The 115,343-nt window shown below is 40.1% G+C and carries 115 protein-coding genes, 3 pseudogenes and 1 riboswitch (1 of these 119 running past the window's edge); of the genes and pseudogenes, 19 read left to right on the top strand and 99 right to left on the bottom strand.

Annotated features, from left to right (window positions below; translation table 11 throughout):
* The 41 genes and pseudogenes from pheT to HT725_RS03685 form a co-directional block, all read right to left on the bottom strand.
* A protein-coding gene (gene pheT, locus HT725_RS03885; RefSeq protein WP_173219843.1) for a phenylalanine--tRNA ligase subunit beta crosses the window boundary here: on the bottom strand, nucleotides 1-1,657 show its 5' portion. It extends 749 nt beyond the left edge of the window; only the first 1,657 of its 2,406 coding nucleotides appear in the window; its start codon is at nucleotides 1,655-1,657; its stop codon lies off the left edge, out of view.
* Between the two features lie 76 nt (nucleotides 1,658-1,733).
* Nucleotides 1,734-2,243, bottom strand: a complete 510-nt coding sequence (locus tag HT725_RS03880; protein WP_173219840.1) for an N-acetyltransferase — start codon at nucleotides 2,241-2,243, stop codon at nucleotides 1,734-1,736.
* Nucleotides 2,243-3,289, bottom strand: a complete 1,047-nt coding sequence (gene pheS / locus HT725_RS03875; RefSeq protein WP_049524320.1) for a phenylalanine--tRNA ligase subunit alpha — start codon at nucleotides 3,287-3,289, stop codon at nucleotides 2,243-2,245. The genes HT725_RS03880 and pheS overlap by 1 nt, the downstream gene beginning before the upstream one ends.
* 590 nt (nucleotides 3,290-3,879) lie before the next feature.
* Nucleotides 3,880-5,295: a glycoside hydrolase family 1 protein gene (locus HT725_RS03870; RefSeq protein WP_173219837.1), complete on the bottom strand. Its 1,416-nt coding sequence runs from the start codon at nucleotides 5,293-5,295 to the stop codon at nucleotides 3,880-3,882.
* Nucleotides 5,296-5,307: 12 nt separating this feature from the next.
* The gene (locus HT725_RS03865; RefSeq protein ID WP_061631243.1) at nucleotides 5,308-7,146 is read right to left on the bottom strand and encodes a beta-glucoside-specific PTS transporter subunit IIABC; all 1,839 of its coding nucleotides are present in this window, start codon (nucleotides 7,144-7,146) and stop codon (nucleotides 5,308-5,310) included.
* Between the two features lie 17 nt (nucleotides 7,147-7,163).
* The gene (locus HT725_RS03860; protein WP_061631244.1) at nucleotides 7,164-8,003 is read right to left on the bottom strand and encodes a PRD domain-containing protein; all 840 of its coding nucleotides are present in this window, start codon (nucleotides 8,001-8,003) and stop codon (nucleotides 7,164-7,166) included.
* Between the two features lie 307 nt (nucleotides 8,004-8,310).
* A complete protein-coding gene (locus tag HT725_RS03855; RefSeq protein WP_173219834.1) occupies nucleotides 8,311-10,989 on the bottom strand; it encodes a DEAD/DEAH box helicase family protein in 2,679 nt (892 codons plus the stop codon).
* Nucleotides 10,990-11,091: 102 nt separating this feature from the next.
* Nucleotides 11,092-11,253: pseudogene (locus HT725_RS03850) on the bottom strand (hypothetical protein); the annotation flags it as partial.
* 20 nt (nucleotides 11,254-11,273) lie between these two features.
* Nucleotides 11,274-12,029: a DUF3883 domain-containing protein gene (locus tag HT725_RS03845; RefSeq protein ID WP_173253114.1), complete on the bottom strand. Its 756-nt coding sequence runs from the start codon at nucleotides 12,027-12,029 to the stop codon at nucleotides 11,274-11,276.
* A gap of 79 nt (nucleotides 12,030-12,108) precedes the next feature.
* On the bottom strand, nucleotides 12,109-14,760 hold the full coding sequence (locus tag HT725_RS03840) for a valine--tRNA ligase (RefSeq protein ID WP_173253102.1): 2,652 nt from the start codon (nucleotides 14,758-14,760) through the stop codon (nucleotides 12,109-12,111).
* 122 nt (nucleotides 14,761-14,882) lie between these two features.
* Nucleotides 14,883-15,884, bottom strand: a complete 1,002-nt coding sequence (locus HT725_RS03835; protein WP_173253101.1) for a virulence RhuM family protein — start codon at nucleotides 15,882-15,884, stop codon at nucleotides 14,883-14,885.
* A gap of 31 nt (nucleotides 15,885-15,915) precedes the next feature.
* Nucleotides 15,916-17,157 carry a hypothetical protein gene (locus HT725_RS03830; protein ID WP_173219820.1) on the bottom strand — a complete coding sequence of 414 codons (1,242 nt, stop codon included), beginning with the start codon at nucleotides 17,155-17,157 and terminating at the stop codon, nucleotides 15,916-15,918.
* 302 nt (nucleotides 17,158-17,459) lie between these two features.
* Nucleotides 17,460-18,692 (bottom strand): beta-carotene 15,15'-monooxygenase, encoded by a 1,233-nt coding sequence (locus HT725_RS03825; protein WP_112445099.1) that lies wholly within the window; start codon nucleotides 18,690-18,692, stop codon nucleotides 17,460-17,462.
* A 5-nt stretch (nucleotides 18,693-18,697) separates the two neighbouring features.
* Nucleotides 18,698-18,853: a hypothetical protein gene (locus tag HT725_RS03820; protein WP_004237269.1), complete on the bottom strand. Its 156-nt coding sequence runs from the start codon at nucleotides 18,851-18,853 to the stop codon at nucleotides 18,698-18,700.
* A 30-nt stretch (nucleotides 18,854-18,883) separates the two neighbouring features.
* Complete coding sequence (locus HT725_RS03815; RefSeq protein WP_007284866.1) at nucleotides 18,884-19,081, bottom strand: hypothetical protein; 198 nt, start codon at nucleotides 19,079-19,081, stop codon at nucleotides 18,884-18,886.
* Nucleotides 19,082-19,377: 296 nt separating this feature from the next.
* The gene (locus HT725_RS03810; protein ID WP_173219817.1) at nucleotides 19,378-19,956 is read right to left on the bottom strand and encodes an AAA family ATPase; all 579 of its coding nucleotides are present in this window, start codon (nucleotides 19,954-19,956) and stop codon (nucleotides 19,378-19,380) included.
* Complete coding sequence (locus tag HT725_RS03805) at nucleotides 19,956-20,516, bottom strand: GNAT family protein (protein WP_173219814.1); 561 nt, start codon at nucleotides 20,514-20,516, stop codon at nucleotides 19,956-19,958. The genes HT725_RS03810 and HT725_RS03805 overlap by 1 nt, the downstream gene beginning before the upstream one ends.
* A 280-nt stretch (nucleotides 20,517-20,796) precedes the next feature.
* The gene (locus HT725_RS03800; RefSeq protein ID WP_000038635.1) at nucleotides 20,797-21,192 is read right to left on the bottom strand and encodes a helix-hairpin-helix domain-containing protein; all 396 of its coding nucleotides are present in this window, start codon (nucleotides 21,190-21,192) and stop codon (nucleotides 20,797-20,799) included.
* Nucleotides 21,193-21,287: 95 nt separating this feature from the next.
* Nucleotides 21,288-21,542, bottom strand: coding sequence for a DUF1912 family protein (locus HT725_RS03795; RefSeq protein WP_000119707.1), 255 nt, complete (start codon nucleotides 21,540-21,542; stop codon nucleotides 21,288-21,290).
* Between the two features lie 9 nt (nucleotides 21,543-21,551).
* A complete protein-coding gene (locus HT725_RS03790) occupies nucleotides 21,552-22,886 on the bottom strand; it encodes a DUF438 domain-containing protein (RefSeq protein WP_173219811.1) in 1,335 nt (444 codons plus the stop codon).
* Nucleotides 22,886-23,119, bottom strand: coding sequence for a DUF1858 domain-containing protein (locus HT725_RS03785; protein WP_000368734.1), 234 nt, complete (start codon nucleotides 23,117-23,119; stop codon nucleotides 22,886-22,888). The genes HT725_RS03790 and HT725_RS03785 overlap by 1 nt, the downstream gene beginning before the upstream one ends.
* 265 nt (nucleotides 23,120-23,384) lie before the next feature.
* Nucleotides 23,385-23,567, bottom strand: a complete 183-nt coding sequence (locus HT725_RS03780; protein ID WP_049524272.1) for a hypothetical protein — start codon at nucleotides 23,565-23,567, stop codon at nucleotides 23,385-23,387.
* A gap of 1 nt (nucleotide 23,568) precedes the next feature.
* On the bottom strand, nucleotides 23,569-24,348 hold the full coding sequence (locus tag HT725_RS03775; protein WP_164226407.1) for a hypothetical protein: 780 nt from the start codon (nucleotides 24,346-24,348) through the stop codon (nucleotides 23,569-23,571).
* Nucleotides 24,349-24,518: 170 nt separating this feature from the next.
* Nucleotides 24,519-24,869 carry a 30S ribosome-binding factor RbfA gene (gene rbfA / locus HT725_RS03770; RefSeq protein ID WP_173219809.1) on the bottom strand — a complete coding sequence of 117 codons (351 nt, stop codon included), beginning with the start codon at nucleotides 24,867-24,869 and terminating at the stop codon, nucleotides 24,519-24,521.
* Between the two features lie 165 nt (nucleotides 24,870-25,034).
* Nucleotides 25,035-27,920 (bottom strand): translation initiation factor IF-2, encoded by a 2,886-nt coding sequence (gene infB, locus HT725_RS03765; protein ID WP_173219806.1) that lies wholly within the window; start codon nucleotides 27,918-27,920, stop codon nucleotides 25,035-25,037.
* Nucleotides 27,921-27,936: 16 nt separating this feature from the next.
* A complete protein-coding gene (locus HT725_RS03760) occupies nucleotides 27,937-28,236 on the bottom strand; it encodes a YlxQ-related RNA-binding protein (protein ID WP_001041392.1) in 300 nt (99 codons plus the stop codon).
* Nucleotides 28,229-28,522: a YlxR family protein gene (locus HT725_RS03755; protein ID WP_000857560.1), complete on the bottom strand. Its 294-nt coding sequence runs from the start codon at nucleotides 28,520-28,522 to the stop codon at nucleotides 28,229-28,231. The genes HT725_RS03760 and HT725_RS03755 overlap by 8 nt, the downstream gene beginning before the upstream one ends.
* A gap of 21 nt (nucleotides 28,523-28,543) precedes the next feature.
* Complete coding sequence (nusA, locus tag HT725_RS03750; protein WP_173219802.1) at nucleotides 28,544-29,680, bottom strand: transcription termination factor NusA; 1,137 nt, start codon at nucleotides 29,678-29,680, stop codon at nucleotides 28,544-28,546.
* Between the two features lie 43 nt (nucleotides 29,681-29,723).
* A complete protein-coding gene (rimP, locus tag HT725_RS03745) occupies nucleotides 29,724-30,203 on the bottom strand; it encodes a ribosome maturation factor RimP (protein ID WP_173219799.1) in 480 nt (159 codons plus the stop codon).
* Nucleotides 30,204-30,329: 126 nt separating this feature from the next.
* Nucleotides 30,330-30,965, bottom strand: coding sequence for a tRNA (guanosine(46)-N7)-methyltransferase TrmB (gene trmB / locus HT725_RS03740; protein WP_112445000.1), 636 nt, complete (start codon nucleotides 30,963-30,965; stop codon nucleotides 30,330-30,332).
* Nucleotides 30,962-31,756: a phosphotransferase family protein gene (locus HT725_RS03735; RefSeq protein WP_112444998.1), complete on the bottom strand. Its 795-nt coding sequence runs from the start codon at nucleotides 31,754-31,756 to the stop codon at nucleotides 30,962-30,964. The genes trmB and HT725_RS03735 overlap by 4 nt, the downstream gene beginning before the upstream one ends.
* A gap of 159 nt (nucleotides 31,757-31,915) precedes the next feature.
* Entirely contained in the window at nucleotides 31,916-32,527 is a 612-nt protein-coding gene (locus HT725_RS03730; protein WP_112444996.1) for a type II CAAX endopeptidase family protein, read from the bottom strand.
* Nucleotides 32,528-32,556: 29 nt separating this feature from the next.
* Nucleotides 32,557-32,805: an immunity protein BlpZ gene (gene blpZ, locus HT725_RS03725; RefSeq protein ID WP_112444995.1), complete on the bottom strand. Its 249-nt coding sequence runs from the start codon at nucleotides 32,803-32,805 to the stop codon at nucleotides 32,557-32,559.
* Between the two features lie 41 nt (nucleotides 32,806-32,846).
* Nucleotides 32,847-33,536, bottom strand: a complete 690-nt coding sequence (locus tag HT725_RS03720; protein WP_173219796.1) for a CPBP family intramembrane glutamic endopeptidase — start codon at nucleotides 33,534-33,536, stop codon at nucleotides 32,847-32,849.
* A 63-nt stretch (nucleotides 33,537-33,599) separates the two neighbouring features.
* On the bottom strand, nucleotides 33,600-33,983 hold the full coding sequence (locus HT725_RS03715) for an immunity protein (protein WP_173219793.1): 384 nt from the start codon (nucleotides 33,981-33,983) through the stop codon (nucleotides 33,600-33,602).
* A 482-nt stretch (nucleotides 33,984-34,465) separates the two neighbouring features.
* Nucleotides 34,466-34,870: an immunity protein gene (locus tag HT725_RS03710; protein ID WP_138704684.1), complete on the bottom strand. Its 405-nt coding sequence runs from the start codon at nucleotides 34,868-34,870 to the stop codon at nucleotides 34,466-34,468.
* Nucleotides 34,867-35,031 (bottom strand): hypothetical protein, encoded by a 165-nt coding sequence (locus HT725_RS03705; RefSeq protein WP_049511538.1) that lies wholly within the window; start codon nucleotides 35,029-35,031, stop codon nucleotides 34,867-34,869. The genes HT725_RS03710 and HT725_RS03705 overlap by 4 nt, the downstream gene beginning before the upstream one ends.
* 286 nt (nucleotides 35,032-35,317) lie before the next feature.
* On the bottom strand, nucleotides 35,318-35,437 hold the full coding sequence (locus tag HT725_RS03700) for a PncF family bacteriocin immunity protein (protein ID WP_173219790.1): 120 nt from the start codon (nucleotides 35,435-35,437) through the stop codon (nucleotides 35,318-35,320).
* Nucleotides 35,438-35,711: 274 nt separating this feature from the next.
* Nucleotides 35,712-36,068: a hypothetical protein gene (locus tag HT725_RS03695; RefSeq protein WP_173219785.1), complete on the bottom strand. Its 357-nt coding sequence runs from the start codon at nucleotides 36,066-36,068 to the stop codon at nucleotides 35,712-35,714.
* A 68-nt stretch (nucleotides 36,069-36,136) separates the two neighbouring features.
* On the bottom strand, nucleotides 36,137-37,486 hold the full coding sequence (locus HT725_RS03690; RefSeq protein WP_173253100.1) for a sensor histidine kinase: 1,350 nt from the start codon (nucleotides 37,484-37,486) through the stop codon (nucleotides 36,137-36,139).
* A 13-nt stretch (nucleotides 37,487-37,499) separates the two neighbouring features.
* The gene (locus HT725_RS03685) at nucleotides 37,500-38,237 is read right to left on the bottom strand and encodes a response regulator transcription factor (protein WP_173253099.1); all 738 of its coding nucleotides are present in this window, start codon (nucleotides 38,235-38,237) and stop codon (nucleotides 37,500-37,502) included.
* Nucleotides 38,238-38,532: 295 nt separating this feature from the next.
* On the opposite strand from HT725_RS03685, the gene HT725_RS03680 reads away from it, so the two are divergent.
* Nucleotides 38,533-38,862 (top strand): helicase BlpT, encoded by a 330-nt coding sequence (locus HT725_RS03680; RefSeq protein ID WP_173219777.1) that lies wholly within the window; start codon nucleotides 38,533-38,535, stop codon nucleotides 38,860-38,862.
* Between the two features lie 61 nt (nucleotides 38,863-38,923).
* Here the strand turns inward: HT725_RS03680 and HT725_RS03675 are convergent, their stop codons facing one another.
* On the bottom strand, nucleotides 38,924-39,973 hold the full coding sequence (locus HT725_RS03675; protein ID WP_173253098.1) for an ABC transporter permease: 1,050 nt from the start codon (nucleotides 39,971-39,973) through the stop codon (nucleotides 38,924-38,926).
* The gene (locus HT725_RS03670; protein ID WP_049521290.1) at nucleotides 39,970-40,701 is read right to left on the bottom strand and encodes an ABC transporter ATP-binding protein; all 732 of its coding nucleotides are present in this window, start codon (nucleotides 40,699-40,701) and stop codon (nucleotides 39,970-39,972) included. The genes HT725_RS03675 and HT725_RS03670 overlap by 4 nt, the downstream gene beginning before the upstream one ends.
* A 67-nt stretch (nucleotides 40,702-40,768) precedes the next feature.
* On the opposite strand from HT725_RS03670, the gene HT725_RS03665 reads away from it, so the two are divergent.
* Together HT725_RS03665 and HT725_RS03660 are read left to right on the top strand one after the other, a co-directional pair.
* Complete coding sequence (locus HT725_RS03665) at nucleotides 40,769-41,179, top strand: HIT family protein (protein ID WP_050275810.1); 411 nt, start codon at nucleotides 40,769-40,771, stop codon at nucleotides 41,177-41,179.
* 9 nt (nucleotides 41,180-41,188) lie between these two features.
* Entirely contained in the window at nucleotides 41,189-41,476 is a 288-nt protein-coding gene (locus HT725_RS03660; protein WP_173219770.1) for a hypothetical protein, read from the top strand.
* A gap of 557 nt (nucleotides 41,477-42,033) precedes the next feature.
* Here HT725_RS03660 and dnaJ read toward each other — a convergent pair.
* From dnaJ to HT725_RS03600, 12 genes are all read right to left on the bottom strand, one after another.
* Nucleotides 42,034-43,179 carry a molecular chaperone DnaJ gene (gene dnaJ / locus HT725_RS03655; RefSeq protein WP_173253097.1) on the bottom strand — a complete coding sequence of 382 codons (1,146 nt, stop codon included), beginning with the start codon at nucleotides 43,177-43,179 and terminating at the stop codon, nucleotides 42,034-42,036.
* Nucleotides 43,180-43,817: 638 nt separating this feature from the next.
* Nucleotides 43,818-45,641 carry a molecular chaperone DnaK gene (gene dnaK, locus HT725_RS03650; protein WP_173219764.1) on the bottom strand — a complete coding sequence of 608 codons (1,824 nt, stop codon included), beginning with the start codon at nucleotides 45,639-45,641 and terminating at the stop codon, nucleotides 43,818-43,820.
* 484 nt (nucleotides 45,642-46,125) lie between these two features.
* Nucleotides 46,126-46,650, bottom strand: coding sequence for a nucleotide exchange factor GrpE (grpE, locus tag HT725_RS03645; protein ID WP_000046038.1), 525 nt, complete (start codon nucleotides 46,648-46,650; stop codon nucleotides 46,126-46,128).
* A gap of 26 nt (nucleotides 46,651-46,676) precedes the next feature.
* Nucleotides 46,677-47,711, bottom strand: coding sequence for a heat-inducible transcriptional repressor HrcA (hrcA, locus tag HT725_RS03640; protein ID WP_173219761.1), 1,035 nt, complete (start codon nucleotides 47,709-47,711; stop codon nucleotides 46,677-46,679).
* A 160-nt stretch (nucleotides 47,712-47,871) separates the two neighbouring features.
* On the bottom strand, nucleotides 47,872-48,375 hold the full coding sequence (locus HT725_RS03635; protein ID WP_112444458.1) for a DUF2812 domain-containing protein: 504 nt from the start codon (nucleotides 48,373-48,375) through the stop codon (nucleotides 47,872-47,874).
* Nucleotides 48,376-48,409: 34 nt separating this feature from the next.
* A complete protein-coding gene (locus HT725_RS10445) occupies nucleotides 48,410-48,985 on the bottom strand; it encodes a DUF2812 domain-containing protein (protein WP_173219846.1) in 576 nt (191 codons plus the stop codon).
* Complete coding sequence (locus HT725_RS03625; protein WP_173253096.1) at nucleotides 48,985-49,305, bottom strand: PadR family transcriptional regulator; 321 nt, start codon at nucleotides 49,303-49,305, stop codon at nucleotides 48,985-48,987. Before HT725_RS03625 ends, HT725_RS10445 begins: the two co-directional genes overlap by 1 nt.
* 120 nt (nucleotides 49,306-49,425) lie before the next feature.
* Nucleotides 49,426-50,772 carry a type I glutamate--ammonia ligase gene (glnA, locus tag HT725_RS03620; RefSeq protein WP_173253095.1) on the bottom strand — a complete coding sequence of 449 codons (1,347 nt, stop codon included), beginning with the start codon at nucleotides 50,770-50,772 and terminating at the stop codon, nucleotides 49,426-49,428.
* A gap of 36 nt (nucleotides 50,773-50,808) precedes the next feature.
* Nucleotides 50,809-51,165: a transcriptional repressor GlnR gene (gene glnR / locus HT725_RS03615; RefSeq protein WP_000659547.1), complete on the bottom strand. Its 357-nt coding sequence runs from the start codon at nucleotides 51,163-51,165 to the stop codon at nucleotides 50,809-50,811.
* A gap of 76 nt (nucleotides 51,166-51,241) precedes the next feature.
* Complete coding sequence (locus HT725_RS03610; protein WP_000119914.1) at nucleotides 51,242-51,769, bottom strand: aromatic acid exporter family protein; 528 nt, start codon at nucleotides 51,767-51,769, stop codon at nucleotides 51,242-51,244.
* Nucleotides 51,770-51,904: 135 nt separating this feature from the next.
* Nucleotides 51,905-52,066, bottom strand: coding sequence for a hypothetical protein (locus tag HT725_RS03605; protein ID WP_173229513.1), 162 nt, complete (start codon nucleotides 52,064-52,066; stop codon nucleotides 51,905-51,907).
* A gap of 131 nt (nucleotides 52,067-52,197) precedes the next feature.
* Nucleotides 52,198-53,394, bottom strand: a complete 1,197-nt coding sequence (locus HT725_RS03600; protein ID WP_173253094.1) for a phosphoglycerate kinase — start codon at nucleotides 53,392-53,394, stop codon at nucleotides 52,198-52,200.
* Nucleotides 53,395-53,633: 239 nt separating this feature from the next.
* Here HT725_RS03600 and HT725_RS03595 point away from each other — a divergent pair, with 239 nt between their 5' ends.
* On the top strand, nucleotides 53,634-55,265 hold the full coding sequence (locus HT725_RS03595; protein ID WP_138703645.1) for a Na/Pi cotransporter family protein: 1,632 nt from the start codon (nucleotides 53,634-53,636) through the stop codon (nucleotides 55,263-55,265).
* 369 nt (nucleotides 55,266-55,634) lie between these two features.
* On the opposite strand, the gene HT725_RS03590 is transcribed toward HT725_RS03595, so the two are convergent.
* The 11 genes from HT725_RS03590 to HT725_RS03540 form a co-directional block, all read right to left on the bottom strand.
* Complete coding sequence (locus HT725_RS03590; protein ID WP_173253093.1) at nucleotides 55,635-57,242, bottom strand: CTP synthase; 1,608 nt, start codon at nucleotides 57,240-57,242, stop codon at nucleotides 55,635-55,637.
* Nucleotides 57,243-57,570: 328 nt separating this feature from the next.
* Nucleotides 57,571-58,158, bottom strand: coding sequence for a DNA-directed RNA polymerase subunit delta (gene rpoE, locus HT725_RS03585; protein ID WP_173253092.1), 588 nt, complete (start codon nucleotides 58,156-58,158; stop codon nucleotides 57,571-57,573).
* 127 nt (nucleotides 58,159-58,285) lie between these two features.
* Entirely contained in the window at nucleotides 58,286-58,765 is a 480-nt protein-coding gene (locus HT725_RS03580) for a GNAT family N-acetyltransferase (RefSeq protein WP_173253091.1), read from the bottom strand.
* Complete coding sequence (locus HT725_RS03575; protein ID WP_173253090.1) at nucleotides 58,740-59,159, bottom strand: chromosome partitioning protein ParB; 420 nt, start codon at nucleotides 59,157-59,159, stop codon at nucleotides 58,740-58,742. The genes HT725_RS03580 and HT725_RS03575 overlap by 26 nt, the downstream gene beginning before the upstream one ends.
* Nucleotides 59,160-59,186: 27 nt before the next feature.
* A complete protein-coding gene (locus tag HT725_RS03570) occupies nucleotides 59,187-59,837 on the bottom strand; it encodes a phosphatase PAP2 family protein (RefSeq protein WP_173253089.1) in 651 nt (216 codons plus the stop codon).
* Complete coding sequence (locus tag HT725_RS03565) at nucleotides 59,827-60,390, bottom strand: ECF transporter S component (protein ID WP_084861966.1); 564 nt, start codon at nucleotides 60,388-60,390, stop codon at nucleotides 59,827-59,829. The genes HT725_RS03570 and HT725_RS03565 overlap by 11 nt, the downstream gene beginning before the upstream one ends.
* Before the next feature lie 163 nt (nucleotides 60,391-60,553).
* A riboswitch (FMN riboswitch) is annotated at nucleotides 60,554-60,772 on the bottom strand.
* A 59-nt stretch (nucleotides 60,773-60,831) separates the two neighbouring features.
* On the bottom strand, nucleotides 60,832-61,335 hold the full coding sequence (locus HT725_RS03560; RefSeq protein WP_000181382.1) for a tRNA (cytidine(34)-2'-O)-methyltransferase: 504 nt from the start codon (nucleotides 61,333-61,335) through the stop codon (nucleotides 60,832-60,834).
* Between the two features lie 192 nt (nucleotides 61,336-61,527).
* Complete coding sequence (locus tag HT725_RS03555) at nucleotides 61,528-62,358, bottom strand: energy-coupling factor transporter transmembrane component T (RefSeq protein WP_173253088.1); 831 nt, start codon at nucleotides 62,356-62,358, stop codon at nucleotides 61,528-61,530.
* A complete protein-coding gene (locus HT725_RS03550; protein WP_173253087.1) occupies nucleotides 62,343-64,025 on the bottom strand; it encodes an ABC transporter ATP-binding protein in 1,683 nt (560 codons plus the stop codon). The genes HT725_RS03555 and HT725_RS03550 overlap by 16 nt, the downstream gene beginning before the upstream one ends.
* A gap of 168 nt (nucleotides 64,026-64,193) precedes the next feature.
* Nucleotides 64,194-64,742: an ECF-type riboflavin transporter substrate-binding protein gene (locus HT725_RS03545; RefSeq protein WP_000403162.1), complete on the bottom strand. Its 549-nt coding sequence runs from the start codon at nucleotides 64,740-64,742 to the stop codon at nucleotides 64,194-64,196.
* An 18-nt stretch (nucleotides 64,743-64,760) separates the two neighbouring features.
* The gene (locus HT725_RS03540) at nucleotides 64,761-65,609 is read right to left on the bottom strand and encodes an S-adenosyl-l-methionine hydroxide adenosyltransferase family protein (RefSeq protein WP_173217902.1); all 849 of its coding nucleotides are present in this window, start codon (nucleotides 65,607-65,609) and stop codon (nucleotides 64,761-64,763) included.
* A gap of 188 nt (nucleotides 65,610-65,797) precedes the next feature.
* Between HT725_RS03540 and trkA the strand changes: the two genes are divergently transcribed.
* Both trkA and HT725_RS03530 read left to right on the top strand, forming a co-directional pair.
* Nucleotides 65,798-67,147 (top strand): Trk system potassium transporter TrkA, encoded by a 1,350-nt coding sequence (gene trkA, locus HT725_RS03535; RefSeq protein ID WP_173217904.1) that lies wholly within the window; start codon nucleotides 65,798-65,800, stop codon nucleotides 67,145-67,147.
* Nucleotides 67,148-67,150: 3 nt separating this feature from the next.
* Nucleotides 67,151-68,590, top strand: a complete 1,440-nt coding sequence (locus HT725_RS03530) for a TrkH family potassium uptake protein (RefSeq protein ID WP_173217906.1) — start codon at nucleotides 67,151-67,153, stop codon at nucleotides 68,588-68,590.
* A gap of 124 nt (nucleotides 68,591-68,714) precedes the next feature.
* Here the strand turns inward: HT725_RS03530 and HT725_RS03525 are convergent, their stop codons facing one another.
* The 5 genes from HT725_RS03525 to HT725_RS03505 form a co-directional block, all read right to left on the bottom strand.
* On the bottom strand, nucleotides 68,715-70,394 hold the full coding sequence (locus HT725_RS03525) for a PTS transporter subunit EIIC (protein WP_173217907.1): 1,680 nt from the start codon (nucleotides 70,392-70,394) through the stop codon (nucleotides 68,715-68,717).
* Between the two features lie 68 nt (nucleotides 70,395-70,462).
* Nucleotides 70,463-71,875, bottom strand: a complete 1,413-nt coding sequence (lacG, locus tag HT725_RS03520) for a 6-phospho-beta-galactosidase (protein ID WP_173253086.1) — start codon at nucleotides 71,873-71,875, stop codon at nucleotides 70,463-70,465.
* 9 nt (nucleotides 71,876-71,884) lie between these two features.
* Nucleotides 71,885-72,229: a PTS lactose/cellobiose transporter subunit IIA gene (locus HT725_RS03515; RefSeq protein WP_050269811.1), complete on the bottom strand. Its 345-nt coding sequence runs from the start codon at nucleotides 72,227-72,229 to the stop codon at nucleotides 71,885-71,887.
* A 167-nt stretch (nucleotides 72,230-72,396) separates the two neighbouring features.
* Nucleotides 72,397-74,283, bottom strand: coding sequence for a DUF4838 domain-containing protein (locus tag HT725_RS03510; protein ID WP_173253085.1), 1,887 nt, complete (start codon nucleotides 74,281-74,283; stop codon nucleotides 72,397-72,399).
* A 1-nt stretch (nucleotide 74,284) separates the two neighbouring features.
* Nucleotides 74,285-75,607 carry a PTS sugar transporter subunit IIC gene (locus HT725_RS03505; RefSeq protein ID WP_050090535.1) on the bottom strand — a complete coding sequence of 441 codons (1,323 nt, stop codon included), beginning with the start codon at nucleotides 75,605-75,607 and terminating at the stop codon, nucleotides 74,285-74,287.
* 167 nt (nucleotides 75,608-75,774) lie between these two features.
* Here HT725_RS03505 and HT725_RS03500 point away from each other — a divergent pair, with 167 nt between their 5' ends.
* The 3 genes from HT725_RS03500 (at nucleotide 75,775) to HT725_RS03485 (ending at nucleotide 78,911) form a co-directional block, all read left to right on the top strand.
* On the top strand, nucleotides 75,775-76,998 hold the full coding sequence (locus HT725_RS03500; protein ID WP_173253084.1) for an ROK family transcriptional regulator: 1,224 nt from the start codon (nucleotides 75,775-75,777) through the stop codon (nucleotides 76,996-76,998).
* A gap of 1,078 nt (nucleotides 76,999-78,076) precedes the next feature.
* On the top strand, nucleotides 78,077-78,361 hold the full coding sequence (locus HT725_RS03490; protein ID WP_050259685.1) for a hypothetical protein: 285 nt from the start codon (nucleotides 78,077-78,079) through the stop codon (nucleotides 78,359-78,361).
* Nucleotides 78,354-78,911: a DUF6036 family nucleotidyltransferase gene (locus tag HT725_RS03485; RefSeq protein ID WP_173253082.1), complete on the top strand. Its 558-nt coding sequence runs from the start codon at nucleotides 78,354-78,356 to the stop codon at nucleotides 78,909-78,911. The genes HT725_RS03490 and HT725_RS03485 overlap by 8 nt, the downstream gene beginning before the upstream one ends.
* Before the next feature lie 263 nt (nucleotides 78,912-79,174).
* Here HT725_RS03485 and pflB read toward each other — a convergent pair whose 3' ends face one another.
* Nucleotides 79,175-81,499, bottom strand: coding sequence for a formate C-acetyltransferase (gene pflB, locus HT725_RS03480; RefSeq protein WP_000260631.1), 2,325 nt, complete (start codon nucleotides 81,497-81,499; stop codon nucleotides 79,175-79,177).
* 237 nt (nucleotides 81,500-81,736) lie between these two features.
* On the opposite strand from pflB, the gene dinB reads away from it, so the two are divergent.
* Nucleotides 81,737-82,798: a DNA polymerase IV gene (dinB, locus tag HT725_RS03475; protein WP_173253081.1), complete on the top strand. Its 1,062-nt coding sequence runs from the start codon at nucleotides 81,737-81,739 to the stop codon at nucleotides 82,796-82,798.
* Nucleotides 82,799-82,830: 32 nt separating this feature from the next.
* On the opposite strand, the gene HT725_RS03470 is transcribed toward dinB, so the two are convergent.
* Entirely contained in the window at nucleotides 82,831-83,676 is an 846-nt protein-coding gene (locus HT725_RS03470; protein WP_173217919.1) for an undecaprenyl-diphosphate phosphatase, read from the bottom strand.
* A 60-nt stretch (nucleotides 83,677-83,736) separates the two neighbouring features.
* On the bottom strand, nucleotides 83,737-85,626 hold the full coding sequence (locus tag HT725_RS03465; RefSeq protein ID WP_173253080.1) for a DUF2207 domain-containing protein: 1,890 nt from the start codon (nucleotides 85,624-85,626) through the stop codon (nucleotides 83,737-83,739).
* Between the two features lie 138 nt (nucleotides 85,627-85,764).
* Between HT725_RS03465 and HT725_RS03460 the strand changes: the two genes are divergently transcribed.
* Together HT725_RS03460 and HT725_RS03455 are read left to right on the top strand one after the other, a co-directional pair.
* A complete protein-coding gene (locus HT725_RS03460) occupies nucleotides 85,765-87,330 on the top strand; it encodes an ABC transporter substrate-binding protein/permease (protein WP_173253079.1) in 1,566 nt (521 codons plus the stop codon).
* The gene (locus tag HT725_RS03455; RefSeq protein WP_000189476.1) at nucleotides 87,330-88,094 is read left to right on the top strand and encodes an amino acid ABC transporter ATP-binding protein; all 765 of its coding nucleotides are present in this window, start codon (nucleotides 87,330-87,332) and stop codon (nucleotides 88,092-88,094) included. The genes HT725_RS03460 and HT725_RS03455 overlap by 1 nt, the downstream gene beginning before the upstream one ends.
* A 188-nt stretch (nucleotides 88,095-88,282) precedes the next feature.
* Here the strand turns inward: HT725_RS03455 and HT725_RS03450 are convergent, their stop codons facing one another.
* The 10 genes and pseudogenes from HT725_RS03450 to rpmB all read right to left on the bottom strand — a co-directional run bounded on the left by HT725_RS03450 (nucleotide 88,283) and on the right by rpmB (nucleotide 96,834).
* Nucleotides 88,283-88,498 carry a hypothetical protein gene (locus HT725_RS03450; protein WP_001130036.1) on the bottom strand — a complete coding sequence of 72 codons (216 nt, stop codon included), beginning with the start codon at nucleotides 88,496-88,498 and terminating at the stop codon, nucleotides 88,283-88,285.
* Between the two features lie 106 nt (nucleotides 88,499-88,604).
* Nucleotides 88,605-88,718, bottom strand: a pseudogene (locus HT725_RS10200) (SPFH domain-containing protein); the annotation flags it as partial.
* Between the two features lie 538 nt (nucleotides 88,719-89,256).
* A complete protein-coding gene (gene ilvA, locus HT725_RS03445; RefSeq protein ID WP_000952975.1) occupies nucleotides 89,257-90,507 on the bottom strand; it encodes a threonine ammonia-lyase IlvA in 1,251 nt (416 codons plus the stop codon).
* 50 nt (nucleotides 90,508-90,557) lie between these two features.
* Nucleotides 90,558-90,914 (bottom strand): ketol-acid reductoisomerase, encoded by a 357-nt coding sequence (locus tag HT725_RS03440; RefSeq protein WP_173217925.1) that lies wholly within the window; start codon nucleotides 90,912-90,914, stop codon nucleotides 90,558-90,560.
* Between the two features lie 83 nt (nucleotides 90,915-90,997).
* Nucleotides 90,998-92,020 carry a ketol-acid reductoisomerase gene (ilvC, locus tag HT725_RS03435; protein ID WP_000290683.1) on the bottom strand — a complete coding sequence of 341 codons (1,023 nt, stop codon included), beginning with the start codon at nucleotides 92,018-92,020 and terminating at the stop codon, nucleotides 90,998-91,000.
* Nucleotides 92,021-92,085: 65 nt separating this feature from the next.
* The gene (gene ilvN, locus HT725_RS03430) at nucleotides 92,086-92,562 is read right to left on the bottom strand and encodes an acetolactate synthase small subunit (RefSeq protein ID WP_001253803.1); all 477 of its coding nucleotides are present in this window, start codon (nucleotides 92,560-92,562) and stop codon (nucleotides 92,086-92,088) included.
* Nucleotides 92,555-94,255, bottom strand: coding sequence for an acetolactate synthase large subunit (locus tag HT725_RS03425; protein WP_060805182.1), 1,701 nt, complete (start codon nucleotides 94,253-94,255; stop codon nucleotides 92,555-92,557). Before HT725_RS03425 ends, ilvN begins: the two co-directional genes overlap by 8 nt.
* A gap of 200 nt (nucleotides 94,256-94,455) precedes the next feature.
* Nucleotides 94,456-96,123 carry a DAK2 domain-containing protein gene (locus HT725_RS03420; RefSeq protein ID WP_173217927.1) on the bottom strand — a complete coding sequence of 556 codons (1,668 nt, stop codon included), beginning with the start codon at nucleotides 96,121-96,123 and terminating at the stop codon, nucleotides 94,456-94,458.
* A 2-nt stretch (nucleotides 96,124-96,125) separates the two neighbouring features.
* The gene (locus HT725_RS03415) at nucleotides 96,126-96,491 is read right to left on the bottom strand and encodes an Asp23/Gls24 family envelope stress response protein (RefSeq protein WP_050089938.1); all 366 of its coding nucleotides are present in this window, start codon (nucleotides 96,489-96,491) and stop codon (nucleotides 96,126-96,128) included.
* Nucleotides 96,492-96,645: 154 nt separating this feature from the next.
* A complete protein-coding gene (gene rpmB, locus HT725_RS03410) occupies nucleotides 96,646-96,834 on the bottom strand; it encodes a 50S ribosomal protein L28 (protein WP_001140948.1) in 189 nt (62 codons plus the stop codon).
* A gap of 203 nt (nucleotides 96,835-97,037) precedes the next feature.
* Here rpmB and HT725_RS03405 point away from each other — a divergent pair.
* Nucleotides 97,038-97,199 (top strand): annotated as a pseudogene (locus HT725_RS03405) (helix-turn-helix domain-containing protein); the annotation flags it as partial.
* A gap of 130 nt (nucleotides 97,200-97,329) precedes the next feature.
* Here HT725_RS03405 and HT725_RS03400 read toward each other — a convergent pair.
* Nucleotides 97,330-97,596 carry a glycosyltransferase gene (locus HT725_RS03400; RefSeq protein WP_240147164.1) on the bottom strand — a complete coding sequence of 89 codons (267 nt, stop codon included), beginning with the start codon at nucleotides 97,594-97,596 and terminating at the stop codon, nucleotides 97,330-97,332.
* A 502-nt stretch (nucleotides 97,597-98,098) separates the two neighbouring features.
* Nucleotides 98,099-99,643: a peptide chain release factor 3 gene (locus tag HT725_RS03395; RefSeq protein WP_173218060.1), complete on the bottom strand. Its 1,545-nt coding sequence runs from the start codon at nucleotides 99,641-99,643 to the stop codon at nucleotides 98,099-98,101.
* Between the two features lie 213 nt (nucleotides 99,644-99,856).
* Between HT725_RS03395 and gatC the strand changes: the two genes are divergently transcribed.
* The 6 genes from gatC (at nucleotide 99,857) to nusB (ending at nucleotide 104,584) form a co-directional block, all read left to right on the top strand.
* Entirely contained in the window at nucleotides 99,857-100,159 is a 303-nt protein-coding gene (gene gatC / locus HT725_RS03390) for an Asp-tRNA(Asn)/Glu-tRNA(Gln) amidotransferase subunit GatC (RefSeq protein ID WP_000705419.1), read from the top strand.
* Entirely contained in the window at nucleotides 100,159-101,625 is a 1,467-nt protein-coding gene (gene gatA / locus HT725_RS03385; RefSeq protein ID WP_173253078.1) for an Asp-tRNA(Asn)/Glu-tRNA(Gln) amidotransferase subunit GatA, read from the top strand. Before gatC ends, gatA begins: the two co-directional genes overlap by 1 nt.
* On the top strand, nucleotides 101,625-103,067 hold the full coding sequence (gene gatB / locus HT725_RS03380) for an Asp-tRNA(Asn)/Glu-tRNA(Gln) amidotransferase subunit GatB (RefSeq protein ID WP_173253077.1): 1,443 nt from the start codon (nucleotides 101,625-101,627) through the stop codon (nucleotides 103,065-103,067). The genes gatA and gatB overlap by 1 nt, the downstream gene beginning before the upstream one ends.
* A gap of 127 nt (nucleotides 103,068-103,194) precedes the next feature.
* Nucleotides 103,195-103,755 (top strand): elongation factor P, encoded by a 561-nt coding sequence (efp, locus tag HT725_RS03375; RefSeq protein ID WP_173253076.1) that lies wholly within the window; start codon nucleotides 103,195-103,197, stop codon nucleotides 103,753-103,755.
* Between the two features lie 21 nt (nucleotides 103,756-103,776).
* The gene (locus HT725_RS03370; RefSeq protein WP_000510575.1) at nucleotides 103,777-104,166 is read left to right on the top strand and encodes an Asp23/Gls24 family envelope stress response protein; all 390 of its coding nucleotides are present in this window, start codon (nucleotides 103,777-103,779) and stop codon (nucleotides 104,164-104,166) included.
* A complete protein-coding gene (gene nusB, locus HT725_RS03365; RefSeq protein WP_173253075.1) occupies nucleotides 104,159-104,584 on the top strand; it encodes a transcription antitermination factor NusB in 426 nt (141 codons plus the stop codon). The genes HT725_RS03370 and nusB overlap by 8 nt, the downstream gene beginning before the upstream one ends.
* A gap of 101 nt (nucleotides 104,585-104,685) precedes the next feature.
* On the opposite strand, the gene HT725_RS03360 is transcribed toward nusB, so the two are convergent.
* The 13 genes from HT725_RS03360 to HT725_RS03300 all read right to left on the bottom strand — a co-directional run bounded on the left by HT725_RS03360 (nucleotide 104,686) and on the right by HT725_RS03300 (nucleotide 115,245).
* On the bottom strand, nucleotides 104,686-105,453 hold the full coding sequence (locus HT725_RS03360; RefSeq protein ID WP_173253074.1) for an acetyl-CoA carboxylase carboxyl transferase subunit alpha: 768 nt from the start codon (nucleotides 105,451-105,453) through the stop codon (nucleotides 104,686-104,688).
* Entirely contained in the window at nucleotides 105,450-106,316 is an 867-nt protein-coding gene (accD, locus tag HT725_RS03355; RefSeq protein WP_173253073.1) for an acetyl-CoA carboxylase, carboxyltransferase subunit beta, read from the bottom strand. The genes HT725_RS03360 and accD overlap by 4 nt, the downstream gene beginning before the upstream one ends.
* Nucleotides 106,317-106,352: 36 nt before the next feature.
* Nucleotides 106,353-107,720: an acetyl-CoA carboxylase biotin carboxylase subunit gene (accC, locus tag HT725_RS03350; protein ID WP_173253072.1), complete on the bottom strand. Its 1,368-nt coding sequence runs from the start codon at nucleotides 107,718-107,720 to the stop codon at nucleotides 106,353-106,355.
* An 11-nt stretch (nucleotides 107,721-107,731) separates the two neighbouring features.
* Nucleotides 107,732-108,154, bottom strand: coding sequence for a 3-hydroxyacyl-ACP dehydratase FabZ (gene fabZ / locus HT725_RS03345; protein WP_000565515.1), 423 nt, complete (start codon nucleotides 108,152-108,154; stop codon nucleotides 107,732-107,734).
* The gene (accB, locus tag HT725_RS03340; protein ID WP_173253071.1) at nucleotides 108,151-108,636 is read right to left on the bottom strand and encodes an acetyl-CoA carboxylase biotin carboxyl carrier protein; all 486 of its coding nucleotides are present in this window, start codon (nucleotides 108,634-108,636) and stop codon (nucleotides 108,151-108,153) included. The genes fabZ and accB overlap by 4 nt, the downstream gene beginning before the upstream one ends.
* 2 nt (nucleotides 108,637-108,638) lie before the next feature.
* Nucleotides 108,639-109,874: a beta-ketoacyl-ACP synthase II gene (gene fabF, locus HT725_RS03335; protein ID WP_173253070.1), complete on the bottom strand. Its 1,236-nt coding sequence runs from the start codon at nucleotides 109,872-109,874 to the stop codon at nucleotides 108,639-108,641.
* A gap of 21 nt (nucleotides 109,875-109,895) precedes the next feature.
* A complete protein-coding gene (gene fabG, locus HT725_RS03330; RefSeq protein WP_173217945.1) occupies nucleotides 109,896-110,627 on the bottom strand; it encodes a 3-oxoacyl-[acyl-carrier-protein] reductase in 732 nt (243 codons plus the stop codon).
* Between the two features lie 40 nt (nucleotides 110,628-110,667).
* Complete coding sequence (fabD, locus tag HT725_RS03325; RefSeq protein WP_173217947.1) at nucleotides 110,668-111,591, bottom strand: ACP S-malonyltransferase; 924 nt, start codon at nucleotides 111,589-111,591, stop codon at nucleotides 110,668-110,670.
* On the bottom strand, nucleotides 111,584-112,558 hold the full coding sequence (gene fabK / locus HT725_RS03320) for an enoyl-[acyl-carrier-protein] reductase FabK (RefSeq protein WP_112444397.1): 975 nt from the start codon (nucleotides 112,556-112,558) through the stop codon (nucleotides 111,584-111,586). The genes fabD and fabK overlap by 8 nt, the downstream gene beginning before the upstream one ends.
* Before the next feature lie 116 nt (nucleotides 112,559-112,674).
* On the bottom strand, nucleotides 112,675-112,899 hold the full coding sequence (locus HT725_RS03315) for an acyl carrier protein (RefSeq protein ID WP_000257838.1): 225 nt from the start codon (nucleotides 112,897-112,899) through the stop codon (nucleotides 112,675-112,677).
* A 58-nt stretch (nucleotides 112,900-112,957) separates the two neighbouring features.
* Entirely contained in the window at nucleotides 112,958-113,932 is a 975-nt protein-coding gene (locus HT725_RS03310; RefSeq protein WP_173217949.1) for a beta-ketoacyl-ACP synthase III, read from the bottom strand.
* The gene (locus HT725_RS03305) at nucleotides 113,932-114,366 is read right to left on the bottom strand and encodes a MarR family transcriptional regulator (protein WP_000386353.1); all 435 of its coding nucleotides are present in this window, start codon (nucleotides 114,364-114,366) and stop codon (nucleotides 113,932-113,934) included. The genes HT725_RS03310 and HT725_RS03305 overlap by 1 nt, the downstream gene beginning before the upstream one ends.
* Before the next feature lie 93 nt (nucleotides 114,367-114,459).
* Nucleotides 114,460-115,245: an enoyl-CoA hydratase gene (locus HT725_RS03300; protein ID WP_173217951.1), complete on the bottom strand. Its 786-nt coding sequence runs from the start codon at nucleotides 115,243-115,245 to the stop codon at nucleotides 114,460-114,462.
* Nucleotides 115,246-115,343 lie beyond the last annotated feature (98 nt).

Genomic DNA, 115,343 nt, shown 5'->3' with positions numbered 1-115,343 from the left:
TTTGACGGAGGACAGAACGGTCCACTGTCATTGGCCACATGAGTTCAGTAAGGTTACTTGGTTGAGCCGTAAACTCAACTGCTTTTTCAGGAGTTGTTAGAGCATAGGTGATGATTTCTGTCAAACCTGCTCCTTCAGCAATCGTACGAACTTGGCGACGGAGTTTTTGTGTGGCAGTCAATTCACCAGCTGTACCATCGTCTTTTGGAAGGCTGGTTGGCAAGCGGTCATATCCATAGATACGAGCGATTTCTTCAAAGAGGTCCGCTTCGATGGTGATATCCCAACGGCGACGTGGGACGCTGACTGTAAAGCTGTCTGCATTTCCAGAAAGACCAAAGCCAAGACGACGGAAGACGTCTTCTACATCAGCATAAGAAAGCTCAGTTCCAAGGACACGGTTAACGTCTGCAAGAGTTGAAGAAACTTCCACATCAGAGATATCAAGTTCACCCGCTGAAACGATGCCCTTACGAACCGTCGCACCTGAAAGTTCTGCCATCATGCTAGCTGCCGCATCAAGGGCTTCGTTAACAGTTGCCACATTGATACCTTTTTCAAAGCGAGAAGATGACTCAGAACGAAGATTGAGACGTCCGCTAGTCTTGCGGATTGATTTTCCGTTGAAGACTGCAGCTTCAAGGACGACACGACTAGATTTCTCAGAGATTTCTGTTGCTTGACCGCCCATGACACCTGCAAGGGCTACTGGCTTGTCTGCGACAGTGATAACTAAGTCATTCATGTCCAAGTCACGTTCTTCACCATCTAAAGTCACCAATTTTTCACCAGCACGCGCTTCACGCACACGGATGTCTGTCCCTTCAAAGGTATCCAAGTCAAAGGCGTGCATAGGTTGACCAAAGTAGAGAAGGATATAGTTGGTCACGTCCACTACGTTATTGATTGGACGGATACCTTCATTCATAAGAATGTTTTGCAACCATTGTGGACTTGGTGCGATAGTCACATTGTCCAAGATACGAGCGGCATAGTAAGGCGCCTTGTCTGTCTCAATGCCCACAGAAAGAGCATCTGCTGCAGCTTGGTCAGTTTCTGTTAGAGTAAATTCTTTAAAGTTGACCGCCTTGTCATAGATGGCTGCCACTTCGTGAGCCACCCCACGCATAGAAAGGGCATCCGCACGGTTGGGTGTGATAGAAAGTTCGATGATTTCATCATCCAAGTCTAGATATGAGAAGACTTCATCCCCAGGAACGGCATTTTCCGGCAAGATTTGAATGCCATCTGCAAATTCCTTAGGTACAACGGAGTCAGAAATTCCCAGTTCACCAAGTGAACAGATCATCCCAAGTGACTCAAGACCGCGGATTTTCCCTTTTTTGATCTTGTAATTGTCAGCGATGCGAGCTCCTGGAAGAGCCACCATAACCTTGATACCAGCACGCACATTCGGTGCACCACAGACGATTTGACGGGCTTCTTCTTCGCCAACGTTAACCTGACAAACATGGAGGTGAGTTTCTGGCACATCTTCACAAGACAAGACCTCACCGACGACAATTTTTGAGAGACCAGCAGCAGGTGATTCGACACCTTCTACCTCGATCCCTGTAGTTGACATTTTTTCAGCCAACTCTTGTGATGGCACATCAATGTCCACCAATTCTTTTAACCATTTATAAGATACAAGCATAATTTAATTCTCCAGAATGACAGTTGTCCCTCTGGTTCTTTTCCTTTCCTATCATTTCAATAGAAGAATCCTCTTCTTACCTTAATTTCTTTTTCAGCAACCAATCCGTATCTACTTTTTGACCAACCATAAAATGATGTTGGCTAAATTTTTCAAAACCATATCGGTTATAAAACGCTTGAGCTTTTGTATTATGCTCCCAAACACCTAGCCAAGCCCAAGAAAAACTATTTTTTGTAGCAAGTTCAAGAGCAAATTCAAACAGTTGCTTACCGAATCCAAATCCTTGGAATTTTTGTAGCACATAGAGGCGTTGAATTTCAAAAGCATCCTCTAATTCTCTCTCAGTTTGAGCACTTCCCCAGTTGACCTTGAGAAAACCAGCTATCTCCTCTTCATGCATAATGAAATAGGTTTCGGAGTCAGGATTTCCCAACTCAGTTAACAAAGTTTTCAGACTATAAGCCTCTTCAAAGTATTCCTGTAACTGCTCTTCCGTATTATCATGGGTAAATGTTTCACGAAAGGTTTGTTTGGCTATGTTAGCCAACATCTCAACATCTGCCATTTCTACTTTTCTAATCATTATTTAAACTGTTCTGAGAAGCGGACATCTCCTTGGTAGAATCCACGGATATCGTTGATTCCATAACGGAGCATAGCTACACGCTCTTGTCCAAGACCAAAGGCAAATCCAGAGTAAACAGTCGCATCGATACCACTCATTTCAAGGACACGCGGGTGAACCATACCGGCCCCCATAATTTCGATCCAACCTGTTTTCTTACATACGTTACAGCCTTCTCCACCACACTTGAAGCAAGAAACATCCACCTCAACAGATGGCTCTGTGAATGGGAAGTAAGATGGACGCAAACGGATTTGACGCTCTTCACCGAACATTTTTTGGACAATCAACTGCAGGGTTCCTTGAAGATCTGCCATAGAGATATTTTTCCCAACAACCAAGCCTTCAATTTGGTGGAACTGGTGACTGTGAGTCGCATCGTCCGTATCACGACGGAACACACGCCCTGGCGAGATCATCTTCAAAGGACCTTTAGAAAAATCATGGGCATCCATAGCACGCGCCTGAACTGGAGACGTGTGGGTACGGAGCAAGATTTCTTCAGTGATATAGAAAGTATCCTGCATATCACGAGCTGGGTGGTCTTTTGGAAGGTTCATACGTTCAAAGTTATAGTAGTCTTGCTCTACTTCAAAACCATCCACGACTTGGTAACCCATCCCAATGAAAATATCTTCGATTTCTTCACTGGTTTGTGTGAGGACATGACGGTGACCAGTCGCAACAGGACGACCTGGAAGTGTCACATCGATACTTTCGCTAGCCAGTTGAGCCGCGACTTTCTTTTCTTCCAAGAGCTTAGCTGTTTCTTCAAAAGCAGCTGTCAAGACATCACGAGCTTCATTGACGTGTTTCCCAATGATTGGACGCATCTCAGCAGAGACATCTTTCATCCCTTTGAGGATTTCAGTGAGCGAACCCTTTTTACCAAGGACAGAGACACGCAAATCTTGCATCTCTTTTTCATTTTCAGCAGAAATCTGCTTCAAGCTAGCCAGCGTTTCTTCACGAAGCGCTTTTAATTGTTCTTCAATAGTTGACATAATTCCTCCATCAGTCTCTCGTAGATAAAAAGAAAACCACATGCCAAAAACTCCACTCGGAGCGTTGACACGCGGTACCATCCGTTTTCATCTGACAAGTCAGACCTTCATTTCTAAATCCATGCGCAAGTGAATTCACCCAGCTTTCATATAGAGAGCTTGCAGTCACGGCTCTCCTCCCTGATATACTTCCCTTGAGTTACTAGTCTTGCGGATTTCTATTCAATTACTACTTAGTTTATCAGATTTTTACCATTCTTGCAAGACCTATCTCACTTCTGCTTGTTAGCTTATTCTTATCTAACTTTATAGCGGATTGAAATAAGATGAGAACAAATCGATTGGGAAAGTAAAATTAATTTCTATAAATGTTTTAGCAATTGTTTCGTACTATTTTAGATTCAGTCTACTATATATAACCAATCTATCCTAAGTTAACTATTTATAATCGGCTCTCTGTAACAAAATTAAATTAATTAATCCCCCTATAAAATAAAGAGGTTTAGAATTTGATGTCTTCCAAATCTCTTTATTTCATATTTAATGAGATTTTGCCTTAACCGTGATAATAGTTAGTCATCAATAAAAAACTATTTGAATAAGGATTCTCCATTTGATTCAATCACTTCTTTATACCAAGTAAAAGACATTTTCTTATATCGATTTAATGTACCACTTCCATCATCGTTTCGATCAACATAAATGAGACCGTACCTTTTAGAAAGTTGTGCAGTGGACATAGAAACACAGTCAATACATCCCCAAGACGTATAGCCCATAATTTCAACACCATCCTGTAGAGCTTCAGCTACTTGCAATAAATGTTCTTTCATATACTGAATTCTATAATCATCTTGGACGGTTAAGTTATTAAATTCATCTTTTATTAGTTGATCTTTAGCACCTAATCCATTTTCTACTATAAATAATGGGATTTGATAACGGTCATAATATCTATTTAAAATTATACGTAGTCCAATTGGATCAATTTGCCATCCCCACTCAGAAGACTCTAAATAAGGATTTACTAAACCACCAATAATATTCCCTTCTCCTGAATTATACTGTGTTGGAAGAGCAGATTGAGTCACACTCATGTAATAGCTAAACGATAAAAAATCTACAGTATAATTTTTTAATAACTCTGTATCTTCAGCTGCAAACTCTATGTTAATGTCATGTTCCTTAAAATATCTTTTTGCATAATTCGGATAATAACCTCTAACATGCACATCTGAAAATAGATAATTTAGATTCTCATACTCATGAGTCGCCCATACATCTTTTGGATTTGGAGTCATTGGATAAGCTGGCATAGCTAATACCATACATCCCACCTTAAACTCTGAATTAATCTCACGAGCAATTTTTGTAACCAAACTCGAGGCAACTAATTCATGATGTATAGCTTGATATAATTCTTGTTTCGAAAGATTCTCCTTAGGTATATCTATTCCTCCACTAGTAAATGGTAATTCCAAAACAGAGTTTACTTCGTTAAATGTAAGCCAATATTTAACTTTATCTTTATACCTTTCTAAAACTGTTCGAGCAAATTTTTCATAAAAATGAATCATTCTCCTATCAACCCATCCATGATATTTTCTTGCTAAATATAATGGAGTCTCATAGTGTGAAAGAGTTACAAGTGGTTCTATCCCGTGAGCATGTAGCTCATCAAACAATTCATCATAATATTTCAAACCAGCTTCGTTAGGTTCTTCCTCATCTCCTTTTGGAAAAATTCTACTCCATGCAATAGAAGTACGAAAAACATTAAAGCCCATTTCAGAAAACAAGGATATATCTTCCTTATATTTATGATAAAAATCAACACCTAACAGTTTTAAGTTATCTTCTGTAGGATTTTCTGTTGCTTCTCCTAATCCACCTTTGGGTAACACATCCTGAACTGATAATCCCTTACCATCTTCATTATATGCTCCCTCTACTTGATTAGCTGCAACAGCTCCACCCCAAAGAAAATCATCTGGAAAAATGGCCATAACTTTCCTCCATTATAATATTACCAGTAATTCCTTAGAATGCTCGATTGTCTGATTATTAGGTAATACTAATACATCTAGAAAATCGTTGGTATTCGTTACAATTACTGGTGTAACTGTTTCGTAGCCTTTACTCTTGATTAAATTTAAGTCCATTTCAAAAATCAACTGATTTTTGAAAACTCTGTCTCCTTCTTCTACATGACTAATAAAACCTTGACCTTTTAGCTCAACAGTATCTAATCCAATATGAATTAGTAACTCAACACCTTCATCACTCTTCAATCCAATTGCGTGCTTAGTCGGAAAAATATTTGTAATTTCCCCATCGAATGGTGCATAAACCTTACCCTCATTTGGGATAATCGCTACTCCGTCTCCAATAAGTTTATCTGAAAATGTTTTATCCTGGACATCACTTAACGGAATGATTTCTCCTGATATAGGAGAAAATACCATTTTTTTATTTGAAACTCTAGCCTCAACTTCTAAATGGCTAGAACTCTCTTCTTCATCGATTCCAAATATATAAGCCAAGACAAAGGTAATAACAACAGAAATGACCGCCACAATTAAAGCATTTACAATATTTGATGGTACATCAGAATAAATAAATTGAGGCAACGCTATCAAAGATGGAACAGCAAATAGATAGGCTTTAACACTAGTAAGACCTGCAAATAATCCCGCTAATCCACCACCAATCATAGCTGCATAAAGTGGTTTTTTATATTTTAAAGTCACACCATATAATGCAGGTTCGGTAATCCCTGCAAGTAAGGCTGAGAAACCTGCTGCAAAAGCAATTTGTTTTGTATTATTATTTTTACTCTTTAATGCAACAGCCATCGAAGCAGCTCCTTGAGCTAAGTTTGACCCTAACATTGCTGGAAGAATTAATACGTCTGGAGTAGCAATAGATGCCGCCAAAAAAATAGGTGCAAAAGCCCAATGCATTCCAGTCATAACAATAAATGGCATAATAGCACCAAGAATAGCTAATGTAAGCCATCCAGCTACACCATACATTTGCCCAACTAGATTTGATAATCCTTGACCAACAATTACTCCAATAGGTCCGACTACAACTAAGGCAATACAGCTTGATACTAATAATACTAGCGTAGGTTGCAAAAAACTCTTAGTAACAGCTGGTGTTAATTTAGCAATCATTTTTTCAATATATTTCATCAACCAAACCATAATAAGAATTGGAATGACTGATGAACCATAACTAGCTGGTGTCACAGGTGCACCAAATAAACTAAGAGGATTCCCTGATTGCACCATTTGAACAAAATTTGGATGGAGAAGTACACCTGCTACAGACATAGCTAATGTAGATGTTACTTTTAATTTTTGTGATGCAGAATAAGCTAATAACAGCGGTAAGAAATAATATGGAGCATCCCCAAAAAATGTCAAAAAAGCAATAGTCTGAGAATCTGATTGCAATATACCAAGCATTGGTAAAATGATTACCAAGACTTTCAACATACCTCCCCCTAACATTGCTGGAATGATTGGAGTCATGGAACCAGCGATATATTCAATGATTCTTTCTAAAATATTCCCTTTGTGCCCTTGATCAACTGAATCTGTTTCAAAATTGCCAAGTTTAATGAATTCTTTATAATAATTGGCTACATCATTACCAAGTATAATTTGATATTGCCCATTCTTTTTCATAATACCTATTACACCTGGTATCTTCTTCACATCATCATCATTGACTAAATTTTCATCTTTTAATTCTAATCTTAAACGTGTTACACAATGGGTAACTCTATTGACATTTTTTTCGCCTCCAATTACATCGAGGATTTTTTGTACCGTATCTTTATAACTCATGGTATTCTCCTATTCTATTAATCTAAATTTTTTGTTAAGCGACGAATATGAGCCATCAAATAAACTAATTCACTAGAAGTCAGCAAATAATTGTACTCAGTTTGTATAAACATTGCCACCTGTTTACCACATTCATATTCCCTAGGATATTTATTTTTCATTAATGCTAACAAGTCTTCATCATCATCGTCACAATAAGTTGTATTTTCAACCAAACGATGGGCAAATAATTTTATATGAGTTATGAATCTATAATAATCAATAGAATCTTGGTTAAACTCAGTACAATAGAAATCTTGAATGATTTTCTCAATTCCCATAATTATTTCAGTGATTTTATACGACTCTTGAAAATTATTTTCTAAATTAGCATTAACAAAATGTAGCGCTATGAATGCAGCTTCGTCAATTGGAAGTTCAATACCTAACTCTTTTTTTATTATTTGTAAAGCCCTTTTCCCAAGCTCAAATTCTTCTTTATAATATTTCGAGATTTCCCAGCGTAGGGGATTCGAAATAATAATCCCTTCTTTATAACGTTCTATGCTCGAAGAAATATGATCCGTTAAATTAATATAGATAATTTCATCAAAATTATTACCCAATGTTATTTTACCTAGATTAATTATTTTTTCGGTGATGTACACCAACTCCAAAGGAACGTTAATAAACATCTCTGTAAAACGGGTCATATTATCTCTATTTTTGAGAAAAAAACTTTTCTCAATATCAATTGGATTTACTTTATCTCCAATTTTTCTTCCAAAAGCTATTCCCCTTCCAAAAAGAAGAATATCGATATCTTTTTTACTTTGCGCAATTACGGCATTGTGGTTTAGTATTCGTTTTATGATCATAAAATTTCCCTTTTAAAATAAAAGGAACCTACTTAAAAACATCAAGAAACTTCTTCCGATGTGATTAAATAGGTTCCTGCTCACTTGTATTAGTGATAACATCCTTTTATTTCAATTTTTAATGGTGACATGAAGCTTAAATAATTAATAACTCTGTAACCATTTTCATTTTAAGATATTTCAATCTATTTGTCAAGTACTTGTAGAAATTTTTTTATTTTTTTATTTTGTGTGATTCGAATGTGATAATGGCAACAGTCTCACTAAAGAAATGAAAATCATACATAGAAATTTTTAAAAATTTTCTCTATCGTAAACCTGCCACTAGTTCAGAAACTATACTAGCTGATTCCAAACGTAATATGGTCACTTCATCTACCTTCCCTAATAATGGCATTGCACCATACCAAACAATGGTCTTGTTTACCAAAAGAATAGGCGTGACTATTTTTGATTGAGTAAAAGACACTTTAATTTTCTGGCTCTTCATCTGGTCTATCCATGTTTTATTTGCAACCGTCTCTGGTATACATATCTCAATTTGACTAATCCTAAATTCTTTTAGAAAATTCATCAGTTTTGTCTGGTGCACATAAGGTAAAATAAGCATACATTCCTGTCTTTCCCCTGCCAAGTCCTCTCTCAACACCTTCTCATATCTACTATCAACATAAACGAATTGTTTCTCCTCACCCTCGATGACACGATAATCCATCTTTCGATAAGCTACTTGTCGTTTCTGAAACATCTTTTCTAAATAAGGAACATGAATATCCACATAATCGAAAATCCGCACCAAAGACTTATCCTTGTAGTTTCTATGAATCCGACCTGCATACTGAATCAAATTATTTTTCCAAGAAAAGGGCGCTGCCAAGATAAGCGTGTCTAGCTGAGGCAAGTCAAAACCTTCGCCAATGTATTTTCCAGTAGACAACAAAACAAACCCTTTATCTAGCTGTTCTAATGTCTTCAATAAACTTGTTCTCTCTTGGACTTTGGTTTTTCCGCTAATAATGTAACAGTCATCAACCTCTTTCTCTTTCAATAACTTTTCAAAGACATCTATCTGTTGAATTCGATTGACTAGAACCAAGATATTCCGCCCTTCTGTCACTTGGTCTAGAATATCCTTGAGAATCATCTGATTCCTCACTGAGTCTGTCGCAATCCAATCACTAAGCTGTATAAAATTACTTGCTTTGGTCTTTTCAATCTCCAAATGACCAAAAGAAGTGAATCTTAATTGCAATTGCCGTTTAAAATCCGTTTCCCTCTTATCAGCAGTATGGAGTATCTCACCAATTCTCTGAAAAACAATAGGTTCATGACCATTCTTACGTTCAGGCGTAGCCGTCAAACCGTAAAGATACTTCCCTCTAAACTGTGCCACAACTTTTTCAAACATCAAAGCAGACACGTGATGACACTCATCCACAATCATCATCTCATACTTATCCAAAAGACTTTGACTATTTTCCAACTTAAATAGAGATTGGATCATAACGACATCAACCAGTCCACTCAGCCATTTCTTAGTCCCACCGTACTGCCCAACATAGCCTATTACCCTTTCACGACCTGATGCCGTATAACGGGTAGCTTCTTCCTCTTCGAAAGTCAAAAAATGGTTTAAACGATCCAGCCATTGGTCTAAGAGTTGCCTATTATGGACTAGAATAATTGTTTTGGTCTTACGTTCAGAGATGAGAGCAGCACCTAAAACGGTCTTCCCAAAACCAGTCTCCGCATGGAGTAAACCATTTTCTTTGGAAATCATATCTGACAGGGCTAACTCTTGCTCAAAAGTGAGTTCTCCCTTAAATTCCACTCTAATAGACCTCTGTACCTTTCTCCTATCTTCCACAGATACCTGCTTAAATTTATCTTGCAATGGATACAGTAAACCTCTTGGTAGCCATAAATAATGATCGGATTCTCCAAATAAATACATTCGCTCAGAAATTTGATAGGTTGGTTGTCGCATAGCCTGCTTTAAATAAAATTCGGGATTAGAAAATGAAGCCATATTTTTCAAGAAAAAAAGTGTCTTGGGTGTCACAGACGATTTTTCAAGTTGGATCATATTGGATAAGATGACCTTCAACTCCTTATCCAATTCTTGCTTCCCTAACTCCTCTTGGATTAACAGTGCCACTTTAGCAGTTGAAACCCTCTGAATTTCTTGTAAATACCTCCATTGGTCTTCATAAGGCTGAAACTGTTCATCCACAAAGACCGTTCGCCCTTGATGATAAGCTTCTCCTTGAAAAGGCAAGGCAATCAAATTACCAAATCCCCCCTTAGGAAGAACATCCTGATTTGGAAACATGCGATCAAAAGAATCAAAGGACAGTTGCATACTTTCCTGCATAGCCAATTCTAATAGTTTCTTTCCAAACAAGCGAGCTTCTCGACTCGGAATCGCTTCCTCAAAGAAGAACCAAATATGGAGTCCGTGACCCGAACGAGAAATCTCTAAATGGGCTTCCATCTGGCGTTCCCTGGCTATTCTTCGAATGGCTAAACCGGCTTCTTTCCAATCACTTTCATCCAAATCCAGTACCAAAAAATAACAGCTATCATCTAAGTGCATAGGAAAGATACCGATAGCTGTCTCCCCACGAAAATGAGATTTCAAAACGGAATCCGTTAATGTCTGGAAACTCCGTTTTTCAGGCGGCAACTGCTTCCAACCATAATCATAGGATGGAAAATACTGAATTTTCCCTTGATCATTGATAAAACTCTTAGCATAAACATCATAACGGCCAGCAAACACAGAGGTAAACAATTGTAATTTTTCTTGCGTCGTCAAGTGACTACTTTGAAGTTGGAACATCTCCTCGAACTGAGAGCGTTCCATCACAAACTGACTCTTGTCTTTAAGACGTTTACACAAGAAAAACTCACTATCCCCATTAAAAGAAGAAAAGACATCAAGTACTTCTACCACAATTCCATCCAAAGACACAAAAACAGCCATAAGAGTCACCTCCTTGATTCCTATAGGCTGATTATAACAAGAATAGCTGAAATTGTACACGAAAATAAAATCCCTTACTTGTTACAATAGTTTTGAAAACTTTTATTTCTTTGCTACCCAGCCGATAGCATCACTTGGGGGATTCTCGATATCAATCCAGATAAATTCAATACCGATTTCCCCATTTTTAAACTTGGTTAAACGAATACCGTTGATTTCCAGTTCATTGAGTCGTTGACCTGTCAAGGTTTCTATCTTCTTCAACTAGTAAAATTAAGGGGGAACTAATACAAATCTTCTAAGCTTCTGTATTCAATAATTTCATTTTTGATAATATTCTTTTTAAACTCAAAATGTTTTAAAGGATTATCAACTAATACTAACTTTGGAATATCATCTAGGTTTGTGACCAAGGATAAAATAAAATCCGATTGAAACTCTTTGGCTTTTTCGAATTCTTTCGCAGTCAAACGCACACGCCCCTTAGATTTTCGGATACCTTTTACTTCGGCAAGGTAAGAATGCTCTTGAACATCTACTTGGAAATCATATCCATCACCATAAAGACGGGCATCGGTTAACTGTCCACCTTGGAATTTTTCTTCTTTATCAAAATGAAGGATAAAATAATTCTCTGCCTCCATTCCCGTTTCCTGTAGACGTTTGAATTTGGTTCGAATGATTGGTTTTTCAATGGTAGTAATGCCTGTTCGCTTTCCTTCACTGGCAAGTAGCATTTTAACGATTTCAGCATAACTATGAACATCTTCATTTCCAAACATCATATCAATTAAATCTTTACGAAAACGGTAAACTTCAGCTTTCTGCCACCAACCTTTTCGATTATTTTCAAAATAAGGATCAAATAAATCCATTCTATTTTTTACAACTCCAGTTGTTTCAGCAACTCCCAGAGAAACCACGTAGCGATAAAACTCCGACTTGCTAGAACATTGAAATTCTTTTATAAAAAGCTTGTCAAACTTAGCAAGACCGTAGCCAATTAAATTTAACAATTCATAATGAGGGTGTTTGGACATCACTTTCTCCATCAATAGATATTGATTTCATTATACCAAAAAACACGGCTCATCACCGTGTTTCTGTGTTTATTTAGCTTTATTCCACCAATTTCTTCATCTCATCAATACGTGCGACGGTCGCGGCGTATTTAGCTTGGTAGTCAGCTTGTTTGTCGCGTTCTTTCTGGACGACTTCTGGTTTGGCATTAGCTACGAAGCGTTCGTTAGAGAGCTTCTTGCCTACCATGTCCAGTTCTTTTTGCCATTTAGCCAGTTCCTTGTCGAGACGAGCCAGTTCTTCTTCGACATTGAGGAGGTCTGCTAGTGGCAAGTAGATTTCTGATCCTGTGATAACGCTTGACATAGCAAGTTCAGGTGCAGGGATGGTTGATGCAATTTCCAAGTGTTCTGGATTTGTGAATCGTTTGATGTAGTTGACATTGCTGTTAAAGAAGGCTTCCAAGTCACTATCGCTTGTCTTAACAAGGATGGTGATTGGCTTGCTTGGAGCTACATTTACTTCTGCACGCGCATTACGAACAGCACGGATCAAGTCCTTGAGGCTTTCTACACCTGTGTGAGCCGCAAGGTCTTCAAAGGCTGGGTTGACAGTTGGGTATTCTGCTGTAACGATAGAGCCTTCTGAGATTTGTCCAAAGATCTCCTCTGTCACAAATGGCATGATTGGGTGAAGGAGGCGAAGGATCTTGTCCAAAGTGTAAAGGAGAACAGAGCGTGTGATGACTTTCTCTTCTTCATTATCACTATAAAGGACTTCCTTGGTCAACTCAACATACCAGTCCGCAAACTCATCCCAGATAAAGTTGTAGAGGATGTGTCCAGCCACACCAAACTCAAACTTATCAAAGTTTTCAGTGACTTTGCCGATCGTTTCATTGAGGTTGTGGAGAATCCAGCGATCTGTGACATTTCCAGCTTCCTTGTTGGCAACTTTTTCCACATTGGCAGTTGCTTGCTCAAGGGTCAAGCCTTCATTGTTCATGAGGATATAGCGAGAGATGTTCCAGATTTTGTTAATGAAGTTCCATGAAGCATCCATTTTCTCGTAAGAGAAGCGCACGTCTTGACCTGGTGCAGAGCCGTTTGAAAGGAACCAACGAAGGGCATCGGCACCGTATTTCTCGATGACATCCATCGGGTCAATCCCGTTACCGAGAGATTTAGACATCTTACGTCCTTGCTCGTCACGGATAAGACCGTGGATAAGAACGTTTTGGAATGGCTGACGGTCAGTGAATTCCAAGGATTGGAAGATCATGCGAGACACCCAGAAGAAGATGATGTCGTAACCTGTTACCAAGGTTGAAGTTGGGAAGTAGCGTTTGAAGTCTTCTGAGTCGACATCAGGCCAGCCCATGGTTGAGAATGGCCAGAGAGCAGAACTGAACCAAGTATCCAAGACGTCTTCGTCTTGAGTCCATCCGTCACCTTCTGGAGCTTCTTCACCGACGTACATTTCACCCTCAGCATTGTACCAAGCAGGGATTTGGTGCCCCCACCAGAGCTGACGAGAGATAACCCAGTCGTGGACATTTTCCATCCATTGAAGGAAGGTATCGTTGAAACGAGGTGGGTAGAATTCAACTTTGTCCTCTGTGTCTTGGTTGGCAATAGCATTTTTCGCCAATTGATCCATCTTGACGAACCACTGCGTAGACAAGCGTGGTTCAACCACAACACCTGTACGCTCTGAGTGTCCAACACTGTGGACACGTTTTTCGATTTTAACGAGGGCACCGATTTCTTCCAGCTTGGCAACGACTGCCTTACGAGCTTCAAAACGGTCCATGCCTGCAAATTCAAAGGCCAAGTCATTCATAGTTCCGTCATCGTTCATGACGTTAACTTGTGGCAAGTTGTGTCGTTGACCAACCAAGAAGTCGTTTGGATCATGGGCAGGTGTGATTTTCACGACACCAGTACCAAACTCAGGATCAGCATGCTCATCCCCAACGATTGGAATCAATTTATTAGCGATTGGAAGGATGACGTTTTTTCCAATCAAGTCCTTGTAGCGTGGGTCTTCTGGATTGACCGCAACGGCAACGTCCCCAAACATGGTCTCAGGACGAGTTGTTGCCACTTCAAGGGCGCGTGAACCATCTTCCAGCATGTAGTTCATGTGATAGAAGGCACCTTCGACATCCTTGTGGATAACTTCAATATCAGAAAGGGCTGTGCGTGCAGCTGGGTCCCAGTTGATGATGAATTCACCACGATAGATCCAACCTTTCTTGTAAAGGTCCACAAAGACCTTGCGAACAGCTTTTGACAAACCTTCGTCAAGAGTGAAACGCTCGCGTGAATAGTCTACAGAGAGCCCCATCTTGCCCCATTGTTCCTTGATAGTAGTAGCATATTCGTCTTTCCATTCCCAAACCTTCGTCAAGAAAGATTCACGACCGAGGTCATAACGCGTAATACCCTCACCACGCAAGCGCTCCTCAACCTTAGCCTGAGTCGCAATACCAGCGTGGTCCATACCTGGAAGCCAAAGTGTATCAAAACCTTGCATGCGTTTTTGACGGATGATAATATCCTGCAAAGTCGTATCCCAAGCGTGACCAAGGTGAAGCTTACCAGTTACGTTTGGTGGTGGAATGACGATTGAATAAGGCTTAGCCTTTTGATCTCCAGAAGGCTTGAAAACATCGGCATCAAGCCATTTTTGGTAACGACCAGCCTCAACCTCGGCTGGATTGTATTTAGGTGAAAGTTCTTTAGACATGTGTTTGTCCTTTCTAGCTAATATCTTTAAATAAAATTAGTATGTAGAAGATAGGCTTTGATTCAACTCATCTTGTTTTTCTCATTATCTTCTATAAGCAAATAAACGGTGAAAATTTTACATTAACTTTCTCTCATTATCTTCATAATATGTTTATCAAAGTCTGATATAATTTTTTGAGTTCGGTTAAATTTTTCATACTCCTGAATGGCTTTTGAGTCTGCTTGTTTCTTGGAAATACTTCCTTTTCCTTCTAAAATTTCGTACTCATTAAAAGATAGAAAACGATTAATACTATCTGCCAATCCTCGCATTGTAAACGTATTACGGCGCTCAATCAAACCCTCGATATAATCAAAATAGGCTGTAACAGTTCGCTCTAGTTGTCGAATTTCTTTTTCTTGCAGATAGTTTTTAGCAACCGTTACATCTGATTTGAGTACTCGTCCATCAGGTGCATTCTTCCAAGTAGTTAATCCCATTTTTTCTTTACTTGCATCGGCTTGCTGATAGATAATTTCTGCAGCCGTACTTCCAGTAATTGCATAATGAAATTTATTTTGCACCATAGCATAGAAATTTTTAGTAATATCTGAGTTTCGATCATAATCTATGGCACATTCAGCAAAGATATCCGTAATTTGTTGATAGATTCGGCGCTCGCTAGAACGAATAGAGCGAATTCGTTCTAAAAGTTCACGGAAATAATCTTGTCCGAAAACTGTCTGTCCTTGTTTCAAACGTTCATCATCTAAAACAAAACCTTTGATGATAAATTCTTTCAAGGTCTTAGTTGCCCAAATTCTAAATTGAGTAGCCTTACTGGAATTTACTCGATAACCAACTGAAATGATAGCATCCAGATTGTAATATTCAAGTTCACGCCGGACAGTTCTATTGCCCTCTTGTTGAACCTGTGCAAATTTTGCACAAGTTGACACCTTATCCAACTCATCACTATCATAAATGTTTTTTAAGTGCTTTGTAATGACACTTCGTTCAACTCCAAAGAGCTCTGCAAGACCTTTTTGAGTCAACCAAAGATTTTCATCTTGTAAAAGGATATCTAGCTGAACGTCGCCATTTGGTGTAGTATACAGGATGAAATTAGAAATTTCATTCAAGACAATTTCACCTCCCCCCTTCCATAAACAATTACTTCTCTTTCTTAAACTTTATGCCGTTTTCTTTCAGCTTTTTAACGGTTACGGGACCAATTCCCTTCAAAGCGAGAACTTCTTTTTCAGTCCATTTTTTGAAATCTGAATACCTACGAATCCCATTTTCAACAAAGATGTGAACAAGATCCATCCGAATCCCCTTCATTTTTTCCTCATTCATAAAGGAATGACAATCGGATACCTCGGATAAATTTTTTATCATACTAGAATGATTCGAAAATACTGGTTTACGGCGGAATTTTTGGGCTTCGTTTGTTAAAAATTTCGTTAAAATAATATTTTCTAGTAAATAATCAAACAGAGGATACAAACTAGCTTGTAACGATTCAACTGAATTTGGATAATAGCATTCTTGGTCTTCTATATCTATAACTTTGAATTGCCAATCTTCCTCTATAAAGAATTCAACAGCTTCATCATTGATTTCCACTAATTTTGCAAATAACTGACTGGCTTCCTCAATTTTTCCTTGAGAAAAAGCAGAGATGATGGCATGAATAAGAATGGTATCGTCCCGTTTCCCTTTATTCAATTCTTCACGATAGAAGCGCTCAACCTTTAGTTCCTGACCAGTGATATGATACAAGGAAAGCATACAGAAGACAAAATTAGGAGGAAAACGTTCTGGTCGCTTACTCAAATATAGGTCAATCAATTTCATAGCCTTAGAATTGAAGTTCTCCATCATATAATACTCAATCAGAAACATCAGAGCAGACAGGATAGGGCGTGCTTCAAAATAATTCCAACTATTGTAGCCATTCATTTTCCATTTTTCTAAAACTAGAATTTCAAAATCCAATACTTTTTTAAAGGTTGACAAATCAAAGTCTTCAACCTCTGATAAGAATAGGTGAAAGTCAGCAGCAAAATAATCTGGATTTATTTTTAAAACTTGCTTTAACAATTTATTTCGCTTCTGTGTATTTGGAGTATGCATAGCTTCTCTAAATAAAGCATGATCCTGATTCCAATCAAAAGTCCTATTTTTCAGTTGGTAATTGATTAGCTGAACATCTGGATACTCTCCGTGTTCATCAGCATATTGCATCACTGCTGTATGCAGTTCATCGAAATTTTGAATAGTCCGACGTTCTACAAAAGTTGGATTTTTGGCCATGATTTCTGTCCAAGCAGCCTCTTCTTCAGAAATAACTTTGATATCCAACTTTTGCTGGCGTTTTAATTCTTTTTTTCTATTTTTCTTTTTAGCCATCTATTTTCTCCTCTAACTCATTCTTCAATATATCAAACTCTACCTCTGCTGTATTGGATATTCTTACGACCTCGGATACAGGCTTGAACGGGAATCTAAGCTTCTTTGTGATTCATTTGCTTTGAAGGTTGTACCCCAAGCCTGACCAAGGTAGAGTTTTTCCAGTTACATTTGGTGGTCGGAATCACGAATGAAAAAGGTTGAGACTTTTGAACTTCTTGAGTCTTGAGAACATCTTCATGAAGTTGTTTTGTTAACGACCAACCTAAACATAGGATGGAGTGTATTTAGGTGAAAGTTATTTAGACATTATTTTTTCTCCTTTTATGAATATTTCTTTTATATCTACGATTTATTAATATACTATGCATATTGTCACGATACACGTAATATCCATTATAGGTGTTTAAATAGAAATATTGTAATAACCAAATTATAATCTTCCCAATAACTAATGATAATATGAAACAAACGAAAATAATTATAGTTGAGGCAAATAATTCAGACATCCAATCAGCTTCGGGAGTTATAAATTCGACCAATTTCTTCTTAATCTTTAAACCCCAAATAATTTCGGTTAACTTTGGAATAATACTCAACATTAATAGAGTAAGAAAACCATATAGTTGAGTTCGATAGAGGTGTCTATCCATTTTCTCAGTTCTTATTGGTTTTTTCTTATGTTTTTTTGTATCGAATTGAGAATTTATTTCTCCAATTAGACTAGGAATTAAAATTGGCAAAAACCATGTTAAAGCATTTATTAATTCATTTTCAACTTGATTAAATACTGCTAACAGTAATATACAGATTGAACCAATTAACCATGATGCTATTACTTCTTTGGTATCTTTTGCACCATGTCTAATTAGATTATAAATCATCCACCAGCATATTAAATAAAGTGCAATAAGTGAACTGAACATAAGAATGTCAGTTATTAAATCAGAATGAAAATCAATAACATTAGAAATAAAGTAATAAATATAGATATAATACCATAAAAACGAAATAATAAGCATCGTGGCATATACATTCCACAGTGTCTTTCCCTTTACGATATCTATTTTATTAACTTTTTGAAATATCTTGATTGATCCTACAGTTTTTATAACAGATAATACAAATGGTAATATTAAAAGTATTACAATGATAATCCAGTTATTTATGTGATTTTTACTTATGCCATAATTAATAAAAAAATATTGAGATAAGTTGATTAAAGTTGATTCAACTAGATTTAGGTTATAAAGAATGTAAGTCAAGATTCCGCAAAATATTCCATCCCATGCGTTCATAAAAGCTAAAGATTTAGTACTTTTAGTAAGAAAAACTCTAAACTTATTAAATCGATTTTTATAGTTAAACACATATATTAGTATCAAGGCAAATTGTAAAATTATAACTAATTTAAAATCGGTAAGACAGAATATAATTAGAGATATTATTGGAAAATACGTTAGCGCATACATAAGTATTTTCCAAGTTTGAGCAAAAAGATTCTTCAATCTATTGTCAGTATTAAAATAATACATTAATTTCAATCTTTGCCTCCTAAATCTAATCTAAAGGTTGGTAAATCAAAATCTTCAACCTCTGATAAGAATGGGTGAAAATCAGCAGCAAAATAATCTGGATTGATCTTTAAAACTTGTTTTAACAGTTCATTTCGCTTCTGTGTATTTGGAGTATGCATAGCTTCTCTAAATAAAGCATGGTCCTGATTCTAATCAAAAATCCTATTTTTCAGTTGGTAATTGATTAGCTGAACATCTGGATACTCTCCATGTTCATCAGCATATTGCATCACTGTTGTATGTAGTTCATCGAAATTTTGAATGGTCCGACGTTCTACAAAAGTTGGTTTTTTAGCCAGTAGTTCTGTCCAGACAACCTCTTCTTCAGAAACGACTTTGATATCCAACTTTTGCTGGCGATTTAATTCTTTTTTCTATTTTTCTTTTTAGCCATCTATTTTCTCCTCTAACTCATTCTTCAATAAATCAAACTCTACCTCTGCTGTATTGGATATTCTTACGACCTCGGATACAGGCTTAAATGGGAAATCCCAGTTTCTTTGTGATTCGTTTACTTTGAAGGGTGTACTCCAAGCGCGATTAAGGTAGAGTTTTAAAGTTACATTTGGTGGTAGGAATCACGAACGAAAAAGATTGAGACTTTTGAACTTCTTGAGTCTTGAGAACGTCTTCATGAAGTTGTTTAGATATGTGTGTGTCCTTTCTCTATTTTGTTCATTTTATTTTGAATTTGCTTAGCAGCTTCTTCTGCAGACAAATTCGTATTATTTATTTTAAAGTAGTGGTGTAGCTCATTCGGTTGATGTTGGGAATTTAATTGAAGTGTTTCAGTGGTTTCTAAAATTTCTCTTTCAGATACCTCAATATGTCGTTTTAAGGGTTTGTGCTTTAATCGATTCTCCGTTCGATTTCGATGTAAGCGCTCCTCAAGACTTGTTTCCAACTCCACAAACAGAATCTCTTGATGATAGTCATTCAACAAATCCTGAATTTGCTTTAAATACATCAGCTGGTACTGATTTGAAAAATCAATTACGTCAGTTAAAATTACTGATCGCTGATTTCTTGCACTTGCTCCAAGGAAAGAAAAGGTGATTCCACGAACAAATTCCCACATTTCCTCTGTAAAGTCCTGATAGATTTCTAGTGCAAAATCGATGGCTTGATGGTTATAAAAGAGGGTAGCATCTGTCAGTCGAGATAATTCTTGACCAATGGTCATTTTTCCTGATGCTGGAGCACCAATGATGAAAAGATGCATCAAATTACCTCCCACTCACTCCTCAGCAAGCCATATCTCAAATCATCACAGCGATTGCCTTGGGCATCTTTGCGGTCTCGGATGCGAGCTTCCAGAGTAAAGCCAAGTTTCTCTGCGACTCGTTGACTTTGGGTATTGTAACCAAAGCAAGAAAGTTCAATCTTGTGAAGACCTAGTTCTCTAAAAGCTATGTCAATCAAGGCACGCGCTGCTTCTGGCACATAACCTCGTCCCCAATAGTCTGGGGGCAAGGTGTAGCCAATCTCCAGTACATCGTCTTCGTGCCGATGGTTGAAATCAACAGAGCCGATGACTTTATCGGTTCCTTTGACGACAATTCCGTAGCCAGCTGGGAGATTTTCCTTTTGATTGCGCTCGGGAAGGATATGCTCCAGATAATAGATTTCATCTTCCAAGGTCTTGACGGGCGGAAAGCCCGCTGGGTAAGCGACCTCCGGCAAACTAGCGTAGGTATGGATACCCTCAGCATCTGCCACTGTACGAACTCGTAGGACGAGTCGTTCGGTTTCTAAGCGTTCTGGTAATTCAGCTCTTGTCATCCTTCTTCCTCGCTTTCTACAAAAAAATCGTCCCTGCCATCTACATGACAGGGACGAATGTATTTATCCGCGGTACCACCCAATTTCGGGCAGTTGCCCGCAACTCTCGTCTTTAAAACAAAAAGACACTTTTATTTCAATTTTTCATCCATTAGCAACCAGTTTTGACACATTTGTGGACTTCTCAGCTCCGCCACTTTCTGTAAAATGTGGGATTCAAAACACCTCTAATGGCTCTATTGTAGCAAGATTTTAACGGAAATGCAAGGAACAAGAAAAATTACTTGAACTTGATACCATTTTCTTTCAATTTCTTGATGGTAGCTGGGCCGATTCCTTTCAAGGCAAGAAGTTCTTTTTCAGTCCAATTTTTGAAATCTGAAGCAGATTTGATGCCTTCATCATAGAAAGTTTTGGCACGATCAAGTGGAAGTCCACCCAAGTTTGCTGCAAAATCTTCTACAGAATTGGCTACTTTTTGAGCTTGCTCTTTGGTAGCTTCTACTGCTTGTTCAACTTTTTTAGAAACAGCCTTACCAGCTTGGCTTGCTGACTGTTCTGCACGTTTCACGACTTTTTTTGTCTCTTCTACAACCTTAGTCACAGTACTTGAAAAGGCACCTGCACGACGGAGGCTATTTCGTAATTGTTTTTTACGATTGAGTTTCTTTGACATGATAAAATCCTTTCAATAAAAAACCCCTGCTCTGACAAGGATTTAATATAAATATTCTATCAAGATTTTAGTAAAAAATCAAGAACCTTTCTCGTTTAATAATTCCGCTCACCAAATAAGCCTTCTGGCAAATCATGAAATCCCTTGCCTGCTTTGAAGTTTTCAAACTTACCAAGCAAGAACTGATAAGCATCCAAGCGGCTCTCATAACGAATCATGGCATCTTTGGCACGCTCGTCCTGGTCTTCTTCGTAAACTTTTTGACTTTCCTTGTGCGCCATGTCGTTAATCATGATTTGGGTATTGACCCAAGCTTCAAATTCCTTCATAAATTCTTGTTCGTAACTCATTTTTTCTCCTTATTCTAATCCACGGAAATAGTCCGTATCAATCTCACGGTAGGGCTGAATATCCTGAACATACTCCAACACACCTTGGAATTCTCCCTCTTCATCGTGCACTGCTGCGTAGGTGATGTGGACAAACTTACCTCGCGACTCAGACTTGAACCACATTTCATACTTATCCTTGGTCCCCTCACGAAGTCCCTTCATGATAGTCTTGACCTTGTCCAAGTACTTAGGCGGATGGCAGAGTTCGACATTGCGCCCAACTTGAGACGGTGTCCGTTTGAAAATCATCTCATCAGCTGGCGTATTGTCATTGTAATACTGGAAAATATCGTCTTTATTGACAAAGGTAATCTCCATGGGGAGGTGATTGAGGATGAGATTTGCCTGCTCGACCGATAGATAGCCATTCCCAAAAGCCTGTTGACTATGACGATCCAGCACTGCTTCCTTTTCCTTAGGTGTAAAGGTGATAGTAAACTGACCCTCTGGCGTATCGATAACTTGGTGAACTTGGCCTTCTGTCGTATCTAGTTGTACGGGCTCCTCTGCACTCTTTTCCTCGACAAAACTCTGGCGTTCTGGCACCCATTTCTCAGATGGACGGATGATGGCATAACCATAGGCATCGCTCTCCTCCGCAATCTGAAGCCAGTCATCCTGAGTAAAGGACTCAAGGAGAATCATAAGGAGGATGGACTCTTCCTTGAAAATCATACTTTCAAACTCTGTCGCAAAGGCTTCAAAAGATTCTTTTACGCTGCTAATTGACACTTCTGGTAGTGACTTGGCTGTCGCTAAAGCTGTTTGAAAGAGTTCCCTGATCTGATCATCCACTCCCCACATAACTTTTGGGGGTGAATCGTGTCCATAGCGCTCCATGATAGGAAAGAAGAGTTCTTCTTTACGTTGGTAATGGATGTCAAATTGCCCCACAAGTCCCATCTGACGCACCAAACCCTTACGCATCTCCGCAAGCATTTCTTCATCTTCCATAGACTCATAGGTATCTAACAGTCTCCGAATGCGAATCAAGGCAGCACGGAGGGCCAGATTTTCTTCCTTAAAGATCCGAACTGGGTGGCCAGGATGCTCGGTATCCTCTACTTCGACACCCTTAACAGCATTTTTAAAAAGATTGGCATGGACATCACAGAGTTCCATGACATCTTCAAATGTGACACCTGAGTCTGAGTTCATCAGTTCGTGCTCCATGAGGGAAATCTCAATGGCTGAAACACCTGTAAAGGTCGCATCAAAACGCTCCTGAACCGACTCAGGAGAGGCACCATTGTGCAATTCTAACAAAATATCCCGTAGGACATGAATCCGTTCATCTGCCATTAGTCTAACCCAATCACTTCGTAGCCGTTTGCTTCCAGCGTACGGACAATCTTGTCCATAGGAGTTCCTTCAAGCTTAGAACCCTGTTTGAGTGATACTTTACGACCGATAGTATTACGCATCAAGGGATTAGCAAGAGGTTTGAAACCCAGCTCTACTAGGATTTCCAAGACTTCTGGATGCTTATCCACCACTTCTGCAACGGGAATTGACACATCGATGATATTGTCCATGACGACCTCCACTGAATGTTCTAAAATGATTTTACTGCTTTTATTATACCACAAGGAAAGAGATTAAAAAACTAGCAGTGGAGTTCCTGCTAGTTCTCTGCGACTTGAATTACGGACTAAATAAGTTTAAAGAGCCAATCCAATAGTTTAAATAATAGCTTGTAAAACAGCAATTGGACTGCAAAAGAGATGATCATCCAAAAGAATTTCACAATTCCAATAATCTGTTTAATAAAAAGAATGGCAAGAAGTCCCCAGAAAAATTTCATTCTCTCTCCTCTGGCTTGATGAGCCACCGAGCCGTATCCATTAACTTGTCTGCAATAAAAAGTTTCCCTAGACCGACAACGGCGTGGTCATCTTTCTTTATCGTCTTCATTACTTTTACACCTTGCACGGTCAAAAAGTAATTCCCATAAGTTTTAGCTAGAATTTTTATGAGTCCCATATTACTCTCCTTCGATGATTTCAGCCTCTTTTCGGATTGTTTCAACATCTTCTTGATATTGAACTTCACTATAGTTGACTAGCTTGGATAATTCTTTCTGCAAGCTTTCACCCATCGGTTTCATAGTTGCAAAGGTTAAACCACCTGAAATGATACCTCCCAAGATAGGAATAAATTTCCCCATTCCTTTGGCCAGCCCTCCCTTGGTCAGATTCACACCAAATATTTTTAAGACTTTTTTCAAAATAGGGTACCAAAGCGTCTTTGTTAAGGCTTTATTAGGCACTGTTTTCATTACCTGTTTGGCAATTGTTATACCACCAGCACGTAGCAAGGCAGCGGTTCCATTTACCCCCAACATGACGCCTAGATAAAGCAAGAGGGTATTTTGAGCATCTTCACTCAACTCCTCGCGTGAAGCCCAAAGATCCTCATATCCATAAATATAACCTAGTTCTTGAGCTAATTTTAAAGAAAAAGCATAAAATTGAGCTACATCCGCTGGTATAGTGATTGCCATGGCAAGTCCACCTGGTAATCCTGCCAAAACAGAGGTTCCACTCGCCAATAAAACATTATCCCTAATGCAGACATTAGCCACTCTATCTAAGGTTTCTTGAGATAAGAGAGACGTTGGACCTTGTTCTAATAAGGTAGGAATGTCCTGTGGATCCAATTCTTTGGAAAACTTATCCACTAAAAATTTCGAACGATCAACCTTAACAACAGGTAGTTTCACCACTTGTTGCAATACTTGCATAGCCAACTCTTGTTCAGCCATATACAAACTCCTTATTTCTTTTTTACACTTTATCATATCATATTTCCTAAAAAAAAAAGCATTTTCTGATTAGCTAACATTTAAAAATACAGACCCCCTTTTTAAAAGAATATTTTTCCATTTCAAATTCCACCTACTTTCTCCACCAAAAAAGAGGGTTGCCCCTCTTCTTAGTTCTTATCCAGATTGCGTAGCATCTCGTCAATTTTGTTTCCATACTCGATGGACTCGTCTTTGACGAAGGTCAAATCTGGGATTTTGTACAATTTCAAATTGCGACCAAGTTCACGTTTGATAGTACCAGTTGCTTTTTCAAGCCCGATTTTGGCTTTTTGGTTATCTGAAGCAAGGTTACTCAAAATGGTGTAGTAAACCTTGGCAACAGACAAGTCACCCAGCATCTGGACATCTGTGATGGTCACACCTTGGACACGCGGATCACGGACTTTCTTTTGCAAAATCTCATTGACTTCACGCTTGATTTCCATGCCCACACGATCCGTACGGAAATGATTTGCCATGATATTCCTTTCTCTACTTTGAACCAAAAGCTAGGCCAGCAGACCTAGCTATTTCTATTAGATAGAGGAACTAGAGCCATTTGAATCTAGGAAACAAGCCTTAGATAGAACTGAAGTTCATCAAGGCGCTGTTGACGACGAGTCAAATGAGCTATCGTTTCTCTATTATCTCTTGATTTCTTCCATGACATACGCCTCAATCACATCATCCATCTTGATATCATTGTAGCCGTCAATCATCAATCCACCTTCACGACCGTTTGTAACTTCTTTGACGTCGTCTTTGTAGTGTTTCAAGCTTGCGAGTTCGCCATCATAGATAACGACACCATCACGGATAACACGGACTTTAGAGTCACGGGTAACCTTACCGTTGATAACCATGAATCCACCGATAGTTCCCACTTTAGACACCTTGAAGGTTTCACGGATAACTGCTTCACCGATAACTTTTTCTTCGAATTCTGGATCAAGCATCCCTTTCATAGCTTCTTCCATCTCTTCGATAACCTTGTAGATAATGCTGTGGAGACGGATTTCCACATCGTCAGCTTCAGCCTGTTGACGAGCTTGTGGTGTCGGGCGTACGTTGAAACCAACGATAAAGGCATTTGAAGCTTCGGCAAGGGTCACATCTGATTCGTTGATAGCACCGACCGCAGAGTGAACGATGGTAACTTTGACACCTTCCACGTCGATCTTTTGAAGTGAGGCAGAAAGGGCTTCAACAGAACCTTGTACGTCGGCCTTGATGATAACGTTAACTGACTTGAGTTCACCAGCTTTAAGGGTATCAAAGAGGTTTTCAAGGCTGACACGTTGGGTAGCTTGACGTTGTTTCATGAGGGCACGTTTGGCACGCTCTTCACCTGCTGCACGCGCAGATTTTTCATCTTCGTAAACTGCAAAGTGGTCACCTGCCATTGGCGCTTCGTTCAAACCTGTGATTGAAACTGGTGTTGATGGACCTGCTACCTTAACACGACGACCAAGGTCGTTGGTCATAGCACGGACACGACCGAAGGTATTTCCGACAACGATAGGGTCTTGGACATTCAAGGTACCTTGTTGAACAAGAAGGGTTGCGACCGCACCTTTTCCTTTATCCAGGCGAGCTTCGATAACTGTACCGATCGCACGAACTGTTGGGTCTGCCTTGAGTTCTTGGATTTCAGCCACAAGAAGGACTGTTTCCAACAATTCTTCGATGTTTTGGTTGAATTTAGCTGAGATTTCAACAAATTCAGAATCTCCGCCCCAAGCAGTTGACATAACTCCATGCTCTGCCAATTCACCAATAACACGTTCTGGGTTGGCACCTGGTTTATCAATCTTGTTGATAGCTACGATAATTGGAACGTTGGCTGCTTTTGAGTGGTTGATGGCTTCGATAGTCTGTGGCATAACCCCGTCATCTGCCGCTACAACCAAGATGGTAATATCGGTAACAGATGCACCACGCGCACGCATTGATGTAAAGGCCGCGTGTCCAGGTGTATCAAGGAAGGTAATCTTCTTGCCATTTTCCACAATTTGGTAGGCACCGATATGTTGAGTGATACCACCTGCTTCACCTGTCGCAACACGAGAGTTACGAAGGGTATCTAGGAGAGTTGTTTTACCGTGGTCAACGTGTCCCATGATAGTTACAACTGGTGGACGCTCAACCAATTCATCTTCATTGAGATAACCATCCTCGACAAAGAAACGTTCGATATCGGCATTATCCACTTCAACCTTTTGTTTGGCTTCGATACCGTAATCCACCATGAGGAGTTCAATTGTTTCCCCATCCAAGGATTGGTTCTGTGTGGCCATGACACCCATCATGAAAAGTTTCTTAACGATTTCAGCTGGTTCACGTTTGATACGTTTTGCGATTTCCGCAACGGTCATACCATCTGTATACTCAAATTCTGTTGGCAATTCATGGAATTTACGCTCTGTAACAGGTTTTGGAGTCTGATTACGGTTGTTCTTGTTATTGCCTTTTTTGTTCTTTTTGTTGTTATTCCAGTTACTATTCTTTTGATTTCTCACTTGATTTTGACTACTTCGATTCTTTTGTTGTTTTCTAGGACCATCTTCTTCGTGATCATAATCGTCACGATTTTTGTCTGGTCGAGCTTGTTTTTTACGACGTGTATCCACTGCAGGTTCTTTTTTCTCAGGGACGACTTCAACCACTGCTTGAACTTGCTGTGCTTGCTGCGCTTGTTCAGCTAACTTAGCCGCTTCTTCAAAGATTTCCTCTGGTTCCTTGCGTTTGTTAGCTTGAGCCAAGGCTTCTTTAGCAGCCTGATACTGCTTGAAGCGTTCCTCACTTGAACGTGCATATTCTGCATTTTGCTCTGCTTTGAGGGCTGCTGCACGGGCTTTAAAGTCAACACGTGGAGCCGCTTGATTTGGACGTTTGTCCTCTTGTTGACGGCGATCGTTTCCACGATTTTGCTGACCTTGCTGTTTCTTCGCTTGGTCATTAAAGCGACGATTGTCGCGGTTGCCTTGACCTTGTTTCCCACCATTACGACCGTCGTTTTTCTGACGGTTTCCGTTTTGTTGTTGGTCACGGTTATTGCCCTTATTTTGCTTGCGTCGTTCTGCCTGCTCTTTGGCACGGGCTTCACGCTCAGCCTTGAAATTACGGCTTTGCGGTTTAGCCGCTACTTTTTCTGCTTTAGGAGCGACTGGCTCAGCTGGTTTTACCTCTTCCTTGGCTACAGCTGGTTTTACTGGTTCAGACTTTTCGGCTTTCTTTTCTGCACTTGCTTCTGGGGCTGCAGGTTTTGCCTCTTCCTTAGCTACAGCTGGTTTAGCTGGTTCAGACTTTTCGGCTTTCTTTTCTGCACTTGCTTTTGGTGTTGCAGGTTTTGCTTCTACTTTCGGAGCAGCTGCAGGCTTAAAGCTGGCAGCAATTTTTGCAGCGACAGCTTCTTCCACACTTGATGAGTGGCTTTTCACATCCAAGCCCAACTCTTTTGCACGCGCTACAACTTCTTTACTTTCTTTTCCAAGTTCTTTTGCGATTTCGTACAATCTTTTCTTAGACAAATCATGTCCTCCTCTTCTATTCCATAAGAGACCTCATTTTCTTTGTAAATCCAGCATCTGTTACAGCCAAAACCTTTCTCGATTTCCCGACTGCTATGCTTAATTCCAGTGTTGAAAACACGGTTACAATTTCTACTTGATAATAATGACTTTTATCTTGAATCTTCTTGGTTAGATTGGGTCCAGCATCATGAGCTAGAAAGACCATCTTGGCCTTGCCGTCTTGAATGGCCTTGACCACCAATTCTTCACCCGATATAATCCGCCCTGCTCGCTGAGCAAGTCCCAAGAGATTGCTTATCTTTTGCTTATTCAAGTCCTAACTCTCTTCTTTTCACTTTGTGATCCACATAAGCGATCAACTCGTCATAAAAGCTTTCTTCCACTTCCATGTTAAAGCTGCGGTTAAAGACCTTCTTCTTTTTAGCCTCTAAGGCTTCTGCATTGTCTAGCTTGATATAAGCGCCGCGGCCATTGGCCTTGCCTGTCGGATCGATAAAGACTTGCCCTTCCTTGTTCTTGACAATGCGGAGCAAATCACGCTTATCAATCACTTCATTGGACACAACAGACTTGCGCAAAGGGATTTTTCTTGTTTTCATCTTTCCCTCCTCTAGCAGCTTTTATTCTTCTACAGTATCGTTTTCTGCTTCCAACTCTACCGAATCAGCTTCTTCCATGGCTTCAAATTCGCTAGCAGACTTGATGTCGATACGGTAACCAGTCAAGTGAGCTGCCAAGCGAACGTTTTGTCCACGACGACCAATGGCAAGAGAAAGCTTGTTATCTGGCACAACCACCAAGGAACGTTTGCTGTCGTTTTCGTCAAAGATAACTTGGTCAACTTCAGCAGGAGCGATGGCATTGTAGATAAATTCAGCTGGATCTGCTACCCACTCAATAACGTCGATGTTTTCTTCGATTGGCACCATACGGTCGCTCTTGGCATCGTAGCGAGCTGGGTGGAATTTGCTAGTGATTTTCTTGATATTAGCACCACCACGTCCAACGATTGTACCGATAGCGTCCACGTTTGGATTATGGCTACGAACTGCAACCTTGGTACGGTCACCTGCTTCACGAGCCACGCTCATGATTTCAACAGTTCCATCATAAACTTCTGGAATTTCTTGCTCCATCAAGCGTTTGATCATTTCTGGATGGCTACGGCTAACAAAGACGTTGACGCCACGAGGATTGTCTTCAACCTTATAAACATATACTTCGATACGATCGTGGGAAGCAAAAACTTCCCCAGGGATTTGGTCTTGTTTTGACAATTGGGCTTCGATGCTACCAAGATTGACATAGATGAAGCGGTTGTCAAAGCGCTCTACTGTACCAGACATGATTTCTTGCTCATGTTCTTTGTAAGTATTGTAAGTGATGGCACGTGTTTGCTTGCGCATTTTTTCCATGATGGTTTGTTTGGCAGATTGGGCTGCTACTCGACCAAACTCAGCAGGTGCTTCTTCAAACTTGATTTTGTCACCAAGTTCATAGGCTGAATTGATAGCAAGAGCATCTTTCAAGCTGATTTCCAAACGGCTATCAAATACTTCATCAACCACTTCACGGACAGTATAAACTGTAAAGTCACCTGTTTTTTCGTTGAAGTCAATAGCTACGCTGTCTGATTGACCATAGCGTCTGCGATAAGCGGAACGAAGCGACTCTACTACTGCGTCGATGATGTCTTCTTTTTTGATTCCCTTGTCTTCTTCCAAAATGCGGAAGGCCTCTAGCATTTCTTTACTCATGTTTTCTTCACTTTTGAATCCTCAAAAGCTATCCTTTCTTTTTCTATAATTTAACTGCTAAACGTGCTTTTGATACTAAACTGTATGGAATTTGGACAGTTTTCTTACGTGTCTTGTCCATATATTCCATAGTCAACTCATCCTCTTCAAAGGCCAACAAGGTTCCTTCAAAGACCTTTTGCTTATCGATGGCTTGGTAGAGCCCGACATGGATGTATTTCCCAACCGCTCCAGCGACGGCATCTTTGTTTTTCAAAGGACGTTCCAAGCCTGGACTGGTGATTTCTAGGAAATATTGTTCTGGGAAGGGATCTGGCTTGATGGTGTCTAGGACAGGACTGATCATTTCTGTCAAGTCTGCCGTGTCGTTCAAGGTAATTCCTTCAGGTTTATCTACAAAAATACTGAGAATCATGTCACTGCCAATCTTTCCATACTCGATATCCACGAGTTCGAAAGGTGCTTGGATGACAGGTTCTACAACTTCTCTGACTAATTCTACGATTGTTGCGATTGCGTCCACCTCCTCATAAGTAAGAGGCGAAGATATTTCCCCGCCTCTCTTTCTCATATTCTTACCCTTAGTATATCACATTTGCTAACTTATGTAAAGCAAAAGCACTTATACAGCCTGATTTCAGGCTATTTCTTAAAATTCTGCCTCAACTCGGTAGATAACTTGCCCCTTGTTGGAGAATTTTTGCTCGTATTCTGTCATGACATTGCCTTCAAAATCACTGGCATGTAAATCAAGCCAAACACCATTGAGCTTCATGCCATACTGAGAAAAGCTCACTAGGCTGTACTCAAACAAGCCACGGTTATCCGTCTTGAAATGAATTTCACCATTTTCAGGTAAGATACGCTTGAAGGTATCCAAGAAGGTCTTATAGGTCAAACGACGCTTTTCATGGCGTTTTTTCGGCCAAGGATCTGAAAAGTTCAGATACAAACGATCAATCTCACCGTCTTCAAAGTAGTCAGTCAAGTCAGAACCATCTACCCACAAGAGCTTGATGTTAGGCACTCCAACTTCAAGCACCTTGTCCAAAGCGTAGCTCAAAACAGACTTTTGAATATCAATCCCGATATAGTTGATGTCAGGGTTCTGCTTGGCCATTCCTGAAACAAAGGCACCCTTTCCACTTCCAACTTCCACATGAATGGGATTGTCATTGCCAAACAGGTCCCGCCATTTTCCCTTGGATTCCAAGGGATTGAGAACCACATACTGGGGATTTGCCTCTAGTAATTCTGTCGCCCCTTTACGATTTCTAACTCTCATCTTCTCTTTCCATACTTGTCTCGGAAGTGACGCAAGCCATGAATCTCCCGATTAACATTTTCTAAATCTTGGTTCATATAATACTTGGAAATCTGGCTCAAGTAAGATAATTGACCGTACCAATACAATTTATTTAATACCGTTTGATTGTACTTGTAACCGTAGTAGGTTAACCACTCCTTCCACTGATGTTCTGGAATATAATGGCAGAGCATATGGGCCACATCAAACATGCGGTCGGTCAAGCGAACCGAATCCCAATCTACCAAATAAATCAAGCCACTATCTGTCTCAATCCAATTACTATGTCGTACATCTCCATGGACAATGGTCGCATAGTCCTCTCTAAATCCTGGAATAGTCTGACGTAAATCAGCCATCACTTCACTGATAAAATGATTTTTACGCAAAGCATCTGGAGCCGTTTCCTGCCAAGACTGTAGTAAATCTACAGGTGTTTCCATGGCATAGCCCAAACGACTCAACTGTGTCATCAACGGACGTGAGCGATGCAGACGGATTAAAATATTGACGATTTGCTTACGATTCATATCATAGGGGGTCAATATCTTGCCTGTCAACCATTCTTGAGCACACATATCACGCCCATCTGCCAAACGGCGACTCCATAATAATTGTGGAGCAATTTGTTCTCTAGCTAGACCAGGTAGGATTGGAGAGGTGTTCATTTTTACAAAGATACGCTTCCCATCAGGATAGCTACCCATATAAGCTTTGCCACTTTTCCCAGGTATGGGAGTCAGTGTTAGCTCATTATCACCCAAATCCATTTCTTTCCTCCGTATAAAGTTTCCTTACTATTCTACTAGTTTTTGGCCTATTCGTCAACCGCTCCACACCCGATTCTCAAAGAAAAGCCTCTGGATTGACTTGGGTATCATTGTAGAAAGAAAAGGCAAGCTCTTTCTTCTGCTTCCCTTTCATGATTTTTATAAATAATATAAGAGTGGCCAAGCATTGTAAAACATGTGAACTAGAGTAGAAACCCATAAGTTTTGGCTCTTTTTATAAGCAAAGCCCAGCAACAAGCCCCCAAGTAGATAAAAAATAAACGAAGGGACATTAGAAGGACCATGCATGAACGAAAAGAGAGAGGAAGTTAGCACAAGCCCTAACCAAGAATTGTCAAAAACCGCACCTTGAAGAAGTCCTCTGAAAATGAGTTCCTCCTGGATGGGGCCAAAAACTGAGGAAGTCAAAACCAAAGACAGGGAAATTCCTCTGCGGACTTCCGCCAAGTGTTGAACTCCCGCGCCAGAAGAAATAGCGAAGAAATGAATATAAACCAGCGTCTCAAGCAGACTTAGAAGAAAGATTGTAATGAAAAGCAAAATGTCTTTCTTGCTTAACATCCCAAAAGAAATCATTTCAAATTTTCTAGCATAAGCAACACTCATCGAGGTTACAAGAAGACTTACAATAATCAGTGCAGGCTCATTTTGAAAAAAATCCCCGTGGTTAATCGTATAAGGAACTGTAATGACGATTATTAGTACTAAAAATCCAAAACAAAAGGCATGAAATTTGTCAAAAAACTCCATCAAATTATCCTCCTCACCAAACAGACTTCCTACGCGTCATCCTTGAGCTCTAACCTTTCCAAAACAAACCATTTTAACAACCAAAAACCGACCACATAGCCAGCTCCTAAGAATATAGCCATTAAAGATAGCATGGGATTCAGAAAATAAAACATCACAACAGATACAAAGGTTAGCACAAAAACATTAAAGGCAATGGTGTCAGAAGCCAAGACCAGAATATAAGGTGTCAACCAGTCTAAGGTTTTTGAATCTAGGAAAAATAAGTGTTTATACATGATAACCTCCTCTATGGCTGAAAAGCAAGCCTTTGGTTTTTTTACCCCAAGACCCTATGTAGAAAAGTGAGCAAAAATGGTAAGTTTGCGATGATATTATTAACAATATGAATCGAATAAGAAGGATAGATACTCTTAGTATAACGTGTTAGACAGGCAAATAGACAGCCCACTGCCGTATAGACAAAAATATCTGCCAGACTTGGCAAGCTAGAAAAGTGGGGCAAGGCAAATAAGAATGACGGAAAGAGAAGATCCAGCCCCCACCTCGAATTCTTAAAGAAGGCATGTTGAAGCAATCCCCTACATACCAATTCTTCCATCAGAGGTCCTAGTACGATTAAGGTTAGGTAAACACCAAACTCCGCAAAATTTGTCTCACTATAAGCAATAAACAAATTCCACCCTTCATTGGTTCCCTGAACGTGTTTAGCTGTCAGATAGTTAAAGCAGATAAGCACAACAGCTGCTAACACCGTCAGAACAGAATAGCTCAACCACTTTTTCCTAGGGATACGAAAGAGATAAGCATGGCCCGACCTGACCAAAATCCAAACCATCAAGCCGATAAAGAGAAGGCTGATGATGTTTCGAATCCAGATAATATTTCCTACCCAAGACGAGAACTCCCAATAATTGCTCCAAAATTGGGGCGTCCAAGACAGTCCGAAAAACAGAAACAAATAAGAAAGAATTGCACTCGTTTTGAAAAGAATAGAGTGTCTTTTCATATAAATCCTCCTACTATCTACAAGACAGGATGGCTCCCCTTGTCAGGCTCTACTGCTGTAAGATTAAGAAGACAGTTTGTTCTTTTTAAGGATAACCTGACTACTAGATAATAGATACATTAAGGCATTAAAGACAATGAAAATATGTCCATAGAATAAAATCAACCTCGCATCCAAACCAAGATAAAGTTTGATTATCAAAAAGATGAGCAAAAGAATTTGAAACCATAAGGTTTTTCCAAAAATAAATTTAAAGCGATTTCGAATGTCTACTTCCTTGATTTTTACCGCCAACCCTTTATTGGCAAGAAGGAAAACTCCTGCCTCAAACAAACCACTGTAAAGAACAAGCCACCCAATCGATACGATAGAGATTTGTAAAAATGTCCCTAAAAGAATATCCAACACACTACTCAAGAAAATAACAAGAAATAGTCTGTATTTCATATATATAAGCGATTAGTTGTTGATAGAATTCTGTTTCTGAAATACCTCTATACAAACAGATAATAGACATAAAGCCTGTCAAGCCGATGAACATGAGTTGATTGGTTCTAGGACTAACCAAATCATCATTTACTTATATTTAAGAGTATCTCTTTTATGTTAGTGTATGTTAACACTAAAAAACAAGTTAGGCCAATAATATTTAAAATGAACAATAACGGGGTTAAGTCTCTAAAAAAATTATCTACTGACACTACAAGAAATACTATACATATTATAGTCGAAACTATCTTTTTCTTATCCATAATTATTTACTCCTTTCCTAACAAATCCAGCTTATCAATCAAGAGCGATTTTTAACATAATGTAGCAGCACCCGTTGCAACTTTGACAATTTCAGTATAGCACTATTTGTTAAAGTTTTTCATCCAAATCTTGAATAGTCATCGAGACATCTTGAATTGTAAAAACTTCATTAGCCCCTACTTTTTATAATACTTCAAGCCCCAAATAAGCAGAAGCATGATAATCAAGCAGAGAATAGCACCAATGTAGGCAATCAATTGCTGATAGGATTCTCCTGCTGTGATACCTCTATACAAACAGATAATAGACATAAAACCTGTCAAGCCGATGAACATGAGTTGATTGGTTCTAGGACTAACCAAATCATCATCTTCAAACTCTCTTATCCTCATCTCCCTAGTGAGGTAAACAGTAACCAAAATCGAAGCCAAGTTAATAACCACTAAAAGAAATTGGAAAACCAAGGAAAAATTTAAAAACTGACGAGATAGAAATAGATAAGTAGAGACAAGCAAGGGCAACTGACCTAAGAACAATCTCGCAAGGAAGATGTTCCGTTTTTTAGCAAGAAAAGTTTTCATTTCTTTGCTCCTTTCTTTTTAGTTAAAGCAAGATAAATCATAACCGCAATCATATAGGCTATAGTATAAAATAGCTGATACCAAGCACTCTCCCTAAGCGGATATAGAAAGATGGACATGATTAGATACAAGATGAAAATGACAAGTATTTTTTTCTTCATAAGATTTCCTCCTAAATGTTTGTTGAGCTAGAACCTTTACACTATTAGTATAGCACTTATTTTGACCTTGGATCACTCAAATCACGAATGGTCATCAAAACATCTTGAATTGTAAAAAATTTAAAAAGCAAGCATGAAAAACATACTTTCCTCTTTATATTGTATTGATACCAACTTGTTTGTAGACTTTTCATCCTGCTATCACATATCATTTTGACAGGCGAAACAAAATTAAAGAAACTCCCCTGTAAATTAAGCTAGCAAATACAGGGGAGAAATTTATTTTTTAGAGGGTACTATCTGTATCCTTTTTGGGAGATTTTGAAAATATTTTTCTAATTAAATCATCCATATAAGGACCAAATATACCAACTACTAAACCAATAATAAAACTTTTAAAATCCATAATTACCTCCAAGTACACAAGCTCAAGTCTTTAAGCAACCATAATAGCCAATTGTAACATTGTTTTTGCATTCACGAGGAATACCTCTTTTTACTTTCGTCCTATTACAACCTTAATAAGGTTAGTATACTACTATTTTTTAAAATTTTCCATCCAAATCACAAATGGTCATCAAAACATCTTGAATTGTAAAAAATTTAAAAAGCAAGCATGAAAAACATACTTGCCCTAGGGGAATTTAACAATGTGAAAATACATCGAAAGCTATTCAGCCTTACTTCCGTCTGTTCTCATATATTCTCATGATCGCAACAAGGATAGCAGCTGTCCCACTTGCCAAAGCGATAAGGGTAATGATAATGTTGAGGATTTCAGGCGTACTCCCTATTCTGTTGATAAGACGGAGTAGGGATATAACTGTCAACTGAATCAGGAGTATTGATTCTACTCTTACCAATGAAGTCAGTTGATTTTCAACCGCATATAAAAATGCTGGTAATAAAACACAGGCTATAGCAATCACAAACAGATTGCTCCCTGTTTCTTCTCCCTTGTTCACAACGGAAAGCATGAGAAGATTCGATGCTATGATCAACGTAGAACAGATGATAAAAAAGGATTTCTTATTCATATAGGGTACCTCATATACTATGGCATTTTAATTGATGACTGCAGGCAGTACTTCTTTCCACAAGTCTTCTAATCATCAACTGACATCGAGTGAACTGTTAAAACCTGACGAAAGACTTGATTTTGGCAGGTGGTATTTAGACTGGTATTAGGATGACTTGCCACAATCTTCATAACGGTATAGAGACCAACTCCTCTCTCCTCCCCTTTAGAACTGGCTCCAAAGGAGAAAATCTCAGAAATGTCTATACCCTCTTCTTTGATGGCATTTTCGATGATAAAGGTCTCCTGTGCCCCATTTTTTAAAAAGGCGATTGAAACATGAGGTTGACTAGCCTCTGCACTGGCTTCAATAGCGTTGTCACAAAGGATAGACACAATGGTTAGAAAATCAAGTAGACTCATCCCCTCTACCTGAATCTCCTCTGGAACTTCTACATTAAAGACAATGTTCTTATCTCTGGCTTTTAAAAACTTTCCTGCTAGGAGACTTTTGAGGGCTTTATCACGAATATTCACCAATCGGCCCAGGTCATATTTATTGTCCTGCAATTTTTCACTAGAATCCTTTAAGACAGAGTCGTAGACCTCTTTTATCTGCTCCATATCCTCCTCTTCAATGCCCAGACGTAAACTGGTCAAGAGGTTGGTGTAGTCATGGCGAAAACTCCGTACTTCCTTGTAAAGTTCCTCTATATGCCGACTATAGCGTTCCATATCTCTGTAGCGCAAGGCCTGTTCTTGGTCCAGTCTCTCATGGAGTTTGTCCTTCAAATAGGTATCCAGCTTCTTGATAATCCCCATAAAAAAGAGTAGGTAAAACACTAGAATCAGATGGCGAACAGTCGTTGATTGAATACCTTGTACATTTTCAAAATAAGACAGACTTTGCATCACTAGATAGTAAGCCCCCATTATCCAGTTAATCTTAGTCAGGGACTTTTGAAAACCTTTATCGAGAATCTCCCTTCTCAAACTAGTAAAATCATAGTCTAACCATTTCAAAAAGGCTAGAGAAATAAAGCAAATGAAAATTTTTATACATAACCAAATAAAAGAGCGGTCATCATACACATGCCCTTGCCCCAAAAATGGAAGCACAAAATAGGAGACTACCCTGAAAAAAAGATTCACCAACATCATTGGAAAGAGACCATAAAAGAAGAGTAGTTTTTTAGGAAGCCCTCTTAACAATAAGAAAGATAAACCAATGCCGTACAAGGGTTCCATAAAATAAGATAGGTAAGTATTTCCTACTATATAGCTAATCGTTACAAAAACAACTGCTAAAAGTAGCTTAAAAAGAAAGGACTTAAAAACTCTCTCCAGAGTTAGAACAATTCCATCCACCTTAAAAAATATAAACAATTCCAATCCAGATATCAAAAACACATATACTATCTTCCAAACTAATTCCATTCCAGCACCTCACTCAATGTAAGTTATTGATAGCCTCAGATACTTCCCTGACCTTATAACGCGCTATCATACAGCTTCCCCCATTGGGAAAGAAAAGGAGTTTTTCTTTCTTATCCAAACGAACTACATTGGCAGGATTGATGAGAAAAGAGCGATGGCACTGCAAGAGACGGGGTTCCTGCTTGAAAACCTCCTCTAAACTCACTGTAAATTCCAATCTGTCTGTCTTGGTATAGAGAATAACACGATGGGCTCTGGGCGATGTTTCGAGATAGTAAACCTCTTGAAAAGGATACTGAAATTGGGCAAATTTTGATTTAAAGTAAAAGCAATCTTCCGCCAGACTCTTACTATCTTGACTATTGGCATAGAGGAGGGCTGTCTCGATCCGAGACTCAAACTCCTCAGCTGACAAGGCCTTATCAATATAGTCCAAAGCAGACACTTGGTAGCGAAAGGACAGGGGCATAAACTCCGAGTGAGTCGTCACAAAGACAATCAGGGCATAAGGATCCCGATCCCGAATCTTTCTAGCCACTTCCAGACCCTTCATCTCCTCATTTCGAATCTCAATATCCAAAAAGAATAGCTGATGGGCTCCCTTCTCATGCACCTCTGCCAGCAGCTGGTCTGGCTTACCAAAAACTTCAAAAGAGCTGGGAGTGATATGATGCTCCTTCAAGAGTTTCTCAATCGTCGTTTCAATCCTAGTCTGTTGGGAAAAATCATCTTCTAAAACAAATATTCTCATCTTCTTACTCTCCTTGTTTCGATTTCTTCCTAAAAATAGAATAGCAAAAATACTATGATACAAGCCCACCCAATCCTAAACAGGCCTTTAACGCTCCTGAAAGGTATCTTGTTCCTCAAATAAGCATGATAATCTTACCACTATTTTATCATAAAATCTTAACAGTACCATTCAGGAAATTTCAAGAACAATTAAAGATTTGATGGTGAAAAAGGAGATAAAAGTGATAAACTGACAGTATCAAAACACAGTTGCTAGAAACAAGACTGGCACCAAGATTAAAGGAGGAATTCTCATGACAGATACAGACCCTATCAAAAGAGCTCAGACTTTGATTACTGACTTAAACAAAGCCTACCAAGCATGCAAACAGGCAAGCGCTGACGACGTCCGCTTTCAGGAGCAGCTAAACTCTATTCTTGGTTTTCTAGCCAAGTCTGAGACAGTGGATAATCGAGTCTTGATTGAACTGGAAAAATTTTACCAGACTTCCAGCCTTCTCATGGGACTCAGTGCTCTCAATCCAGATGCTCCAACTCGCGCCGCTTGGCGGGCCTATGACCGCTTCCACTTTGACCAAGTCAAGACCAAGTTGAGTCTCTACGGACCAACCATTATCCTGTAGAAAATAAAAGAAGCTGAGACAGACTGAACTCAACTTCTTTTTTAGTGTCATATAGGCAATGTTAGTCCTGCATCTGACGTTTTACCTGATAAGGCAAATACAAGACTAGTAAAACCAAACCAGCTCCCAGTAAGGCTAGAAGGGCCAGTTTTTCTTGGAAGGTAATCAACCCGACAACTAATTCCACAAGTAAAACAAAAATGGTCAATCCTCGGACTACAGCCTGTAAGCCTTTTTCCTTTTGCCCCTTGTCCAGTGGAAAGAGTTGGGTCAAATACTGGTAGTCAAAGGCATGATAGAGGGCCAGCAACTGGAAGAGCAAGAGGTAGTTAAAGAGAACCACCACTGCTGTCGCAATCCAAGCTTGCTCGATAAAAACCTGCGCCAGTATGGAAAGCAAGAGAAGACGGAGACTGAGCGCAAAGAGGTCTCCATTTCGTAGATAAGAACGCAGATAGAGATTTTGCCAAATCTTCCCAGGGGCCTTCTGAACAGCCTTTAGGATAAAGTCCAGATAGGCACGACGCTTGACGCTGTTTGAAATCCCCTTGACCTGCGTAAAGAGGGCAAAGAAACGAAGCAAGACTTGCTTACGCTTGCTTTCTTGGGAAATGACATAATCCCAGTCTAGTCCAGTTTCAGTAAAAAATTTGCTGGCCTTTTGACGAAAGAGGAAATATTTTCCTACCCCCAATAAAAGCACATAGACCAGAAAAACAGGCAAGCCATAACCCATTGCTAAAAATAAAGGCGTAAATAACAGCAAGAAAAGGGTCTGCACAAAGAGCCAAAAGACTAGGGAAATGCCAGTTTGACGCTTGAGATGGAGCTTGATTTCCTCTTCTCCGACCAAGAGAAAGAGCTTGTCTGGAGCCTCCATATAGGTGGCAATTCCTCCCCAAAGCAAAAGTAAAACAGACGTAATTCCTACAAACAAAAGAATAGGCCAATGATTTTCAGGAAAATGTTGTAAGAGTTGACTGTACTGGTAGGCTAAAAAACCCAGCAAGACAAACAGGAACAAGACAAAGTGGTCATTGAGAACATAGCGCAGATAACCAAGACACTCCTTACGAAAAGCCTGCTTTCTCTTTAAAAACAAGTCTTTCATAGCTCCTCCTCTTTGGTCAGAGCCAAGTAAATATCATTCAAACTAGCCTCAGGCATATCAAAGGCTTCGCGCAGTTGCAGGAGATTGCCTTTGGCACGCATCTCTCCCTTGTGGAGAATAACAAAGGCATCACACATCTTTTCCGCTGAATCCAGCACGTGAGTACTCATGAGAATAGACTTACCCTTTTGCTTTTCCACTTCCAAAAGCTGAATCAAGTCTGCAATAGCCAGCGGATCAAGACCAAGGAAAGGCTCATCCACGATGAAAAGACTCGGATCCACCACAAAAGCACAGATAATCATGACTTTCTGCTTCATCCCTTTTGAAAAATGAACAGGGAACCAGTCCAATTTCTGGTCCAGACGGAACATTTTTAACAAAGGTTCTACTCGATCAAAAGCCACTTTCTGCTCAATACCATAAGCCATGGCAACCGTTTCGATATGCTCTCTGAGGGTCAATTCCTCATACAAGCTAGGTGTCTCAGGAATGTAACCAATTTGCTTGCGATAGCTAGTCGCATCTTCTTGCAGGGTCAGGCCATTGATATTGATGGAGCCACTATAAGGTGTCAACAGACCAATAATCTCATTGATTGTCGTCGATTTCCCAGCACCATTGAGACCAATCAAACCGACCAGCTGCCCACTTTCAACAGTAAAAGACACATCTTTCAAGACAGGGACATGGACATAGCCACCTGTCAGGTTTTTAATTTCTAACATATTTTCTCCAAATCTGGTATAATGTAGCTATATTATATCAAAATTCAATACAGTAGAGGTAGATTTTATGTCAGATTGCATTTTTTGTAAAATCATCGCAGGGGAAATTCCTGCTTCAAAAGTATATGAAGATGAGCAGGTTCTTGCCTTTCTGGATATTTCTCAAGTGACACCAGGACACACCTTAGTCGTGCCAAAAGAACACTATCGCAATCTTTTGGAAATGAACGCTACTAGCGCCAGCCAACTCTTTGCCCAAGTACCAAAAGTAGCTCAAAAAGTCATGAAAGCTACCAAGGCTGCTGGTATGAATATCATTGCTAACTGTGAAGAAATCGCAGGTCAAACCGTCTTTCATACCCACGTTCACCTCGTGCCTCGCTACAGTGCGGACGATGACCTCAAGATTGATTTTATCGCCCACGAACCTGACTTTGACAAACTCGCTCAAGTCGCTGAAACCATCAAAAACGCCTAAGGAGTTACCATGAAATTATCCAACCTACTGCTATTTGCAGGAGCCGCAGCCGGAAGTTATCTGGTCACAAAAAATCGCCAAACCATCACAGATGAAGTCTTGAATACAACTGACCGCGTTCAAGCTATCAAGGATGATGTGGATATTATCCAAAACAGCCTGCAAATCATCGACCAGCAAAAAGAACTCATCAAGGAATATCAAGAAGACCTGACTTACAAGTTTAAGGTCGTGGAAAAGGATATCCAGACTAGACTAGCTGTGATTAAAGAAACACAGGAACTTGAAGATAAGTAAAAGAGCCACTCGGCTCTTTTTTAAAAGGTAAACAAGTTATAGTGAATTGAATTTAGAATAGCACATCATAGTTTCTAAAGCATTGTTAGAGATTACTTTAAAATCCTCTTATCAATTTGTTCATATTATATTTCAATCTACTATATATATCCCATCAACTATGCATCATAATTTAGGTAACTCATACTCAATAAAAATCAAAAAGCAAACTAGAAAGCTAGGCACAGACTGCTCAAAACACCGTTTTAAGGTTGTGGATAGAACTGACGAAGTCAACTCAAAACACTGTTTTGAGNNACGAAGTCAGTAACCATACCCATGACAAGCCGACGCTGACGTGGTTTGAAGAGTATCATTCACCATTTCACAACTAAATCGAAGACTTTCTGCCGTAATGAAAACAGCTGAAACAGCTTGGTTTCAGCTGTTTGGAAACTTTAAGACTTAGGTTCAAAGTTTAGGTATGGAACTTCGAAGGAGGTCGCTACCGTCCGTCATTACTTAGGAAAGTCTTAAAAAATCTATAAAGTAAAAAGAGCCCGACAGCTCTTTTTGCTTTATTCTCCTTCAAAAGCATCTTTAATATGGTTAAAGAAGCCTTTTTTCTTTGGATTGACTTTTAAATCACCCGCAGCTGCGAATTCTTTCAAGGCTGCTTTTTGGCGGTCGTTCAAGCCTGTCGGTGTTACGACATTGACAGTAACGTATTGGTCACCAACTACACCACCACGAAGGCTCGGAGCTCCCTTACCACGTAAACGGAATTTCTTACCAGTCTGAGTTCCCTCTGGGATAACCAATTCAACATCACCGTGAACCGTTGGGATATCAACTGTATCACCAAGAGCTGCTTGGACAAAGTTGAGGTTGAGATTGTAGAAGATAGTCGTTCCTTCACGTTCAAACTTGTCGCTAGCTTCCACAGAAACTACTACATACAAGTCACCATAAGGTCCACCGTTAAATCCTGCTTCACCTTGACCTGCTAGGCGAATTTGTTGACCTGTTTCCACACCAGCAGGGATTTTGACATGTACGCTATGCGCTTGTTTTTCATGACCTGTTCCGTGACAAGTTGTACATGGATCTTTGATTTCTTTTCCGCGACCATGACAGACATCACAGGTTACTTGGCGACGCATCATACCAAGCGGAGTCTGCGTATCAACGTTAATGACACCAGCGCCATGACAGCGTCCACAAGTGACTGGACTTGTTCCTGGCTTAGCACCAGAACCATTACATGTACGACAGCTAGCTTCACGGTTGTACTTAACTTCTTTTTCAGCTCCAAAAATAGCTTCTTCAAAGGTCAAGTTCACACGATACTGGAGGTCATCCCCCTGACGAGGAGCGTTTGGATTGCGCGAAGCTCCGCCTCCTCCAAAGAAACTTGAAAAAATATCCTCAAAACCACCGAAGCCTCCTGCCCCACCGAAGCCTCCTGCCCCATCGAAACCGCCAGCTCCACCAAAACCACCGTTGGCTCCAGCAGCACCGTATTGGTCATAGGCAGCACGTTTTTGGTCGTCACTCAAAGTCTCATAGGCTTCCTGAACTTCCTTGTACTTTTCCTCAGCACCAGGCTCCTTATTGATATCTGGGTGATATTTTTTCGAAAGCTTACGATAAGCTTTTTTGATTTCGTCTGCCGAAGCGTTTTTTGACACCCCCAGACGATCATAAAATTCAGTATTGTTCATAATTCAAGATACAAAGGGCGTCAAACGGACACAGCCAAAATAGGAGTTTTGACGACGGACGCTTGCGTCCTAGAAAAAACTATCTTTTTGGCACAGTCCGTAGCCCGTGTTCAGTTACGAACACCCTTGTTCCTTTCTATTGATGTTCTGAATCGAACCACCATTTAGGTCGGGTTCAATTCCTTTCTTTATATATTGACAAGACAAACCCCAAATAAATCAGGTTCAGATCCTTTTTATCGAAAAACAGAGGCTGGGTTGCAACCTCTGGATTTCTTCCTATCATTACGACGTTCAAAAACAAAGTCGATTATACTTTGTTTTTGAACTAGTAAGGCGTTTAGGCAAGTCGCCATAGCGATTGCAGTCGAATGACAAACTCTTTAGCCATTTGTCATTCTTAACGAGTTAGGCTTAACTGAGTTTCGGCTAAAAACTTCGGAAAAAAGATAAGCCATCTTTTGTGCATCGCACAAGGCGATGGCTTCCTATTTTTCTTTCGTTTTCTTAACGCCTCAACATCTTACCGAATCGAGCACGCCCTAACCTCTTGGTGAAAAAGACAAATCTTTCTAGAAACTAAAGTTTCTGCGTCAGATTTCCTATTTTCACTGTGAGGTTTTAACGGGCTTTGCATCTTATTTTTCCGTAAACTCTCCGTCTACGACGTCATCGCCTGCGTTTCCTGTTGCTTGTGCGCCTTCTGCTCCTGCTTGAGCTTGTTGCGCTGCTGCGGCTTGTTCGTAGAGTTTAACAGCAAGGCCTTGAGCTTTTTCGTTCAATGCTTCAAGTTTTGCTTTCATGTCGTCCAAGTTGTTATCTTCTTGCGCTTTCTTAAGGTCATCAAGGGCAGCTTGGGCAGCTTCACGTTCTGTGTCGAATCCTTTGCCTTCAGTTTCCTTGATAGTCTTTTCAGTTGCGAAGATAGCTTGGTCTACTTCGTTACGAAGGTCAACTTCTTCTTTACGTTTCTTATCTGCTTCAGCGTTAGCTTCTGCATCTTTCATCATGCGGTCAATTTCTTCGTCAGTCAAACCTGAGTTCGATTGGATCACAATTGTTTGTTCTTTTTGAGTTCCAAGGTCTTTAGCTTTAACAGACACGATACCATTCTTATCGATGTCAAATGTTACTTCGATTTGAGGAATTCCACGAGGTGCAGCTGGGATATCAGTCAATTGGAAACGTCCAAGAGTCTTGTTATCTGCTGCCATTGGGCGTTCACCTTGAAGAACGTGGATATCAACGGCTGGTTGGTTGTCTGCCGCAGTTGAGAAGACTTGTGATTTAGATGTTGGAATTGTTGTGTTGCGGTCGATGAGTTTTGTGAAGACACCACCCATTGTTTCAATACCAAGTGACAATGGTGTTACGTCAAGAAGGACAACGTCTTTGACATCACCAGTGATGACACCACCTTGGATTGCCGCACCCATAGCAACTACTTCATCAGGGTTTACTGATTTGTTTGGTTCTTTACCAGTTTCAGCCTTAACAGCTTCGACAACGGCTGGGATACGAGTTGAACCACCAACAAGGATAACTTCGTCGATTTCTGACAAGCTCAAACCTGCATCTGAAAGGGCTTGACGAACTGGAACTTTTGTACGTTCAACAAGGTCACGAGTCAAATCGTCAAATTTCGCACGAGTCAAAGTCATTTCCAAGTGAAGAGGTCCAGCCTCACCTGCAGTGATGAATGGCAAGCTGATTTGTGTTGAAGTTACACCAGAAAGATCTTTCTTCGCTTTTTCAGCCGCATCTTTCAAACGTTGCATCGCCATCTTGTCAGTAGACAAGTCAATACCGTTTTCTTTCTTGAATTCTGCTACCAAGTGATCGATGATTTTTTGGTCAAAGTCATCACCACCAAGTTTGTTGTCCCCTGCAGTTGACAATACGTCGAAGACACCGTCACCCAATTCAAGGATAGAGACGTCGAATGTACCACCACCAAGGTCAAATACCAAGATTTTTTCTTCTTTGTCAGTCTTATCCAAACCGTAAGCAAGAGCTGCTGCAGTTGGTTCGTTGACGATACGTTCTACTTCAAGACCAGCGATTTTACCAGCGTCTTTTGTTGCTTGACGTTGAGCATCGTTGAAGTAAGCTGGAACTGTGATAACTGCCTTGGTTACTTTTTCACCAAGGTAGTCTTCAGCGTAGCCTTTCAAATATTGAAGAATCATAGCTGAGATTTCTTGTGGAGTGTATTCTTTTCCGTTAGCAGAAACTTTTTCAGAAGTTCCCATTTTAGATTTAATAGAGATAACTGTATCTGGGTTTGTGACTGCTTGACGTTTCGCAGCGTCACCAACGATGATTTCGCCGTTTTTGAATGAGACTACAGATGGAGTTGTGCGGTTTCCTTCTGGGTTTGCGATGATTTTGCTTTCAGTTCCTTCAAGAACTGCAACTGCTGAGTTTGTTGTACCTAAGTCAATACCGATAATTTTAGACATGTGTTTTTCTCCTTAAATTTTAATTCGAATTTTGATTTTTTGATATTTCCCTTAAGTGGTGGGGACGTGAGCAACTCCCTTCGGGATTTCATCACTTATTTTTGAGCCTATTGTCTCAAAAATCCCCTGTTTCAGTAGCTTTTGCTACTGAAACTTTCACCACGGTGGGAAATATCTTCCTTGCAAGCCTCCGGCTTGCCTCTTATCTTTCTTTCATAGTTTAGTGTCGTTTCGGACAAGTTTTCTATTATGTAAATTGCGACACGAGGAGTCGAAATCGATTTTATTTCGACGACGAGTTAGTAAGGAGGCTAGGCAAACGCCATAGCGATTGCCGTTTTCTGACAAGTTGCTTCAGCTACCGTCAGAATTGCCTAATCGAACACGCCCTAAGCTCTGAGTAAAAAAGATAGATTTTCTTGTGTTCATCGAACACTTCGTCAATCTCCTATTTTTACTGTGAGCTTTTTACGGGCTTTGTATCTTAGTTATACACCACTACCATGGCTGGGCGTAGGATGCGGTCATGGAGTTTGTAGCCTTTTTGGAAGACTTGGGCGATGGTATCTGCTGGGTGTTCATCGTCTGCTGGAAGAGTTTGGATGGCCATATGGTAGTTATGGTCAAATTCACCGTCAGCTGCGATTTCTTCGATTCCTTCTTCTTTCAAAGCATGAATCAAACTTTCTTGCACCATTTCCAAGCCCTTCTTCACATCATCTGTCAAACCTTCAACTGCGAGTGCACGCTCAAGGTTGTCCAAAGAAGGGAGAATCGCTTTTGCCAAATCCTGGCTACGATAACGTTGCAAGTTTTGACGCTCTTCATTGGCACGGCGTTGAATGTTTTGCATTTCTGCATGAGCGCGAAGGTATTTGTTTTCAAATTCATCTGCACGTTCATTTGCCAAGTCCAATTCAGACTTCTCAGGAGTTGTTTCTTCTACCGTTTCCACAACTTCCTCTTCTTGAACTTCTTCTACTTCTTCATTTTTTATATCTTGGGCCATTTTCGCCTCCTTTAATGATTTCAATCTTAATGTACTTCGTAATGATTACTGCTGAGGTAGCGGTAAAAATCTGTCAACTTCATGGTCAAAACACGATTGACCACATTGACTTGGTTGATTAGCTGTTGGTAATCCAGATTAACCGGACCGATAATGGCTAGAATTCCAACTCCGCGATAAGGAATGAGGAACTTGCTACTAATCACCGCTAGGTCAGCTAGACAGGACTCTTGACTGTCCGCAACTCGGACATTTTGCATCTGATCCTCATGCATCCCCTCACGAATCTCCAGAGCCACCTTTTGCGGTTGATCAAAGAACTGATAAGCTGCCAGATTAGCAAAATTCAAGAGATTTACCTTGCCCGCCACTACAATGTTTTCGTTGAACATTTCCTTAAAAATGTGTTCAAAGAGATCGATAACATTGTCCGTTGTTGTAAAGTAACGCTGGATAATCTGCGGAATCTCCGTCCGAATCTTGTAGTGAATATCTAAAACGGTGTGGCCGAGGAAACGTTCCTGAATGATGCTCTTCAGCTTCAGCAAGTCCTCCTGCAAAAAGTTCCTTGGAATCAGAAACTGACTGGTAACCGTTCGCGACTCGTCTAGGGTGAATACTGCCAAGGCTGTATGTTGCCCCAAAACAACGATATCAAAGGCTGTCAACCGTTGCTTGCTGGGCTCAACATCCAGTGCTACTACCGTACAGCCACTCAAGTCTGTCAGTAGATTAGCAGCCTCTTGCAGAATATCCTCCAATTTGAAGAATTCCTGATCAAAGGCTTTGACAATCTCGTAAACCTCATTTTCAGCCAGTCGGTCAAAATCCAGTGAGTGTTTCACATAGTACTGAAAACCAGCAACACTTGGCATGCGACCGCTTGAAGTATGAGCCTTCTCAAGCAAACCTTGCTTTTCTAAAGCCGCCATGTCATTACGAATGGTTGCACTGCTAGAGTTAATAGACTCTTGCAAGGCTTTGGATCCGACAGGTTCGTGCGTTTTGGTAAAGATGTCAATAATCAGATTTAAAATATCCTGCTGACGCTCTGTAACCACCTCATCACTCCTCTCTGTCTGATCGATTAGCACTCAACATACTCAAGTGCTAACTCATGATTCTATTATACACCCTTAAAAGAGAATGTCAAGATAAAAACTCAAAAAATTAGCACTCTTTTGCCAAGAGTGCTAAAAATCGGTCTGAAGACCGAGAAACTCACCTTCCATCTACTTGATATTTCCTTTTTAGTCTGAAATAACCATAGATTAGATAAGAAATCATAAAGGCATATAGAACAAAAATGACAGAGAAAGGTTGCGACAGTTCTTCTCGAAACAAACTCATACAAACAACAAGACCGCCTAAGAAAGTAGCTGTACAGGAACGAAGTCTAGATCGCATAACTTCCCATCTAAGACCCTTGCTCATATCCTCCGGAAGTAAATCAAAAGATGATTTACGAAGAACCGAACAAGAACCTGCTTCTATCAATTCCCAACCGCTATTTCTAAAATCTTGCAGTTCATGCTTATATTTTTTAAGAAATCTAGAATCATAGATACAGTAGATGACATCGTCTGGTTGACATTGGTCAAAATAGAACAAACCAAAACGACTCGTTCTATACCTCCAACCTTTCAAATGCATCTCATGTAAATATTCTTCTTCCTTGTCCAAATCAACAATGGTGAAAAACCGAAATTGTACTTTGCTATTCATTACCTTACCTCCAAATCAGAAAACATACATGGTTTTATTTGTCAGATAATTCTTTCCATTTTTGAAACAAGCTCCAAAAAATATAAGAAATCTGAATCGCAAAAACTATCAATAAAACCCAATCTATTATGAAAATCAAAAACACTACCCAACTGAAAGAACTACCTCCACTGACAAACTTTGAGAAAACCGGTAGTAGAGCTAAAAAGAGAAGCAAAATAGGAAGCATCCGCCTCGTTAAAATCCGTTTGACCATAGCTAACTTCCCAGCAGCGTCATTATAGATTTCAAATTCTGCATTCGATTCAATTTCAGAATGAAGCTTTCTAAAGTAGGAAAACCCATTAAAGTCTGTAATATGCTCCCAGCCACAGTCTTTAAATAATTGTAAATAGGAGGCTCTATCTGATTTTTTCATGGGATAAAAGTCCAACTGATAAGATACTTGCTCAGGCTGACATTTTTCAAAGGTATACTTAACTGCAAACAATAAGATAGAATAACTTACTTTTCTAAGTTTCCAGCCCTTAGCATGCATTTTTCTAAGATATAAAGCCTCCCTCTCATAATCCGCAATTGTAAAAATTCGATAAACAACTTTCTTTTCCATCATCTTTCCTCCCGACTATTTCTGTAGAGTCGTTCAATACGTTTCAATTCAATCTCTAAGACTTTGCGTCCCAAGTCTGTAATCTGATAGATTTTACGCTTTTCCTCTTCGCGGACAAAGGAAATCAAACCATCCTTTTCCATTTTTGACAAGGTTCCATACATAGTCCCAGGACTAATCGAAACTTGAGAATCTGTCATCTCCTTGACCTTTTGCGTAATACTATAACCATGACCTTCCTTTTGCAGACAGAACAAGATATAAAAACCCGTTTCCGTCATCGGAAGATAAACTCGACGAATCTTATCCGTTAATTCCATTTGCATTCACCTCCTATTAAATTCGATATATCGCACTTCGTTATATAAAATATATCACACCTCGATATAAAATACAAGAAAAAAAGACCGCCCTCAGGCAATCTTTCTTCTATATTAGTATTAGTAAAGGTCTAAATAATTATCAATTTCCCATTGTGAAACGAAGGTTGCATAACTTGCCCATTCGATTCGCTTGGCTTCAAGGAAACTAGTATAGATATGTTCTCCCAGAGCTGCTCTGACAACTTCATCTTCAGTCAGAGCTTTCAAAGCGTTGTGAAGAGTTGATGGAAGGTCTGTAATACCAGCTTCCTTACGCTCTTCTGCTGTCATGATGTAGATATTTTCTTCGATAGGAGCTGGCGCTTCGATTTTATTTTCAATACCATGCAAACCAACTTCCAAAAGAACCGCCATAGCGATGTATGGGTTTGCCATCGGATCCACTGAACGCAACTCAAGACGAGTTCCCATACCACGTGAAGCAGGCACGCGCACAAGTGGCGAACGGTTACGACCAGCCCAAGCAATGTAAACAGGCGCTTCATAACCCGGAACCAAACGTTTGTATGAGTTAACCGTTGGGTTCATGATGGCAGTATAGTTGTAGGCATGTTTGATCAAACCGCCAAGGAAATGGTAGGCTGTTTCTGACAACTGCATTCCTTTTGGATCATTTGGATCAAAGAAGGCATTGTTTCCTTCTGTATCAAACAAGGACATATTACAGTGCATACCTGATCCAGCAATACCAAATTTTGGTTTGGCCATAAAGGTTGCATAAAGACCATGTTTGCGAGCAATGGTTTTAACAACAAGTTTAAAGATTTGAATCTTATCACAAGCACGGAGAACTTCATCGTACTTGAAATCAATCTCATGCTGTCCAACCGCAACCTCATGGTGACTTGCTTCTACTTCAAATCCCATTTTGGTCAAGACATTGACAATCTCACGACGTGTATTGTCCGCAAGGTCAGTAGGCGCCAAATCAAAGTAGCCACCCTTGTCATTCACTTCAAGTGTTGGGTCTCCATTTTCATCCAACTTAAATAGGAAGAATTCTGGCTCTGGACCAAGGTTGAAGGACTTGAATCCTACTTCCTCCATGTGACGAAGAGCACGCTTCAAATTGCCACGAGGGTCTCCTGCAAATGGTTCACCTTCTGTTGTATAGACATCACAGATCAAACCTGCAACACTTCCATTTTCATCTCCCCAGGGGAAGACTGTCCATGTATCCAAGTCTGGGTACAAGTACATATCCGACTCATTGATACGTACAAAACCTTCGATAGAAGATCCATCAAACATAGCCTTGTTTGACAAGACTTTATCTAACTGTTCATCTGTAGCAGGAATTTCGACGTTTTTCATGGTTCCCAAAATATCTGAGAACATGAGACGGATAAAGGTAACATTTTTTTCCTTGACTTCACGACGAATATCTGCAGCTGTGATTGGCATGAGTTTTCTCCTTAATGTATGACTACTTGCGGTTGCCTAACCGCGACCAAAAGGTGACTGTACTGAAGCAAAGCGACCCTGTTGGAGGAGTTCATTGTGAAGTGCACGGCGCACCTCAGTCTGACTAACCGCTTTCTTGGATTTCGCTTCACGTTCAGCATATTTTTTCTTAATGGCAGCGATATTATAACCTTCAGAGATATAATCTTTGATTTCAAGCAGACGATCCATGTCATTCAAGGAATACATGCGACGGTTCCCTTCGTTTCGATCAGGCTTAATCAACTCTTGATCTTCATAATAACGAATCTGGCGCGCCGATAGATCGGTCAACTTCATAACACTGCCGATAGGAAAAACAGCCATATTTCGGCGAAATTCTTTTTCCTTCATTTACAATTTCCTTCTTTCTGTCTATTATAGTCTAAAAAAAGACAAACGTCAATTGATAATGTTATAAAATGTAACATTATTTTTCTTTCTTCTCTAAAAAGAGTCGAATGCGGTCGATATCGTAATTTACGAGAATTGCGACAAAAACTCCCATAAAAGTTTCCGATACACGCGCAAATACGTACAAAATTGTTTCTCCACTCGGAATTGATAGGGTAATGATTAACATGGCTGCTACACCGCCAATAACACCTGCTTTGTTATTCATGGCTACATTTGTCATAATGGTTAACATGGTGCAGATTGGAACAACTACCAAGGTCACCCAAAAGGCTTCGTGGAAAAAACTATTTATTAGGAAGAAAACCAAGGCATAGAGGCCACCAATACTATTTCCTAGAATACGCGAAGTCCCAAAATGAACACTCTTATCAAAACTCTCCCTCAGGCTAAAAACAGCTGTCAAAGCACCAATTTGAAGACCTTTCCAGCCAAAAAAGCCAAAAATCAAGAGAACTAGGAAAACAGCAATACCTGTTTTAAAAGTTCGCATACCAAGTTTAAACTGGGATTTATCGAATTTATATTTTTTAAAATAACTCATAATCTCAACTTTCTATTTCCATTTTATCATAATTTGGGTGATTTTATGAGGAATAGTTGAGAGGAAGCGTTTTTATTTTGAGCAAAAGAAAAGAGGAACTTTCATCCCTCTCTTCTTTGATTCATTTAGTTAATCTTATTTTTCTGTCAAGGCTGCAAGTCCTGGAAGAACTTTATACTCAATGAAAATCAAAGAACAAACTAGGAAACTAGCCGCAGGCTGTACTTGAGTACGGCAAGGCGACGTTGACGTGGTTTGAAGAGATTTTCGAAGAGTATTACCTTCAAGAAGCTCCATTGATGCCCCACCACCGCGTCACAAATACCTACACTAACACAAAAAGGTGACATAGCCACCTTTTTGTTAACGTTTCAGTTTTCTTCCTTTTTCTACAAAATCAGGATTTTGTAGAGACTAACGGGCTGAAATTATTTTTCTGTAAGTGCAGCCAAACCTGGCAATACTTTACCTTCAAGAAGTTCCATTGATGCTCCACCACCAGTAGAGATCCATGAGAACTTGTCTGCACGTCCAAGGTTGATTGCTGCGGCAGCTGAATCACCACCACCGATGATTGATTTAACGCCTGGTTGTTTCACGATAGCGTCCATCACACCGATTGTACCAGCTTGGAAGTCTGGGTTTTCAAATACACCCATAGGTCCGTTCCATACAACTGTTTTGGCACCAGTCAAAGCTTCGTCAAATTTAGCGATAGATTTTGGACCGATGTCAAGACCAAGGAAGCCTTCAGAAACTGCTTCACCTTCAGTGTCACGCACTTCAGTGTAACCAGCAAATGCGTTAGCTTCTTTAGAGTCAACTGGTAAGATCAATTTTCCGTTTGCTTTTTCAAGAAGAGCTTTCGCAACATCCAATTTGTCTTCTTCTACAAGTGAGTTACCGATTTCGATACCTTGTGCTTTGTAGAATGTGTAAGTCATACCACCACCGATAAGGACTTTATCAGCTTTTTCAAGCAAGTTTTCGATAACACCGATCTTGTCTGAAACTTTTGAACCACCAAGGATAGCTACGAATGGACGTTCTGGAGTTTCAACTGCTTCTTGGATGTAGGCAATTTCGTTTTCAAGAAGGAAACCAGCAACTGCTTTTTCAACGTTTGCTGAGATACCAACGTTAGATGCGTGTGCACGGTGAGCTGTACCGAATGCATCGTTTACGAAGATACCATCTCCAAGTGATGCCCAGTATTTACCAAGTTCAGGATCGTTTTTAGATTCTTTTTTGCCGTCAACATCTTCGTAACGAGTGTTTTCAACCAAGAGAACTTGTCCATCTTCAAGAGCGTTGATTGCTGCTTCCAATTCAGCACCACGAGTGACACCTGGGAAAACAACATCTTGACCCAATTTAGCAGCCAAGTCAGCAGCTACAGGAGCAAGTGATTTACCAGCTTTATCAGCTTCTTCTTTCACACGTCCAAGGTGAGAGAAAAGAATTGCACGTCCACCTTGTTTGATGATGTACTTAATAGTTGGAAGAGCTGCTGTGATACGGTTGTCGTTAGTGATTACGCCATCTTTCAATGGTACGTTGAAGTCAACACGAACGAGGACTTTTTTACCTTTCAAGTCAACGTCTTTAACAGTAAGTTTTGCCATGTTACAAAAACCCCTTTATTTATTTTATTCGAAACTATTATATCACACTTTGGAAATATAAGGAAAGATTTCACAAGATTTTTCGATATTTAATCTTTGTGGCATGCTAGAGTATATTATTTTTGCTTTTTCTAACGAATTTTCTTTCTAAAATCTTAGCTTAACACTTGTTAGATTTACTTTTATCCTTTAAAATAGAATAGGAGAAATTCCGTTATTATTTTTCGGAGGAAAAAGAAATGTCCATTAATTGGCAGGAAATTTTATTTCACTTTTTAGGTGGTCTGGGGCTATTCTTATATAGTATCAAGACCATGGGAGACGGTTTACAACAAGCTGCTGGAGATCGCCTTCGTTTTTACATTGACAAATATACTAGTAATCCTTTCTTTGGAGTTCTGGTTGGTATTGGGATGACTGCTCTAATTCAGTCTAGTTCTGGTGTAACAGTTATCACAGTCGGCCTGGTCAGTGCCGGTCTCCTAACCTTACGTCAGGCTATCGGGATTGTCATGGGAGCTAATATTGGGACAACAGTCACATCCTTTCTTATTGGATTTAAACTAGGTGACTATGCCCTGCCTATGCTCTTTATCGGTGCTGTCTGCCTCTTCTTTACAAAAAATCGGACAGTCAATAATATCGGACGCATCCTCTTTGGTGTCGGTGGTATCTTTTTTGCCCTCAATCTTATGAGCGGTGCAATGGCTCCACTCAAAGATTTACAGGTCTTTAAAGACTATATGATTGAGCTAAGTAAGAATCCTGTTTTGGGTGTCTTTGTCGGTACCGGCTTGACCTTACTGATTCAAGCTTCCTCGGCTACCATCGGGATTTTACAAAACCTCTATGCCAGCAATCTCATTGACCTGCAAGGAGCTTTGCCAGTTCTATTTGGTGACAATATCGGGACAACCATTACAGCCATCATTGCCTCTTTAGGTGCTAATATTGCAGCTAAACGGGTAGCAGGAGCTCATGTTGCCTTCAACGTTATCGGAACAGTCGTCTGCGTTATTTTTCTAGTTCCTTTTACAGCCCTGATTCATTGGTTTGAATCTACGCTAAATCTAGCACCGGAAATGACCATTGCCTTCGCCCACGGAACCTTTAATATTACCAACACCATTGTCCAATTTCCATTTATCGGAGCTCTGGCTTACTTTGTAACCAAGATTATTCCTGGAGAGGACGAGGTTGTCAAATACGAACCCTTATATCTTGATGAACATTTCATCAAACAAGCCCCATCTATCGCTCTCGGAAATGCTAAGAAAGAGCTCTTGCACTTAGGAAACTACGCTGCTAAAGCCTTTGACCTTTCCTATAAGTACATCATTGACTTGGATGAAAAAGTTGCTGAAAAAGGGCATAAAACCGAAGAAGCCATTAACACCATCGATGAGCAATTAACACGTTATCTCATTGCCCTTTCAAGCGAAGCTCTCAGTCAAAAAGAAAGCGAAGTGCTCACCAATATCCTTGATTCCTCCCGTGATTTGGAACGGATTGGAGACCACGCGGAGGCTCTACTCAATCTGACTGACTATCTTCAACGGAAAAATGTTGAATTTTCTGATGCCGCCTTGAAAGAATTAGAGGAAGTTTACCGTCAAACTAGTGACTTTATCAAAGATGCTCTGGATAGTGTGGAAAACAATGATATTGAAAAAGCACGCAGTCTTGTAGAACGTCATGAAGCAATCAATAACATAGAGCGTGTTCTCAGAAAAACCCACATCAAACGCCTCAACAAGGGCGAATGTTCAACACAAGCTGGGGTCAACTTTATCGACATCATCTCACACTACACTCGTGTATCAGACCACGCTATGAACCTTGCTGAGAAGGTTTTTGCAGAACAAATCTAAGAACCAAGAAGCTATCCTGAATGGGATGGCTTTTTGCTTTTTCCTAAGCAAGACTAGGCTGAATAAAACTGAAAGAGTATTCTGCAGATATAGTGGATTAAATTAAAAAAGTATAGTGTATTGAATCTATAACAGTACACCTTGACTGCTAAAATATTTCTATAAATTGATTTGGCTTTCCGAATTAATTTGTTCAGATTTTATTTCATTTCAATATACTGATAAATCCATTCACTAGCACAGGGCAAGAGGGAGTCGCTATTGATTTCAACGGTAGTAGGTACATACAGAGGACTCCTACCTCAGATATACTGCAATATCATCGTATGCAAAAAACCTCTGAGATTCTTCTCAAAGGTTCTGATTTGGCTAATTACTGTTCTCAACCGCTGCAGTAATAAAGGCAGTGTAGAGTTCTTCTGGACGGTTTGGACGGCTTGACAATTCAGGGTGATACTGACAAGCTACAAAGAATTTATTTTCTGGAATTTCCACGATTTCTACCAAACGATTGTCTGGAGAAACACCTGAGAAGACAAAACCTGCTGCCTCAAACTGCTCACGGAAGGCGTTGTTAAACTCATAGCGGTGACGGTGACGGCGTTGCACCACTTCTTGATTGTGATAAGCAGCTGCTGCCTTAGAGCCACGTTTTAGTTTAGACGGATAAAGTCCCAAGCGAAGGGTTCCACCCATATCCTCAACATCAATCTGATCACGCATGATATCAATGATAGGGTATTTTGTTTCTGGTGCAAGCTCTGCAGAATTGGCACCTTCAAGACCTAAAACGTGACGAGCAAATTCAATACAAGTTAACTGCATTCCCAAGCAGACACCTAACATTGGAACATCATTTTCACGCGCATAGCGAATGGCTTGGATTTTCCCTTCCGTACCACGTTGACCAAAACCACCTGGTACGATGATTCCATCCGCATCAGACAAAAGCTCTGCCACATTCTCTGCTGTCACATCATTGGCATTGACCCAATTGATTTTAACTTCTGCATCGTTGGCATAACCAGAGTGTTTCAAGGCTTCGACCACTGAGATGTAGGCATCTTGCAACTCAACATACTTACCGACAAGGGAAATTTTAACTTGTTTCTTGAGATTCATGACCTTATCCACCATGGCTGACCATTCTGTCATATCTGCTACTGGTGCGTCTAATTTCAAATGGTCACAAACAATTTGGTCCATCCCTTGTGCCTGCAAGTTCAGTGGAATTTGGTAAAGGTGTTCAACATCCAACGATTCGATAACGGCTTCTGGTGCCACATCACAGAACTGGGCCAGTTTGTTTTTAATTCCTTGACCAGCTGGCTCTTCTGTACGAATAACCAACATATTTGGTTGGATTCCCAATCCACGCAATTCTTTTACAGAGTGCTGAGTTGGTTTGGTCTTCATTTCACCAGCAGCCTTGAGGTAAGGAAGCAAGGTTGTATGGATGTACATAACATTATCCGCCCCCACATCTGCCTTCATCTGACGAAGGGCCTCTAGGAATGGCAAAGACTCGATATCTCCAACGGTTCCACCGACCTCTGTGATAATGACATCAGAGTCTGTCGTTACAGCTGCACGCTTGATTTTTTCTTTCAAAGTATCTGTGATATGAGGAATGACCTGAACAGTTGCCCCAAGGTATTCTCCACGGCGTTCTTTACGAAGCACTTCACTGTAAATTTTCCCAGTTGTCACGTTGGAATATTTGTTGAGATTGATATCGATGAAACGTTCATAGTGACCCAAGTCCAAATCTGTCTCAGCTCCGTCATCTGTCACAAAAACTTCCCCGTGCTGGTAAGGACTCATGGTTCCCGGATCAATATTGATATAAGGGTCAAATTTTTGAATGGTTACTTTGAGACCACGATTTTTCAAGAGACGGCCCAGACTCGCTGCGACAATCCCTTTCCCAATAGACGACACCACACCACCAGTTACAAAAATATATTTCGTAGACATAGATTCCTCTTTCTAAAATGCTCAAGACCTTGTTTACTACGAGGGGAGATAGAAAACAAGACCCTACTAATAAGAATAACCTGGGACTACTGCACCAGATTCACAACTAATACTCTTCGAAAATCTCTTCAAACCGCGTCAACGTCGCCTTGCCGTAGATATGTGTTCCTGACTTTGTCAGTCNNATTTTCATTGAGTATAAAATACAAGAAGATAACTTCTTGAAAAAACAAAAATAGCTCCCTAAGAACTAGGGAGCCCCGACCTCTAAAAGAGGTGCCCGAACAATATGATACCTAAAAATAGGATAATTGTCAATAGCTAACTTTTATTCCTCGCTGGTTTCAGCGTCGTCATCTGAAAAATCGTCGTCTTCTTCGTTGAGATCCACGTCTTCACCTAAGTCATCAGGGGCGATTTCGTTGATTTCTGCATCATAAGCTTCCACTTCATTTTTCTCATCATCTGGATTTTCATCATCATATGAAAGAGCTGGATCTGCTTCGTATGCATCTTCGTCTTCTGGGTCATCTGTATTGTAGTCAATAGCATCTGAATCGCCGTCCATGAAGGCATTGACACGTTTTTTCTTAGCTTTTGGTGCTACTTCATCGTCATCATTTTCCTCAAGAGCGATAATTTCTTCATCGATTTCATCCACACCATACCATGAACGAAGACCCCATTTGTTGTCTCCAAGTGAGATGAAGCTACCGTCAAAGTTCAACTCTGTGTAGAACAAAGGCAAAGCTTCACGGATATCGCTGTTTGATGTTCCAAGGTAGTTTTGAATTTCGTTTACAAGATCGCTAAAATGCATCTCATGATCGCGACCACGAAGTTCCAAGATAGCACGCGCTACCTCAATCATAGATAGTTCACTTTTTTCTTGCCCAGCAAATACTTCTAATTCCAAAGCGTTTCTCCTCATTTATACTACTATCGCCAGAGCGAACAGACTCTGACCTCATTTTATCATTTACTCTTTATTTTACGATAATTTTACGGAATAGTCAAAGGTTAAGGGGGAGAAAGTGACAGGATTAAACTAATTTCAATATAAAACTCATTCCTTTTTCTGTTGCTCCATTTCCCACAAATCCAAGCGACTTGAAACACCTCCTAGAAGCATGATTGTAGGTGTAGATTTCCTTGACTTTCAATTCTTTCCATCCTTTTACTCGAGCCAATTCAATCAAAGTACTTAGAACCTTTTTCCCAAGCCCTCGATGTTGGTAAGCGGGATTCCCAATCACAATGGGGAGATTATCCTGAGATAGTGTAACATCCCCAATTGGAAACCATTCTCCCTTCTCCTTGACTTCAATCCAAAAAAGTTCACCATGCTGATCCAAATGGGAATACATGGCTTCCAAAGTTTCTTGACTATAAGGTCTCTTCACACCATCTACGAGGTAAACTAAGTCCACGTTCTGATACCAAGCAAAAGCTTCCTCACAATGATTGACCTTACAATAAGGAACAAGACGTAGTGAATTATCTATTTGTAAAATCCGTTTCATCTGCTTTCCTTTTCAATAAGAGAGTTGCTGCTTGATTAAAACCCTCACACCAGTTATACCATTTTGCTTCATACTCATCTTGAGCTAAGATATGATTTTTTAAATCCAGAACAGAGTAAATCTTTCTTTCCTCACAAGCTTGCGCATAGAGATGATATAGTTCATCACCACCATCTCTATCCCACTCAGCAGAAATCGTATCCCGACCTGCCAATAAAGCCTGATAAGCCCTGTGATGCCCATCTGTAATCAACAAGCAATTTCCAAATGCAAGAATACTGATTGGATCGACTTGGATTGTTTCTGCCGACTGATAAAGTGTCTGGATGCCTGCTAGTTTCTTTTCTGATAAGTATAGTTGAGTCGGATGGAGAGCTTTTATGTTGACTTTCATTTCTTTCTCCTCAAGAGAATTTGATATTCACTTCTGCTTACCTTTAAATCGCCATTGGAAGCGGAGCTTGTCATAAAAGGGAAATTCGATAAACAAGACTCCCAAACCCACACAGAAACTGGCAAGAACATCTGATGGATAGTGAACTCCCAGATAGACCCTTGATACCAGCACACTGACTAGATAGAGAGCAAGGACGATTTGTACGATTTTTCTCCAGACTGGATTTTTCATCCGTTGACTGAGAATGACAATCAGAGAGCCGACCATCAAGGTTACAGCCAGAGAATGACCACTTAGGAAGGAAAATCCCTTCTCCTCAACCAAGTGTAAAATAGCTGGTCGTGGGCGCTGATAAATATTTTTAAAGGTCACGATTAAAAAACCTGCCAAAGCCAAATTTCCCAGCATGAAGAAACTTTCTATCTTCCATCGCTTACGATAAAAGATAAAAGCTGTAATGACAACCCAAGTGATAATCACTGGAATATCAATCAAGCGTGTGATGGTCCTGAAAAGAATAGTCAAGTAATCTGGCAAGTCTCCTCGAACAACAGTCTGTATCGGTTGGTCAAAACCGACCAGCGTGTCAGGGTAAAATTTGACCATGTAGCCAAGAATAACGAAAAGTAAAAGGGCAAAACTGCCCTTCATTAAAAATGTTTGTTTATCTCTCATAATGTTTTAAGGTTGGTTTCAAGAGAACATACAACAACCAGAATGAAACGGCAAAGATTACACCCTCAATCAAGTTAAAAGGTAATACCATGGTCATTAGGTAGTTGGAAAGTCCCAAAATTTTTCCAATATCAAAGTTAGCAAACTTAGCGTACAAAGGAACAGCATAAACATAGTTGAGAACCAACATTGCCACGGTTAAACCAATAGTCCCAGCTAGAGAGCCTAGCAGGAAACGAAGAGTTGTCCGTTCCTTTTTCCAAATCAAAGCAAATACGATGACAAAAACTCCCAAAGCTACGATATTCATTGGCAAACCAATGTAAGTATTCACTCCCTGGCTGTTAAGAAGCAGTTTCAAGAGTGAGCGAAGCAAGAGAACTCCTAGAGCAGCAGGCAAATCCATGACCACCAGACCCACAAGGACTGGCAAGATACTAAATTCGATCTTGAGGAAGGATGCCGCTGGCAAGAGCGGAAAGTCAAAGTACATCAGCACAAATGAGATGGCTGATAGAATTGCAATGGTCGAAAGTCGACGTGTGTTTGTCATAACAGGTTCCTCCAATTTTCTATAAAATCAGAAGAAGTTAGAAAGGATTCCTCTATCTATTCTCACTTTTTATATCCCAAATCTTCCCTCTCACTCTATTAAGAAAATTCAAGCAAGCGGTTACAGTTTAGCTATAAATCTATCAGAACAGACAAAGCTATTCTTTCGTCTTCTCCCATCCAGACTATACTGTCGGTTGTGGAATCTCACCACATCAGCTTACGCTCGCGGACTTATTTGGCTAAGATATTTTATATTTATCTAGGCGTCGCAGTCGAAGATAATACTTAAAGTATATCGAGACAAGACAACGACGAGAAAGCTAAAATAGCTAGTCAAATTTACCGCCGGTCGGGAATTTCACCCTGCCCTGAAGACTCTTTTATCATAACAAAAAACGCTTGCAAGCGCAAGCATTTTGTTCATTTTCATTTTCATTTTTTATTTCAATTTATCCACTTCATAGGTATGAACAAGCTCAAGACCTGCAAAGTTCTGCTGGCGGAGGGCTTCGTAGACAATCATGCAGACGGTATTAGACACATTGAGACTGCGGACATGTTCATCATTCATAGGAATACGGAGAGCTTTCTCAGGATGTTCGCGCATAAAGTCCTCAGGCAAGCCCTTGTCTTCGCGTCCAAAGAGAAAATAATGGTCTTCGTCAGTCGATAAATCCACATCAGAATACACTTTCTCAGCAAATTTTGAGATCAGATAGAGTTTGCCCTTCATCTGAGACATGAAATCCTCCAAACTCTCGTAAAAATAAATCTCTAGTTTATCCCAATAATCCAATCCAGCTCGCTTCATCTTGCGGTCATCAATAGGAAAGCCCATAGGCTTGATGATGTGGAGGGGAGAATTGGTCGCAGCGCAAGTACGCGCGATATTGCCTGTATTTTGTGGAATTTGAGGTTCAAATAATACAATGTGATTTGTCATGACTTGCTTCCTTTCACCATTGCAAAAAAATAGCCACACTGCCCGGAGTCAAGCTCAGCAAACAGCGTGGTTAAGGCATCGTTAACTTACCTCACAACAGGTTTGAAGTAAATCAGCGAAACTACTTTCTTAGTATAACACTTTCAGAATCATTGTCAATAGAAACGACTTGATTTTTTCAATTTTTTCAAGCTATTTCCAAGGGTTGTAAAATCGTCCCTGATTCTGCAAGATAAGTAGTAAACTAGCTACTAAAAACAAGGCTGCCAAGAGCAAGGTAAGATAGTCTCCTTTTTTCAAGGCCTGATAACTATACCAAGTGCGTTTTTTCTCTTTCCCAAAGCGACGAAGCTCCATGGCGGTCGCGATAGTATCAATGCGTTCTAGCGAGCTAAAAATCAAGGGTGTAATAATGCGCAGATTGCCTTTGATTCGTTGCATAAGAGAAGCTTTCTTGGATAATTCTATCCCACGCGCTTCCTGAGACATCTTAATGTTAAAGAATTCTTCCTGCAAATCTGGAATATAGCGTAAGGTCAGGCTGACAGAATAGGCAATCTTATAGGGCACACCAATTTGATTTAAACTGGAAGCAAACTGACTAGGGTGGGTTGTCATCAAAAAGATAATAGCCAGAGGAATGGTGCAAAGGTACTTAATGGCCAGATTTAGCAGATAAAAGAGCTCTTGGCTGGTCAGAGTGTAGGCACCGATTCCCTGCCAAATCACACTTCTCTCTCCATAAAGTCCAACCCCATACTCGGGAGAAAAGAGATAGACCATCAAAACGTTTAAAACGGCAAATACCGTCGCAAAAACGGCCACAAAGGAAACATCTTTAAAGCGGATTTCTGACAAATAGAGGAGAAAGACCGAAAAGATGGCAATCAGAACAAGCAGTCTGGTATCATAGCTAATCATAGCCGCCGATGACACGAGGATGAAAAAAAGGAGTTTCCCAGCTCCTGACAAGCGATGAATCACAGTATCTCTATGCTGGTAACCGATTAATTTAGCTTGCATCCTTCTCTCCTTTCTTTGTAAAATGCCGTTAAAGCAAGTGGATCCACGTCTAGTTTCTTGGCCAAGTTGAAGATTGAAGTTTCTTTTAGGTTGGCTTTTACTAACAGTTCAGGATTGCTCAACAGACTAGCTGGATCAGTATCGGCAATCAATTCCCCATCCACCATGACAAGAGCCCGATCCGAATAATCCAGCATCAATTGCATATCATGCGTAATCATGACAATGGTATGACCTTTTTGATGCAGTTTTTCAAGAAATTCCATAATCTCAGTATAGTTCTTCTGGTCTTGACCTGCAGTCGGTTCATCTAAGAGGATAATTTCAGCTCCTAAGACCAAAATTGATGCAATAGTCACACGTTTTTTCTGACCAAATGACAGGGCAGAAATAGGCCAATTACGGAATTCATAGAGGCCACAGATTTTCAAAGTTTCATAGACTCTCGTTTCAATTTCCTGCTCGTCCACACCTCGCAAACGAAGTCCCAGAGCCACCTCATCAAAAATCATATTGGTTGAAATCATTTGATTAGGATTTTGTAGCACATAGCCTACTCGTTCCGCCCGCTCTGCAACAGAATCGCCTTTTATATCCTGTCCTTCCCAAAGATAGCGGCCTTCCGTCTGAATAAAGCTACTTAAGGCCTTGGCAAGGGTTGATTTCCCTGCTCCATTTTTTCCGACAATGGCAATCTTTTCGCCCTTTTTAATATCCAGATGAATGGATTTCAAAATCGGTCTATCATCATAAGAAAAAGACACATCATCTAGTCTAAAAAGTGACTGCAAATCTGGTATCTCTTTTACCAATTCAGTCTGCAACTGAACCTGGCCTTTTGAGATGGACAAGTTGTCCAAATTTGCTAATTGTTCTTCTTTAGCTAAATCCACACCTAATTGACGTAAAGTGGTTAGATAAAGGGGTTCTCGAATTCCATTTTGGGTCAACAGGTCAGTCGCCAATAACTGATCAGGACTCCCATTAAAGAGGATACGGCCATCGTTTATCAAGACAATCCGATCCACAGGACGATGCAGAACGTCCTCCAAACGGTGCTCGATAATAAGAGTCGTCGTCCCCTCCTCCTTATGAATCTGATCAATCAATTCGATAATATCCTGACCTGACTTGGGATCCAGATTGGCGAGTGGCTCATCAAACAAGAGAATCGGACTCTCATCAATCAAGACACCAGCCAGACTGACTCGCTGCTTTTGTCCACCTGACAAATCCTGGGGACGCTGAGACAGTAAAGAAAGAAGGTCCAGCTTTTCAGCCCATTTATGAACACGGCTTTTCATCTCTTCTAGGGCTGTCACATCATTTTCCAGAGCAAAAGCCAAATCTTCTGCCACGGACAAGCCGATAAACTGCCCATCTGTATCCTGTAAAACTGTGCTGACTAAATGAGATTTATCATAGATGCTCATATCAAAGGCTGCTTGACTCTTGATCAAAAATTCTCCAGACATCTGACCCTTGTAAATATTGGGAATAATACCATTCAAACACTGACCCAAGGTAGATTTACCTGACCCAGATGGTCCAACAATTAAGACTTTCTCTCCCTTGTAAATGGTCAAGTCTACCCCTTGCAAGGTCGGTTCTTGTTGTGTTTCATACCGGAAAGAGAAATCCTTCCACTCAATTATAGCTTCTTTCATCTTACTCTCTTCATTCGCTTCTTAGACTTCTATTTTATCATAAATCGAACCCTTCTTGCAGTCTCTTCTCTTAAAATCTTAGCGCCAAAAAGATTCCTATCCTAGCTTACTTTCCTAACTAATCTATAAACATCGAAAAAGACTGGTTGTCCAGCCTTCCCCATCATTTTAGTCCTTTTTCAAACTTCCTGCACGAGTTTGAGTTCCCGCATAGGCAAGCAAGAGAAGAGTTCCTGCAATAGCTACAGATACACCATTAGCAATTCCCGCAACAATCCCTTGGGCAAATACTTTTTCTGCCGCTTCTTGATAAATCACAACATCTCCAAGTGGCGCCAAGACACCCCAAACAAGGGCATTTGCAAGTAGTTGAATGAGGTTAAAAATAAGAATATCTTTCCAGTCAAAGACACCATTGATCACTCGAACGTACTTTCTAAAAAGTCCCACAACTAAACCAAAGAGGCCGCTAGCGATAATCCAAGTCCACCATAGACCATAGCCAGCAAGAGAGTCCTTGATTGCATGACCAATCAACCCGACAAGCAAACCGATAATCGGTCCAAAAATAATAGAAAGTAGCGCTTGTACCGCATACTGAAGCTGGATGCTTGTATTTGGAACAGGGGTCGGAATGTTGATCATCCCGATGACGACAAAGAGGGCAGCGCCAATTCCGACAGCAACAACTTGTTTAATTGTAAATTTGATTTCCATACTATTTATTCTCCTATTTTATGATTCTATTTTCTTTATTTCAATAGTCCAAGATGAACCGACACCCACATTATAGGCCTTGGCAAAGGAACCTTGATTGATAGCCAAACCTAAACGATAGAGAGAGTTGATGTAAAGGATGGGTTGCCCAATTCTCACATCTGCAAATGATTTACCATAGACAACCTGATTTTGATAGACCAGCATATCAGCGTGATAGATAGTCACTTCAAAACGGTCACCGAATGCTGGTTCCAGCTTGTAAAACTCTTCTCGCGTGATAGAGGTCCAAAGCGAACCAAAACGCACATCCAGAATATCAATAGCTCCCTTCACCCGATGATCTTCAATGATGGTCTCTACGACTGGAAGTTCCACAATCTGATCCACACTGAGCTCTGGCCCCACTTCCTCAAAAGTAATGTGACCGCTGGCTAGTTTAGCACCAGTATAAGCATAAACATCACGACCGTGGAAGGTATAAGAATGCTCTGTGTTTTGACGCCTATTAGCTACCTCAGAAATTTCACGAATGGCTACAATACCAACGTGTTTCTTGATAAAAGAAAGAGTCCCATTATCTGGCGTGACAATATATTGATTTTTTGCAGTCTTGGCAACCACACTCTTACGTTTCGAGCCAACACCTGGATCGACCACCGATACAAATGTCGTTCCCTCAGGCCAGTAATCCACCGTCTGAAAGAGACGGTAACTCCCCTCAAAAATATTATAAGGCGTGATATCGTGCGTCAAGTGATGAATTTTTAAGGTTGGAGATTCTTCTAAAGCCACTCCAATCATAGCCGATACCGCACCATCAACCAGACCAAAGTCTGATTGTAATACCAGTAAATTATTATTCATTTTATCTCCTTGTATATCCTTTATCATACCATATTTCAGAGAAAGGTGCTAATAGCTATTTCAATTGATTAGGGTATAGTTTTACCTTATAGCAAATTTCCTACTAAAAACTCTGGTTATTAGCTAGTAGGTGCATTTTTTCTTGAAAAAAGGTATGATAGTTACATAATGAAGAAGTAGGTTTTATTATGAAAATTATCCTTGTCGGAGGGGGAAAAGTTGGTTCTGCCCTCTGTCGCTCCTTGGTTGCAGAAAAGCATGATGTTTTGCTGATTGAGCAAGACGAAGCTGTCCTCAATCATATTGTCAATCGCTTTGATATCATGGGTATCCTTGGTAACGGGGCCGATTTTACCATCCTTGAGCAAGCCAGTGTCCAGGATTGTGATATCTTTATCGCCCTGACTGAATACGATGAAGTCAACATGATTGCAGCCGTTTTAGCCAAAAAAATGGGAGCTAAAGAGACCATCGTTCGGGTGCGGAACCCTGAATATTCTAACTCTTATTTCAAGGAAAAGAATATTCTCGGTTTTTCTCTTATCGTTAACCCTGAGCTCTTGGCTGCCCGCGCTATCGCCAACATCATTGACTTTCCCAACGCTCTATCTGTCGAACGCTTTGCTGGTGGACGCGTTAGCCTCATGGAATTTGTCGTCAAATCCACTAGCGGTCTTTGCCAAATGCCCATTTCTGATTTTCGGAAAAAATTTGGCAACGTCATTGTCTGCGCCATAGAGAGGGATCATCAAATTATCATCCCAAGTGGTGATATGACCATACATGATAAAGATAGAATCTTTGTCACTGGTAACCGTGTTGATATGATGCTCTTCCATAATTATTTCAAATCTCGTGCTGTGAAGAGCCTTCTCATCGTTGGAGCAGGTAGAATTGCCTATTATCTACTAGGTATTCTCAAAGACAGTCGTATCGATACCAAAGTCATCGAGATTAACTCTGAAAGGGCACGTTTCTTTAGTGAGAAATTCCCTAATCTCTACATCGTTCAAGGAGATGGTACCGCAAAAGATATTCTGCTAGAAGAAAGTGCTCAAAACTATGATGCCGTTGCGACTCTAACAGGAGTCGATGAGGAAAATCTGATTACTTCGATGTTCCTTGACAGGGTAGGTGTACAGAAAAATATTACCAAGGTCAATCGTACCAGTCTCCTCGAAATTATCAATGCGCCTGATTTTTCAAGTATCATCACACCTAAAAGCATCGCTGTAGATACGATTATGCACTTTATTCGTGGTCGTGTTAATGCCCAGTATTCAGACCTTCAAGCCATGCACCATCTAGCCAATGGCCAAATCGAAACCCTGCAATTCCATATCAAGGAAGCCAATAAAATGACTGCCAAACCTCTTTCTCAACTGAAACTAAAAAAAGGAGTTCTTATTGCAGCCATCATTCGAAAGGGCAAGACTATTTTCCCTACTGGGGAGGATATGTTGGAAGTTGGAGACAAGCTCCTAGTAACAACCTTGTTGCCAAACATCACCAAGATTTATGACTTAATCGCGAGGTAAGAAATGAATAAAAGTATGATTCGTTACCTCCTTTCAAAGTTACTTTTGATTGAAGCTGTTCTCCTCTTGGTTCCTGTGTCTGTCGCTGTCTATTACCGTGAATCGAGCCAAGTCTTTACAGCCCTCTTTTCGACCATTGGGATTCTCGTATTACTAGGCGGTTCAGGAATTTTACAAAAGCCAAAAAATCAACGGATTTATGCCAAGGAGGGAGTCTTAATTGTGGCCCTCTGTTGGATCCTTTGGTCTTTCTTTGGCGGTCTCCCCTTTGTCTTTGCTAGACAAATTCCCAGTGTTATAGATGCCTTTTTTGAGATCAGTTCTGGCTTTACAACTACCGGAGCAACTATTCTGAACGACGTTTCGGTCCTCAGTCGTTCCCTCCTCTTCTGGCGAAGTTTTACCCACTTGATTGGAGGGATGGGAGTGCTTGTTTTTGCACTTGCTATTATGGACAATGCCAAAAATAGCCACCTAGAAGTGATGAAGGCTGAGGTTCCTGGTCCCGTCTTCGGTAAGGTTGTATCCAAACTCAAAAATACTGCCCAGATTCTCTATCTCCTTTATCTAGCTCTCTTCTCCCTCTTTGTCATCATCTATTATCTAGCTGGTATGCCCCTATTTGATAGTTTTGTCATTGCCATGGGAACAGCAGGTACAGGAGGATTTACCGTCTATAACGACGGAATTGCTCACTATGGCAGCTCATTGATTACCTATCTGGTTAGTATCGGAGTTCTGGTGTTTGGGGTGAATTTCAACCTCTACTACTACCTCATGCTCCGTCGCGTCAAAGCCTTCTTTGGTGACGAGGAACTTCGTGCTTACTTGGTCATTGTACTGCTTTCTACAGGATTGATTAGCCTCAATACCCTCTATCTCTACCCAGGATTTTCAAAGAGCTTTGAAATGGCCTTCTTCCAGGTTTCCAACATCATTACAACAACTGGTTTTGGATACGGAGATATTACCAACTGGCCCCTCTTCTCCCAGTTTATCCTCCTCTTCCTCATGGTAATCGGTGGCTCTGCTGGATCAACTGCAGGTGGACTCAAGATTATTCGAGGCCTCATCCTTTCAAAAATTGCCAAAAACCAAATTTTGTCAATCCTATCGCCCCACCGTGTTTTGACCCTCCATGTTAATAAAACGGTGATTGACAAAGATACCCAGCATAAGATTCTCAAGTACTTTGTCATCTATTCTATGATTTTGCTAGCGCTTATCTTCATTGTCAGCCTAGATAGCAATGATTTTCTGGTTGTGACCAGCGCTGTCTTTAGCTGTTTCAATAATATCGGACCTATCCTAGGAACCACTTCTAGTTTCTCAATCTTTAGCCCTATCTCAAAAATCCTCCTCTCCTTTGCAATGATTGCAGGGCGCTTGGAGATTTATCCTATCTTACTTCTCTTTATGAAGAGAACTTGGTCTAAGAGATAAAATACAAAATCCCTCTTTTTACAATTGTGAAAGAGGGATTTTTATATTAAAAAGGGGGAACGTTTTTAAATCCAAGCCTGTCTGTAAGCAAAGTCCTTACTCAAATAAAAGATGGAAAAACTTACTACACAGCTTGGTAATGCTCCAATACAAATTGTAAGGCTTTACTTGGATTCTTTGTTAAATGAATATATTCCATTCCTCTGGTAGCAACTATCTGAATACCTAATCTTTCTGCATCCACCTTCATCTCTCTATAATAACTCCGAACTTGTGGAGCCAGAATGATCAAATCATAAACACCCATAATATCATAGTGAGCTCCGTACGCTCCTGAATTCGCAATCACTCTAACTTCTGCTAATTGAGCGCCCTCGTTAATTGCATTGGCTAATTGCGCACTTGTTCCAGATCCTGCACAAAGAACCAGTACTTTCAACTCCTTACTTTTTATTTCATCTAACTCACCAGGCATTATTTCACTTGTATCCTCCTCTAAAATAATATCATTTGAACTTGCAACATCTTCTTTCATCAGTAACTGTCTATCATACGCTCTACAGAATGGCAAATAAATCAATATGTCGACAACTAAAATCAAAAATAAAAATACAAAGGAGATAGGTTGAAAATTCGTTCCAATTAACAATCCCAAGGGTCCAGGAAAGGCCCAAGGTAACTGGATATAAAATCCATTCATTCCAAAGAAATCAATAAAGACCTTTCCTAGAAATACATTCACTGGTGGAGTCATCAAAAAAGGGACAAAAAGATAGGGATTCAAAATAACAGGCATACCAAATAGAAGAGGTTCATTTACCGCAAATAAAACAGGAGTAATTGTAGCTTTACCTACCGATTTTAATTGTTTAGACCGCATAAAGAAAATCAAAATAAATGGTACAACAAAGGTAGCCCCCGTTCCTCCGATAGCAGCGATATAATTCCCGAAATTAGGTGTTAAAGAATGATAAGGGAACTGCCCATTTGCAAGGAGTTGAGCATTCTCTTCCATATTGCTTAGTTGTAAAGCTGTAACAGCAGGTAAGACAATAGATGGTCCATGAATTCCAACAAACCAAAGCAAAGCACACATAAACCAAATCAACATCATAGCAGGATATGATTCTGCTCCCTTAAAAATAGGGGTCAATAGTTGTTGAAATACTTGGGCAAAAGGAACATCTAAACTAAACCGAGATACAATATCTAACAAACCACTAATAAGTAAAATAAAAGAAAAAGGAAAAATATCTCTAAAAGCTTGTGATATAGCCCCAGGAACTTCCTTAGGTAAATAAATAGTAATGTCTCGCTTAATACAGAATCGGTAAACATTTACAGTAATAAAGGCACTGACAAACGAAGTTATCAATCCTTGAGATCCTAAATAGTTTGTCGACAAACTTGTAGATCCCGTCTTCTCATCAACTACAAGCGTTACAGTTAATACCAGATAACTACATATGGCCGCCAACATTGCAGAAGTATCATTTATTACCTTTCCAGGAGGCATTTTTCTATTAACATTTCCAGCCAATGACTTTGCAACTGTCCCTGAAACAATAACACCCAAAACTCCCATGGTTAGCATATATACTTTCCTCATCCAGGCAATAGCTGGACTCGGTAACTCTACTCCGAAATTTTTAGGAATCATAATAATAATCATCAAAAAGCTTGAAAACATAATTAAAGGCATAGTAGCAATGAATCCATCTTTAATAGCCATCATATAATTATTAGTAGAAATTTTTTCAAATTTCCCTTGTTGCTTTTCAATGGCAGCGACTAGCTTATCCATAAAACTCCTCCTATAAAAAATTCAACCTCATATTTAAAACATATTAAACATCATTCAAATCGCTAACCTTAATTCCGTTTTAGCCCTTTTACCCAAAGAGCACTTTTCTTAATATATCTCTTCTGTGTTTCATAATCAACAAAGAAAAGACCATATCGCTTATTGTAGCCATTCGCCCAAGAAAATTGATCTTGCAAAGACCATATAAAATAGCCTTGAATATTGACTCCCCTATTTCGAGCCTCTAAAACTTTGTGTAAATGTTGCTCAATATAACGGATTCTCTTACTGTCATCAATAATATCATTCTCGCCCTCTGGCTTAACCTCTTTAAGGGCTGTACCATTTTCCGTTAAATAAATGACCGGATGTTGAGGATATTCTTCTTTGATACGAAGCAACATATCAAATAAGCCTTGAGGATAAATATTCCAATCCCAATCTGTTGTCGGAATACCAGGCTTTTTTACAAATTCACCTAGAGCATTTAATTTAAAAGAGGACTGTCCTTTTATTCCTGTTGAATTAAATTCTTGTCTATTTTCACCTTTGTATTCACTAATAAATTCTGAACGATAATAATTCATCCCAAACATCGTATTAAGAGGTGCAGCTCTTTTCATAATTTCTAAATCACCATCTTCAATAATAAAGCTAGAATTATTAGCTTCCAATATTTGATTCAAGTGAAAAAGCGTGTCATCACTGTAGTAGCCCAAAAAAGTTCCATCTAATAGAAATTTATTATTATAAACATCATACCGTTTAGCTGCCAAAATATTTTCTTTTTGCCCATCAATAGGATAGCCTGGTTTTAAAGCATGAATACAACCTACCTTTCCCTCAATCCCTAATTGATGAAATTCGAGGACTGCAAGAGCATGCGCCAACAACATGTTATGATTTGCTTGAATTGCTTCAGATAATTGAAAATGATGATTCGGAGGAAACTGACCTCCTATGTATTGGCCTGCAGCAAGAGACATCAGTTCATTGATTGTAAACCAATGCTTGACTTCTGTAAATTCTTGGAAACAAAAACGAGCATATCGTATGAAACGATCAATATTCTCTCTATTCAACCAATCCCCTGTTTCTAACATTTTCTGAGGCGAATCAAAATGATGTAAAGAAACAAACGGAATCACATTATGTTTTAAGCAGGACTGAAAGACTCTATGGTAATAACGAACAGCCAATATATTAGCATCCCCATCTATATCAGGAAATATACGAACCCAGGAAATAGATAAACGCAAAGCCTGCAAACCATGTTCTGCCGCCAAGGCTATATCTTCTTCGTAACGATAATAAAAATCACTAGCTGGATCTGGTAAGAACGGACTATTTTCTTGCAAATAAACATCCCACATGTTTATTCCTTTGCCATCTACCCTAGTTGCACCCTCTACTTGATAAGCAGCGGTAGCAGCTCCTAATAAAAACTCCTTCGGTAAGGCTTTAACCTGTAAATTTTCCATGACTAATCCTCATTGCAAACCAATATGTTCTTCAATCTTTCGAATTCGTTCATATTCATCAATAAAAAACTTTACCTGATCATACAATAGCATCGTTGTCATCAAGGTATCTTGACCATGAATCATGATAAAACTCACTTCAAAATTATCTCCAGATGCCTCCTCCGCTAATAAATTAGTCTGTTCTCGATGGGCAGACACTATTGAGTCGTTTGCAGACTCAACCAATTCTCTTGCCTGTTCAAAATATCCATCTCTCGCAAACGCCAAAGCATCCATCAAATCTGACCTTGCATCTCCTGCGTAAGCGACAATTGTAAAACCAAGCATATTTACTTCTTCTTTTGATTTCATCTTTCTTCCTCCTCAATCTTGAGCCATCTTTTACACATCATTATTAAAATGACTTCGCTACGATATAAATAGAAAGTCGACCCTAAATATCTTAAAAATCCTTAAATTTCATAATATTTAGGATCAATCTTCTCTGAATACCTTGGTTCATTTTCTATACTTATGATTTATAAGTGAAAACCAGCGTAATTTTTTGCTACTTCAATTACACGATAAACATCCAAATTAGATTGGAATAGTAATTCGTGCCCACGGATATAATTCAAAACATTTTTCCACTCATCTTGAGCTTGCCTTGTTTTTCCAGTTGCTTGAAGATATAAAGCCTTCGCCATCTTAACAACATATTCACGATGATAACTGAGCTGTTTCCATTCATCCTTTTGACTATTTAATAACTTAGAAATATTTTCCTCAATAATTGGTAAAAAATTATCAGCTAGATTGTAAGCTATATAATAATGATTCGCTAAAACATCATTTTGACGACTGCCAATTGCATTAAAATAATCACATGAGGAATAACTAGATAATTTTTCTAAATATTCAACAACAGACTGCCAATTTGATCCATACAAGGCAGAAAAGTATTCTTCAATCAATTCTTCATAACTTCTTGTCTTCTTCCAGAGCATTTGCCCCATAACATAATTAGGAAAATTATGAGGGAATCCGGCACGTAATTCTTGACACGAAATGTACCCATTCAAATGTAGGTTTGACAGATAAGATACATCTTTGTAAATAGTTTGACTAATTTTCATATAGCCTAAATCGCCATAATGAGCACGCCCTAAAGGATAGTCATATACGAAACTATCTCCTTTAAATGTTTTTTGCCATTCAAAAAGATAAGATAAATTTTCCTCAAGAGAATTCGGAAGTATAATTTTATTACGCAGATAAGGTTTAGGCGTAGGTATGGAATTGTCAAAATCTACATCTGCATAACTCATTTCAAATGTTCTTGTAATCGGTGCAAACATCATGGTAAAGCGTTCAGGATTATCTAATTTTTCTTTCTGAGGCGCCCATAACAACTCATGGTAAAGTAGGAAACAAATCTTTGTATCTAATCCCTCACTCGTTAAAGCCCTATCCAATTGATTGAGAATACGAATATACTGATCCGAAACCAATTCTTGTCTACAGTTTTCGCATTCACAAATATTATTACGAGCATCCGACAACCATACATGTAAGTAATTCACATCAGGTCTTTTCTTGGCATAATCCTTGATAATTTCTACCATCTTATCCGCCACATCTGGATTTGAAAAATCCAGACTGGTTAAAATTGGAGCCGTATTAAATAATTCTCGTTTCCCGTTTATTTCAGCGACATAGGGTTTCTTCTCCTCTGAAATACTAAGACCTGATTCCCAGCCAAATTTTGAAGAGTAGCCTAAAACCTCACCTGTCCATCCATGACCAACACGATGATGAATAAGACCTCTTTTTTGCAATTCTTTATCCAACCTATCACTCAATTCTTGTACTAATTCATTTGAGAATTTTTCTTTATTTAGGTATGGATTAAACTCATGTTCATACCAACGTTTCAAAAAAGAGTAAGGATTTTCAAACTGGATGAAAAAACTGTTCATTCCAATCTTAGGTAGCCAATCAATGAAATCTAGTATATTTTCAAATGAATCCGCTCCCTCTATACATACTCCCCTATGATAGTAACTGGCTGTTTCATCTATAGATAGCTCTTTATCTAAAAAATCTTCAAATCGTAGCTCTGGAACAAAGTCATGTCCGCGCCCTGGTCTAGTATACACAACCCCAAATTCATGAAACATTCGGTAAATTCCAATAAGTAAACCTACAATTGTATTAGACTCAATTCTCCCCTTACCCTTGTCTAATGAGATAAGAACATGGTCTTTTCTATCCTCTTTATTGACTAATCCTACAAAAATATCCGCTTCCTTCTCCTCGACAAGTTCTATGTCAGTCTTAAAGACCCGATTCATATAGTAACTTAATTCCTCTAAGGCGAAGCTAGAATAAGCATTTTTCTGCTGATCAAATACTCTGATAACCATCTTATTTCCCTCCAACAGTAGCTTTTTCTTTTTCAAGATTGCGTTTATCTGCAATTTTGAAGAATGGATAATAAATTGCCACAGAAACCAAAATTAAAACAACTTGTAATAGAGCTCCTCGCCAACTAGCCCCTGTCGCAAGGAATCCTCCTATGATCGGTGGCATTGTCCACGGAAGGATTACACCTGTTGTATAAGGTACTAATCCTACAGCCATTGATACATAGGTAATCAAGGCATTGATTGTAGGAGTAGCAATAAACGGAATCAGCATAATCGGATTTAAAACCGTTGGAAACGTAAATAGAATAGCTGTATTGATATTAAAGATAGACGGTATAATAGCTAGCTTACCTAATGTTTTATTAGCACGACTCTTACTAAATAGGAAGAGACAAATCGCAAGACCAATAGTCGCTCCACCGCCACCAATAAATACAAATAAATCTTTAAACGGTAATGTAATAATGTGTTGTAGGGTTTGTCCTGCAGCCACAGCTTCTTGGTTTTCTGTAGTAAATTGTAACCAAACTGGGTCTACAAAAGCATTTAAAACTTGCCCCCCATTAACTCCACAGAACCAAAAGAATGAGTTTACAATAACACATAGAATCATACCTGGAAGCGTTCCTGCAATTAACTTAAGCGGTGTTCCAACAATTGCACCTAAAAGTCCGTTGAGACCTCCTGCAACTCCTGCCGCTTCAAGACCTTTTAAGACCAGAGCCCACAAAACAAAAGTAGTAAAACCAGGTAAAAGAGCTGAAAATGATTTACTTACTACATCTGGGACACCACTTGGCATTTTTATCGTAATTCCGCGCTGGATAAACATACGATAAATCTCTGCTGTAACCAATCCAATGGTAATCGCCATAAATAAAGAAGATGCATTCAGGCTAGAAAATGGTATTGCGCCGCCAAATAACTGCTTGACCTGCTCCCCATTTTTATCATAAACCATACTCGAAAAACGAGGTGCCATCAATACAAAACTGGATAAGGCTATGATCCCTGCCGACGGACCATCTGTACCATATCCTTCCGACAACCTGTAGGCAATACCGAAACAAGCGACCAAGGAGATAATCGCTACTGTTGACTGATTCATAGTTGTCAAGATACTTAGCAATCCAACACTATTCAGCCAATTTGTAAAAGCCTCTTGAGGCCAACTGATTAGAATAAGAAATAAAGAGCCGACTAAAATCAAAGGCATTGCCATCATAAATCCTTCACGAATAGCTTTCAAATGCCGTTGGTTGCCAACTTTTTCACCAAACGGAGCGACTTTCGTTTCTAAAAACGTTAAAATATTGTTCATCACCGGAACTCCTTTTTTTATTTTTTATAAATTAAATATACCACTAACAGAAAGCGTTGTCAATATATTTTTTACTGTTTTTACAATATTTTTTTCTTTGTATATAATAATAATTTTAATTGATTTTTTCTTATGTTTAATATAAAATAAACCAAAGGAGGAAACAAATGATTACAAAACAATCAGCCTTTTTACACAATAGAGCCACTATACTGGAGTTTCTATATCGAAATCCAGCAACATCCCGTACAGATATTGTTAATGAAACAGGACTTACTCCAGCAACAACGACTAACATCATAAAAGAGCTAAGCGAACAATCCCTCATATACGAAACTGGTGATGAATTTAGCGAGTTTTCCGGATCTGGAAGACGTAGAAAAACTATTTCTATTACAGATAATATTCCGTATGTTGTTGGAGGTATTGAAATAAACGTCCTAGGTGTCTTTCTCAGTCTATGTGACTTACAAGGGAAAACTCTTTTCGAGACAGAAATTTTGAATGAAGATTATCCTATTTCAGAAATCAATTCCACCATTACCAATATGATAAAAACAGCTATAGAGTATGTCCCTTTGGAGACAAAATTACTTGGATTTGGCTTATCAATACCTGGACATTATAACAAAGACTCCGGAAGCATCATTACAAACAACCCCATATGGGAATCATTTAATTTATTAAATGTAATTAAAAAATTCGATTTTCCTTTTATTGTAAAAAATAATATTGATTGTATGGCTATAGGGCAATACCTTTTTAATCCACACAATACCCCCGATAACTTTATTTTCCTACACGCTGGATTAGGTATTTACACTTCCTTTTTCACAAAAGAAAAAATAGGAGCCTCTAAAAATCCTTATATCGGAGAAATTGGACACACCATTGTCGAATTGAATGGGCAATATTGTGAATGCGGAAAAAAAGGTTGTTTACAAACATATATTTCGGATGCTTGGTTAATCAAACATGCCCAATTATTATTTAAAAATTCTCAACTAACTGTACTAAAAAGCCTTGTAAAGACTGAAAAAGACATTCATTTAGATACCCTTTTAACAGCTTACAACTTAGGCGACTCTGCTTTACGCCAACAAATTGATAAAGGAGTCAATTTATTGGCCACTTCTATTGCAAATCTTCTCCTCATCAATCCTGCTGATAAAATCTATATCAACAGTCAATTGCTTAATTATCAACCTTTCACTCATGAAGTCAGGGATAAAATCCAAGATCAGCTCCACTTCGTTCCCTTTACTCGTAATATAGAAATTGAAATTTTACCTTACAACAAACATCGTGGAAGTATAGGAGCTTGTGCATTAGCTACCGTCGCTTTTTTCATAGAACATAGCAATGTATTACAAGATATTATTTCACCTTAATATATTAGAAATCTATAGACCTGTTTAAATCAACTATAACCTGTAGTAAATATCTCGTATTTAGACAATATGAAAACAAGACGACTTCCATATAGGAAACCGCCTTCTCGCTATGTTGCATGAAACTGTAAAAGTGGATGAAATTGATAGCGGTAGTCAAATCAAGAGGCATCATAACTCTAAAAAGTCACAATATATAAGTTCATCCTCGGAAAAATATCATTCTAATTGTTGAAATGCCTACATGAAGAGGAACGTTAAATGCTCATGAAACAACGAATACAGGTATCAAAACTGTGACAAAACAAGTCCCTAAATTTACTAAAGACACTGCTCAACTTTACACCTGTAAATGGTTGTTGTATAATAAACTTACAAAGATGTACGACCACACTGTTGTAAATCATAGTGTTCGCGAATATATTACTGATAGCATTTCTACAAATACAAGTAAAGGGATTGGATGAGATTCAAACGAAATATGTCAGTGTTTTGGCATTCCTAGCCTTCATATCATTTAAAGAATTGTATAGATAAAATTTTTCCCAATACAGACACTCGTAACAACTGCTTCATTTTTCTACCAACATATTTAGGAACAGGATAAGATACAAGAGGATCAATCCATAAATCAGTTCTATACCAATCTAAGACAAACAAGCTAAAAAAACGATTGATAATAAGCAAATGGATTCCAAATTTTCTCTATCTCCTCATTTTAATAAACAATACTAGTGTAACTATCCTTCCAGTCAGAAGCTTGTCAAATCACACCGAAAATTCTTCTAAAATTTATCTCGTTAGGCAATTAAGCAAAAACTCAACGATAGTACAAACATTATCATACAGGATTGACTTCCTAAATTATATACTTTAGTGAGGTTCTTGGATAAGAAAAAAGGTTCATTTTACATTTCTAAACACTCTTTTCTAAGATGAAAAACAGAATTTTTCGATTGTGATTTAAAGCAACAAGATAATTTTCAGTATCATCCTATAGATACGAGCTAATTAAGAAAAACTACATTTTTAAATATAAACTACAATAAGATAAACTAAATTTCATAGGAGGAAGACAATGGATTGGTACGATTATATGATACAGGCATCCAAACAATCACAATTCAACGCAAGCCATTGGTTTCGCTATTTGCGAAAAGTTATTTTTGAAGACTATTCTTATTTAACAAACCAAGATGTAGAAAAGTTGCTAGACTCCAAAGAACTAACTCATTTTCAAAAAATTAGCTTGAAGTATGCCTTTCAAGAGCATACTCCAACTCATAAATATGTGATTTCATTAAATAAACCTGCTAAGTTAACCAATGTTCAAAAATTGATGGAGAAATACAAGCATGGATAAAATGAAACCGGTCTTCCAAGCCCTAAATAAGGAATTAATTCAGGAAAATCTGACTTTAACAATTATCTGTGTCGGTGGTTATGTCTTAGAATATCATGGTTTACGTGCCACACAAGATGTTGATGCTTTTTATGACCAAAATCAGAAAATCAATGAAATTATTGCTCGTGTAGGAAAACAGTTTAATCTTAACACCCACGAAGAGTTATGGCTCAACAATCATGTTGCAAATATGAACAATCAACCTCCCTTAAGTTTATGCGAATCCTTGTACTCATTTGAGAATCTGACCGTTTTAGTAGTCCCTATTGAGTATGTGTTAGGAATGAAGATGATGAGTATCAGGGAGCAGGATTTGAAAGATATTGGTGCAATTATTAAATACAAAAACTTTCATTCACCATTCGATACCTTTAAATATTTAAAAGACATGGGATTTGATACTATTGACCTCTCTGTTCTATTAGAAGGCTTTAGTTATGCTTATGGTATGGATTGGTTAGAAAAATTTTTTAAAGAAAATCAAGATAAACTTCGCGAATTTTATTAACAGTATCAAACAAGATGATTGTCAATTAGCCAGTCGTCTTGTTTTTATGATGAAATGAAATAAAATCTGAACAAATCGCTTAGAGAATTCCAGTCAATTTCTAGCACTGTTTGAGCCGTTTCAGTGGACTATTTCAGATTCGGTCCACTATTCCTTCCCAAAAACATTGCATATTGCGCCGAAGGAATTGCTCACACTATCCCAAGTACAAAACCCTCAGTCGACTGACCGAGGGTTCCTTATTTCATTACTTAAAAACTTGATTAGCTCAATGCATCCAAGGCGTCATCCATTGAAAGAACTTCGTGGAAGACACGTTGTGTCAATTCAGTTTTTTGTTCTGGAGTGAGGTATTTAGTGTTTACACAGTATCCAGAGATACGTACGATAACATCTTCACCTGACATGATCTTTTCGTAAACATCGTTCAAGTCCATAACGTTCAAGTTAACGTGTTGTCCACCGTTTTCGAAGTAACCATCAAGGATTGTTACCAAGTTATCAACTTGTTCGTCACGAGTCTTACCAAGAGCACGAGGTGATACTTGTGTAGTCAATGAGATACCATCAGCTGCATAACTAAAGTCAAGGCTAGAAAGTGAGTTCAAGTTTTGCAACCATCCACCTTTAGCTTTGTTAGATGGGTTAGCACCTGGTGAGAAGAATTCAAGTTTAGACAAGTTCACAGAACCATCTTCGTTGAGGTATACACCTTTGTGGACTGGTGAGTTACCAGTTTGTTTAGAGTAAGCAACGTTAGATGTGATAGTCAAAAGTGAAACTGTAGCTTCTGCGTCTTTGTAAAGTTTGTGGCTACGTAGACGAGTTGTGTAAGCTTCGATCAACCATTCTGCCAATTCGTTTGAACGTGGGTCATCTTCACCCCAACGTGGGTATTCACCGATTGTTTCGTAATCGTAGATGTAGCCATTTTCATCACGGATTGGTTTAACTGTAGCATATTTGATAGCTGACAATGTATCAACAGTGTTAGCAAATCCACAGATACCGAATCCCATGTTGGCACGTTGTTTAGTTGGCAAGAAGGCCATTTGAACAGCTTCGTAGTTGTACTTATCAGTCATGTAGTGGATGATGTTCAAAGCATCTACGTAAGTGTCAGTCAACCAATCAAGAGATTTTTCAAAGTTAGCTTTAACTGATTCAAATTCAAGAACTTCGTCACGGATTGGTTCGATATCAAATACTTTGTAGTCTTTGTGAACATCGTCGTAACCACCGTTCAAACCAGTAAGAAGGGCTTTCAATACGTTTACACGCGCACCGAAGTACTGGATGTTGTGGCGTTGTTCTTCATTTTCTGGGTCAAGTGGAGACACACAGCATGAGATACAGCTCATTTCACCATATCCGTCTTTAGCCATTGTTGTTACACCTTCGTATTGGATAGAAGAGTGTTTGTGGCTCATGTGCATACAGTAGCGACGGAAGTTGTATGGCAATTTGTCAGTCCAAAGAACTGTCAAGTTTGGTTCTGGAGAGTTACCGATATTGTCAAGAGTGTTCAAGAAACGGTAGTCCATCTTAGTAACACGGTGACGACCGTCGTTACCCATACCAGCCATAGAAGTTGTGATGAAGGTTGGGTCACCTGAGTACAATTGGTCGTAAGCTTTTGTACGAGCAAATTTAACTGTACGAAGTTTCATAACGAAATCATCAACGAATTCTTGGATTTCTGATTCAGTAAATGTACCACGAGCAAGGTCACGTTCTGCAAAGATGTCCAATACGATTGGCACACGACCTAGAGATGTAGCAGCACCGTTGATAACACGGCAGACAGACATGAAGGCGATGTTAACCCATTGGATCGCTTCTTTAACGTTCATCGCTGGTTTGCGAACATCAACTCCGTAAAGGTCACCCAAGCGAACAACTTGTTGCAATGCTTGGTATTGAAGATTGATTTCTTCACGAAGACGGATTGTTTCTTCATCGATTTCTTCGATTGCATTCCAGTCGTTTACTTTTTCTTGCATCAAGTAGTCTGCACCGTAAAGAGCAAGACGTGCGTAAACACCGATGATACGTCCGCGTGAGTATGCATCTGGAAGACCAGTTACAGTGTGAGCGTGACGAGCGCGACGGATGTTTGAAGTGTAGGCACGGAAGATACCGTCGTTAACTGTTGTTACGTATTTAGTAAAGATTTCGTGAACAGCTGGATCTGGTTCGTATCCATTTTCTTTCAAAGTAGTTTCAGCCATACGGATACCACCTTTTGGCATGAAGTTCAATTTGAAGAGTTCATCGTTTTGGATACCGAAGATAACTTCGTTTTCTTTATCGATAAATCCTGCTGGGATATCAGCGATAGATGTTGGACGAGTGTCCATTGGGAAACGAGTTTCTTCGTAGTGTGCTTTAGTTTCTTCTACAATTTTTTTGATGTGAAGTGAACGTTCTGTTGGTCCTGCAAGGAAGCTTTCGTCTCCATCATAAGGTGTGTAGTTAGCTTGTACAAAGCGTGATACACTTGCTTTTTCTTTCCAATCTACGCCTTTGAAGCCTTCCCAAGCTTTATCAAAAATATCTTGTGCTTCAACAACTGTCTTAACAACCATGTTAATGTCCTCTTTTTTCTTTCTAGTAACAACCATCTGTTACATTCATGAGTCAAGTATACCATACAGTAACCGATTTCAACAAGCGAAAAATCCCTATTTTTACACTTTCTTTTCTAAAACAGTCTATATTTTACTCCAAACTGTATTATATTTTTGAAAAAATTATACCCTTTTTTCCTTTTTTCAGAAAAAAGGGTATAATAAAAGAAAATAAGCTGTAAAAAGGTGCTAGGCATGTTGATTTTTCCTTTGTTAAATGATTTGTCAAGAAAAATCATCCATATTGACATGGATGCCTTTTTTGCTGCGGTAGAAATCAGGGATAATCCTAAACTCAGAGGAAAACCTGTCATTATCGGAAGCGACCCTCGGCAAACAGGTGGGCGGGGAGTCGTCTCTACCTGTAGCTATGAGGCGCGAGCTTTTGGTGTCCATTCAGCCATGAGCTCTAAGGAAGCCTATGAACGTTGTCCCCAGGCAGTCTTTATCTCAGGGAATTATGAAAAATACAAGACTGTGGGACTCCAGATTCGAGCTATCTTTAAGCGCTATACAGATTTAATAGAACCCATGAGCATTGACGAAGCCTATTTGGATGTGACAGAAAATAAACTCGGGATCAAGTCAGCGGTCAAAATTGCTCGCCTCATTCAAGAGGATATCTGGCAAGAACTCCATCTAACTGCTTCTGCTGGCGTTTCTTACAACAAATTCTTGGCTAAAATGGCCAGTGATTATCAAAAACCTCATGGTTTGACAGTGATTCTACCTGACCAAGCTGAGGATTTTCTCAAACAAATGGATATTTCCAAATTTCATGGAGTAGGAAAAAAGACAGTCGAACGTCTTCATCACATGGGTGTTTTTACTGGCGCTGACCTACTTGAAGTTCCTGAAGTGACCCTAATAGACCGATTTGGCAGACTGGGCTATGACCTTTATCGAAAGGCTCGTGGCATTCACAACTCTCCAGTTAAATCAAATCGCATCCGTAAATCAATCGGCAAGGAGAAAACCTACGGGAAGATTCTCCGTGCCGAGGAAGACATTAAAAAAGAGCTGACTCTTCTATCAGAAAGAGTCGCTCTCAATCTCAGTCAACAAGAAAAAGCTGGAAAAATTGTCATTCTGAAAATTCGCTACGAGGACTTTTCAACTCTTACTAAACGAAAAAGTCTGGCTCAAAAAACACAGGATGCTAGTCAGATAAGCCAAATCGCCCTGCAACTCTATGAAGAGTTAAGCGAGAAAGAAAGAGGTGTCCGCCTGCTGGGGATTACCCTGACTGGATTTTAAAACCTTGAAGAGCTGCCCCTTCAAGGTTTTTCTTATACAAATAAACGGACAAAACTGTAAAGTAGCAAAACACTACCAAGCACGATACGGTATTTACCGAAAAGGGTAAAGTCGTGTTTTTTCACATAACTTGTCAAGAAACGAATAGCTACCATGCTGACTGCAAAGGCTACTCCCATCGCAACCAAGAGCAAAAACAATTGCCCAAAGCTCAAGAGCTGTCCTGCTTTCACAAATTTGAAAATCTTTAAGGCACTAGCTCCAAACATAACTGGAATTCCAAGATAGAAGGTAAATTCTGTCACAACAGAACGACTAGTTCCATTCAACAAACCACCGACAATCGTTGCTCCAGAACGGCTTGTCCCTGGTAAAAGGGCAAGAACTTGGAAGAGGCCGATATAGAAGGCTGTCGTATAAGGAAGCTTGTCCAACTCTGTTACACTTGGCTCGATAGCACGCGCTTTATTGCGCTTTTCCAAATAGATAAAGGCAATCCCATAGATAATCAACATGAGAGCAACAGAAACCATGTTATGGAAGTGGGTGTCAAACCAATCATCAAATTTAAAGACGCCAAGCAAAGGCAAGGTCGCAATCAAGACCTTCAACCATAGTCTCCAAGTCTTACGAACTTCCTGTTTGTCCTTAGTCTGTTTAAAGGGATTTAGTTTATTAAAGTAAATCACCATGACTGCTAAAATAGCACCAAGCTGAATCACGACATTAAACATGGACATAAAGGCTTCGTTTTGATTTTGGTATTGGATAAACTCCTCTGCTAAAATCAAGTGACCTGTACTAGAAATGGGCAACCATTCCGTAATTCCTTCAACAATCCCGAAGAAGATAGATTTTAAAATTTCAATAAGATACATAGATTACTCCTTTTTCTATCTTCCATTATAGCATATTTTTTCAGCCAGTGATAGCTCTCTTTAAAAGGCGCCGATACTGCCGCCACCTCCGCCTTCAGAGAAGCCACCGCCAGAACTTCCACTTCCAGAAGATACGGAGTAGGTACTTGCTGTATTTGCGATGCTGGCATAATGGCCCATTTGCGCGCTTGAATGATAAAACATACTATGCCAGCCATAAGCTACATAGAGATTGATATCTGGATTTTCTACTTGGATGTGATGAACCTTCATCAAATGGCTGACCTTGTCCGCATAGCCAAATAGGGTCGCATAGACCAAGAGGCGATTCCAGACCACAATACTTTCCAATTCAGCCTGATCCAATCGTGCAATCTCACGTAACATATTTTCAAAACTGGTCCAGAGATAGTAGACTTCTGCTCCTGCTTCATTTAGGACACCATCACGATTATCTAATCGAAGCTTCCAATAATAGAAAACAGCCAAAACCAAACCTAGAAAACCAAGTATTGGCAAGGGGAGGTAAAGATAGCCATAAACGTCCAAACTGTACAAGAACAAACCAAATCCAATAAATAGGGGCAAGATAGTGGAGAGTCCCATACCCGCTTGCAAGGCCTTTTCCCCACCAGTTAAAGGACGATAATAATCTGGAAGTCCCCAGAAGATAACCCGATTTCTCACTCCTTCTTGCATCTGGTTCAATACTTCTTCAAAAGAAGATTTGAGCTGACGCCCCTTTGCTTGAATCCGTTTTTCATCAGAGACTTTTGCTCTACGATAAAGACTATCAGATACCTTGTAATCCGCAAACAAATTGGAAAGAGTTTCTTCTTTTTTGCCTGAAAAGGCCAGATTTAGACAGTCTTTCTCAAAGCTTGACAAACCATCTTCTTTTACTAGCCTCAAACCAACTGCATCTCCTTCTGAAATAATAGAAACATTCCCACGGTCTATCACATCTAACAAAGTAGCTTGAATAAGTTGGTCAAAGGTGAATTTACCTGCTCCTTTGATTAGAGGACTCACTTCCTCCAAGGAGGTCGAGTAAACCGCCTCTGATAAAACCATAGGCTCTAATTCCATTGGTGGTTCATAAAGACGATGATTTTTGGCATATTTAACTGAAGGAGTGGTCTTTCTTCTATAAATAAAATAGAAACAGGCACTCAATAACAAAGAGATGGAAAGTATCGAAGGAAAGACCCAAGTAACGAGCTGCATACTCTGATCTTTTTCTCTAACAATCGAGTCTTCTATCTTATTAAACTCTTCTAAATGATTTCCTTTCAATCCCTGATCCCTAGCGCTAGCAAAATCAGTTCGAGGCCAGTAGGCATGCAATTCAACTCCACGCTTAGCCGGAAGATTGTCTAAACGAATAGTATAATCAAGGCTACTCTTTTCAACCATTCCCTCTCTAAAAAGTTTCCCTGTATGGAAAAAGAGTTTTTCAGCCCCCTTTTCTCCCCTTACATGAAATTCAAACTTGCCAATAGCCCCTGAACTATCTGTTAAAGGTTGCCAATTTAATTCAGCAATGTCATCATATAGAAAAAGCAAATTTTTCAAGTTCCAAACGAGGTCAACTTCAACTGTGTCGCCTTCTTGACCTGGATTATAAACTTTAACAGTATAACCATCTGCTCCTTCTATCACTTCGCTCGTAACATCTGTCAGTTCAGCACCATTTTTCGCAGCCTGAACCTTTGGATGAGGATCAATGTCAAATCCACTAGGCATCTTGCCTGCACGTCCAAGTCCCACGATTTGGCCCTTAAAGTCCTCCTCAAACTGGTAAACTATCTTCTGTCTAAATTCTGCCGTATTATCTGCATGAATATACAAATCACCTTGATAAGAGTTTATCTTGAAATCAATGGCAAAAACAGAGAATGGCAGAAGGCAAAACAAGCCTAAAACAAATAAGAAAAAAGTTTTTTTCATCAATTAAGCCCCCTTTTTATCTTTCTTATCATTATAGCATTTTTTCGTAAGTAAAGGCTTACTTATGTTGAAAAATTACGCATTTTTCGATAAAATAGGAGACAGTTATTTTTTAATAGATTAGAAATAGGAGAAATCATGAGAAAAATATACTTATCTATTTTCACAAGTCTCTTACTGATGCTGGGACTTGTCAATGTTGCCCAAGCCGATGAATATTTACGCATCGGGATGGAAGCAGCATATGCTCCCTTTAACTGGACTCAGGACGATGATAGCAATGGGGCTGTCAAAATCGATGGGACTAACCAGTATGCTAACGGATACGATGTTCAAATCGCCAAGAAAATCGCTAAGGACTTAGGTAAAGAACCTTTGGTTGTTAAAACCAAGTGGGAGGGTCTAGTTCCTGCCCTTACTTCTGGTAAGATTGACATGATTATCGCAGGTATGAGTCCTACTGCCGAGCGTAAACAAGAAATTGCCTTTTCAAGCAGTTACTACACTAGCGAACCAGTTCTACTAGTCAAAAAAGATTCTGCCTACGCAAATGCTAAATCTTTAGATAACTTTAATGGTGCGAAAATCACTTCTCAACAAGGTGTCTACCTTTATGACTTGATTGCACAAATCCCAGGTGCTAAAAAAGAAACAGCCATGGGAGACTTCGCTCAAATGCGCCAAGCTCTTGAGGCTGGTGTTATCGATGCTTATGTTTCTGAACGCCCAGAAGCTCTGACCGCTGAAGCTGCGAACTCTAAGTTTAAGATGGTCCAAGTAGAACCTGGTTTCAAAACTGGGGAAGAAGATACAGCTATCGCTATTGGACTTCGTAAAGATGACAATCGTATTAGCCAAATCAATGCCAGCATTGAAACCATTTCAAAAGACGACCAAGTTGCCTTGATGGATCGTATGATCAAGGAACAACCTGCCGAAGCTACAACAACTGAAGAGACTAGCAGTAGTTTCTTTAGCCAAGTCACTAAAATTCTTTCTGAAAACTGGCAACAACTCTTGCGTGGTGCTGGTATCACTCTTTTAATCTCTATCGTCGGAACCATCATCGGTCTCATCATCGGTCTTGCCATTGGTGTTTTCCGTACTGCTCCTCTCTCTGAAAATAAAGCCATTTACGGCCTACAAAAACTAATCGGCTGGATCCTCAATGTCTACATTGAAATTTTCCGTGGTACCCCAATGATCGTTCAATCGATGGTTATCTACTATGGAACTGCCCAAGCTTTCGGGATCAACCTTGACCGTACACTAGCTGCTATCTTCATCGTTTCAATCAATACCGGTGCCTACATGACTGAAATCGTCCGTGGTGGTATCCTGGCAGTTGACAAGGGACAATTTGAAGCCGCAACTGCACTCGGTATGACTCATAACCAAACCATGCGTAAGATTGTCCTACCTCAAGTGGTCCGTAACATCCTACCAGCAACTGGTAATGAATTTGTCATCAATATCAAAGATACATCTGTATTGAACGTTATCTCGGTTGTCGAACTTTATTTCTCAGGAAATACCGTGGCAACACAAACCTATCAATACTTCCAGACATTTACAATCATCGCCGTGATTTACTTTGTCCTCACCTTCACCGTAACACGTATCCTACGCTTCATCGAGCGCCGAATGGACATGGATACCTATACTACAGGTGCTAACCAAATGCAAACGGAGGATTTAAAATAATGACACAAGCAATCCTTGAAATTAAACACCTCAAAAAATCCTATGGACAAAACGAAGTGCTAAAAGACATTTCTCTGACTGTCCACAAGGGAGAAGTCATCTCTATCATCGGAAGCTCTGGAAGCGGAAAATCAACCTTCCTACGCTCCATTAACCTACTTGAAACGCCAACTGATGGACAAATCCTTTATCATGGACAAAACGTCCTCGAAAAAGGCTATGACCTCACGCAATACCGTGAAAAACTAGGGATGGTGTTCCAATCCTTTAACCTCTTTGAAAATCTTAACGTTCTCGAAAACACAATCGTCGCTCAGACAACAGTCCTTAAACGCGAACGCACAGAAGCTGAAAAAATTGCCAAAGAAAACCTAGAAAAAGTCGGCATGGGAGAACGCTACTGGCAAGCCAAACCAAAACAACTCTCAGGTGGTCAAAAACAACGTGTGGCCATCGCTCGCGCCCTTTCAATGAATCCTGACGCTATTCTCTTTGATGAACCAACATCAGCTCTCGATCCAGAAATGGTTGGAGAAGTCCTCAAAATCATGCAGGACCTGGCTCAAGAAGGCTTGACCATGATTGTTGTAACTCACGAAATGGAATTCGCCCGTGATGTCTCTCACCGTGTTATCTTCATGGATAAGGGTGTAATCGCTGAAGAAGGCAAACCAGAAGACCTCTTCACCAATCCTAAAGAAGACCGTACAAAAGAGTTCCTTCAACGCTATCTCATACTCAATGAAAATCAAAGAGCAAACTAGGAAGCTAGCCGCAGGCTGTACTTGAGTACGGCAAGGTTAAGCTGACGTGGTTTGAATTTGATTTTCGAAGAGTATCAAATAAAAAGAAAAGGCTGCATCAACCGTGCAGTCTTTTTGCTGTCCAAAATGAAAAGGCAGATTCTCTATCTCTACTACTTGAGGGTCAGGAATCCGCCGTTATCCAAAGATTAATCTTCAAATTTTTCATGATTTTTTTCATAGAAATCAATTAGGCCTAGGGCTGTTTCAAATGAAATATTTTTTACTTTTGCACGACCCTGCGCCAGAGCAATGATAGACATTTCACGCGCATTCGTTTCTTTAGAGATACGGTAGCCTGTGATTTTCTTATCACGAACCCAGCCAACAACTGATTCTACTTTTTCAAAGTTTGACTTAGCCATGTTTTTCTCCTATTTTCTTCTTTACAATATTTAATTGTATACGTTTTTACTACTTTTGTCAATAAAAAAACATATATTCAACGAAAATAATTAGTTCATAATTTTCTTACTTCCTTTTTAAAGCCGATAATATATAGGTTTTGCTAGCCTCTACACCATAAATATTTGCTAATAAAAATATTGTATTATTACCCTCTTGAGGTGCAAAATTATTCAAGCTTTTAAAAAAATGCTTCTCTATTTCCGTAAGATAGCTTATTTCTTCGATTTAAGAACTGAAGATGACAGTTCTAACCTTTAGAAATCCAAGCCTTCACTAGCTCAAAAACTCCTATCTTTCTTCCTCAAAAAATCATCTGATAGATAGCTATTCCTTATATCCTTCAAATTCATCACTCATTTGGATATTGAGGTGCTAGCCTAAAACCAAACACCCGATTCTCTAAACCATCCTTAATAAAGATGACAAGACAGATAAGCTCAGTCAGTTGCTCATATATCCTTTTAATATGATATATTTGTCAGCAAAAAGAAAGCAAATCACATCTTAAAGACCGTGTGAGTTTACTTTTCAAAATAGACGGGAAATCAAAATGAAGGATGGAAATCTGAGCCAAACATCATAAGTGCTATAATGAACAGAAGTAAGAATTGCACGATAAGTTTCCTAAAACCATAGGAATCGCCCCCTTTCTTCATCTTCATTATAGCACCTATACATCAGTTGTGCAAATAATATGATATTTTTTTATTAGCCCTCAGACAAGCATATTATAAAGCGTTTCATTCCCATTTAAGTTAATATAAGCCGGATCAAAACCTTCCATTCGACGAATCAATCCTGCATAATCATGCTTATCTGCCAAAGCGATCCCAATCAATACAGGCCCTGTTCCCTTGCTAGCTCGTTTGATATACTCAAAACGTGTGATATCATCATTTGGTCCCAGGATATCATTTACAAACTCACGCAGAGCACCTGGACGCTGTGGAAAATTGACCACAAAGTAATGCTTGATACCATCATAAATCAAGGCACGTTCTTCCATTTCTGGCATACGGTTGATATCATTATTTCCTCCAGAAATGATACAACAAATGGTTTTCCCCTTGATATATTCAGCTAAAACTTCTAAAGAAGCGATACTAGCCGCTCCAGCAGGTTCTGCAACAATCCCTTGCTTGGAGTAGAGGTCAATCAAGGTTTCAGAAATCAATCCCTCATCAACACCTACTAAGGTTTGAACATGTTGACGGGTTGCTTCATAGGTCAACTGTCCTACCTTTTGCACAGCAATCCCATCCGCAAATTTGTCAATTTCCTTGAGCTTAACAGGTCCACCAGCTTCAAAGGCAGCCTTCATAGAACGCGCTCCATTCGCCTCTACTCCGATAACCTCAATCTCTGGACTTGTTTCCTTAATATAAGTAGAAACCCCAGCAATGAGACCACCACCTCCAACAGGAACTAAGACAGCATCAAAATCAATCGATTCTTTTCGAGCTTCTTCTAAAATCTCATAAGCAACAGTCCCTTGACCTGCTTGGACATGAGCATCATCAAAGGGATCAATAAAGGTACGATTTTCAGAGACTGTAAATTCTTGAGCTGCTTTAGCTGAGGCATCAAAGGTATCTCCAACTAGTTTAATGGTCACGAAATCCCCACCAAAAAAGCGAACCTGCCCAATTTTTTGTTGCGGAGTAGTAATGGGCATAAAAATAGTAGCAGGAATTTTCATCTCATTACAAGTATAGGCAACTCCCTGCGCATGATTTCCCGCAGAAGCGCAGACTACTCCACGCTCACGCTCTTCCTTGCTGAGCTGAGAAATAGCATAATAGGCACCACGAATTTTAAAGGAACGAACACGTTGGGCATTTTCCTTTTTCAAATAAATCTTAGCACCATACTTCTCCGATAAATAATGGTCATAATCAAGCGGTGTATTCACAACCACACCGTTCAAGACTTTATGAGCCTTGATTATATCTTTTGAACTTAACATATAAAACCTCTTTTTCTATAAAAAACAGTCACTAATGACTGTTTTTTTAGTTATTCATCTCCAAAAACTTCAGCAACACTTTCATGATATTTATGAGCCATACGAATTGAAAACTCTTTAGGAAGTTCATAACGATTTGTAGAAATCCAATCATATAACCATTCTGCCAAACTTTCTTCACTATCATTACGATGGAAGATAAAATAGTTTAAAATTTCTTTATATTCTACATCATTCAAATCCAGCGTGTCTACAAATTGACTACGAGGAACAAAATTAGAATCTAATTTTCTTAGTTGATCTGTCAATTCTCCCAATTGTAAATCCAACTGAAAAAATAATTTTTGCAGTTGCCTATCATTCTCATCACATCCTGTCTTGATAGAAAACAAATTGGTAATGTTCATATGATTTCAACTCCTAAATAAGTACATCTAATATCCCACGAATAGCTGAAGCTACTATTTTAGCAAAATTCTTTGCTTTCTAATTAGTTATAGATTTTGAATGCATCATCGTCGTTTTTACCAACGAAAGGCATTGCTTTACGCAATTCTGCACCAACTTTTTCAATTTCAAGGTTAGCTGCTTGTTCACGGTAAGCAGTCAATTTTGGACGTCCAGCTTTATAGTCATTGACAAAGTCATTTGCAAATTTACCATTTTGGATGTCTGCCAAGACAGCTTTCATGTTTTCTTTAACTTGTTCAGTGATTACACGTGGACCTGATACATAGTCACCGTACTCAGCAGTGTTTGAAATTGATTGACGCATTTTCTTGAATCCACCTTCATAGATCAAATCAACGATCAATTTCATTTCGTGAAGAACTTCAAAGTAAGCCAATTCTGGAGCGTAACCTGCTTCTGTCAAGACTTCGAAACCTGCTTCGATAAGGGCAGTCAAACCACCACAAAGTACAGCTTGTTCACCAAACAAATCTTCTTCAGTTTCTTCTTTGTATGTTGTTTCAAGAAGACCTACACGAGCTGCTCCAACACCTTTACACCAGTCCATAGCAATGTTTTTCGCATTTCCTGTTGCATCTTGGTATACGGCGTAAAGAGCTGGAACACCAAATCCTTCTTCATAAGTACGGCGTACCAAGTGTCCTGGTCCTTTAGGAGCACACATGAAGACATCTACATCTGCAGGAACTTTGATAAACTCAAAGTGAATGTTGAAACCATGGGCAAATCCAACTGCATTTCCAGCTTCCAAGTTTGGAGCGATTTCTGCTTCGTACAATTCTTGTTGGATTTCGTCTGGTGCCAAAATCATGATAACATCAGCCAATTTAGTTGCTTCTGCTACTGTATAAGTGTCAAATCCGTCTTCTTTTGCTTTGTCAAAAGATTTACCTGGACGTACACCGATGATGACATCGCGACCTGAATCACGCAAATTTTGCGCATGCGCATGTCCTTGTGAACCATAACCGATAACGGCAATTTTTTTACCGTCAAGTGCTGCTACTTTAACATCTTTTTCGTATTCCATTTGAACTGCCATAGTTTTTCTCTCTTTTCTATTATTTATTGCCTTTTAGGCTGGTTTAACAAATTTAAGTTGGATTTTTAATCACGGGTAAATCCTGTTGCACCCGTACGAGCGATATTGCGAATACCGTATGGTCGAATGACTCGCAATAGAGCTTCACTCTTTTCGGCATTTCCTGTCATTTGAATGGTAATCGAGCTTGGCGCTACGTCTACCACTGTTGCACGGAAAGGTTGAATAATCGCTAGAATCTCAGCTCGCTTCTCAGCTGGCGCTGACATCTTAACCAAAATCACCTCGCGTTCCAAGTGTGGTTTATCCGTAATATCTCGAATGCGAATCACATCAATCTGACGATTGAGCTGCTTGATGATTTGCTCCACTTCATCATGTGAAGCTACATCAATAATAATGGTGATACGCGATACATTCGGATCTTCTGTTGCTCCAACAGAGATGCTTTCGATATTAACCTGACGGCGAGACAGGACACCGGTAAAGCGATTGAGGACTCCCGAACGATTTTGTAGTTTTGCTGTTAACATTCTACGCATGGAACTTCACCCCCAACATCTCATGATTGCTCTTACCAGCTGGCACCATTGGTAACACCTGCTCCTTACGAGAAATATCTACCTCGATTAGCATAGGAACATCCTCAGTGATGACTTCAAGGTCTTGAGCCAAGGTCTCAGGATTGTCAAATTTATAGTTTTTAATACCGTAAGCTTGTGCCATCAATTGGAAATCAGGAAGGGTATCAAAGACTGACTCAGATGTTCTACCTTCATAGAAGGATTCCTGCCACTGACGAACCATTCCAAGTGAGTGGTTGTTCAGCATAACCACCTTGATTGGCACCTTGTAAATGTTCAAAATCGCCAATTCCTGATTAGTCATTTGGAAACCGCCATCCCCAACAAACAAGACTACTTCCTTATCTGGGTTAGCAATTTTAGCCCCGATTGCTGCTGGAATTCCAAATCCCATGGTTCCTAAACCACCTGAAGTCACTAACTGACGTTCATTTTGGTAGGGATAATACTGGGCTGTCCACATTTGGTGTTGACCTACGTCTGTGACCACAATGGCATCTCCGTTAGTTAATTCACCAATTCGTTCAATAACAGCTTGCGGTTGAACTACACGCTCTTTCTTATCATAAGAACGAACGCGGTTCTTGTCTTTGGTAACTTTTTCAATCCATTTCTCAGTATTGTTATGAACTGTTGGTTCTGCTAGCAACATTTGCAAGGCTTTCTTAGCATCTCCAACTACAGGAATATCTGCACTGATAATCTTACCAATCTCAGCTGGGTCAATATCAATGTGAGCAACCTTAGCATTCTTAGCAAAAGTCTTTGGATTCCCCGTCAAACGGTCATCGAAACGGCAACCAATACTAATCATAAAGTCCGCTTCCGTCATGGCAATATTAGCTGCGAATGACCCGTGCATGCCTCCCATTCCAAGGAAGAGTGGATGACTCGTTGCAATCGTTCCTTGTCCCAAAAGACTGGTTACCACCGGAATTTGATAGCGTTCTGCAAATTCATTTAATTCTGCAGCAGCTTCAGCATAACTAATTCCACCACCAGCTAGCAAGACTGGCTTTTTAGCCTTGGATAATTGCTTCAAGATTTTCTTGATTTGCATATCATTTGGCTCAAGAGTCGGCTGATAGCTTGGTAGGTTCACTTCTGATGAATAGATGAAGTCTGTTTCTAAAGCAGATACGTCTTTAGGTAGGTCAATTACAACTGGCCCTGGACGGCCTGTAGTTGCGATATGGACAGCTTCCGTAATGATACGAGGAATATCAGCTGTCTCACGAACTTGGTAATTGTACTTAGTGATTGGCATGGTAATTCCCACGATGTCTGCCTCCTGAAAGGCATCCTTCCCAATCCCTGCTCGCGCCACCTGACCTGTAAAGACCAAAAGGGGAACACTATCGCTCATGGCATCCGCAATCCCTGTAATGGCATTTGTTGCTCCCGGTCCGCTAGTAACGACGGCAACACCCAACTTTCCAGTTGATTTAGCATAACCTTCAGCTTCATGCAGACAGCCTTGCTCATGGCGTCCTAGAATGTGGCGAATGCCTTTAAAATTATATATCGCATCATAAAAAGGCAAGACTGCACCACCAGGATAGCCAAAGATGGTATCAATTCCTAAATCACGAAGTGTTTCCAAAACTAGGTCAGACCCCGTCTTAGGAGATTCTAAACTGATTTTCTCCATTGTTCCCCTTTCTTTCCTCTTAAAAATAACTTGTTACTATCATACCACTTTTTCAAAATTTTTCAAGACAAAAGAAGAAATTTTCTGAATTTTCTATTTTAACGTTTATTTATGAATGTTATTTTGGTTTTTATTTAAAAGATACCGATTTCATTATTTAAAAAGAAAAAAAGAACTGATTTCTCAGTCCTTCATTAATCTTATTCTACACTAAATAGGTATGGGTAAACAGGTTGTTGACCTTGGTGAATCTCGACTTCAACGTCTTCGAATTCTTCTGCGATTTCTTGAGCAATTTCATTGGCAAGTTCTTCGCTTCCGTCTTCACCGACATAGAAGGTTACGATTTCACTATCTTCATCCAACATATGTTTCAAAGTTTCTGTCAAGGTTTGGTGCATGTCAGGGTTTGACACGAGAATTTTCCCATCCACCATACCTAGATTATCATTTTCATGGATTTCTAAGCCATCAATGGTTGTATCACGCACAGCTGTTGTGACGCTTCCGCTAACGACATCGCTAAGAGCAGCTGTCATACGCTCTTGGTTTTCTTCGATGGACTTACTTGGATCAAAAGCAAGAAGACTTGTCAAACCTTGAGGAAGAGTGCGAGCTTCCACCACTACTGCTGGTTGCTCCAAAACTTCTGCTGCAGATTGAGCTGCCATGAAGATGTTTTTGTTGTTTGGCAGGAAGATAATGTTACGAGCGTTGACCTGTTCAACAGCCTTGATAAAGTCTTCTGTTGAAGGGTTCATGGTTTGACCGCCTTCGATAACATAATCCACACCTTGAGAACGGAAGATATCTGCTAGACCTTTACCAGCCACCACGGCAATCAAAGCATACTCTTTTTCTTCAGCTGGCTTGCTAACTTGAGCAGCTTCTTTCTCAACCTGTGCTTCGTGTTGGTTACGCATATTGTCAACTTTTACCTTGACCAAGCTACCATATTTGAGACCTTCTTGCATGACAAGTCCTGGATCTTCTGTATGGACATGGACTTTGACGATTTCATCATCATTGACAACGAGGAGAGAATCTCCAAGTTCATTCAAGTAGTTACGGAATTCATCGTAGTCAAAATCTTTGGCATAGGTTGGACCTTGCTTAAGAGCTACCATGATTTCAGTACAGTAACCAAAGTTGATGTCCTCAGTCGCCACATGACCAGCCACAGACTTGTGGTGCTCTGCATTGATCATTTCACTCATGTTGGCAGGAGTGGCTACAAAGTCCTCAGATGCAATATATTCGCCAGTAAGGGCTGAAAGGAAACCTTCGTAGATGAAAACCAATCCTTGACCACCCGAGTCCACAACGCCAACTTCCTTCAAGACTGGAAGCATGTCTGGTGTTTTAGCTAGAGCTGTTTTAGCACCTTCTAAAGCTGCGCGCATGACTTCAACAGCGTCATCTGTTTGCTCAGCTTTTTTCTTAGCACCGATAGCAGCACCACGAGAAACTGTCAAAATCGTTCCTTCAACTGGCTTCATCACTGCCTTATAGGCAACTTCCACACCTGATTGGAAGGCAAGGGCCAAGTCTTGACCTGTTAACTCGTCTTTATCCTTGATCGCTTGTGAAAATCCACGGAAAAGCTGAGACGTAATAACTCCTGAGTTCCCCCGCGCACCCATCAAAAGACCTTTGGCAAGAATGCTCGCTACCTCGCCAACTGTAGAAGCTGGCTTGTCTGCAACTTCTTTAGCACCATTTTCAATGGTCATTCCCATATTTGTCCCAGTATCTCCATCTGGAACAGGGAAGACGTTTAATGAATTGACATATTCAGCTTGCTTATTCAAGCGAGTTGATGCAGCCTGCACCATTTCTTGAAATAAGCTAGTAGTAATTTTTGACACGGTTATTCTCCTACAACTTTGATATTTTGAATGTAGACATTTACAGTCTGAGCAGTAATTCCAAGCTGGTTTTCCAAGCTAAAGGCAACACGCTCTTGAATGTTTTTTGACACTTCACTAATCTTTGTTCCGTAGCTCAACACGGTATACACATCAACTGCAATGCTTCCATCTTCGGCTGCCTTTACGACGACACCTTTGGAATAATTTTCCTTACCTAGAAGGGCTTGGAAATTATCTTTGAGGGCATTTTTACTAGCCATACCGACCACACCAAAAATCTCAGTTGTTGCACCGCCTACGACAGTTGCAATCACTTCATCTGTTAGTTCGATTTGACCATCTTTTGTATTAATTTTTACAGTCATCCTTTTTACCTCAACTAGTTGATACTCTATTTTATCATATTTCAGCCCAAGTGTAAAAGCAGAATACTGTATCAGCGGATATTTACTCTGCTTTTAAAATGATTTTTTCGCTATGACAAAAGAAAAAGACCCTGAGGTCTCCTTGCTTTTATTATTAAACGCGTTCAACTTTACCTGATTTCAAAGCACGAGCTGAAGCCCAAACTTTTTTAGGTTTACCATCGATAAGAACAGTAACTTTTTGAAGGTTTGGTTTTACGGCACGTTTTGTTTGGTTCATCGCGTGTGAACGGTTGTTTCCTGATACAGTCTTACGACCTGTAAAGTAACATACTTTAGCCATTGTGTTTTCCTCCTATTAGATCTAATATAGCGGATGTGCTAGCACCACATACCGTACTATGTTATCACACTTTCTTCATTTTTGCAAGGGAATTGGAAGATTTTTTTATTTATTGTGATTCGAATGCGATAATGTCTTTAGTAAATCGAACGTGAAAATGTCCCATTTGGTAGAATAGTCATATGAAAAGGATCCAACTGAATATGAATGAAACGAAAAAATATCTTGTGATAAAAGCTATAGACCAAGGAAAGAAAACAAAGAATCGAGCCTGTGTCGAACTCAATCTTTCTGAAAGACAAATCAATCGTCTGCTACTAGTCTATCAACAGAAAGGAAAAGAAGCCTTCAGACACGGAAACAGAGAATTGGAAGATTTTTTATTTGTGTCTTAAATCAGATTTTACGTGACATTTTCTGCTCTTCACATGTCATTGTTGATTAACAAAAAACAACATTGAAAATAGGTGTATAAAAATCATCTCTAACTACTACTCAGGAGATGCCTGTTAAGTCTAAGTACCACAGCTCATCTATCGGTTTTCTCACTATAATATCCAAGTCTAAATACAATACACGAACCTCACTTACATACTTAGGGATAAAATACCTAAATAAGGTAGCGTAAGAAAGTCCCTCAAAGGGTAAACGATAATCTTTCAGAATACTACTGTCAATCGGAAAATCATCATTAAAAATATAAAACTTCCGATTATCATAACGAATACACAGGGACTTTATTGTTGTTTCAACTTTATTCATACTGAGCATTACCTGCGCCTAAGACAATCGCTTTTTTCTCGTCTCTCATTCTCTATCTCATTTCTTTTTTATTCCCATCATATGTTTGGGGAGCTTACTTTCCATTATGACGGCAAAGCGTTTAGATAAGGCTATTTTTTACACCACGACACGGGGCTTGGCAAATCGATTCCATTTGCCAAACGTAGTTAGTAAAGCAGTTAGCTAGACCACTCACTACCAGTTACGACGGAAAGTTTTACGAATCTATACCATTCGTGGACTTTGCCTAGTGAAGCGTTTAGGTAAGGCTATTTTTTACATTACGACACGGAGTTTTACAAATCGATCCTATTTGCCAAACGTAGTTAGTGAGGCAGTTACCGCTTGCTAACTGTTACGACGTAAAGTTTTACGAATCGATATTATTCGTAAAACTTTACTAGTGGAGCGCCTAGCCAAGTTCCATAGAAACTTGGCGTTAGTTACTTAGATTGTTACACAATCAAGTAACTTTGGCGATCTACATTTTTTCTTCCAACTCTACATCTGGATACTTGTCCGCAAACCAACGGAGGGCAAAGTCATTTTCAAAGAGGAAGACTGGTTGGTCAAAGCGGTCTTTAGCCAAGATATTGCGACTTGACGACATGCGTTCATCCAAGTCCTCAGGCTTGATCCAACGAACGGTCTTTTTCCCCATTGGGCTCATGACGACTTCCGCATTGTACTCGCCCTCCATACGGTGCTTAAAGACTTCAAACTGGAGTTGACCTACAGCTCCCAGCATATACTCGCCTGTTTGGTAATTCTTATAAAGCTGAATAGCCCCCTCTTGCACCAGTTGCTCAATCCCCTTGTGGAAGGATTTTTGCTTCATGACATTCTTGGCAGAAACTTTCATGAAAATCTCAGGTGTAAAGGTTGGCAGTGGTTCAAATTCAAATTTGTTTTTCCCAACTGTCAAGGTATCCCCAACTTGATAAGTACCTGTATCGTATACACCGATAATATCACCCGCCACGGCATTGGTTACATTCTCACGACTTTCCGCCATAAACTGAGTAACATTTGACAGCTTAGCTCCCTTACCAGTACGAGGCAGGTTGACACTCATACCACGCTCAAATTCGCCTGATACGATACGGACAAAGGCAATACGGTCACGGTGACGAGGGTCCATGTTGGCTTGGATTTTAAAGACAAATCCTGAGAAATCCTTGTCGTACGGATCCACAACTTCACCGTCTGTTTTCTTGTGTCCATGTGGTTCTGGAGCAAACTTGAGGAAGGTCTCAAGGAAGGTCTGCACACCAAAGTTTGTCAAAGCTGAACCAAAGAAGACAGGTGTCAATTCTCCAGCAAGGATAGCTTCCTCTGAAAACTCATTTCCAGCTTCATTTAAAAGTTCAATATCATCTTTGACTTGCTCGTAGAAAGGATTGCTACCAAAAAGCTTATCCCCATCTTCTAAACTAGCAAAACGCTCATCCCCCTTGTAGAGCTCCAAGCGTTGATTATAGAGGTCATACAAGCCTTCAAAAGCTTTCCCCATCCCGATTGGCCAGTTCATCGGATAGCTCGCAATGCCCAATACTTCTTCCAATTCTTGCAAGAGGTCCAGTGGCTCACGACCGTCACGGTCCAGCTTGTTCATAAAGGTAAAGACTGGAATGCCACGGTGTTTCACAACCTCAAACAATTTCTTGGTTTGCGCCTCGATACCCTTGGCAGAGTCCACAACCATGACCGCAGCATCCACCGCCATCAAGGTACGATAGGTATCTTCTGAAAAGTCCTCGTGCCCTGGGGTGTCTAGGATGTTGACGCGCTTGCCATCGTAATCAAACTGCATAACAGATGAAGTCACCGAAATCCCACGTTGCTTCTCGATATCCATCCAGTCAGACTTGGCAAAAGTCCCTGTTTTCTTTCCTTTTACGGTACCAGCCTCACGAATCTCACCCCCAAAGTAGAGCAACTGCTCCGTTATGGTTGTTTTCCCCGCGTCCGGGTGGGAGATGATGGCAAAGGTACGACGTTTCTTAATTTCTTCTTGAATATTCATAAGTTCTCTTTCTTTAGATTCTCTATTTTCCTTGTTTCGATAGCTAAGAATGATTTTTACATTGGATTTTACCATTCCTTTCAACACTCCATTATATCGGATTTTAGCATTTTTTTCAATTTCTATTTCTTTTCACTTATCCCTCCCTTATTTATAGGAAAATATGGTAAAATAGAACAGACTAAAAATCATCATTTCACGAAAGGATGCAAGATGAAAATTACGCAAGAAGAGGTAACACACGTTGCCAATCTTTCAAAATTAAGATTCTCTGAAGAAGAAACTGCTGCCTTTGCGACTACCTTGTCTAAGATTGTTGACATGGTTGAATTGCTGGGCGAAGTTGACACAACTGGTGTCGCACCTACTACGACTATGGCTGACCGCAAGACTGTACTCCGCCCTGATGTGGCCGAAGAAGGAACAGACCGTGATCGCTTGTTTAAAAACGTACCTGAAAAAGACAACTACTATATCAAGGTGCCAGCTATCCTAGACGATGGAGGAGATGCCTAATGACTTTTAACAATAAAACCATTGAAGACTTGCACAATCTCCTTGTTTCTAAGGAAATTTCAGCAACGGAATTGACCCAAGCTACGCTTGAAGATATCAAGTCTCGCGAGACAGCTATCAACGCTTTTGTTACCATCGCTGAGGAGCAAGCCCTTGCTCAAGCCAAGGCTATTGACCAAGCTGGAATCGATGCTGATAATGTCCTTTCAGGAATTCCGCTTGCAGTAAAGGATAACATCTCTACAGACGGCATTCTCACAACTGCCGCCTCAAAAATGCTCTACAACTACGAGCCTATCTTTGATGCGACAGCCGTTGCTAATGCCAAAGCTAAAGGTATGATTGTTGTTGGAAAGACTAACATGGACGAGTTTGCCATGGGTGGTTCAGGTGAAACTTCTCACTACGGTGCCACTAAAAATGCTTGGGATCGGACCAAGGTTCCTGGTGGTTCTTCAAGTGGTTCAGCCGCAGCTGTAGCCTCAGGACAAGTCCGCTTGTCACTTGGTTCTGATACCGGTGGTTCTATCCGCCAACCTGCTGCCTTCAACGGGATTGTTGGTCTCAAACCAACCTACGGAACGGTTTCTCGTTTCGGTCTCATTGCCTTTGGTAGCTCATTAGACCAGATTGGACCTTTCGCACCAACTGTTAAGGAAAACGCCCTCTTGCTCAACGCTATTGCCAGCGAAGATGCCAAAGACTCTACTTCTGCTCCTGTCCGCATCGCCGACTTTACTTCAAAAATCGGTCAAGACATCAAGGACATGAAAATTGCTTTACCTAAGGAATACCTAGGAGAAGGAATTGACCCAGAGGTTAAGGAAACCATTCTGAATGCTGCTAAGCACTTTGAAAAATTGGGCGCTATCGTCGAAGAAGTCAGCCTTCCTCACTCTAAATACGGTGTTGCCGTTTACTACATCATCGCTTCATCAGAAGCTTCATCAAACTTGCAACGTTTTGACGGTATCCGTTACGGCTACCGCGCAGAAGATGCAAGCAACCTTAATGAAATCTATGTAAACAGCCGTAGCCAAGGTTTCGGTGAAGAAGTGAAACGCCGTATCATGCTAGGTACTTTCAGCCTTTCATCAGGTTACTACGATGCTTACTACAAGAAAGCTGGTCAAGTCCGTACCCTCATCATTCAAGATTTCGAAAACGTCTTCGCGGATTATGACTTGATTTTGGGTCCAACTGCTCCAAGTGTTGCTTATGACTTGGACTCACTCAACCATGACCCAGTTGCCATGTACTTGGCTGACCTTTTGACTATACCTGTAAACTTGGCAGGACTGCCTGGAATTTCGATTCCAGCTGGATTCTCTCAAGGTCTACCAGTCGGTCTGCAATTGATTGGTCCTAAGTACTCTGAAGAAACCATTTACCAAGTTGCTGCTGCCTTTGAAGCAACAACAGACTACCATAAACAACAACCCGTGATTTTTGGAGGTGACAACTAATGAACTTTGAAACAGTCATTGGACTTGAAGTCCACGTAGAGCTCAACACCAATTCAAAAATCTTCTCACCTACTTCTGCCCACTTCGGAAATGACCAAAATGCCAACACCAACGTGATTGACTGGTCTTTCCCAGGAGTTCTGCCAGTTCTCAATAAGGGTGTAGTCGATGCTGGTATCAAGGCGGCTCTTGCCCTCAACATGGACATCCACAAAAAAATGCACTTTGACCGCAAGAACTACTTCTACCCTGATAATCCCAAAGCCTACCAAATTTCTCAGTTTGATGAGCCAATCGGTTACAACGGCTGGATTGAAGTGGAGCTAGAAGACGGTACAACTAAGAAAATCGGTATCGAACGCGCCCACCTAGAGGAAGATGCTGGTAAGAACACCCACGGTACAGATGGCTACTCTTATGTTGACCTCAACCGTCAAGGGGTACCATTGATTGAGATTGTATCTGAAGCCGACATGCGCTCGCCAGAAGAAGCCTACGCTTACCTAACTGCCCTCAAGGAAGTCATCCAGTACGCTGGCATTTCTGACGTTAAGATGGAAGAAGGTTCTATGCGTGTGGATGCCAATATCTCTCTTCGTCCGTATGGTCAAGAAAAATTCGGTACCAAGACAGAGTTGAAGAACCTCAATTCCTTCTCAAACGTTCGCAAAGGTCTTGAATACGAAGTCCAACGTCAAGCTGAAATCCTACGCTCAGGTGGTCAAATCCGTCAAGAAACACGCCGTTACGACGAAGCTAACAAGGCAACCATCCTCATGCGTGTCAAAGAAGGTGCTGCAGACTACCGCTACTTCCCAGAACCAGACCTACCTCTCTTTGAAATTTCAGATGAGTGGATTGAGGAAATGCATACAGAGTTACCAGAATTTCCAAAAGAACGCCGTGCTCGCTACGTCTCTGACCTTGGCTTGTCAGACTACGATGCTAGCCAGTTGACTGCTAACAAAGTCACCTCTGACTTCTTTGAAAAAGCTGTCGCCCTAGGTGGTGATGCCAAACAAGTCTCTAACTGGCTCCAAGGTGAAGTCGCTCAGTTCTTGAATGCCGAAGGCAAGACACTTGAACAAATCAAATTGACACCAGAAAACTTGGTTGAAATGATTGCCATCATCGAAGACGGTACTATCTCTTCTAAGATTGCCAAGAAAGTCTTTGTCCACCTGGCTAAAAATGGCGGTGGCGCGCGTGAATACGTGGAAAAAGCAGGTATGGTTCAAATCTCAGATCCTGAAATCCTGATCCCAATTATCCACCAAGTCTTTGCGGATAATGAAGCAGCAGTTGCTGACTTCAAGTCAGGCAAACGTAACGCAGACAAGGCCTTTACAGGATTCCTTATGAAGGCAACCAAAGGTCAAGCCAACCCACAAGTTGCTCTTAAACTCCTTGCCCAAGAATTGGCCAAGTTGAAAGAAGAGTAATATGTAAAAACCAGCCCTGAGGTTGGTTTTTTCGCTCCCATCATCTCCCAATAACTATTTTGGCTTTATTTTCAGAAGATTTTATGGTAAAATGAAGAGTAATAATATTTATTAAAGAGGTAAAAACATGATTGAAGCAAGCAAATTGAAAGCTGGTATGACATTTGAAACTGCAGACGGAAAATTGATCCGCGTTTTGGAAGCTAGCCACCACAAACCAGGTAAAGGGAACACGATCATGCGTATGAAATTGCGTGATGTCCGTACTGGTTCTACATTTGACACAAGCTACCGTCCAGAAGAAAAATTCGAACAAGCTATTATCGAAACTGTTCCAGCTCAATACTTGTACAAAATGGATGAAACTGCCTACTTCATGAACACTGAAACTTACGACCAATATGAAATTCCAGTCATAAACGTTGAAAATGAATTGCTTTACATCCTTGAAAACTCTGATGTGAAAATCCAATTCTACGGAACTGAAGTGATCGGTGTAACTGTACCAACTACTGTTGAATTGACAGTCGCTGAAACACAACCATCTATCAAAGGTGCTACTGTTACAGGTTCTGGTAAACCAGCAACTATGGAAACTGGACTTGTTGTCAACGTTCCTGACTTCATCGAAGCTGGACAAAAATTGATCATCAACACTGCAGAAGGAACTTACGTTTCTCGTGCCTAATCTCTAGAAAGAGGTCATTCTATGGGAATTGAAGAACAATTTGGCGAAATCGTTATCGCTCCACGTGTACTTGAAAAAATCATTGCCATCGCAACTGCTAAAGTTGATGGTGTCCATTCATTTTCAAATAAATCCGTATCTGACACCCTATCAAAACTCTCTCTTGGTCGTGGTGTCTACTTAAAAGAAAGCAACGAAGAACTAACTGCTGACATCTACCTCTATCTTGAGTACGGTGTGAAAGTACCAAAAGTTGCTCTTGCTATTCAAAAAGCGGTCAAAGATGCTGTTCGTGATATGGCTGATGTGGAACTTGCTGCTGTCAACATCCATGTTGCGGGAATCGTTCCAGATAAAACACCAAAACCTGAGTTGAAAGATCTATTTAACGAGGACTTCCTCAATGACTAGTCCATTATTAGAATCTAGACGCGAACTTCGTAAATGCGCTTTTCAAGCTCTTATGAGCCTTGAATTCGACACAGATATGGAAACAGCTTGTCACTTTGCCTACACGCATGACCGTGAAGATGCAGATGTGCAAATCCCTGCCTTTCTTCTAAACTTGGTTTCTGGTATCCAAGCTCAAAAAGAAGAGTTGGATAAACAAATCAACCAGCACCTCAAGTCAGGCTGGACAGTTGAACGCTTGACCTTGGTCGAAAAAAACTTACTACGCTTGGGTATCTTTGAAATTACATCATTTGATACACCTCAGCTTGTAGCAGTCAATGAAGCCATTGAACTCGCTAAGAATTTTTCAGATCAAAAATCAGCCCGTTTTATCAACGGACTGCTTAGTCAATTTGTGACAGAAGAAAATGAATAATCGAAAAGGTGTTTGGTCTTCCAAGCACCTTTTGACTTTCCCCTCTGCACAGAGTAAGAACCTCAAAAAACTAGAACTGACTGCCAGTTCTAGTTTTTGTATTAGTATTTTCTAAATCGTTGGTAACGCTCTTCCAACAACTCTTCTAACGTTTTTTTTGAAAGTAGGGCTAGCTCCGTTTGGAGTTCTTTCTTTACACTCTTAATCAGTTCTTTACTAGAAAGTCCTGCTTCAGAAATCACCTTATCCACCACGTCCATTTCTAGCAGCTCATGTGAAGTGATTTTCATCAGTTCTGCTGCTTCCATGGCACGACTGCCGTCCTTCCATAAAATGGAAGCAAAGCCTTCTGGGCTGAGAATAGCATAGATAGAATTTTCCAGCATCCAAACACGGTCTGCGACTGCTAGAGCCAGAGCACCACCTGAACCACCTTCACCGATAATGATAGCGATAATAGGAACTCTCAGATCACTCATTTCCATGAGATTGCGAGCAATGGCTTCTCCCTGTCCACGTTCTTCCGCTCCCACACCAGGATAGGCACCTGCTGTATTGATAAAGGTCACAACTGGACGGCCAAATTTTTCAGCCTGTTTCATCAACCGTAGGGCCTTGCGGTAGCCTTCTGGATGCGGTTGACCAAAATTCCGCTTGAGGTTATCTTGTAAACTCTTGCCTTTTTGGATACCAACCACTGTTACAGCTTGATCTCCAAGCCAGCCGATACCACCAACAACTGCACCATCATCACGAAAAGAACGGTCACCATGTAATTGGATAAATTCATCAAAAATGCCTGTCGCAAAGTCCAAAGTTGTCAAGCGACTCTGCTCACGCGCTTCTCTGACTATTTTTGCAATATTCATCTGGGACCCCCTCCGTGCAATCTGACTAGACTAGCAATCGTATCTGGTAAGTCTCTTCTTTTGACAATAGCATCCACAAATCCATGCTCCAATAGGAATTCTGCCTTTTGGAACCCCTCAGGCAAGCTTTCACGAACCGTATTTTCAATGACACGACGCCCAGCAAAACCGACTAAACTCTGTGGTTCTGCTAGAATGATATCGCCTTCCATAGCGAAAGAAGCTGTCACACCACCTGTCGTTGGATCTGTCAAAATGGTCAGGTAAAAGAGACCTGCATTTGAATGGCGTTTAACCGCTGCAGAAATCTTGGCCATCTGCATGAGACTCATGATTCCTTCCTGCATACGGGCTCCACCAGAGGCTGTGAAGAGAACAACTGGCAATTGTTCGACAGTCGCATACTCAAACAAACGAGTGATTTTCTCACCTACAACTGTACCCATAGAAGCCATGATAAAGTTAGAATCCATTATCCCAAGAGCCACAGTCTGACCTTTAATAAGAGCTGTTCCTGTCACAACGGCTTCATCCAGACCTGTTTTTTCACGCATAGTTGCTAGTTTCTTTTGATAACCAGGGAAATGCAAGGGATCCTTGCTTTCAATCCCTGTAAACAATTCCTTGAAGGTTCCCATATCAATCGTCAAAGCCAAGCGTTCTTGGGCAGAAATACGAAAGGTATAGCTACAGTGCGGACAGATACGCTCACTTCCCAGATCCTTCTGATAAATGGTATGCTTGCAGCCTGGACACTGGGAGAATAATTCATCTGGAACCTCTGGCTTAGCTTGAGGTTTTTCCCTAACCGAACGATTGGGATTGATTCGAATATACTTATCTTTTTTACTAAATAGAGCCATTGATTCCCCTTTTCGGTTTAAACTCTTGAAGTCATTTTATTCTTTTTCTTGATATTTAGGTAAGAAGGTTTCCATCAAGAAGGAAGTATCATAATCCCCAGCAATGACATTGCGATCTGAAATGAGGTCAAGCTGGAAATCTGCATTGGTCTGCACTCCTTCAATCTCTAATTCATAGAGGGCACGTTGCATTTTCATCAAGGCGTCAAAACGATTTTCACCGTGAACGATGATTTTGGCAATCATACTATCATAATAAGGCGGAATGGTATAACCTGGATAAACTGCTGAATCCACGCGCAAGCCAACTCCCCCACTTGGCAGATAGAGATTGGAAATCTTACCTGGACTTGGGGCAAAGTTAAAGGCTGGATTTTCTGCATTGATCCGACACTCGATGGCATGACCGCGTAGGACAATATCTTCTTGCTTAACAGATAAAGGCTGACCTGCCGCAATGCGAATCTGTTCCTTAACGATATCCACACCTGAAACAAATTCTGTTACTGGATGTTCTACTTGTACACGAGTATTCATTTCCATGAAGTAGAAATTGCTACTTGCTTCATCAAGAAGAAACTCAATGGTCCCTGCATTCTCATAACCAACAGACTCTGCCGCTCGAACAGCCGCAGCACCGATTTCATGACGCAACGTTTTTCCGATTGCAATCGAAGGACTTTCTTCTAAAACCTTTTGATTATTCCGTTGAAGAGAACAATCCCGTTCACCCAAGTGAATCACATTTCCGTGTTCATCTCCTAGGATTTGAACCTCGATGTGACGAGCTGGGTAGATAACCCGTTCTATGTACATAGCACCATTGCCATAATTGGCCTTAGCTTCACTAGAGGCCGTTTCAAAGGCTGAAACGAGGTCTTCCGGTTTTTCAACCTTACGAATTCCTTTACCACCTCCACCTGCTGAAGCCTTGAGCATAACAGGATAGCCAATTTTTTCAGCAACAATCAAAGCTTCCTCAGAGTTATGCACTTCTCCATCTGAACCTGGAATGACTGGAACACCAGCTTTGATCATCTGAGCACGCGCATTGATTTTATCTCCCATCATATCCATAACATGACCAGATGGACCGATAAACTTGATTCCCACCTCTTCACACATGGTTGCAAATTTGGAATTTTCACTGAGAAATCCGAAACCGGGGTGAATAGCTTCTGCCTCAGTCAAGACTGCAGCTGATAGAACCGCATTGATATTGAGATAAGACTCTGTTGCTTTGCCAGGGCCGATACAAACTGCTTCATCTGCCAAAAGTGTATGAAGAGCTTCCTTATCGGCAGTTGAATAGACCGCCACCGTCGCAATCCCCAATTCACGCGCCGCACGGATAATACGAACCGCAATTTCACCACGATTGGCAATTAAAATTTTTCGAAACATGGAGAACCTCCTTAGTTCCCAATTGCAAAGGTAAGAGTACCACTAGCTGCAAGCTTGCCATCCACTTCAGCCTTTGCTTCAACCACAGCGATTGTGCCACGACGTTTTACAAAAGTCGCTGTCATAACCAATTGGTCGCCTGGTACAACTTGCTTCTTAAATTTAACCTTGTCCATACCAGCGTAAAAGACCAGTTTTCCTTTATTTTCAGGTTTTGATAACTCCAACACACCAGCAGTTTGCGCCAAGGCTTCCATAATCAGAACACCTGGCATAACTGGATATTGAGGAAAATGACCGTTGAAGAAAGGCTCGTTAATGGTCACATTTTTGATGGCAACGATGGTATCCTCGCTCACTTCCAAGACACGGTCTACGAGGAGCATAGGATAACGGTGGGGAAGAGCTTCTTTGATTCCTTGAATATCGATCATTTGATACGTACCAATCCTTTACCAAACTCAACCATTTCTTCATTTGAAACGAGAATTTCTGTTACCACACCATCCTTAGGAGCTGGGATTTCATTCATGACTTTCATGGCTTCGATGATCACCAATGTTTGACCCTTTTTAACACTATCACCAACTGTTACAAAGGCAGGTTTATCTGGACCGGCAGCCAAGTAAGCCACCCCAACAAGTGGGCTCTCTACAAGATTTCCCTCAGCAGCCACACTTGTTTCAGCTGGAGCTGGAAGCTCTTCTGTTACAGTCTCTGCTGGAGTAGATGTAGGAGCTACTAGACTCGGTGTTGCTAGAACGGGTGCTGGAGCGACTTGAGCTGCAACTTCAGGCACAGGTTTCGCTTCATTCTTGCTAAACTGTAACTCATCCGTCCCATTTTTATAAGAAAATTCTCTCAAACTTGATTGGTCAAATTGGGCCATCAAGTCTTTAATATCGTTTAAATTCATAGTTATTTATTCTCCCAACGTTTGAAAGCAAGAACTGCATTGTGGCCACCAAAACCAAAAGTATTTGAAATAGCGTATGGAATTTCTTGCTCCAAGCCTTGTCCATAAACGACATTGGCTTCGATATAATCTGATACTTCACTTGTTCCAGCTGTCATTGGTACAAAGTTATGACGCATAGCCTCGATTGTTACGATAGCTTCTACCGCGCCTGCAGCACCCAGCAAATGTCCTGTGAATGATTTGGTTGATGATACAGGTACTTCCTTACCAAGCATAGCCACGATCGCACCACTTTCTCCTTTTTCATTAGCAGGAGTTGACGTTCCGTGAGCATTGACATAGGCTACTTGTTCTGGAGAAATCTCAGCTTCTTCCAAGGCTAGTTTGATGGCCTTGATAGCTCCCTGACCTTCTGGATGAGGAGAAGTCATGTGGTAGGCATCACAGGTATTTCCGTAACCAACCACTTCAGCAAGGATAGTAGCCCCACGTTTTTCAGCGTGTTCAAGACTTTCAAGAACCAACATCCCAGAACCCTCACCCATGACAAAACCATTGCGATCCTTATCAAATGGGATAGAAGCACGAGTTGGATCCTCTGTAGTAGAGAGAGCTGTCAAGGCTTGGAAACCAGCAATAGCAAAAGGTGTGATAGAGGCTTCTGAACCGCCTACCAACATAACGTCTTGGAAACCAAACTTAATCGAGCGGAAGGCATCCCCAATCGCATCATTTGATGAAGCGCAGGCAGTGTTAATGGATTTACAAACACCGTTTGCTCCAAAACGCATGGCAACATTTCCTGAAGCCATATTTGGCAAGGCTTTTGGAAGGGTCAATGGTTTCACACGTTTTGGTCCTTTTTCGTTGAGACGAAGCACTTGATCTTCAATTTCCTTGATTCCACCAATACCAGAGGCCACAATAACACCAAAACGATCCTTGTCAAGAGTCTCTACATCAAGACCTGCATGATTAACAGCCTCTTGAGCTGCATACAAGGCATATAAAGAATAGTTATCAAAACGGTTGGTATCTTTCTTTACAAAGTATTTATCAAAAGGAAAATCTTGGATTTCTGCCGCATTATGCACATCAAAGTCACTGTGATCAAATTTTGTTATTTGACCAATTCCGATTTTTCCAGTTGTCAAACTGTTCCAAAATTCTTCTGGTGTATTTCCGATTGGAGATGTTACTCCATAACCTGTTACTACTACGCGATTTAGTTTCATCTTTTTCACCTCTAGCTTCTGCTACATACTTAAGCCACCATCAATGGCAACCACTTGACCAGTTAGATAATCTTGGCCTGCTAAAAATACCGTCAAATCTGCAACCTGCTCTGCCTGCCCAAATGCTTTCATAGGAATTTGCGCCAGCATGGCATCTTTGACCTTGTCTGATAGGACAGCTGTCATATCGGACTCAATCATTCCAGGTGCAATAGCATTAACTCTGATATTGCGATTAGCCACTTCACGCGCCACAGACTTGGTAAAACCAATCAAACCAGCCTTAGAAGCAGCATAGTTAGCTTGACCAATATTTCCCATCAAACCAACAACACTAGACATATTAATGATAGCACCTTCTCTGGCTTTTATCATCGGTTTCAAGACTGATTGTGTCATGTTAAAGGCACCAGTCAGATTCACTTTAAGCACTTTTTCAAAATCTACTTCTGTCATCTTGAGCATCAGGGTATCTTGAGTAATTCCTGCATTGTTGACCAAAACATCTACTGAACCCAGATCTGCAATAGCTTGCTCAACCATACGCTTAGCGTCTGCAAAATCTGATACATCTCCTGAAATGGGAACCACCTTGACACCATAGTTTGAAAACTCAGCGAGCAATTCTTCTGAGATAGACCCACGACTGTTTAAAACAATATTGGCTCCTGCTTGAGCAAACTTGTGGGCGATAGCAAGACCAATACCACGACTAGAACCTGTAATAAAGATATTTTTATTTTTTAATTGCATTCTTTTCTCCTGTTTCCTCTTGTCTTTATGGGAGAAGGGATTACTTGTTTTCTAGCAAGGCTTCCAAGCTAGCCTGATCTTCAACATTGGCTAGTTTAGCCGTTTTATCAATTTTTTTCACAAAGCCTGACAAAACTTTTCCCGGGCCAATCTCGATAAAGTTGGTTATGCCTGCTTCTTGCATAACCGCAATACTTTCATAGAAACGAACTGGTTCCTTGACCTGACGCATCAAGAGTTGAGCAATGTCTTCTTTTTTCATGACCTTAGCTTCTGTATTACCAACTAGGGGACAGGTGAAATCTGAGAAACTTACTTGAGCTAGAGTTTCAGCTAGTTTCTGGCTAGCAGGCTCAAGGAGAGCGGTATGAAAAGGTCCTGACACCTTGAGAGGAATCAAGCGTTTGGCACCTGCTTCCTGCAAGAGTTCGACAGCTCGGTCAACTGCAGCCACTTCTCCACCAATCACGATTTGTGCAGGTGTATTATAGTTGGCTGGAGTAACCACTCCAAGTTCAGAAGCTTTTTGACAGGCTTCTTCAATGACCTCTACTGGCGTATTGAGAACTGCGACCATCTTACCAGAGCCAGCAGGAGCTGCTTCTTCCATATAAGCTCCACGCTTAGCTACCAAGGCAACCGCATCTTCAAAATCCAAAGCACCACTGGCCACCAAAGCAGAATATTCTCCAAGGGATAAACCAGCAACCATATCAGGCTGATAGCCCTTTTCTTGCAATAAACGGTAGATAGCAACCGAAGTCGCTAAAATAGCTGGTTGCGTATAGCGGGTATGATTGAGTTTGTCTTCTTCCCTATCGATGAGATGACGCAAATCATAACCGAGTACCTGACTAGCTTGATCAATCGTTTCTTTGACAATCGGATACTGATCATAGAGATCCCGTCCCATACCTAGATACTGGGCACCTTGGCCAGCAAATAAAAAGGCTGTTTTAGTCATTTCTTACAACTCCTGCCCAACGAGAGGCTTCTTCTTGAATTTTCTTAGCTGCTCCATAGTACAAATCTTTTAGGATTTCTTCAACGGTTTCTTCTTTGGAAACAAGCCCTGCAATCTGACCTGCCATGACAGATCCGCCATCCACATCTCCGTGAACAACTGCTTTGGCTAGGGCACCTGCTCCCATTTGTTCAAAAATTTCCAAATCTGGATTTTCTTGTTTAAAGGCATCTTTTTCAGCTTTTTCAAAATCACGAGTCAACTGGTTTTTAATAGCTCGAACAGCATGTCCAAAGTGTTGAGCTGAAATCGTAGTATCAATATCTCTAGCTTTTAAAATTTTCGCCTTATAATTTGGATGGGCATTAGACTCTTTTGCAACGACAAAACGCGTTCCAACCTGAACAGCCTCTGCACCTAGCATAAAGCCAGCCGCAGCACCTTCACCATCCGCAATCCCTCCTGCAGCAATAACAGGAATAGATACAGCAGCAGCCACTTGACGCACCAAGGTCATGGTTGTTAATTTACCGATATGCCCCCCAGCTTCCATTCCTTCTGCAATAACAGCATCCGCACCGATTTTTTCCATGCGTTTAGCTAGGGCAACGCTTGGTACAACAGGAATAACTGTAATCCCCGCTTCATGGAAACGTTCCATGTATTTACCAGGATTTCCTGCGCCTGTTGTCACTACCTTAACCCCTTCCTCGATAACAAGGTCTACAATATCTTCCACAAAGGGAGACAAGAGCATGATGTTGACACCAAAGGGTTTATCCGTTAACGATTTAATCTTGTCAATATTTGCCTTGACGACTTCTTTCGGGGCATTTCCCCCACCAATAATCCCTAGTCCTCCAGCCTTGGAAACAGCCCCTGCCAAATCACCATCAGCAACCCAAGCCATTCCTCCTTGGAAAATAGGATACTCAATATTCAATAATTCTGTAATACGCGTTTTCATAGTGCCTCCATCGTTTCTTGCTTACGTAATAGTTCGATACCGTCATAATTTGACAATCAAACTATTGCCTAAACAAGAGGGAGCGGGTTTCCCTACTCCTTCTATCTATATTCTGTTTATTTTGTTTGCTCTTCAACGTAGGCAACCAAGTCACCAACTGTTTTCAAGTCATCTTCTGCTTCGATTTGGATATCAAAAGCATCTTCGATTTCTGAGATTACTTGGAACAAGTCCAATGAATCTGCGTCCAAATCATCAAAAGTTGATTCAAGTGTTACTTCTGATGCGTCTTTTCCAAGTTCTTCAACGATAATTTCTTGTACTTTTTCAAATACTGCCATGATAGGACTCCTTTAAAATAAATAGTTTTTTATAACAATGTGTTCACCACATGATTACCTAAATTGTAAGAATGAGCGTGCCCCAGGTCAAGCCTCCACCGAAGCCTGATAACAGAACAGTCTGGCTACCATCTAAAGGGATGAGACCTTGTTCTACACACTCTGAAAGTAAAATCGGGATACTTGCTGCACTGGTATTGCCATATTCCATCATATTGGCTGGAAGTTTGTCTCGGTCGACACCGATTTTTCTAGCCATCTTATCCAAAATACGGTCATTAGCCTGATGAAGTAGCAGATAATCCAAGTCTGTCGCCTCTACAGGAGATTCCACAATGGTCTGCTTGATAGACTTGGCTACATCCCGAACAGCAAAATCAAAGACTGCGCGTCCATCCATCTTCAAAAATGAATCTGCATTTTCTTGATTTGAAAATGGAGAATGCAGGCCTGAATGCCCATAAGTTAGACACTCGCTGCGACTTCCATCGCTATTGAGACTCTCAGCTAAGAAATGCTCTTGCTCGCTAGCTTCTAGCAAGACACCACCAGCACCATCTCCAAACAATACAGCTGTTGATCGGTCTGACCAATCGACTGCCTTAGAGAGGGTTTCACTACCAATCACCAAGCCTTTTTGAAAGCGACCAGAAGCGATAAACTTTTCAGCAGTTGAAAGAGCAAATACAAATCCACTGCAAGCCGCTGTTAGGTCAAAAGCAAAGGCCTTATTAGCACCAATATTAGCTTGGACACGAGCAGCTGTAGAGGGCATCATCGAATCTGGAGTAATGGTGGCTAGGATGATAAAATCCAGCTCTTCCCCTGTGATTCCAGCTTTTGTCATCAGTTTCTTAGCAACCTCTGTAGCCAAATCACTGGTAGATTCTGTTCTTGAAATATGCCTTTGTCGTATTCCCGTCCGACTTGAAATCCACTCATCATTGGTATCCATAATCTGAGCCAAGTCGTGATTTGTAACCACTTGCTCTGGCACATAATGAGCAACCTGGCTTATTTTTGCAAAAGCCATTATTTCAAATCCTCCAAAAATTGATAAAGATTGGTCAAACCTTTGCTCATAACATCAATTTCTTCCTTACTCATACCATCAATGATTTTTTCAACCATGGCCTTGTGGAAGCGTTTATGGAGCCTATGAACCAAGCGACCCTTCTTTGTCAAATGTAGATGCACCACACGACGATCCTGCTCTGAGCGAATGCGTTCAATGTAACCCTTGCGTTCGAGATTATTCAAACTAGTCGTAACTGTCCCAAGAGTCACCATCAACTCTTTTGACACTTGACTTGGTGTCACGTCTGGGAATTTCCCAATCACATCAATCGTATGCATTTCTTTGATGGAGATATCCTTGAAACGACTACCTCTCAAGCTCACTTCCTCAATGACAAGGACATTGTTAAATATAGATGTTAAATATTCATTAATTCGTTGGTAGTCCATTTTTCATATCCCTCCTTCTCAAAAAAACTTTTACAATCAAAACATTTGACAAGAGAATTATATCAAAGTTCAAAGAATGATGCAAGTATTTTTTTATTTTCCTGTAAATTTAGGCCGTCTTCTCTCCGAATGAGCTCGAACTCCCTCTTTGAAATCCTCTGTTTGAGCTAAGGATTCCTGTAGATTCAGTTCTAAAGTAGCGTAATCCTGCCAGTCTTTAAATTGGCTCTCCCAAACCAACTTCTTAATGGCAGCATAGGAATTACTTGAACCACGTCTTAATTTTTTAAGAAGCTGTTCTCTCGTCTTTTCAAGTTTATCAGCTTCGGAAACACGGTAAACTAGCCCCCACTCCAGAGCTTTTTCTGCGGTCAAAGCCTCTCCTGTCATAGCTAATTGAGCAGCACGCGTCACACCGATACTGCGGCTCAAGAGATGAATCCCACCTGCATCTGGAGCCAAGCCAACGCCAACAAAGGCTTGGATAAACTTAGCCTTATCCGTTGCAAGACAGAAATCTGCCGCAACAGCTATATTCGCTGCGGCACCTGCAACAGCACCGTCAACTTCCATTAAAACAGGTTTGGCTATTTGTTTGATTTTATAGGAAATCGTATTGACCAATTCTGCGATTTTTGTCAATGATGGAATATCATCCTCATCCACTGCTCGCTTCATCTCTACCAAATCTCCCCCAACTGAGAAGACTTTGCCATTGGCATTGATTAAGATAAAATGCACAGCTGGATTCTCTTCTACCAGAGTCAGCGCTTCTAAAATCTCCTCACACATAGGAATATGAAGGCCATTTGCAACCTCAGGACGGTTTAAAGTAATAATTGCCAAATCCTCTTCAAGCTGATAAATAATGTGTTCCATCAGGACTCCTTTTTAGTTTATAAGCAGTTTATACTCTTCGAAAATCTCTTCAAACCACATCAGCTTCGCCTTGCCGTAGGTATGGTTACTGACTTCGT

Source organism: Streptococcus sp. 2579 (genome assembly GCF_013277195.1).
Lineage (GTDB): Bacteria > Bacillota > Bacilli > Lactobacillales > Streptococcaceae > Streptococcus.
The sequence above is the reverse complement of the archived record's forward strand: the minus strand, read 5'-3'. Positions and strand labels throughout refer to the sequence as shown.

What these genes read in the sequence shown, in the direction of transcription:
- HT725_RS03880 (WP_173219840.1), bottom strand. Translation starts at nt 2,243, where the DNA reads ATGATTAGAAAAGTAGAAATGGCAGATGTTGAGATGTTGGCTAACATA.
- pheS (WP_049524320.1), bottom strand. Translation starts at nt 3,289, where the DNA reads ATGTCAACTATTGAAGAACAATTAAAAGCGCTTCGTGAAGAAACGCTG.
- HT725_RS03870 (WP_173219837.1), bottom strand. Translation starts at nt 5,295, where the DNA reads ATGGCCATTTTTCCAGATGATTTTCTTTGGGGTGGAGCTGTTGCAGCT.
- HT725_RS03865 (WP_061631243.1), bottom strand. Translation starts at nt 7,146, where the DNA reads ATGAGTTATAAAGATACGGTACAAAAAATCCTCGATGTAATTGGAGGC.
- HT725_RS03860 (WP_061631244.1), bottom strand. Translation starts at nt 8,003, where the DNA reads ATGATCATAAAACGAATACTAAACCACAATGCCGTAATTGCGCAAAGT.
- HT725_RS03855 (WP_173219834.1), bottom strand. Translation starts at nt 10,989, where the DNA reads ATGGCTGTTTTTGTGTCTTTGGATGGAATTGTGGTAGAAGTACTTGAT.
- HT725_RS03845 (WP_173253114.1), bottom strand. Translation starts at nt 12,029, where the DNA reads ATGTCCAAACACCCTCATTATGAATTGTTAAATTTAATTGGCTACGGT.
- HT725_RS03840 (WP_173253102.1), bottom strand. Translation starts at nt 14,760, where the DNA reads ATGTCTAAAGAACTTTCACCTAAATACAATCCAGCCGAGGTTGAGGCT.
- HT725_RS03830 (WP_173219820.1), bottom strand. Translation starts at nt 17,157, where the DNA reads ATGGCTAAAAAGAAAAATAGAAAAAAAGAATTAAAACGCCAGCAAAAG.
- HT725_RS03825 (WP_112445099.1), bottom strand. Translation starts at nt 18,692, where the DNA reads ATGTATTATTTTAATACTGACAATAGATTGAAGAATCTTTTTGCTCAA.
- HT725_RS03820 (WP_004237269.1), bottom strand. Translation starts at nt 18,853, where the DNA reads ATGCATACTCCAAATACACAGAAGCGAAATGAACTGTTAAAACAAGTT.
- HT725_RS03810 (WP_173219817.1), bottom strand. Translation starts at nt 19,956, where the DNA reads ATGCATCTTTTCATCATTGGTGCTCCAGCATCAGGAAAAATGACCATT.
- HT725_RS03805 (WP_173219814.1), bottom strand. Translation starts at nt 20,516, where the DNA reads ATGACAAGAGCTGAATTACCAGAACGCTTAGAAACCGAACGACTCGTC.
- HT725_RS03800 (WP_000038635.1), bottom strand. Translation starts at nt 21,192, where the DNA reads ATGTCAAAGAAACTCAATCGTAAAAAACAATTACGAAATAGCCTCCGT.
- HT725_RS03795 (WP_000119707.1), bottom strand. Translation starts at nt 21,542, where the DNA reads ATGAGTTACGAACAAGAATTTATGAAGGAATTTGAAGCTTGGGTCAAT.
- HT725_RS03790 (WP_173219811.1), bottom strand. Translation starts at nt 22,886, where the DNA reads ATGGCAGATGAACGGATTCATGTCCTACGGGATATTTTGTTAGAATTG.
- HT725_RS03785 (WP_000368734.1), bottom strand. Translation starts at nt 23,119, where the DNA reads ATGGACAATATCATCGATGTGTCAATTCCCGTTGCAGAAGTGGTGGAT.
- HT725_RS03780 (WP_049524272.1), bottom strand. Translation starts at nt 23,567, where the DNA reads ATGGGACTCATAAAAATTCTAGCTAAAACTTATGGGAATTACTTTTTG.
- HT725_RS03775 (WP_164226407.1), bottom strand. Translation starts at nt 24,348, where the DNA reads ATGGCTGAACAAGAGTTGGCTATGCAAGTATTGCAACAAGTGGTGAAA.
- rbfA (WP_173219809.1), bottom strand. Translation starts at nt 24,869, where the DNA reads ATGGCAAATCATTTCCGTACGGATCGTGTGGGCATGGAAATCAAGCGT.
- HT725_RS03755 (WP_000857560.1), bottom strand. Translation starts at nt 28,522, where the DNA reads ATGAAAACAAGAAAAATCCCTTTGCGCAAGTCTGTTGTGTCCAATGAA.
- nusA (WP_173219802.1), bottom strand. Translation starts at nt 29,680, where the DNA reads ATGAGTAAAGAAATGCTAGAGGCCTTCCGCATTTTGGAAGAAGACAAG.
- trmB (WP_112445000.1), bottom strand. Translation starts at nt 30,965, where the DNA reads ATGAGAGTTAGAAATCGTAAAGGGGCGACAGAATTACTAGAGGCAAAT.
- HT725_RS03735 (WP_112444998.1), bottom strand. Translation starts at nt 31,756, where the DNA reads ATGGATTTGGGTGATAATGAGCTAACACTGACTCCCATACCTGGGAAA.
- HT725_RS03730 (WP_112444996.1), bottom strand. Translation starts at nt 32,527, where the DNA reads ATGGAGTTTTTTGACAAATTTCATGCCTTTTGTTTTGGATTTTTAGTA.
- blpZ (WP_112444995.1), bottom strand. Translation starts at nt 32,805, where the DNA reads ATGTATAAACACTTATTTTTCCTAGATTCAAAAACCTTAGACTGGTTG.
- HT725_RS03720 (WP_173219796.1), bottom strand. Translation starts at nt 33,536, where the DNA reads ATGAAAAGACACTCTATTCTTTTCAAAACGAGTGCAATTCTTTCTTAT.
- HT725_RS03715 (WP_173219793.1), bottom strand. Translation starts at nt 33,983, where the DNA reads ATGAAATACAGACTATTTCTTGTTATTTTCTTGAGTAGTGTGTTGGAT.
- HT725_RS03710 (WP_138704684.1), bottom strand. Translation starts at nt 34,870, where the DNA reads ATGAAAACTTTTCTTGCTAAAAAACGGAACATCTTCCTTGCGAGATTG.
- HT725_RS03705 (WP_049511538.1), bottom strand. Translation starts at nt 35,031, where the DNA reads ATGAAGAAAAAAATACTTGTCATTTTCATCTTGTATCTAATCATGTCC.
- HT725_RS03700 (WP_173219790.1), bottom strand. Translation starts at nt 35,437, where the DNA reads ATGGATTTTAAAAGTTTTATTATTGGTTTAGTAGTTGGTATATTTGGT.
- HT725_RS03695 (WP_173219785.1), bottom strand. Translation starts at nt 36,068, where the DNA reads ATGAATAAGAAATCCTTTTTTATCATCTGTTCTACGTTGATCATAGCA.
- HT725_RS03690 (WP_173253100.1), bottom strand. Translation starts at nt 37,486, where the DNA reads ATGGAATTAGTTTGGAAGATAGTATATGTGTTTTTGATATCTGGATTG.
- HT725_RS03685 (WP_173253099.1), bottom strand. Translation starts at nt 38,237, where the DNA reads ATGAGAATATTTGTTTTAGAAGATGATTTTTCCCAACAGACTAGGATT.
- HT725_RS03680 (WP_173219777.1), top strand. Translation starts at nt 38,533, where the DNA reads ATGACAGATACAGACCCTATCAAAAGAGCTCAGACTTTGATTACTGAC.
- HT725_RS03675 (WP_173253098.1), bottom strand. Translation starts at nt 39,973, where the DNA reads ATGAAAGACTTGTTTTTAAAGAGAAAGCAGGCTTTTCGTAAGGAGTGT.
- HT725_RS03670 (WP_049521290.1), bottom strand. Translation starts at nt 40,701, where the DNA reads ATGTTAGAAATTAAAAACCTGACAGGTGGCTATGTCCATGTCCCTGTC.
- HT725_RS03665 (WP_050275810.1), top strand. Translation starts at nt 40,769, where the DNA reads ATGTCAGATTGCATTTTTTGTAAAATCATCGCAGGGGAAATTCCTGCT.
- HT725_RS03660 (WP_173219770.1), top strand. Translation starts at nt 41,189, where the DNA reads ATGAAATTATCCAACCTACTGCTATTTGCAGGAGCCGCAGCCGGAAGT.
- dnaJ (WP_173253097.1), bottom strand. Translation starts at nt 43,179, where the DNA reads ATGAACAATACTGAATTTTATGATCGTCTGGGGGTGTCAAAAAACGCT.
- dnaK (WP_173219764.1), bottom strand. Translation starts at nt 45,641, where the DNA reads ATGTCTAAAATTATCGGTATTGACTTAGGTACAACAAACTCAGCAGTT.
- grpE (WP_000046038.1), bottom strand. Translation starts at nt 46,650, where the DNA reads ATGGCCCAAGATATAAAAAATGAAGAAGTAGAAGAAGTTCAAGAAGAG.
- HT725_RS03635 (WP_112444458.1), bottom strand. Translation starts at nt 48,375, where the DNA reads ATGAATAGCAAAGTACAATTTCGGTTTTTCACCATTGTTGATTTGGAC.
- HT725_RS10445 (WP_173219846.1), bottom strand. Translation starts at nt 48,985, where the DNA reads ATGGAAAAGAAAGTTGTTTATCGAATTTTTACAATTGCGGATTATGAG.
- HT725_RS03625 (WP_173253096.1), bottom strand. Translation starts at nt 49,305, where the DNA reads ATGGAATTAACGGATAAGATTCGTCGAGTTTATCTTCCGATGACGGAA.
- glnA (WP_173253095.1), bottom strand. Translation starts at nt 50,772, where the DNA reads ATGCCAATCACAGCTGCAGATATTCGTCGTGAAGTCAAGGAAAAAAAT.
- glnR (WP_000659547.1), bottom strand. Translation starts at nt 51,165, where the DNA reads ATGAAGGAAAAAGAATTTCGCCGAAATATGGCTGTTTTTCCTATCGGC.
- HT725_RS03610 (WP_000119914.1), bottom strand. Translation starts at nt 51,769, where the DNA reads ATGAGTTATTTTAAAAAATATAAATTCGATAAATCCCAGTTTAAACTT.
- HT725_RS03605 (WP_173229513.1), bottom strand. Translation starts at nt 52,066, where the DNA reads ATGGAGCTTCTTGAAGGTAATACTCTTCGAAAATCTCTTCAAACCACG.
- HT725_RS03600 (WP_173253094.1), bottom strand. Translation starts at nt 53,394, where the DNA reads ATGGCAAAACTTACTGTTAAAGACGTTGACTTGAAAGGTAAAAAAGTC.
- HT725_RS03595 (WP_138703645.1), top strand. Translation starts at nt 53,634, where the DNA reads ATGTCCATTAATTGGCAGGAAATTTTATTTCACTTTTTAGGTGGTCTG.
- HT725_RS03590 (WP_173253093.1), bottom strand. Translation starts at nt 57,242, where the DNA reads ATGTCTACGAAATATATTTTTGTAACTGGTGGTGTGGTGTCGTCTATT.
- HT725_RS03580 (WP_173253091.1), bottom strand. Translation starts at nt 58,765, where the DNA reads ATGAAACGGATTTTACAAATAGATAATTCACTACGTCTTGTTCCTTAT.
- HT725_RS03575 (WP_173253090.1), bottom strand. Translation starts at nt 59,159, where the DNA reads ATGAAAGTCAACATAAAAGCTCTCCATCCGACTCAACTATACTTATCA.
- HT725_RS03570 (WP_173253089.1), bottom strand. Translation starts at nt 59,837, where the DNA reads ATGAGAGATAAACAAACATTTTTAATGAAGGGCAGTTTTGCCCTTTTA.
- HT725_RS03565 (WP_084861966.1), bottom strand. Translation starts at nt 60,390, where the DNA reads ATGACAAACACACGTCGACTTTCGACCATTGCAATTCTATCAGCCATC.
- HT725_RS03560 (WP_000181382.1), bottom strand. Translation starts at nt 61,335, where the DNA reads ATGACAAATCACATTGTATTATTTGAACCTCAAATTCCACAAAATACA.
- HT725_RS03555 (WP_173253088.1), bottom strand. Translation starts at nt 62,358, where the DNA reads ATGCAAGCTAAATTAATCGGTTACCAGCATAGAGATACTGTGATTCAT.
- HT725_RS03550 (WP_173253087.1), bottom strand. Translation starts at nt 64,025, where the DNA reads ATGAAAGAAGCTATAATTGAGTGGAAGGATTTCTCTTTCCGGTATGAA.
- HT725_RS03545 (WP_000403162.1), bottom strand. Translation starts at nt 64,742, where the DNA reads ATGGAAATCAAATTTACAATTAAACAAGTTGTTGCTGTCGGAATTGGC.
- HT725_RS03540 (WP_173217902.1), bottom strand. Translation starts at nt 65,609, where the DNA reads ATGAATAATAATTTACTGGTATTACAATCAGACTTTGGTCTGGTTGAT.
- trkA (WP_173217904.1), top strand. Translation starts at nt 65,798, where the DNA reads ATGAAAATTATCCTTGTCGGAGGGGGAAAAGTTGGTTCTGCCCTCTGT.
- HT725_RS03530 (WP_173217906.1), top strand. Translation starts at nt 67,151, where the DNA reads ATGAATAAAAGTATGATTCGTTACCTCCTTTCAAAGTTACTTTTGATT.
- HT725_RS03525 (WP_173217907.1), bottom strand. Translation starts at nt 70,394, where the DNA reads ATGGATAAGCTAGTCGCTGCCATTGAAAAGCAACAAGGGAAATTTGAA.
- lacG (WP_173253086.1), bottom strand. Translation starts at nt 71,875, where the DNA reads ATGGAAAATTTACAGGTTAAAGCCTTACCGAAGGAGTTTTTATTAGGA.
- HT725_RS03515 (WP_050269811.1), bottom strand. Translation starts at nt 72,229, where the DNA reads ATGAAATCAAAAGAAGAAGTAAATATGCTTGGTTTTACAATTGTCGCT.
- HT725_RS03510 (WP_173253085.1), bottom strand. Translation starts at nt 74,283, where the DNA reads ATGGTTATCAGAGTATTTGATCAGCAGAAAAATGCTTATTCTAGCTTC.
- HT725_RS03505 (WP_050090535.1), bottom strand. Translation starts at nt 75,607, where the DNA reads ATGAACAATATTTTAACGTTTTTAGAAACGAAAGTCGCTCCGTTTGGT.
- HT725_RS03500 (WP_173253084.1), top strand. Translation starts at nt 75,775, where the DNA reads ATGATTACAAAACAATCAGCCTTTTTACACAATAGAGCCACTATACTG.
- HT725_RS03490 (WP_050259685.1), top strand. Translation starts at nt 78,077, where the DNA reads ATGGATTGGTACGATTATATGATACAGGCATCCAAACAATCACAATTC.
- HT725_RS03485 (WP_173253082.1), top strand. Translation starts at nt 78,354, where the DNA reads ATGGATAAAATGAAACCGGTCTTCCAAGCCCTAAATAAGGAATTAATT.
- pflB (WP_000260631.1), bottom strand. Translation starts at nt 81,499, where the DNA reads ATGGTTGTTAAGACAGTTGTTGAAGCACAAGATATTTTTGATAAAGCT.
- dinB (WP_173253081.1), top strand. Translation starts at nt 81,737, where the DNA reads ATGTTGATTTTTCCTTTGTTAAATGATTTGTCAAGAAAAATCATCCAT.
- HT725_RS03470 (WP_173217919.1), bottom strand. Translation starts at nt 83,676, where the DNA reads ATGTATCTTATTGAAATTTTAAAATCTATCTTCTTCGGGATTGTTGAA.
- HT725_RS03465 (WP_173253080.1), bottom strand. Translation starts at nt 85,626, where the DNA reads ATGAAAAAAACTTTTTTCTTATTTGTTTTAGGCTTGTTTTGCCTTCTG.
- HT725_RS03460 (WP_173253079.1), top strand. Translation starts at nt 85,765, where the DNA reads ATGAGAAAAATATACTTATCTATTTTCACAAGTCTCTTACTGATGCTG.
- HT725_RS03455 (WP_000189476.1), top strand. Translation starts at nt 87,330, where the DNA reads ATGACACAAGCAATCCTTGAAATTAAACACCTCAAAAAATCCTATGGA.
- HT725_RS03450 (WP_001130036.1), bottom strand. Translation starts at nt 88,498, where the DNA reads ATGGCTAAGTCAAACTTTGAAAAAGTAGAATCAGTTGTTGGCTGGGTT.
- ilvA (WP_000952975.1), bottom strand. Translation starts at nt 90,507, where the DNA reads ATGTTAAGTTCAAAAGATATAATCAAGGCTCATAAAGTCTTGAACGGT.
- HT725_RS03440 (WP_173217925.1), bottom strand. Translation starts at nt 90,914, where the DNA reads ATGAACATTACCAATTTGTTTTCTATCAAGACAGGATGTGATGAGAAT.
- ilvC (WP_000290683.1), bottom strand. Translation starts at nt 92,020, where the DNA reads ATGGCAGTTCAAATGGAATACGAAAAAGATGTTAAAGTAGCAGCACTT.
- ilvN (WP_001253803.1), bottom strand. Translation starts at nt 92,562, where the DNA reads ATGCGTAGAATGTTAACAGCAAAACTACAAAATCGTTCGGGAGTCCTC.
- HT725_RS03425 (WP_060805182.1), bottom strand. Translation starts at nt 94,255, where the DNA reads ATGGAGAAAATCAGTTTAGAATCTCCTAAGACGGGGTCTGACCTAGTT.
- HT725_RS03415 (WP_050089938.1), bottom strand. Translation starts at nt 96,491, where the DNA reads ATGACTGTAAAAATTAATACAAAAGATGGTCAAATCGAACTAACAGAT.
- rpmB (WP_001140948.1), bottom strand. Translation starts at nt 96,834, where the DNA reads ATGGCTAAAGTATGTTACTTTACAGGTCGTAAGACTGTATCAGGAAAC.
- HT725_RS03400 (WP_240147164.1), bottom strand. Translation starts at nt 97,596, where the DNA reads ATGAATAAAGTTGAAACAACAATAAAGTCCCTGTGTATTCGTTATGAT.
- HT725_RS03395 (WP_173218060.1), bottom strand. Translation starts at nt 99,643, where the DNA reads ATGAATATTCAAGAAGAAATTAAGAAACGTCGTACCTTTGCCATCATC.
- gatC (WP_000705419.1), top strand. Translation starts at nt 99,857, where the DNA reads ATGAAAATTACGCAAGAAGAGGTAACACACGTTGCCAATCTTTCAAAA.
- gatA (WP_173253078.1), top strand. Translation starts at nt 100,159, where the DNA reads ATGACTTTTAACAATAAAACCATTGAAGACTTGCACAATCTCCTTGTT.
- gatB (WP_173253077.1), top strand. Translation starts at nt 101,625, where the DNA reads ATGAACTTTGAAACAGTCATTGGACTTGAAGTCCACGTAGAGCTCAAC.
- efp (WP_173253076.1), top strand. Translation starts at nt 103,195, where the DNA reads ATGATTGAAGCAAGCAAATTGAAAGCTGGTATGACATTTGAAACTGCA.
- HT725_RS03370 (WP_000510575.1), top strand. Translation starts at nt 103,777, where the DNA reads ATGGGAATTGAAGAACAATTTGGCGAAATCGTTATCGCTCCACGTGTA.
- nusB (WP_173253075.1), top strand. Translation starts at nt 104,159, where the DNA reads ATGACTAGTCCATTATTAGAATCTAGACGCGAACTTCGTAAATGCGCT.
- HT725_RS03360 (WP_173253074.1), bottom strand. Translation starts at nt 105,453, where the DNA reads ATGAATATTGCAAAAATAGTCAGAGAAGCGCGTGAGCAGAGTCGCTTG.
- accD (WP_173253073.1), bottom strand. Translation starts at nt 106,316, where the DNA reads ATGGCTCTATTTAGTAAAAAAGATAAGTATATTCGAATCAATCCCAAT.
- accC (WP_173253072.1), bottom strand. Translation starts at nt 107,720, where the DNA reads ATGTTTCGAAAAATTTTAATTGCCAATCGTGGTGAAATTGCGGTTCGT.
- fabZ (WP_000565515.1), bottom strand. Translation starts at nt 108,154, where the DNA reads ATGATCGATATTCAAGGAATCAAAGAAGCTCTTCCCCACCGTTATCCT.
- accB (WP_173253071.1), bottom strand. Translation starts at nt 108,636, where the DNA reads ATGAATTTAAACGATATTAAAGACTTGATGGCCCAATTTGACCAATCA.
- fabF (WP_173253070.1), bottom strand. Translation starts at nt 109,874, where the DNA reads ATGAAACTAAATCGCGTAGTAGTAACAGGTTATGGAGTAACATCTCCA.
- fabG (WP_173217945.1), bottom strand. Translation starts at nt 110,627, where the DNA reads ATGCAATTAAAAAATAAAAATATCTTTATTACAGGTTCTAGTCGTGGT.
- fabD (WP_173217947.1), bottom strand. Translation starts at nt 111,591, where the DNA reads ATGACTAAAACAGCCTTTTTATTTGCTGGCCAAGGTGCCCAGTATCTA.
- fabK (WP_112444397.1), bottom strand. Translation starts at nt 112,558, where the DNA reads ATGAAAACGCGTATTACAGAATTATTGAATATTGAGTATCCTATTTTC.
- HT725_RS03315 (WP_000257838.1), bottom strand. Translation starts at nt 112,899, where the DNA reads ATGGCAGTATTTGAAAAAGTACAAGAAATTATCGTTGAAGAACTTGGA.
- HT725_RS03310 (WP_173217949.1), bottom strand. Translation starts at nt 113,932, where the DNA reads ATGGCTTTTGCAAAAATAAGCCAGGTTGCTCATTATGTGCCAGAGCAA.
- HT725_RS03305 (WP_000386353.1), bottom strand. Translation starts at nt 114,366, where the DNA reads ATGGACTACCAACGAATTAATGAATATTTAACATCTATATTTAACAAT.
- HT725_RS03300 (WP_173217951.1), bottom strand. Translation starts at nt 115,245, where the DNA reads ATGGAACACATTATTTATCAGCTTGAAGAGGATTTGGCAATTATTACT.